This window comes from Corynebacterium sp. SA-MJD20WY100, from assembly GCF_039822565.1.
GTDB classification, from domain to species: domain Bacteria; phylum Actinomycetota; class Actinomycetes; order Mycobacteriales; family Mycobacteriaceae; genus Corynebacterium; species Corynebacterium phoceense_A.
Genome location: NZ_JBCJKS010000005.1, coordinates 1 through 115,343 on the forward strand (window position 1 = coordinate 1; position 115,343 = coordinate 115,343).

Here is a 115,343-nt window from a genome sequence, read left to right on the forward strand (position 1 = left end):
GGCGCGGCGAACCGATCGACAACTACTACGGCCGAGAGTTCACGAAGAAGGCCATCGACATGAATACCGCAGTCTACGTCGAGTGTTTGAACCCGAACTGTCACGTGCCGCGGGACCGCTGCGACAACGACCACATTATAGCCGTCAACAAAGGCGGGCTCTCCGTCCTCGATAACCTCATGCCATTGTGCAGGTATCACAACGGCAAAAAGGCCGACGGCGATAGCTACTGGAAAGACGACCAAGGCCGCATCTGGTACCAGCCAGCCTACGGCGACCCCGTTATCTGTTAAGACACACCTCGAAGCAACCCGCCCCGGCGGGCACTTCGGCATGCCCTAACGCCGCCGCGCCTCTTTGGCCCGGCGGCGCGCCTCCTTTTCTTCCGCGGCGTCAAGTGCCCAGCCCGGCATGACTGTCAGGAGACCAGCACCGGCAAGCCCGACCACGGCCCCCATCACGCGGTCGAGGGCCTCGCCGCCGAAGGCGAGCACGCCGAGCCCCAGCACGAGCGCCGCCACGGCGCAGAGGAACCCAAACTTGTAGTTCGGCATCCACGCGCCGAACCCTCGCACGTTCGAAAGCCAGTTGTTCATAGCACCTCAGCCTATCACACCCCGCGTACCGTGGACGCCATGGAATTTACAACAGACACTGGCATGATCCGCGTTCGCGACGCCCACCTGCACAACCTCCGCAACGTCGACGTCGACCTCCCACGCGGCCAACTCGTCGCGGTCACGGGTGTCTCGGGCTCGGGCAAGTCGTCTCTGGCCTTCGGCACCATCCACGGCGAGGGCCAGCGCCGCTATTTTGAGTCCGTGGCGCCGTTTGCCCGCCGACTCATCTCCTCGGCGGTCGACCCGCAGGTCGGCGGCATCGAGGGGCTCCCGCCCACGGTCGCCCTCCAGCAGTCCACCTCGGGCGGCGGCGCACGCTCCACCGTGGGCACGGTCTCCGCGATGTCGAATACCATCCGCTTGCTGTACTCACGCGTGGGCGACAACCCAGAGGGCCTCTACTCGGACTCCTTCTCCCCCAACACGCCTGAAGGCATGTGCCCGGACTGCCAAGGCACCGGCATTCAGCACGTGCCCACAGAAGAATCCATGGTCCCGGACCCGACGCTTTCCATCAACGAGGGCGCCATCAAGGCGTGGCCGCAAGCCTGGGCCGGGAAGAACTTCCACGACATTCTGGAGGAACTCGGCTACGACCTCGACTCGCCCTGGCAGGACCTGTCTCAGAAAGACCGCGACTGGATCCTCTTTACCGAGGAGCGCCCCGTCGTCACCGTCCATCCGCACCGCGGCGCCGACCAAATTCAGCGCAACTACGAGGGCACGTGGCGCTCCGTCGCGAGCTACCTCACCAAGACCTTCCGCGAGACACAGTCGGACACGCTGCGCGACCGCACCCTGCGCTTCATGGAGTCCCACACTTGCCCCACCTGCGGCGGCCGCCGCCTCAACCCCAAGGCCCTCAAGGTCACGTATGCGGGCCTGCGCATCGACGAGCTCGGCGCGCTTCCCCTCGCCGACGTCCTCACCCTGCTCCAGGCGCAGCCGCGCGACAACACGGCCGCCGAGCTGCTGCTCAAGCAGGTCATCCCCGCGCTCGAGTCCGCAGTCGAGCTGGGGCTTGGCCACTTAAGCCTCGATCGCCCCTCGGCGACGCTCTCGCCCGGCGAGCTCCAGCGCCTGCGCCTGGCCGCCCAGCTTCGCTCCGGGCTCTTCGGCGTCGCCTATGTCCTCGACGAGCCTTCGGCCGGTCTCCACCCCGAGGAGCGCACCGCCGTCATGGATATCTGCCGCCGCTTCCTCGCCGCCGGCAACTCCGTCCTCCTCGTCGAGCACGACATGGACTTGGTCGCGCAGGCCGATTGGCTCGTCGACGTCGGCCCGCGCGCAGGCGAGGCCGGCGGGGAGGTCCTCTACTCCGGTCCCATCGACGCCTATGCTGCCGATACCCCCACCTCCCGCGCCTTGCGCTCCCGCCAGCTCCAGCTCAACGCCGCGCCCCGCGAGGCCCACGGCGAGCTCTCCCTCCACGGCGTCAACTGCCGCAGCGTCAAGGAACTTGACGTTGACTTTGGACTCGGCCAGTTCACCGCCGTTGCCGGTGTGTCGGGCTCGGGCAAGTCGACGCTCATCTCCACCGTGCTCGCTGGTCTCTTGCGCAGCACCGCCACCGCCGTGAGCGATAACGAGGAGGAAACCGGCTGGTCCGTGCGTACGCACGAGGGCCTCGAGCACGTCTCGCGCGTCGTGCAGATTACCCAAAAGCCCATCGGCCGCACGCCGCGCTCCACGCTGGCCACGTATACCGGGCTTTTCGATGCCGTCCGCAAGCTCTTCGCCGCCACCCCCGCCGCCAAGGAGAAGAAGTGGACCGTCTCCCGCTTTTCCTACAACGTCAAGCAGGGCCAATGCCCCACGTGCGGCGGCGCAGGCCAAATCGAGGTCGAGCTCGCGTTCCTGCCGGGCTCGTACACGACGTGCCCCGACTGCCACGGCGCCCGCTATAACCCGGAAACCCTCGAGATAACCTGGAACGGCTACACCGTCGCCGACGTCCTCGCGCTCACCGTCGACGACGCCGCCGCGGTCTTCGCCGAGGAGCCGCCCATCGCCCGCGCACTCGCGACCCTCCAGTCCGTCGGCCTCGGCTACCTGCGCCTCGGCCAGGGCGCCCCGGAGCTCTCCGGCGGCGAGGCCCAGCGCATCAAGCTTGCCACCGAGCTCCAGCGCTCCCGCAACTCCCGTCGCGGCCACACTGTCTACATCCTGGACGAGCCCACCACGGGCCTCCACCCCGCCGATATCGCGTTGCTCAACACGGAGCTCCACAAGCTCGCCGATGCCGGCCAGACCGTCCTCGTCGTCGAGCACAACCTCTCCGTCATTGCTTCGGCCGACCGCGTCCTCGAGATGGGCCCCGGCGCGGGTGCCGACGGCGGCCGGATTATCGCCGACGCCACCCCGGCCAAGCTCGCTCAGCGCGACACCCCCACGGGGCGCGCCTTAGCCAGCCGAACCTAACGGGCGGATGCCGAAGCTGCCCCAGGCGGCATCGGCAGGCGCGGCGTCGACGGCCACGACCTCGTCGCGAGCAGCGAGGCTGCGCAGCACATCCCCGTCTGCGTAAACGACCACCGCGGAAATAGTCCGCGGGTTCTTCAGCTCCCCGATGCCCGCGATCGCGGTATCGATGCGCCCGAACTCGAGCTCAAAGACATCCGCGCGCGTCGCCCCCGCGACTGGCTCCGCGAGCGGGACCGGACTTGCCGCGCCGACGATCATGGCGCTCACTCGCGGGACGTCCGCCAGCACGTCGGAGGTCTGCTGCGCAGTGAGCGGTGCGGTAAAGGACACGAGCGCGTAGCGATCCTCATCCACGTCAGCGGGCGAGTCCGCGACCCGCGCGATATACGCCTCGCGGGACTCCTCGACGTCGGGCCCCAACTGGTCTCCCTGCACCGGCGCCTCGCCGTGGGAGCCGAACACTCCGAAGCCCAGGACGACGAGCAGCGCCGCGGCCGCCCCTGCGGCGAGGCGGCGGCGCCGATAGACGAGGGCCTGGTTCATCCGCGCAGTACCTCAAGCGCGTGCTCGAGGTCGGCCGGGTAGGGCGCCTCCACCTCGAAGTACTTGCCCGTGCCCGGGTGCGTGAAGCCAAGCTTGACCGCGTGCAACCACTGGCGGTGAAGTCCCAACCGCTTGGCGAGGTTCGGGTCGCAGCCGTACATCGGGTCACCCACGCACGGGTGCCCCGTGGCGGACATGTGGACGCGAATCTGGTGCGTGCGGCCGGTCTCCAGGTGCACCTCGAGCAGGCTTGCCTCGCGGAAGGCTTCGAGCAGCGTGTAGTGAGTCACCGCGTGCTTGCCGCCGTCGACGACCGCGAATTTCCAGCCCGAGGATGGATGGCGGCCAATCGGCGCGTCAATCGTGCCCTCAATCGGGTCCGGCAGGCCCTGCACCACGGCGTGATAGGTCTTCTTCACGGTGCGTTCCTTAAACGCCTGCTTGAGCTGCGAATACGCCCGCATGCTGGCCGCGACAACCATGACGCCCGAGGTGCCCACGTCGAGGCGGTGCACGATGCCCTTGCGCTCCGTCGGCCCGCCGTCCGAAAGCGTGTAGCCAGCCGCGCGGAGCCCGCCGATGACCGTCGGGCCCTCCCAGCCCAGCGTCGGGTGCGCCGCGACGCCCACGGGCTTGTGGACGCAGATGACGTCGTCATCCGCGTAGAGGACGTCCATGCCCTCCACGAGCTCTTCCTTCGGCACGAGCGGCTCCTCCGGCGCCGGCATCACCACGTCGATCCACCCGCCGGCGGTGAGGCGCTCGGACTTGCCCACCGTGACGCCGTCGATCTCCACGTCGCCGACGTCGCAGGCCTTAGCGGCCTTGGCGCGGGAGACGCCCAATAACTTGGCAAGGGCGGCATCGGCACGCATGCCCTCCAGCCCCTCGGGCACGGGCAGCCTACGAGACTCGCGCATTCCGACCCTCCAGCAGCAAGAAGATGATGAACACGACCACGCCGCACGTGATCGACGCGTCCGCAATGTTAAAGACCGCGAAGTTGCCCACCGAGATGAAGTCCACCACGTGGCCGAACCAGAACCCCGGCTCACGCACGAGGCGGTCGACGAGGTTGCCCAGCGCGCCGCCGGCGATCATCGCCAGGCCCACGGCCTGTCCACGGTCCGCAATCCGCGGCGCGGCAATCGCCACGCCCACCACGAACGCGAGTTGGATGGTCGTAAACAACCAGGTCGAGCTGGCCCCGCCCAGAGAAAACGCCGCGCCTGGGTTGAAAAGCAGATAGAAACGGAACCAGTCACCGAGGACGGGCAGGGGCTCGCCCTCGGTGAGGATGGACAGCATGAGTTGCTTGACGGCTTGGTCGACGACAGCGACGCCCACGATGATCGCCGCCATCATCCCCACGTATCTCTTCGCTTTTTGACTCACCCGGTCTATTGTAGGGTCCCCCGTCCTGTAATTTGGAATGGGTGAAACGTGTTGCAGTTTTATCAGTTCTCCTCACCGGCGCCCTCGCGGGCTGTAATTACGAAGCCCCCGGCCCCGCGGTCGAACAGGCCGTCGGCTCCGATGTCGACGCCCCACGCGTGACCGTCAAGGACGCCGGCACCGGCGATAAGCGCGTCCTCGCCTACACGGACATCGGCAAAGAGCAGGCCGTCACCGTCGACGTCACCTCTGGGTTCGCCCAGGACGTCGTCAAAGCTGACCGCGCAGCGGACTTCGAGACCTCCAGCCTCGACGAGAAGACCACCACTCTCCCGCTGAAAGGCTCCGTCGAGGAAGCCTCCGAGGCCACCGACGGCCAAGCCGAAGCCACCCGCAACGTCTTCTTCACCGTCGGCGTGCCGGAATACTCCGGCAACGTGCAGATCGCGTCCGCCGAGGGCTTCCAGTTCGGCTGGCGCGCCGTCGACTCCGGCCAGATGTCCTCGCTGCGTCTCGCCGCGCCCCAGGAGGGCACGGACGAGGCCCGCGCACTCGCGGAGACCGCCATTTCCACGCTCGTCTCGCTGCCTGTCGTCTTCCCCGACGAAGAAGTCGGCGCCGGCGCGACATGGACCGTCGAGTCCCGCGTCGCTGGCGGCTCGCCCCTGCTCCAGACCGTCACCTACACCGTCGACGCACTCACGGACACCGGCGCGCAGCTTTCCGTCGACGTCGACCAACGCCCGAGCCTCGGCGCCCTGTCGCTCGACGCCGCCACTCAGCCTTCCGATGCCCCCTCCACCGCTTCTGCCGGCACTCTCGACGTCCGATCCTCCGACTCGCAGGCCTCCGGCAAGCTCACCGTCGATTTGTCGCAGCCGCTGCCCGTGGACGGCGACGTCGACGTGATGACCCGCGTCGTCTACGGCCAGGACGGCGGCGAACAGCCCGCCGTTGTCCAGACCACGAAGACCGGCCTCAAGTTCTCGCCCATCGCCGCAGACTAACGCTCCTGTTCTTCTCGGCGCCATCGCGTCCGATGCCCTCGGCGCCTGGGACTTCCGCGCACGACCCGCCGAGCTCACAGTGCCGGTACTCACGCTCGCAGGCAGCGATGACCAGGTCACTCCCCAGCGACGATGCGCGCTCGGCGAGGCCACCGGCGCTCAAACGACGAAACGCCCCGCGCAACAGCGGGGCGTAGGTCTTGAGGTGTTACTCAGCGGCTGGGGCGTCGACCGGAGCTTCCTCGGCTGGGGCTTCGCCAGCCGGAGCCTCGGCGGCGGGGGCTGCGGGGTCGGCAGCCTCGGCGGCGGCGGCACCGGAAACGGCCGGGTCACCGGCGGTATCGGCAGCGGTGGCGCCGGTCTGGGCGTTACACATCGCCGGAACCTGCTCCGGAGCGACGGTGCTGGTAATCAGGGTGCACGTCCAGGACTGGGAGAGCTTCCACACGCCGTCCTCGTAGACGAACTCGACCTGGTCCGCGGTCTGCGTGTTCGGGTTATCCGGGGTCGTGAACTCCACGGTGGTAAGCAGGCTGTCCGGGGTGTAGCCCGGCACGACCGGGTCGACGACGGTGAACGTCGCGCCGGACTCGGCCTTGGACGCGGCCATCGTGTCGAAGAGCTCCGGCGCGGACTCGCCGCCCTGGACGGTCTGGGTCTTCTCCTCGAGCGGAACGTTGGGATCCGTGGCCTTGGCGAGGATTGCGTTGAGGTCAGCCGCGGTGGGCAGCTCAGCCGGGGCGGTCGCAGTATCCGACGCAGCGGCCGAGGACGCGGCCGAAGTCTCGGCCGTGTCGCTGGAGTTCTCGTCGGACGAGCAGGCCACCAGGGTCGTGGCGGCGGACAGTGCCAGCGCGGCGGCGGCCAGCTTGGTGTACTTCACGATTTCTCCTTGGATCTCTATGGCAATAACGCCCAAGCCTACCCGCGCGCTGCGCCGCGTCTGGCATTCGACCCGGCTGCGTGCCCGGATTCACAGGTTTCCGGCACGGGGCGTTACGGCTCGTCTAAGCTGTGGGGCTATGACAACTGTGCTCATCTCCACCGGCGGAACCATCGCCTGCACCACCGACGCCTCGGGCGCGCTTGTGCCCACGAAAACCGCCGCGGACCTGGCGGCTTTGCTTGACGAGCCCGTGCGTGCCGTCGACTACATCCAACTCGATTCCTCCGCCGTGACGCTCGCGGACCTGGACGGGCTCATCGCCATGATCATGGAGACGGCCGCGGACCCGACCGTGGAGCGCATCATCGTCACGCATGGCACAGACTCGCTCGAGGACACCGCCATGGCGCTCTCCCTCTTCTATGACAGCCTTACCCCCGTCGTGCTCACCGGTGCGCAGCGGCCTTTCGATGCCGCCGAGCCCGACGGCCCCCGCAACCTCAACGACGCACTGCATGCGGAGGGCTCCGGTGTACTCATCCAATTCGGAGGAATGACCACCCCGGCATGGGGCGCGCGCAAGGAGCACACGCAGTCCCTGCGGGCGTTCGGCGCGGCGGAGGCCGACTTCCCCTCCGTCCTCCCGCTGCCCCGCCACCCGCTCGCAGACCAGAAGGTCACAGTGCTCGCCGCCTATCCCGGCGCGCCGGGCGAGCTTGTCGATGCCGCCGTGGCCGCCGGCTACCGCGGCCTCGTGGTCGAGGGCATGGGCTCCGGCAATGTGAGCCCGGGCATGGGCGCGGCGCTTGCCCGTGCCCTCTCCGCCGGCGTCCAGGTCGTTGTCACCACCCGCGTGCCTCACGGCCCGGTGTCGCTCATCTACGGCGGCGAAGGCGGCGGCGCGACGCTCGCGGCGAAGGGCGCGGTGGGCGCGGGCGTGCTTCACGCGGGCCAAGCGCGCATCGTGCTCGCTGCTGCGCTGGCGACGGGCACGGACGTGCGCGAGCTTTTCGGCTAAGACTCGCGAGCGGGGGCATCGGCGAGCTCGTCGTCGGCGGCGAGCCAGTCAGCCCAGTCGAGGCTGTCCAGCGGATCGCCGGGATGCAGCGCCGGGTCGTTGACGGCGAAGGAACGAGTCTTGCCGGGGCCCGTGGCACGGGTTTCGAAGCGCACACTCACCACGCCGTGGCCGGTGCCTTGGACCCAGCCGTGGCCGTACTCGTCGTGCACGATATCCTGCGTCGCCACCCACGTGTCCTCGGGGACGTCTTCGGTGACGACCTCGACGCGCTCGGGCACGCGGCCGTCCGAGACGCCGGGCTCGTAGTCCGTGTCGTCGCGCGTCACCGCGAGCCGGTCGAGTTCCGGGAAGAGCACGTCCTGGCGGGCTTCCTCAAGCCCCGAGTAGCTCACGCCCACAAGGCGAATGGGGCCCAGCTCGTCCGGGTAGCGCGCAACGCGAAATGCGGTGGCCTTAAGCGTGTCCAGATCGTCCGTTGCGTACGAAAGCGTGGCAGAGCGGGATTCGATGTGGAAGTCAGCCATGCGCAATTTAAGCGTCACGGTGCGGGCGCCGCGGCCGTCCTTGAGGAGGCGACGGTGGGCGCCCTCGGCGGCGCGGACGATGGCGGCATCGACAGTCTCTTTAGTGAGGAGGTCTTTGGGATACGTGTGCTCCGTGGATATCTGCTTGGAGATGGCGCGCGGGGCGACGACGCGGTTATCAATGCCCTGCGCCATGAGCCACAACGAGCGCCCCACCGTCGAGCCGATAGAGATGTCGACCTCCTTCTCCGACATCGCCGCTAGGTCTCCGATGGTCACGATGCCGATCGCGTTGAGCTTCGCGCCCGTCACTGGGCCGATGCCCCAAAGCTTCGTCACGGGCAGCGGGTGGAGCATGTCCAGCTGGCGCTCGACCGGAATGATGTACACGCCGTCGGGTTTGGCCTCGCCGGAACCGATTTTCGCGAACTGCTTGCCAGAACCTGCGCCGATGGACGCGGGCAGGCCCGTCTCTTCCCGAATCGTGCGGCGCAGGTCCTCGCACCACTCGCGGACCTCCTCGGGCGTCGCGCCCACGAGCTCGGGCGGCTCGAGGAAGGCCTCGTCGATGGAGAGCTGCTCAAAGACCTCGACGCGGCGGGCGACGGACTGAAAGACGCGGCGCGAGGCCGCCGAATACACCGGAAAGCGCGGGCGCACGACCACGCCGCGCAGCCCCACGAGCTGCTGCGCGCGGTACATAGGCATGGCGGAATGCGCGCCGAACTCACGAGCTTCATAGGACGCGCCCGCCACGACGCCGCGGCCCGACAGCCCGCCCACGAGGACGGGCCGGCCGCGCAGGGTAGGCCGGGTCAGCTGCTCACACGACGCGAAGAACGCGTCCATGTCAATGTGTAGGACCCAGCGCTGCATGCAACTCAGTCTATCGTGGGAGTTCAACCGAGCCGAACAGAAGGGCGAACGCTATGAGCGTCGCAACGTCACCGCCGCAACAACAAGCCCGATGCCCGCGATCTCCGGCAGCGTGAGCCACTGCCGCAGCGCCACTGCACCCACCACGGCGGCCACGAGCGGCAGAATGGCCTGGAGCAGCGCGAAGTACGCCGAGCCCGCCATGCGGAGCACCACTTGGTCGAGCGAATACGGAATGGCTGCCGAGAGCAGGCCGAGCGCCAGCGCCAACCCGACCACGGCCCCGCCGCCCAGCGACAAGGATGAGGGCCACAAGACTGCCACGAGCGGCACCCCTGCGAGCCCGGCCCAGCAGAACCCGACGGCCATGGTGGTGCGAGTGCCGCGGCCATCGGCAGCAGCGGCGGCAACGCGCGAGCCGGCGAGGATATAGAGCGCCCAGAGCGCGCCCGCCGCAAGCGCCCAGAGCAGGCCCGCGCCGGCCGTCGTCCACGTCGCGCCGGAAATGATGAGCACTCCGGCCACCGCGAGGCCCAACGCCAGCCAATCGCGGCAATTCCGCGAGCCCCACGCGGCCACGGCGACGGGACCGAGGAACTCGATGGCCACCGCCGTGCCCAGCGGAACGGAGTGGATGGCCTGGTAGAAGACCATGTTCATTCCCATCGTCACCACGCCATAGACCGCGGCATGGAAGCCGGGCCACCCCAGGAAGTCGCGCACGCGCGGGCGCGCGAGTACCGCCAAAATAAACCCGGCCGCAGCAATGCGAAACCACGCGACGACGACGGGCGGGAACTGCGCAAAGAGCCCCACCGCGACGGCCGCGCCCGCATACAGCGACAGCCCGGAGACGACCATGACACCCGGCGCGCGCCAGCGGCTCACGGGAATGGATGCTGCCACGGTCACTCCTTTCCTGCTTGTGTCTCGTACATCATGGCACACTGAATTGCATCTATCGCTCACTCAGTGGGGTGTCTACTTGCAATGGATGCAACATGGATACAAGATGTATCCATGACCAGTTCACCACCCGCTGCCGAGCGCGCCTATGAGTTTGTAAAGAACCGCATCATCAGCGGCGACTACACCCAGAACACGCTGCTTTCCGAGGGCGATGTCGCCGCCGCCATCGGGCTGTCGCGCACCCCCGTGCGCGAGGCGTTCCTGCGCTTGGAGGTCGAGGGCTTCCTGCAGCTCTACCCCAAGCGTGGCGCGCTGGTCGTACCCATCCATCCGGACGATATCCGGGAAGTCTTCGATGCCCGCGAACTCATCGACACCCATTGCGCAGAGCATATCTGCCAGCTTGCCGATGCCGCCCGCGCGGCGTTGGGCGAGCAACTCACCGCCGTCATCGCGGAGCAAGCCGCCGCGCTTGACCGCGGCGATCTGCGCGACTACACGCGTCTCGATGCCGTCTTCCACCAAACCATCATGGACCACGGCGGAAACTCCATCCTGGCGCAGCTCGGCCACAGCCTACGCGAGCGCCAGCAGCGCTTCACGGCGGCGGCGATTGGCCGCAACGTCGAGACGGCACGTTCCTTCGTCGAGGGCCACCAGCGGCTCACCGCCGCGTTGGTCGCCGGAGACCTTCCCACCTATCGCACCGAAATACACGCTCATCTGTCGAATTCGAGGAACCAATTATGAGCACACCCGTGTCAACCACGTCCGAAGTGGAGTCAGAACCATTTTCTCAGGCCTCGGCGCCTGCCGCCGAGGCCCCCTCTCCTCTACATTTTGGCCCCCATGCATGGTGGCCCGTTGCCGGCTCCATGGTCGCTGTGGCCTGGGGCGGCAACGAGTTCACCCCGTTGCTCGTCATGTACCGCGAGACCTCTCACTTCTCGCAGGTCACCGTCAACGGCCTGCTGGGCGCTTACGTATTGGGCATTATCCCGGCGCTGCTCATCGGCGGCCCGCTGTCCGACCTCATCGGCCGCCGCCCCATGTTGCTGCCGGCCGCTCCCCTGTCACTCCTGGGTTCCTTCCTGCTGTCCATTGGCCCGCACGAACCGCTCATCATCGCCGCCGGGCGCATCCTCTGCGGCATGGCGCTGGGCCTGGTCATGGCCGTCGGCTCGACGTGGGTGACCGAACTTATCCAGCGCGCGGGCGGCGACCCGTCCGCCGGCGCCCGCAAGGCGTCGCTCTGCTTGACCGCTGGCTTCCTCGTGGGCGCGGGCCTGGCCTCCGTTCTCGCGCAGTGGGGCCCGTGGCCCACGCACACTGCCTACGTCCTCCACATCGCGCTCACACTCGTCACCGCCATCTGGCTCACCAAGACTCCGGAGACGCGCTGCCCGCGCCACGGCGACGTAAAGACCACCATCCTCGATCTCACCGTGCGCGAGATGCTCGACATGCTGCGCATCCCGTCCGCCGCACACCGCCGGTTCCTGCGCGTCGTCGTCCCCGTCGCCCCGTGGGTCTTCGGCTGTGCCGGCGCCGCCTACGCACTGCTGCCCCAGCTGCTGTCCAAGTCCGCCGGCGAGGCGCCCATCGCCTTCTCAGGCCTGATGACCGTCATCACCCTGGGCTGCGGCGTCGCGGTCCAGATGCTGGGCAAGCTCATCGACACGCACAAGTCTGCACGTGCCTCCGCCATCGCCATGGCTGTTATCGCCGTCGGCGCCATCCTCGGTGCCTACGCCGCGCACACGCTCTCGCTGCCCGCCGGCATCGCCGCCGCCGCGACGATGGGCGCCGGCTACGGCCTAGCCCTCGTCGCAGGCCTCTCCGAGGTCCAGCGCATCGCCGGCGACACCGAGCTCGCAGGGCTTACCGCCGTGTACTACTCCGTGAGCTACCTCGGCTTCTTCATCCCTATGCTGTTTAGCGCCCTGGCGCCGTACCTTGGTTTCACCACGCTGTTTATCATCGGTTCGGTCCTCGCCATCGCGTGCTTCGTCAATGTGCTCTTCGCCTGGCGTGCGCACCTGCCGGGTACCCGCCGCTAGTCCAGCTCGCCGCTCCCTCCCCAGCGTCCACCGCGCTGGGGATTTCCTTTTCTTGCAGCTAGGGGAATTTTCATATGAACTGGAGTCGGACACTATAAATATCTCCGATGTGAGATGAAAGGGATTCCACCAACGTTGGGAGATTCAATGGCCATCCTCATCATGTCCAACCTTCAACTCGGTCCCGAGCACTCCCTTGGCCTTGCCTGGGAGCTCGCGGCATTCGAGTTCGGCGTGTCCGAAGGAGCCACCAGCGTCATCTTCACCGGCCCCCTCCTTGCTGGCGGCGCGCCCACGGACGAATCCGACGTCGTTCTCAAGCCCGCACTCGCCCGCTTCGATGACTGCCTCCTTGTCGCCGAAGGCGACCTCGGTTGCAAAGCCCCCGCCTCGTGGCGGGCTTTTTCTGTCCAGCTTTGGGTTTATGGCGCCTTGACGCCTCATTGGGGTGGTGAAGCACCACAAAACCAAAGCTGGCGCGGTTCGGTCGGGCTTAGCTCTGGGTTTATGGCGTTTGGGGCCGTGGTGGCGGTGCCGAGGCGCTATAAAACCAAAGCTAAGACTCTTGACCGGTGGCTGGGTTTGGGTTTTTATCGTTTCGGGCGGCCGCGGAGGGGCTGAAATGATAAAACCCAAAGCTGGCAAGCGGCGGGGTGATTAGTACAGAGCGGGGCGGATAGCCGCCCACGCGGGAGCGAGCTGGCCCGAGAACATGGACCAGCCATGGAGGTCACGGTCGAGATAGTTCGTGGAGTGCTCGATGCCGGCGCGGGTAAGAGCAGAGTCGAGACGCTGCGTGCCGCCAATCTGATCCGTGAGCGGCTTGCCAGCGGAGCCCGCGACGTTCGGCTTACCTGATGGCACAGCGGTCCACGCGTGCTCCGTGGTCAGCGACCCCGATCCGCGCGTCGTGTGGCAGGACTACCCAGCGCCGGTTGCTAGCGGGGCGAACCTCGGATTCATCCATTCCTCTGTCCACGGCGAGTACAGCCGCTCAGAGTGCCTGCCGGCCTCGGTCGCGGAGCTCGAGAGCGTGAGCTACGACGCGTGGGTGATGGGCCACGTGCACCGACGCATCACCGAGAGCGACGCCGCGTTCATCGGCTGGGTGGGCATGGGCCACGCGCTGCTCTTCGACGAGCAGACGAGGCGCGTGACGGAGGTCTAGGCCGTGACCTCGATCTGGTTGCCCTCGGCGTCGAGGAACGCGCACTCGTAGTAGCCGTCGCCCGTGGTGCGCGGGCCGGAGAGGATCTCGAACCCGCCCTCGCGCAAGCGCTTGGCCATGGCATCGACGGCGTCCTGGGATCCGAGGGAGAAGGCAACGTGGTTCCATCCGGCGGCATCGGAAAGCGAGGCCGACTCGTGACCGGGGCGGGACATGATTTCTAGGCGCGTGGAGTCCTCGAAAGACAGGAAGTACGTGCGCAGACCCGTGCGCGGGTTGTGGTACTGCTCATTCGAGGTCGCGTCGAAATACTCGATGAAGAACGCGCGGGCGGCCTCGAGGTCGCGGACGTACATCGCTGCGTGGTCAATGCGTGGCATGCAGCCCAGAGTGCGCGAAAGGGCCCGAGGAGAACCTCGGGCCCTACAGCGGGGTTTTAGGCGTTCTTTGCCACGGTGGCGGTCGCGCCCTTGACGACCTCATGGACGTCGCCGGTGAGCGGCTCGGTGGTCACCGTGAAGTCGGTCGCGAGGACCTCGTCTGCGATGTGATCCTTGTGGCGGTTTGCCCACTCCTCCTTGTCCGCGGGCACGGACAGGACGGCGGTGATGCGGTCCGAGACCTCGAAGCCGGAGGCCTTGCGGGCATCCTGGAGGCCGCGGATGACGTCGGCGGCCCAGCCCTCGGCCTCGAGCTCCTCGGTGACGTTCGTGTCGAGGACGACGAGGCCGTCGAGCCCATCGATGCGCGCCGTCGACTCCGGGTTGGCCGCCTGCAGGCGCTCCGTGTACTCGTCCGGCGTCAGCTCGATATCGCCGTCGACGAGAACATTCTCGCCCTGGCGCTCGTAGTTGCCGGCCTTTAGGTTCTTGATGGCGCGCTGGACGTCGCGGCCCAGGCGCGGGCCGGCGACCTTGGCGTTGCAGACAACCTGGAAGGTACCGACGGAGTCGACGTCGTCAGTGAGCGTGACTTCCTTGACGTTGACCTCGTCGCGGATGATGTCCTTGAAGTCGGCCAGCTGAGCGGAGTTGCTCATCGCGACAGTCAGGCCCGGCAGCGGCAGGCGGTTGCGCAGCTTGTTGGACTTGCGCACCGAGCTTGCTGCCGATGCCACCGCGCGTGTCGCGTCCATGGAGGCCACGAGATCGGCATCCGCCGGGTAGTCCGCGGCCTTCGGGAAGTCCGCGAGGTGGACAGAGCGCTCGCCGGTGAGGCCGCGGTAGATGACCTCGGCGACGTGCGGCAGCAGCGGGGCGACGACGCGGGTGACGGTCTCGAGCACCGTGTAGAGGGTGTTGAAGGCCTCGGGGTGTGCGTCCTCGCCGGCCCAGAAGCGGTCGCGGGAGCGGCGCACATACCAATTGGTGAGGGCATCGGCGAACAGGCGCACGTGCTCGGTGGCCGCCGCGATATCCGTGTTATCGAGGGCATCGGCCACGCCCGCGACCAGGTCGTGGGTCTTCGCCAGGATGTAGCGGTCCAGGACGTTGGTCGACGAGGTGTCGAACTTCGCTTCCTGGCCGGCGTAGAGCTGGAGGAAGGTGTACGCGTTCCAGATTGGCAGGATGGCCTGGCGCACGCCCTCGCGGATGCCTTGCTCGGTGACGATGAGGTTGCCGCCGCGCAGGATGGGGCTGGACATGAGGAACCAGCGCATGGCATCAGAACCGTCGCGGTCGAAGACCTCGTTGACGTTCGGGTAGTTGCCCTTGGACTTGGACATCTTCAACCCGTCGTTACCTAGCACAATGCCGTGGGCGACGACCTTCTTGTACGCCGGGCGGTCGAAGAGCGCGACGGAGAGGACGTGCATGACGTAGAACCAGCCGCGGGTCTGGCCGGAGTACTCGACGATGAAGTCGGACGGCGAGTGGGTCTCGAACCAATCCTTGTTCTCGAACGGGTAATGCTTCTGCGCGAACGGCATGGAGCCGGACTCGAACCAGCAGTCGAGGACGTCCGGGACGCGGACCATCATGGACTTGCCGGTCGGGTCGTCCGGGTTCGGGCGGGTGAGCTCGTCGATGTACGGGCGGTGCAGGCTGGTCGGGCGCACGCCGAAGTCGGCCTCGAGCTCGTCGAGGGAGCCGTAGACGTCCACGCGCGGGTACTCCGGGTTGTCAGAGACCCAGGCCGGGATCGGCGCGCCCCAGTAACGGGTACGCGAGATGTTCCAGTCGCGGGCGCCCTCGAGCCACTTGCCGAACTGGCCATCACGGATGTGCTGCGGCAGCCACTCGATCTCGTTGTGGTTGAGCTCGACCATGCGGTCGCGGAACTCGGTGACCTTGACGAACCAGGCCGGGAGAGCCTTGTAGATGAGCGGCTCGCCCGAGCGCCAGGAGTGCGGGTAGGAGTGCTCGATGGTCACGTGGCGCACGACGCGGCCTGCGGCCTTCAAGTCCTTGATGATGCTCTTGTTCGCGTCGAAGACGAGCTGGCCCTCGTACGGCGGGACCTGCGAGGTGAACTCGCCGTCCTCGTCGACGGGGATGACGAGCTCGATGTCGTACTTGTTGCACGTATTCATATCGTCTTCACCGAAAGCCGGGGCTTGGTGGACGACGCCGGTGCCGTCCTCGGTGGTGACGTAGTCCGCCAGGATTACCTGGAAGCCGTTGCGCAGGTCCTTGAAGAAGTCAAAGATCGGCTGATACGTAAAGCCCGCGAGTTCGGCGCCGCTGAACGTCGCCAGCTCCTCAACCTCGCCCAGCTCCTTAGCCAGGGTGCCGGTGAGCGCCTGCGCCATGATGAAGGTCTGGCCAGCAAAGTCGCCGTCCGTGGCCTTGATGAGTGCGTAGGTGACCTCCGGGTTCACAGCGAGAGCCGAGTTGGACGGCAGGGTCCAGGGGGTGGTCGTCCAGGCGAGGAAGGCGGCATCGGAAAGCTCGGGATGCGCGGCGAGGGTCTGCTCGGCCGCGGTGCCCTCGCGCGCGCCGGTGACCGGGAAGGTCACGGTGAGCGTCGGATCCTGGCGCATCTTGTAGGAGTCGTCGAGACGGGTCTCTTGGTTAGACAGCGAGGTGTGCTCGGCCCAGGAATACGGCAGGACGCGGAAGCCCTGGTAGATAAGGCCCTTGTCGTAGAGCTCCTTGAACGCCCACATGACCGACTCCATGTAGTCGATGTCCATGGTCTTGTAGCCGTTTTCAAAATCGACCCAGCGAGCCTGGCGGTTGACGTAGGCTTCCCACTCGTCCGTGTACTCGAGGACGGACTTGGCGCAGTACTCGTTGAACTTCTCCAGGCCCATCTCTTCGATCTGGCCCTTGTCCGTGATGCCCAGCTGCTTCTCGGCCTCGAGCTCGGCCGGCAGGCCGTGAGTGTCCCAACCGAAGACGCGCGGGACGTGGAAGCCGGCCATCGTGCGGTAGCGCGGAACGATGTCCTTGACGTAGCCGGTGAGCAGGTGGCCGTAGTGCGGCAGACCGTTGGCAAACGGCGGGCCGTCGTAGAAAACGTACTCGGGGCATCCTTCGGTTTGTTCAAGGCTTGCCTTAAACGTGTCGTCCTGGGCCCAGTACTTCTGGACGATTTCTTCCATGTCCGGGAAGCGGCTGGAACCGCCGGTCATATCGACCTTGGGGTAGACGTTGCCTACGCTGTCGCTCATTGATTCATCCTTCACGCTGTCGTTGACTGCTGCAGGGACGCGCCTCGCGGCTCGCGGTACCACCCTGCTTGGACCGGTTGCCCGGCCCCGCTTGATTCGTGAAGGAGATGTCGGTCCCACCCGTTCGGTTCTACTGAGCCCAAGGCCGTTCTTCCGAAATGCTCCCCGGTGATGGCCGGATCAGTGCATGTATCTAATAACTATAGCTTGAATGTCAAGCGGAGTTAGAACTCCATGCGCTCCCAGTCGCCGAAGAAGTCCCTGTGGCCGTCCATCCAGGCAAGGAAGCACTCCCCTGCCGCGGCGATATCGAGTTCAACTGCACGGAAATGGCGCTCGGGTCCGCCGTCACGCACCTCGACTTCGAAGCCACCCGCGGCGGAGTCGTAGAGGCTTTGGATGTACTGCACGCCGGGTGTTGCGGCGGATGCGATGTGGAGGAACTCCGCCAGCATGCCCGAGCCGCCGGTGCCGGCCTGTGCGTCGAGCGTCTCCTGTGCACGAGCCATACGCCGCAGGAGCTGAGGTACGCCGCGGCGGGAGGCGAAGCGGACCTCATAGTCGAGGGTGCGGGTGCGGAAGTCGCGGGTCTCGTCGCCGAAGGCAAGCGGCACGGCGCCGGGCTGGACGACCATCTGCAAACCGAAGCGCGCGACGGCGGGTTCCATGTCGCGCAGAAGGCGCTCCATATGGGTGCCGTCGGTCTCGATAACGAGGACGCGGTCGCCGGCCACACGCGCGAGTGGATACCGGTGGACCGTGGCCTGAAGCAGGCTTTCCAGCGTGTGCGTCGAGCCGATGGGGCGGGCGAGACGCTCGAGCGCCGCTTGAGAGACGGGCAGCGAGTCGGCGGGGATGAAGCCGTCCGCGTCGCGGTCAGGCTCGATGAGGAGGAGGGAATGTGTGGGCACATCCCACTCTTCGAGGCCCAGGAAATCACCGGAATCCGTCACGGCGCCTACTTATCCCCTTCGGCGACGTCGCGCGCGGTAGGCTCCGCGTCGTCCACGATGCGTACGCGGTCTTGGCGGTGTTTGTTCACCCAATCCGCCGTAAAAAGGATGAGCCCCAGGCCTGCTGCAACGAAGAGACCGACGAGCGCCGCCAGCGTACCGGTCGAGATGTAATAAACGAGCGCCACGAAGGCAACGAGCGCCAAAACAAGGGCGGCGATGAGCATGAAAGAACACTCCCGGAAAATAAGAACAGATTGGCCTCTAGCCTACCGCGCACAACGCGAAACCCCCGCCGCCAGCACCGCGTGGGCGCTGAGGGACGGGGGTTGGAAGCGGGTCAGTCTTAGTTGTTGCCAGCCTCGCCGTTCGGGGCAGCGGAGCCGCGGGCCTCGAGCTCCTCGAGCTGGGACTCGAGCAGGGTCTTCAGGCGAGTGCGGTACTCGCGCTCGAAGGTGCGCAGCTCGGCGATGCGCGTTTCGAGGGCGGCCTGCTGCTGCTTCACCGTGTTCATGATGTCGGTGTGCTTCTTCTCAGCGTCAGCCTGCAGGGCTGCAGCCTTCTCCTCGGCCTGGCGAATCCGAGCCTCAGCGCGGGAATTGGCGTCGGCCTCGGTCTGCTGAGCCTTGGCCTCGGCGTCGGACACGAGTTTCTTGGAGCGGGTGTCTGCGTCGAGCAGCTGAGCGTCGTACTTCTTCTGAGCCTCAGCCAGCTGGGACTTGGAACGGGTGTCCGCGTCGGCGAGCTGTTTCTCGGCGGCCGAGCGGGCCTCGGAAAGCATGGACTCGGACTCTGCCTTCGCCTCGGAGGTGAGGCGGTCTGCCATCTCCTGCGCCAGGCCCAGGACCTTGGCGGCCTGCATGTGCGTGTCAGCGGTGGCCAGGCCAGCGCCTGCGGCGGCACCGGCAGCACCCGCGGCGGCAACGCCGGACTTCTGCGTGCTATTCGCAGCGGACTTCTTCAGCTGCTCGTTGTCGCGCTTGGCGGCCTCGAGTTCCTTCTTCAGGGACTCGGCCTCGGACTTGGCCTTAGCAGCCTGCTCCTGGGCAGCCTTGAGCTCAGCGGAAGCAGCAGCGGCGCCAGCAGCCTTGTTGGACTCGCCAGCGTGCGCGGCCTTCTCGGCCTCGGCGCGGGCAGCCTTGAGGTCCGCAGCGGCCTTGGTGGACTCTTCCTTGGCCTTGGCGGCCTCGGACTTGGCAGCAGAAGCCTCGTCCTGCGCGGACTTGAGCTTGGACTCGTAATCAGCCTTGAGCTTGGCCTCAATCTCCTTGCGCAGAGCGGCCTCGTCGACGCCCTTGGCACCAGCCGCACCTGCGGCAGAGCCCGCGGACTTCAGATCCTCAACCTGTGCGGCGAGGTCATCGTTTTCGTCCTGCAGCTGGGCAAGAGTGTCCTCTACGAGGTCGAGGAACTGATCGACCTCGTCCTCGTTGTAGCCACGCTTGCCAATCGGCGGCTTGCTGAAAGCGACGTTGTGTACATCAGCGGGTGTCAGCGGCATTGACTTCTCTTCCCCTTCAAGTCGGTGCGCCCCGGAGGTTCCGAGGCAGTGCGGAGATGTGACAGGCCTACGCCCGAGCTCGCCGCGCGCCGCCTGAAACGACTGCGACGAGGAACCGACGCGGTTCCTTACAAACTATTATTTTAAACAATCATAAGTCCACAAAGCGGACTGTCTCACTCATTGTAGCCAAATGGGCGCGTTCGTGAACATTAACTACACGTTCAGACTAATAGCGACCATGCGATCCACCCCCACGACACGACACCGCAGGAGGGGGCAAAGGCCTAGACCAAGGTGCGGACAACCACCGTGGACAGCAAGCCCAGCAGCAGGAAAAGCACGATAATGGACACGTCGAGCGAGACGTTTCCCAAGCGCAACGGCGGGATAATCTTGCGCAGCCCCTTCACAGGCGGGTCAGTGACCGCGAAGAGGGGTTCGGCCACGAGGGTAAACCACCGCGGCGGGCGGAAGTTCCGAGAAAACGACGCGACCATTTCCACAATGATGCGGATAATGAGCGCGAAAGAAAACAGTCGGATTAGCGCGTACAGGATGATGCCGATTTCACTCACGCCCATCGAGCCTAGACGAGGAACACCGAGCATGAGAAAAGCCCCGCCGAACTCACGGGGTGAGTTCGCGCAGGGCGTACGCCGCCCGCTTACGGGTGCGGCGAGGAAAAGGCTTAACGTAGGCCAGCGATGCGCTCGAGCTCGGAGCGGTCGATGTCGACCTCCGGCGGGATGATGGCGAAGACCAGGCGGTCAGTGTCCATGCCCGAGGTGAGCTTGAGCATGCGGGAGCCCTCGAAGGCGTAGACCAGGCCAGCGGCGAAGTCGATGAGTCGCTTGTCGTGCCCCGGCTTGGCGTCGGTGACCTCGAAGACAACCGCGTCGCCATCGCGGAACGGGGCACCGACCTTGGTGGCCTCGCGGTAGCTCACCAGGGAGACCGGAACGATGGTCGGCTGGTAGGACGCGTGCGGGGCACGCGTCGGGACGGACGAAGCCGGCTCGTATTCGTGCGCGGCCGGAGCCGTGCGCGGGGCGTAGGCCGCGGAGCCGTTGGTGGCGTACGCCGACTGGGCAGGCTCACGCTCGTCGGCGTAGTACGCGTCGTCGGAGTCGATGTCCATCGGGGCCAGGCCGAAGAACTCCTTGGTTCGATCAATAAAAGACATTGTTGGTCTCCCTCTAACCTTCAATGAAGTGGTCTATGGACACGCGGGTCTAAAGTGTTGATTTAGACTTCAGATCCACGCTGTGAAATGCGCATTTGCGTTGTTACTCAAATTATCGGCCGCGGCCCCATAATCCCGGTTCCGACACGCACAATATCCGTGCCCGCCGAAATTGCATCCTTCAGATCGGCACTCATACCCGCCGAAAGTTTGAGCTCACGGCCGAGCGTCGCGGACCACTCATTCGTGAGCGCGCGGACGGCGCGGAAGACCTCGCCGGCGTCGGCATCGAGCGGGGGCACGACCATAAAACCGGCAAGTTCAAGATGCTCGGATTCTTCGACCGCGGCCACGAGCGTGCCGATACCCTCTGGGTCACTCAGTTGCGTCCCGCCGCGGCGTTCATCGCCGTCCGCGGAGACCTGAATAAAAACCGGCAGCGTGTCGGGCAATCCGGCGCGCTCCCCCGCCGCGAGTGCGTTGCCCATGCCGCGATCGAGGGCCGCCGCGAGCTTCAGAGAGTCGAGCGAGTGGACGCTCGCCGCCCAGCGCGCGACATGATTGGCCTTCTTCGTCTGGATCTGGCCAATCATATGGAAGCGGACGGTGCCGAGCGCCTCGTGCTTGGCGCGGGCTTCCTGCTCGCGGTTTTCCGCGACGTCGGTGATGCCCAGCTCAGCGAGGAGTGCTACATCCTCGGCTGGGTGGAACTTGGTAACGGGGAGGAGCTGCGGGGCGGGACGGGAGGCGGCATCGGCAAGCTGGGCGATCTGGGCGCGGACCTTGTCGAGGTTGGCGGACAGTTCGGCTTTGCGGTCGGTCATGGATTAAGACTCCTTGGGTTGGTTGAGCCAGATGACACCGGCCTGGCGGCCGGTGGTGCCTTCGCGGCGATAGGAGAAGAAGGCCTCGTCTTCGATGGTGCAGCGCGGGTCGGCCTCGATGTGAGTGACGCCGAGCGAGAGGAGTTGACGCACGAGGCCGGCGCGCACGTCGATGCCGGGCGTGCCCTTCGTGGTCTTCGTGCGGGAGCCGGGCAGGTGAGCCTCGACGTCGGCGGCCATTTCGGCAGGAACCTCGTAGTGCCGGCCCGACGCGGCGGGGCCCAGGAGGACCTGGATGTTCGCGGGCGTAGCGCCGAGCTCGACCATTGTCGAGACGGTTCTGCGGACGATACCGTTGCGGGCGCCCATGCGGCCGGCGTGGGCCGCGGCAACGACGCCGGCGGCGTGGTCCGAAAGCAGCACGGGGACGCAGTCCGCGACGAGGACAGCGAGTCCGAGGTTCGGCGTGGTGGTCACGAGTGCATCGGTGGCCTCGACGGGGCCGTCCTGCGGTCCGTCGATGACGGTGACGGTATTGGTGTGGAGCTGCTCCATGTAGACGATGTCTGGGAGATCCAGAACTCGGGTGAGCCGCGCGCGGTTCGCGGCGACGTCCTCGGGATTATCGCCCACGTGGGTGCCCAGATTGAAGGAACCGTACGGGGACAAGGAAACCCCGCCGGCACGGGAGGTAAATACCATGCGGACGGGGCGGCGACGCACGTCTGGCGTGGTCGCGGAGGTGGCCTCGTTAGAGGAAGCCTGCGGCTGAGACGGGTTGACTGGCATGCACTCCAGACTACCGCGCCCCATCCCCTCGCCCGGGCCGGGGCGCGCGGCTGAACGCGGGCCGTGCTGGGGCGGTGGGGAGGCTCGGTGGGGCTTCTGACTCAGAGGCTCCTAGCGGAGGAAGTCCGGGACGTCGAGGTCGTCATCGTCGTCGACGCGGGTCTCACGGGTGTCGCGGCCGTAGTTCGGACGCTCCTCGGCGCGCTGGCGGGTGGTAAACAGGCCGCCGTCGTCGCGGCGCTCGACACGCTCGGTGCGCTCCGGTTCGCGGGGAGCACGGTCTTCGCCGACGCGGAACTCGTGGCGCGGCTGGTAGGCCTCGCGCTCCTCGCGGGCCGGGGCCGGGCGATCCTCGAAGAGAGAGGCGCGGTCCTGGACCGGTGCGGACTGGGACTGAGCCGGAACCTGCTGGGCCGGGGCCGGGTCGTTGTGGGAGATGGTGCCGTCGTGAGCATCTGCGTGGCGGTTCTTTTCTGCATCGAAGCCGGTGGCGATGATGGTCACGCGGATTTCGTCGCCGAGCGAGTCGTCGATGATGGTACCGAAGATGATGTTCGCGTCCTCGTCGGCGTAATCGGTGACGAGGGAGGCAGCCTGGTTGATCTCGTGGAGGCCGAGGTCCGAGCCACCGGCGATGGAGAGCAGGATGCCCTTGGCGCCGTGCATGGTCGACTCGAGCAGCGGCGAGTTGATGGCCTGCTCGGTCGCGACGAGGGATCGGTTCTCGCCGCGGGCGTTGCCGATGCCCATGAGAGCAGAACCGGCGTCGGTCATGACGGAGCGGACGTCGGCAAAGTCGACGTTGATCATGCCCGGGGTGGTGATCAGATTCGTAATGCCCTGAACACCGTTGTGGAGCACCTCGTCGGCGAGGCGGAAGGCCTCGACGATGGGCAGCTCTTCCTCGGAGAGCTGGAGCAGGCGGTCGTTCGGAATAACGATAAGCGTGTCGCAGACCTCGGCGAGGGTGGCGATGCCCTCCTCGGCCTGGCGGGTGCGGCGCGGACCCTCGAACTTGAACGGCTTGGTGACAACGCCGACGGTAAGCGATCCCTGCTTCTTCGCGATGGACGCAACAACCGGGGCAGCACCCGTGCCTGTGCCGCCACCCTCGCCGGCGGTGACGAAGACCATGTCTGCGCCGCGCAGGTACTCCTCGAGCTCGCTCTTGGAATCCTCGGCAGCCTGGCGGCCGACCTCCGGGTTAGCGCCGGCACCGAGGCCACGGGTAGCGTCGCGGCCGATGTCGAGTTTGGAATCCGCGTCGCACAGGATAAGCGCCTGGGCATCGGTGTTGATGGCGACAAACTCGACGCCCTTGATGCCTTCTTCAATCATGCGATTGACGGCGTTGACGCCGCCGCCGCCGACGCCGACGACCTTGATGTCTGCCAAGTTGTTGTTGCTCGGGGTGGTCATGAGAGGTGTTTTTGCCTTTCACCGGATAAGTAGCGCGGCCACGCGCGCGTGGCCGCCAGGATCATGTCTAACGAGGTGTCGCCGAGTAATACGTGCATGCGCGGCGAGTCGCTTTCCATCTTCGGTGACGACGCCCGCAATTGCGTGTTGATTTCGCCGCGTGTCGGTACCCTCAACCTCTACTTTAGGGTTGCTGACGTGCGCTTTTGTCCCGCTCATGCACCACTTCGAGTCCTCGGTGTGACAGGTGTGAATTCGGAAAAAATTTGCCCTCGCCGCGGCTGTGCGGCGAGGGCGTGGGAGTCGTGACAGGCTAGGAACTCGTCACGAGCTCCGGGTTGGAGATATTCCAGTTCTGGCCGTCCATCTTGAGCACGGAGGCGAAGGCGCGCGCCTTGTTCGCGTTGTCCGCGTCCCCGTTGTTCGCGCCCCACGTCACCGTGCGGCCGTCCTTCATGTGGAAGACGTAGTTGAACGGGTCGGCGGCGTCGACGGAGTCGGCCTCGACGCGCAGCTCGGCAGGCACAGAGGCGATGACGGCGACGGCGCCCTTCCAGTTGCGCGAGCCGGACTCGCCGCCGGTGATCTTCACGGCCTCGCGCGGCGGCATCTCAATAACGAATTCCTCGCCGTCCGCGTCAATGAGGTGCGGGCCGTCGTGCGCATCGGTGTAGGCGACGGCCTCGCGCTCGACGACGGTGACCTGGAGCGTCGAAGGCAGGTGGCGCGCTACGGTCGCGGACTTCACCCACGGCAGCGCGGCGACGCCGGAGGCCGCCGTCTGCGGGTCGACGCGCACGAGGTTCGACTCGAGCGCCACGCCCGTAGCTGCCTCGATGTCTTCGACGCTCGTGTGTTTGTGCCCCTCGACGGCGAACTGCTGCACCTTGAACACCGGCGTGGCGTAGATGACGCCCACAGCGATGGCCAGGATAGCGAGCACGGCACCGACGGTGACGGCGATGGCCTTCTTACTCACCGGCGCTCTCCCCCGCGCCCGTAGTCTCACCGCTCGGCGCGCCAGCGCTGAGTTCGTCGAGGATTTCCGCGGCGAGCATGGTCACCGAGCCCGCACCGATGGTGAGGATGATGTCGCCCGGCTGCGCAAGCTCGACCACAGTGCGCGGAGCCGCCGAGAAATCCGGCTCGAAAACGCCGCGGCCCTCCTCCATTTTCTCGGTGATGATGCGGGAGGTAATGCCCTCCACCGGCTGCTCGCGGGCGCCGTAGATGTCGAGGACCACGGCGGCATCGGCAAGCGAGAGAGCGTCCGCGAATTCCTCCTGGAATTCCAGGGTGCGCGAATAAAGGTGCGGCTGGAAGCACGCAATGACGCGCGCGCCATTGCCCTCAGCCTCCGCCTTGGCGCGGGCGGCGGTGAGCACGGCACGGACCTCCGTGGGGTGGTGCGCGTAGTCGTCGTAGACACGCACGGGACTGGTCCCCGGTGCCATGACGCGCGCGCCACGGTACTCGAAGCGGCGGCGCACGCCGGTGAAGTCGCTGAGCCCCTCGGCCAGCTTGGCGGTGTCGCCGCCCACGAGGTGGCCGGCGATGAGCGCGGCGAGCGAGTTGAGCACCATGTGGTGGCCCGGAATCTGGAGGTCGTAGGTGGCCTCGAAGGGCTCCTCCCCCGGCAGCTCGAGACGGGTACGAACGACGGTGTTCTCGCCGGACATGTCCTCGGAGAGAATCTCCGCAGCCTGGGTGATGTCCGGGTAAGTCTCGCCCGCGCCGTGGGAGCCGTAGCCCAACACGGAAATGCCGCGCTCGGCGGCGCGCTGTCCGGTCTGTGCCGCACGTTCGTCGTCGAGGCACACAACGAGATGTCCATCAGCGCCGACGCGGTCGGCGAAGTCGTCGAAGACCTGGTAGTAAGCCTCCGGAGTGTGGAAGAAGTCGAGGTGGTCCGGCTCGATATTGGTGATGACGGCGACCTTAGGCGAGTAGCGCAGCAGCGAGGCGTCGGACTCGTCGGCCTCGGCGACGAAGGCCTGGCCGGTGCCCTGGTGGGCGTTGGTGCCCGCGCGGTTGAGCTGGCCGCCGATGGCAAAGGACGGGTCGAGGCCCGCGGTCTGCAGCGCGGCGACGGTCATGGAGGTCGTGGAGGTCTTGCCATGGGTGCCGGCGAGGAGCACCTGGTCGTAGCCCACCATGAGCTCGGCGAGGAGGTCGGAGCGGCGGATGACGGGGATGCCGTGTTCACGCGCACCGGCGAGCTCCGGGTTGTCCTGCGGGATGGCCGCGAACGAGGTGACGACGACGGTGGGCAGCGAGCCTGCGAGGGTGAGGTTCTCCGCGGCATGGCCGATCGCGATATGTGCACCGAGGGTGCGCAGGACCTCCACGGGCGTGGAGTCCTTCATGTCGGAGCCGGTGACGACGCTGCCGCGCTCGACGAGGATGCGGGCGAGGCCGGACATGCCGGAGCCGCCGATGCCCACCATGTGGACACGGGAGAGATCCACGCCGAGCGGAGTCGCGGAAGAAGTCTGGGAAGTGGTCACGGTCTTATACATCCTTTTCTGCAGAAGCCTCAGCGGCGGTGATCTGGTCAGCGATGCGGCGAGCGATGGTGCGGGCGACGTCGCCCGCGGAGTTGGAGGCCACGGCGGTGCGCATGGCGTCGAAGCGAATGGGGTCCTCGAGAATCTCGCGCACGTGGTGCACGAGGAGCTCGGGGCTGAGATCCGCGTCCGCGATCTGCACGGCGGCGCCGGCGTCGACGAGGTGGCGCGAGTTGAGTGCCTGCTCGCCGTTGCCGTGCGGGAGCGGAATATAGATGGCGGGCAGGTGTGCCGCGGAGACCTCCGCGACGGTCATGGCGCCGGAGCGGCAGATGACGAGGTCGGCGACGGCGAGCGCGCCGGCCATGTCTTCGATATACGGCAGCGCGGTGTAGCCCTCATGCGCGGCGGGCGCGGCGTTCTTCTTGCCGTAGGCGTGAAGCACCTGGAAATCCTGGGTGAGGTCCTCAATAGCGCCCTCGACAGCGGCGTTGATAGACGCTGCGCCCTGGGAGCCGCCGGTGACGAGGATAACCGGCTTTTCCGCAGTAAGGTTCCACTTCGCGCGGGCGGCCTGGGCCGCGGCGCCTTCGCAGTCGACGGCGAGTGAGGGGCGCACGGGGATGCCGACGACCTCGCCGGGCATGCCGGAGCCGGCGTTCGCGTTGAGACCGATGCCGCCGATTTTCACACCCAGCTTGTTGGCGATGCCGGCTAGGGCGTTGGTCTCCAGCACGTAGAAGGGAATGCCGAGTGACTTCGCGGCGAGGTAGGCCGGGGCGGCGACGTAGCCGCCGGTGCCGAAGACGGCGTCCGCGTGGACGTCCTTGAGGACCTTGCGGGTCTGGGCGACGGCCTTGACGATCTTGAAGGGCAACTTGGCCAGGTCCGCGTTGGGCTTGCGTGGGATGGGCACCGGGGTAATCATGCGCAGATCCACGCCGCGGGCGGGCACGATATCTCGCTCGAGGCCTTTCTCCGTGCCGAGGGCGGTAATGCGGGCGCCGTGCTCGGTGGCGAGCGCCTCGCCGACGGCCAACGCCGGTTCGATGTGACCGGCAGTGCCGCCACCTGCGATAACTACGGAAATGGACTGCGAATTCATGTCCTACAGGCTACCAGCGTGGGCGCGGGCCGGACTCTAGCGGCGGCGCGTGCCGCGGCGAGAATCACGGCCGTCGGGGCTACCGGTGCGGGCACCGCGTCCGCCGCGTGCGGTGGGCTGCTCGCCGGCGCGGCGGCTCGTTGTGCGGCTCGTGACCGGGGCACCGAAGCGCGCGCGGTGGGACTGCTCACGCTCGCGGGCGCGAGCGGGGCGCTCGGGACGGGCGTCGCGGGGGGCGCCGGAGCCATCGGCGCGGCGGCGGCCGCCGGTGCGCGGGGCGGCATCGGATGGCTCGGGCTCCGGTATCCACAGCAGACGGTCAAAGAGCGGGCGGCCGTAGTTCTGCATAGCGGAGACCTGCGCCGGCTCGTGGCGCGCAATATTGCACAGCAGGCCCATGGAACCGATGGTAATGATGGCGGCCGTACCGCCGGCGGAAATCATGGGCAGCTGGATACCGGTCACCGGCAGCAGGCCGATGACATACGAGATATTGAAAAAGGCCTGGGAAACAACGGCCGCGGTGAGCGTGCCGGCGGCAAGGCCTTGGAACTGGTTCTGCGCGCGCATGGCGGTGCGGAAGCCGAAGAAGCCGAGGAAGAAGAACAACGTGATGACGAGGAGACCGCCCCACAGGCCCATCTCTTCGCCGACGATGGCGAAGACAAAGTCGTTACGTGCCTCCGGCAGGTAGAACCACTTGGCGCGCGACTGGCCAAGTCCCACCCCCGTGAGCCCGCCATCCGCGAGCGAGAGGAAACCTTGGTACGTCTGGAAGCCAGTGCCCTGCGTGTCTTGGATATTGCCCACGAGGGCATCGAAGTACGTGTGGAAACGATTGGTGCGGTAGCCGCCGCCGGTAAAGAGCACCGCCACGCCGACGATCGCAAGGATGAGGATGAAGTAGAACATCGACTTGTGCATGCCTGCGAAGAAGAGCGTGAAAATTGCGACGAGGGCAAAGGACATGCCCATGCCCATATCGCCCTGGGCGATGATGAGGCCGAACATGCCGAGCGCGACGGCGGTGTACTGGACGAAGGGATCCTTGAAGTAGTCCCAGATGGTGCGCGGGCGGTACATGCCAAAGCGCTTGTCAGCGAGCAGGTTCGCGCCGAAGAGGGCGATGGCGATACGGGCAATCTCCGAAGGCTGGATGGAAATGCCAGCGACGACGATCCACGACTGGGAGCCAACCTCCTCGCGGCCAGTGCCGATGGGGGTCAACACGACGAGGAGCAGCGCGATGGCGAGCAAGAGCAGCCACACCGTCGCGGAGCGCCACTTGCGCGGCGGGATGCGCAGGCCCAACCAGAAACAGAAGAGGCCGGCGATGACCATGAGCGACTGGCGCAGGGCCTGCTGCCACACGGCGCCGTCTTCGGCCACGGAGGTCGCCATGGACGCGGAGTAGGCCATGAGCATGCCGATGCCCACGAGCGTGAGCACGCAGATGCGCAACATGAGGTAGTCCAGGCCCGGGCGCGCACCCACGGCGGAAAACCAGCGGCCTATCGCCGCACGCATGCCGGTGGGCTGCGCCGCGGTGCGCGGCGGCTGCTCGGCGGTCCGAGTAGCGGATTGAGTGGCGGCGGGTGTGGCGCTGGCCTGTCCGCCGCGGCGCGTGCCGCGTGCCTGTGCCTTATTCGTCGCGCCCGTTGGTCGGCTCATACCTTGTGCTCCTTCGTCGCAGGTGTCGGCCTCGCGGCCACCGTCGCGTCGCCGCGGCGCGTGGGGCGCGAGCCCCCGGCTGCCGCAATGGCGCGTTGATGGCGAGTGCGAGGGACACATCGGTGGTGTGCCTGAAGTTCCCGCTGTGATTGTTGTTCCTATTGTGCCCTACGCGCGACAAAAATTAGGGAAGCGCCAACTCCCGCGCGGCGGCGGCGAACATATCGCCGCGCTGGCCCATGCCTTCATACATGTCGAGCGAGGCCGCGGCCGGCGCGAGGAGCACCGTGTCCCCTGGCTCCGCGCGAGCAACGGCGGCGGCGACGGCCGCGTGCATCGCGGCCTGGGGCTCGGTCTTGTCGATGACGTCGACCGTGACGTGCGGGGCAAGCTCGGCCAGGGCCGCAGCGATCTCGGCGCGGTCGATGCCGAGGAGCACCGCCGCCTTGAGCTGCGCGCCGTGGTCGCGGATGAGCTGGTGGATATCAGCGCCTTTGAGCTGGCCGCCAGCGACCCACACGACGTGATCGAGCCCGGCGAGCGCGGCGTCGGCCGCATGCGGGTTCGTCGCCTTCGAGTTATCGATGAAGTCGATACCACCCGCGGAGTGCACGACGGCGCCGCGGTGGCCCGCGACGTGGTAGCTGGCCAAGCCCTCGGCGACGGACTCGGGTGCGGCACCGGCAGCGAGTGCGACGGCGGCGGCAGCGGCGGCATCGGCAAGCCCTGCATGACCGGCCGGCTCGATGCCGTCCGCGGTGGCGACGTCGACCTGTGCCCCACCGAGCGTGGAGACGAGGCGCCCATCGAGAATGCCAACCTCCTCGAGCGAGGGCTCGCCTGCGCTAAACGCGAGAACACGCTCGGCGAGGCGGCCCTCGGCACGCAGGCGCTGCGCGTAGTCGAGGACGGTGGCGTCCTCGCGGCCCACGACGCCGATGGGGCCGGTGAGCACCTTGGCTTTGCTCAGCGCGTAATCCTCGAAGCCACCGTGCCAGTCGAGGTGATCATCGGCGAGGTTGAGGAGAACGCCCACGTCCGGGGTGAGTTGGCTCGACCAATGAAGCTGGAAGGAGGAAAGCTCGGCGCAGAGCACGTCCACGCGCTCCTCGTCCGCGAGCGCGTCAAAGACGGAGACTCCGATATTGCCCACGGCGACGGCGCGGTGGCCGGTGCGCGTGGCGTCCGCCGCCATGATGGCAGCGAGCATGCCCGTGGTCGTCGTCTTGCCATTGGTGCCGGTGACGACGAGCCACGTGCGGGCCGGGCCAAAGACCTGCGCATGGTCGAGGCGGTAGGCCAGCTCTACGTCGCCGATGACCTCGCGGCCAGCTGCTGCCGCCGCGACGAGCAGTGGCGAGTCCGGGCGCCAGCCCGGGGAGGTCACCACGATGTCAAAGTCCGCGACGGTCTCCGTGGCCTGCGCGACCGAGACAGTAGCAACGCCATTAGGCAGTTGCGCGAGGTGCTCCGCGTTGTCGTCGGCGACCGTGAGCTGGGCGCCCAGAGTGTGAAGCAAGCGCGCGCAGCCCAGGCCGGACACGCCCGCGCCGGCAATGAGGACGCGGCCTTGGAGTTCGGAGGGAAGCATGAAGAAACGACAACCTTTCTGGGGATACATAAAAAGCACCGCGCGAGCGGTGCTTTTCAGTCTAGGAGTAGTTAGAGGCCCATTCCGGCCTTGACAAGCCAATCGCCGTAGAAGATACCGACGCCGGCCATCGCGGCCATGGCGGCGAGCAACCAGAAGCGCACGACCACGGCAGTCTCCGGCCAGCCACCGTTTTCGAAGTGGTGGTGGATAGGCGCCATGCGGAAGAAGCGCTTGCCCGTGGAGTGGAAGACGATGATCTGGATGGCCACGGAGGCGACCTCAATGACGAAAAGGGCGCCGATGATGATCATGAGCAGCTCCGTCTTTGAGGTGACGGACAGGCCAGCGACGAGACCGCCGAGGGCCAGCGAGCCAGTGTCACCCATGAAGATCTTGGCGGGGGCGGCGTTCCACCACAGGAAGCCCAGGCATCCACCCAGGCCCGCGGCGGCGAGTACGGCGAGGTCGAGCGGATCGCGGACTTCATAGCAGCCCGCCGTGAAGTTGGCGCTGCAGGAGTTACGGAACTGCCAGAACGTGATGACGGTGTAGGCCCCCGTGACCAGCGCGGTGGAACCAGCGGCGAGGCCGTCGAGACCGTCCGTAAGGTTCACCGCGTTCGACCACGCAGCGATAAGGATGTACATGAACAGCAGGAAGATGATGGTGCCCACGATGACAGGGCCGAAGGCGACGTCGATGGTATCAATGTCGCGGATGAACGACAGGTGCGTCGAGCCCGGGGTGAGGCCGTGGGAATCCGGGAACTGCAGGACTAACAGACCGAAAGCGAGAGCGAGGGCAGCCTGGCCCACGAGCTTGGCTGTCTTATTGAGGCCCAGATTGCGGTGTTGGAAGAGCTTGATGAAGTCATCGGCAAAACCGAGGGCGCCCAGGCCGAGCGTGAGGCCGAGGACAAGCAGTCCCGAGGCCGTGAAACCAGCATGGCCGGTGGCTATACCGTAGGCGCCCGCGGCGAGGTAGCCCAGGACGATGCCCGCGATGATGGCGATGCCGCCCATCGTCGGCGTGCCGCGCTTGCGCAAGTGCGACTTGGGGCCGTCCTCGCGAATTTCTTGTCCCTTGCCCGCATTCGAGAAGTAGCGGATCAGCTGCGGCGTTAGGAAAATCGCCACGAGAAAGCTGACTACTCCCGCGATCATTATCTGAGTCACGTCTTCTGGGGTCCTTCTAGTTGTTCAAACGAATAGCATCGGTGCGAGGGGCAAAGCGGCGCAAGCGGACTCACGCCACGCGGCGAGGGAAACGCCGCGTTTTCCGGGGGATGAGGCAGAACTAGGGATTAGGCGAGCAGTCCTTCGGCCACGCGCCACAACGCCTGCGCGTTGGAGGCCTTGGCCAAGACCACGTCCTTTGCGGTACGGGCCGCCCAGTCCACCGCGCCCTGGGGCGTGCGGCGCAGGATGGCGTCGACCACGGTGATAGCCTCATCAATTCCACCGACCGCAGTAGTATTTATACCCTGCTCACGCGCGGCGTCCGCCATCGCCCGGCAGTTGGCGCTCTCCCCCACGACCACGAGATGGTCGATGTGGTACTTGGCCAGATCGCTGACGATGCCCCTGTGTGCGGCCTCGGCTTCTTCCCCCAGCTCGCCCATCTCGCCGAGCACAGCGATGGAACGGGCGTCCGGGCGTGAGGAGGTCGTGTACCCCAGCGCCGCGATGGCGGCGGACATGGAATCCGGATTCGCGTTGTACGCGTCGTCGATGATGGTGACGCCGTCGGCACGGGTGCGCACGTCCATGCGGTGGGCCGAGGCGTTGCGGTGGCCTTCGAGCGCGCAGGCGATGTCCTCGATCTCCATGCCGGCGGCTTGGGCCGCGGCGACGGCCGCGAGCGCGTTAGAGACCTGGTGGCGGCCGAAGACCTGGAGGGTAATGCGGCGCGGTTCGATACCCGGTGCATGGAGTGTAAAGGTCGGACGCGCGATGTCGTCGAGCACGATATCCGTCGCCACATAGTCCGCGCCCGGGGCGGGCGGGGTCGCGGCCGAGTAGGTCACGACGCGGGCCTGCGTGCGCGGGGCCATGCCCGCCACGAAGTCATCGTCCGCGTTGAGGACGGCAACGCCCCCGTCGGCTGCCGCAGGCAGGGACTCGACGAGTTCGCCCTTGGCCTTCGCGATATTCTCACGCGAGCCGAACTCGCCCAGGTGCGCGGTGCCCACGTTGAGGACGACGCCGATCTTCGGCGCCGCGATGGTGGCCAGATGCGCGATGTGTCCGATGCCGCGCGCGGACATCTCCGCAACGAGGTACTGCGTCTGCGGATCACAGCGCAGCGCAGTGTACGGGTGGCCGATCTCATTGTTGAAGGAACCGGGTGGCGCGATGGTGGGGCCATCGGCGCGCAGCACGGTGGCGATGAGGTCCTTCGTGGAGGTCTTGCCAGCAGAGCCGGTAATACCCACGATGGTGAGCCCAGTTTCCGCTTGGAGGCGACGCGTCACCGCGCGGGCGAGTGCCGAGAGCGCCTCGACGACGGCGGCCGCGGAGCCGTCCTCGTCATGGGCGTAGATATCGGCGTTCGCGCCGGCGCCCTGCTTGCGACCATGCGGCTCGACGACGATGGCGGGCACGCCCACGGGACGTGCGCCGAGCACCGCGACGGCGCCTTGGGCAATGGCTTTCTCGGCGAAGTCGTGGCCGTCCACGCGGGCGCCGGGGAAGGCAAGGAAGAGCCCGCCTGGGGCCACCTTGCGCGAGTCGAATTCCACGAAGCCGGTGACCTTGGCCTGCGGATCCTCGACATGGTCAAGCCGTCCGCCCGTAATATCCGCGATCTCCTGCAGTGTTAGTTCAATCATGCTTTCACAGTCCTCGTACTCACTTCTGTCCCTCTTCCTTGGCTCTCAAGATCTCACGGCTTCTGCTGTGTGGCTGCTGAATTTCTGCGGTGCCTGCGTCTGCATAGTTTAGGCGCCGAACGTGCCTGCTTGCTTCTCCTCGAGGGCGCGGGCGAGCTCCTCGCGGTCGTCAAAGTGGTGGGTCTCGGTTCCGATGATCTGGCCGACCTCGTGGCCCTTGCCTACGACGATGACGGCGTCGCCCGGTTCGGCCCACGCGACGGCAGCGTCGATAGCTGCGGCACGGGAGCCTTCCTCGCGGATGTCGACCGCGCGCGTGGCAGCATTCGCGCCCTCGCGTGCGCCTTCGAGCACCGCCGCGCGAATGGTGGCGGGGTCCTCGGTGCGCGGATTGTCGTCCGTGACGACAACGAGGTCCGCGCGCTCGGCGGCGTTGCGGCCCATAATGGGGCGCTTGGCCGAGTCGCGGTCGCCGCCGGCGCCGACCACGACGCCGATGCGACCGCTCTCGCCCAGCTGCGTGCGCAGCGTATCGAGCACCGCCGCGATGGCCGCTGGCTTGTGGGCATAGTCGACGACGGCGATGAAGTCCTGTCCGCGGTCGATGCGTTCCATGCGTCCTGGCACGGCAACCTCGCTCATGCCCTCGACGAACGCCGGAACCTCGACGCCCACCGCAGCAGCAAGCCCCGTGGCCAGCGCCGCGTTGGCGATATTGAACTCGCCCGGCATGGGCAGGCGGAACTCGAGGCTCTCACGGCCGGCGCGCTCGCGCAGCCCCGCTGCGAAGTCGAAGCGGACCTGCTGTGCGCCCGTGGGCTCGACGCCAAGCTGGCGCGCGGTGATTTCCGAGGTCTCCTCGCCCGCCTGCTTGGTCGTCACCGTATCCGTGGGCAGACGGTGCGCACGGGCGCGTTCAGCCATGCGCTCACCCCATGAGTCGTCGACGCAGATGACGGCGCGTTCCGCCGCACCGGGGCCGTCGAAGAGGAGCGCCTTCGCGTCGAAGTAGTCCTCCATCGTCGGGTGAAAGTCGAGGTGATCCTGGCTCAGGTTGGTAAACCCGGCTGCTGCAAAGCGCGTGCCTTGGACGCGGCCCAGGGACAGCGCGTGGGAGGAGACCTCCATGACGACGTGCGTCACGCCCTTGTCGCGCATAAGCGCGAAGAGCTCCTGGAGCTTCGGTGCCTCCGGCGTGGTGAGCTTCGTGGGCACCGACTCGCGATTAATCCGCGTGCCCGTCGTGCCAATGAGCCCTACCGAGTAGCCCGCATGCAGCAGGCCCGTCTCCAGTAGGTAGCTCGTGGTCGTCTTTCCCGAGGTACCCGTAATACCGATGACAGTGAGCTCGTCCGTGGGATGTCCGTAGACCTCCGCAGCAATGGTGCCGAGGACAGCACGGACGTCGTCGACGATGAGCAGCGGACGGGACTCCCCTGCGGCCTGCAGGATGTCGCGACCGGCGGCATCGGAAAGAAGGGCGGACGCCTGCGCCTGCGCGGCGTACTGGGCTCCATGGGTGCGGGTGCCCGGCAGCGCGGCGAAGAGACCGCCAGCGGTGACGGCGCTCGAGTCGAGGCTCACGGAGTCAATGACGGTCGTGCCGTCGCCTTCCAAAGTGGCCTTTTCCAGGCCTGGCAGCGCCAAAAGCTGCTCTACAGTAACGCTCATAATTCCTACGGTACCTTGTCTTTCTGCCCCAACCGGGGCCCTGCCGCGTGTCGCGTCCAGCGTCAAACGCTGCCGTGCCTACTGCCTGTAGTACTGCCCTTATTGCTGGCGGAGCACAAGCGGCTTGGCTTCCGGTGACGGCGGGATATTGTCGCGGGCGATGAGCCACTCGGCGATGTCCTTGAACACCGGCGCGGCGGACTGGCCGCCCGAGCCGTTGTCGTTGGTGCCCGACTGCGGGCGGTCGAGCATAATGGACACGACGAAGCGCGGATCATCCGCAGGCGCGATGCCAGCAAACGTAATCCAGTAATTCGAATTGGAGTACGCACCGGTCTCCTCGTCGACCTGCTGGGCCGTGCCCGTCTTGCCGGAGAGCTGGTAGCCCTCGATGTCATTGCCCTGGGCCGTGCCGTTTTGGTAGCCCTGTGGGTCCGACTGGAACACGGCGCGGAACATGTCCACGACGGTCTTGGCGGTTTCCGGGCTCACGACCTGCGTGTGCTTCGGTTCGTCCTGCTTGATCTCCTCGCCCTCGGCGGTGGTCATCTTCGCCACGATGCGTGGTTCGATGCGCTCGCCGTCGTTCGCGAGGGTCTGGTAGACGCTCGCAAGCTGGAGCGCCGTCCACGACATGCCTTGGCCGATCGGCAGGTTGGCGAAGGTACCGCCAGACCACTGGGATTGGTCTGGGACGATGCCCGCAGACTCATTAGGCAGCTCGACGCCGGTGATCTGTCCCAGGCCGAAGGCCTCGAGGTACTCGGCGAACTTCTTCTGGCCGAGCTTCTCCGCGAGCATGAGCGTACCCACATTGGACGACTTACCGAAGATGCCCGTCGTGGTGTACGGCTCGACGCCGTGCTGCCACGCGTCGGCAACCGTGACGCCAGCCATGTCGATGCTGCCCGGGACCTGGTGGACTTCCTCCGGCGTCGTGAGGTCTTCCTGGATGGCGGCCGCGGCCGTAATGATCTTGGCTACCGAACCCGGCTCGAAGGGGTACGAAATGGACTTGTTTTCAAAGTCCTTGCCCTCTTCAAGCTGCTTATCGATATCCTTATTCGGATCGATGGTGCCGGTATTTGCCATGGCGAGGACCTCGCCCGTCGCCGAATCCAGGACGACGGCTTGACCTCCCTTCGCCTTGGAGTTGCCCACGGCCTTCTCCAGCTTTTGCTGGACGAAGGTCTGGAGGTCCAGGTCGAGGGTGAGCTCGATGCTCGCGCCATCCTGCGCCTCCGTCTGGTCACGCAGCGTGCCCGGGATAGCCTGGCCGTCCGCGGAGACGTCCTCCGTCGAGCGGCCATCACGGCCGGCGAGCTTGCCGTCGCTCGAAGCCTCCAGACCAAACTGGCCGGTGCCGTCCATGGACACCTTGCCCACCACGTTTTCCGCGATAGAGCCGTTCGGGTACTGACGGATGGCTTGGTGGTCCGCGGCGACGCCGTGGTATGTGTTGGCAATCTCAACGGCGACGTCCGGGTCCACGTTGCGCACGAGGACCTCATACTGTGTATCCGCCTTGAGCTTCTTCAGAATGTCCTTGGCGTCGACGCCCTCGATCTCGCGGCCGGCGTCCTTAATCATCTGCGGAATGCCGGAGGCCATGTCCTGCAGGCGCGCGGCGACGCGGTCATCAACCTTGTCCTTCAGCGCCTTCTCGTCCAGGCCGTCAGCAGAGCCGTCCTGATACATGGTGTTTTCTTCTTGCTGGGCAATCTCCTCACGCAAGCGCGTGGGCGAGACGGTCAACGACCGGGCTTGCATGGTGTACGCGAGCATCTGGCCCTCGCGATCCGTGATGGCACCACGCCGGGCGGGATCGGTGTACACGCGCTGGCGCTGCGCGACTGCCTGATCAGCAAGCGCTGGGCCCCACTTGAGCTGCACCCAGCCCAAGCGTCCACCAATAACCAACGCGGCGAGAATGAGCACGGCCATGACCTGGCGCACGCGGTGGCGCATGAGAGTGGCTTGGTCCTTACGTGCATTCGCCTTCTTCCGCGCCGCGTCGCGGCGGGACTGGGCCTGTTGAAACTCGCGACGTCCCTGTGGCTGGTGTTGTGGCCTTTGTTGTGCCACACCACCGCGTGAAGCGTGCTGCGCAGACGGGCGTCCACCGCGTGTGCGGCGGGACCCGCGGCCCGCGCCGCCGCGGGAATTCGACGAATTCGACGGAGTCACCAGTTTCTTTCGCCACCTGTCTATCACTGAACTGCCATTAACGTCTGTGCCGCGTTGTTCTGCATGGTAAATACAGAAAACGCGCGGGCATGCACCCGCGCGTCAGCGTGCCTTAAGCCAACCGGATTAGTTGGTCCGACGCGCCGCGTAGGGCGCCTGGTAAGCCTGCTGGCTTTGCGGAGCCTGCACGGACTGCGCTCCTTGCGGGACCGCGTTGAGGTTGCCGTTGACATCCTCGGTCTCGTTCGGGTCGCTCGATGCCTGGCCCGGCCGAACCGGCGCACCGTTGACATCGATAATAGAGTCCGTTTCCGGTTCTGCTGGGCGGCGCTCGGCAATGTCGCCATTTTCTTGGACCTCAACGATTCCCGCCTGGGCCGGAACGCCCATGGAATCCTCCGCGGCGCGGCGTGCCACGTCCGCCGAGGAACGCACGTCCTCGAGGTCACGGTTGAGGGTCTCGAGTTGATTGTCCAGCGTGTTCTCCTGGACCGTAAGCTGCTGAATCTTGAAGGTCTGCGCCGTGGACAGGCCGGAGAGCCCCATGGCGATAAACACGCCGCCGAGCAGCAGCGCGAGCGCGTAGAACGAGGTCTTTACAAAGGGGCTGACGCGCTGGACGGTGCCAATGCGGCGGCCGCGGTGCGTGAGCACCTGCTGGGAGCCCACGCGCGGCGGACGGCCCTTGCGCACGCGCGGCGCCGGCGACGTCCGCGAAGGAAGCAGCGCAGTCTTCGCGCCGCCATCTTCCGCCGACAGACGCTCGGTGCGTTGCGGCGCAGTGGTCATTCCGCGCTCGAAGCGCAGGGAACGCGCGCGGCCACCCCGGCGCTGCGGGGATGCGCTGCGCGTGGAGACGCCACGGTCTTCGACCAAGGTCGCGGTCTGACCCCAGTGCTGGTCGTTGGCTGCGGTGTAGTCCCTGCTCGCACCCATGGTCTGCGGTGCCTTTCTCGTGCTCGTGGTCATGTGGTTGGTCTCGGTGGTGTGCAGTCGGCCTGTCCGGCTCATCGCCGCCCTCCCTCGTGGACGGGTTCCGGCCCGTGGAAGGAAGGTGCGCCGTCGAGACGTTCCAGCGCCCGCACGCGGACGGAAGCTGCGCGGGAGTTCTCAGCAATCTCCGCGTCGCTCGCCTTCTCCGACCCACGCGTGATGACGGTGAAGTGGGCCGCGGTGCCCGGCAGATCCATGGGCAGCCCCGGCGGCGTGGTGGAGGTGGACAGCTCCTTGAACGCCGCCTTCACAATCCGGTCCTCGAGGGACTGGTAGCTCATGAAGACCGCACGTCCGCCCACGCGCAGGGCATCGGTCACGACGGGGATAACCTGCTCGATGGCCTCCAGCTCCCGGTTGACCTCCACGCGCAGCGCCTGGAACGTGCGCTTCGCCGGGTGCCCACCGGTGCGACGCGTCGCCGCCGGGATGGTGGCGTAGAGCAGCTCCACCAGGCGCGCGGATGTGGTGAATGGTTCCTTCTCGCGCTCGCGCAGGACCGCCGAGGCGATCTTGCCAGCGAAGCGCTCGTCGCCGTAGGTCTTGAGGATACGCGCCAACTCGCCATGCGAGTACGTGTTGAGCACGTCCGCGGCGGTCACCGGCTGGGACGGATCCATGCGCATGTCCAGCGGCGCGTCCGTGCGATACGCAAAGCCGCGCTCCACCTGGTCGAGCTGCATAGACGAGACGCCCAGATCAAAAAAGCCAGCCGCCAAGCCGTGCTCACGCGCCACCTCAAAGACAGGCCCCTCGCCTGCTGCAATGGCCCCGCCCAAGTCATCGAAGCGGGCATTCACGCCCACGAAGCGCTCGCCGAAACCGGCCAGCCGCTCCCGTGCCGCCGCCAAAGAAGCCGAGTCGCGGTCGACGCCCACAACGCGCAGCTGCGGGAACGTCTTCAGGAAATGCTCCGTATGTCCGCCAGCACCCAGGGTGCCGTCGACAAGCACGGCGGTCTCCCCCGCGGCTTCGACAGCCGGCGCAATGAGCTGCGCCATGCGTTCGCGCATGACTGGGACATGGCCGTGATTAGCCGTGATGTCGTAGTTGTCGCTCATGTCGGGCCGTGCCCCCTTTCCTACCGCGTCGTCTCGTGTGACGTGTGGACCGTCAGCCCGCTTAAAAGATTGTGTGCAATCTTTAAGTTGTAGAAGTTATAAAGAAAGTGCGTATAGAGCCCTGTCCGAGGCAGGTTTCTGATATCGGGGAAGTACACCAGAGCATCCACCTCGGGCAGAGTCCTTACACGCACTGTGAAGTTCTGTAATCCGCCTTACAACAAGCCAGCGAGGACATCGTCCGCGTCGCCTGCCGAGTAGGCATCTTCAGTTGCGGCCTGGTACTCAGCCCACTTGGCTGCGTCCCAGATCTCAAGGAAATCCACGGAGCCAATCACGACGCATTCCTTGGTCAGGCCTGCATAGTCGCGATGTGCCGCCGAAAGGGTGATACGACCGTTTCCATCGGGACGCTGTTCATCCGCGCTCGCAGCGAGATTACGAATGAAGGCACGTGCCTCCGGGTTGGTGCGCGAAACAGCTGCCGCCTTCCGAGCTCGCTGTGCGAACTCTTCCCGCGGATAGACCGCCAAAGAGTGGTCCTGCCCCTTCGTCACCATGAGCCCGCCAGCCAAGTCCTCGCGGAACTTCGCCGGGAGCGTCAGCCGCCCTTTGTCATCGAGCTTCGGAGTGTAGGTTCCGAGAAACATCCCGGGCCCACCTTCCTAATTCTCGAGAACTCCGGTTCCTCTCGTGATGGTCCTTCAGGTCGTGTGCGCGACCCTCCGTTCCACCGCTGCGCCCCACTCTACCCCACTTTCCCCCACCATCAACACCACGAGGCCCATATTTCGTCGTTGTAATTCTAAAACCCCCAGGCAGACGCCAAATTTTTCGGTGGGTCAAATTCCCGCGCCCCACCCGCGTCGCCCCCACTCCCCTCCCCCATGCCCCATGTGCACCACCTTGCCCACTAGCTTTCCGATGCCTCCTGTCCCCCACCCCACCTGCACCTTTCCCGTTCGCTCGCTGCGGCGCCGACGCCCCACAGCGCACCGTCGCATAGGATATCCGCCGCGCACGGGCCCGAGTGGGGCAAAGTGGGGAATGGTGGTCACCAGGGGGCGCAGTGGGTGAAAGTGGGGCGCCGTGGCCTGCACCCCCTGCGCCAACCCAAAACGGCATAAAAAAATCCCGGCCCCTCACCAGAAGTGATGGGGCCGGGCAAAAAGTCCGGTAGCGGGAACTAGCGCTCAAAGCGGCTGCGGAACTTATCTTCCATGCCGCCAGACTGCGGATTCTGCTTTGGCGCCCTCTGCCGTGTGCCACGCGCCGAGGTCTTTGCGACCGAGCTCACGTTCGCGTCGCCGCGGAGCATCCACACACCCGCACCGAACATGACGAGGAAGCCAACGATGGACAGCGCGACGAACCACAGCGACATCTGCGCCAGCGCCACGCCGCCAATGAGAAGAACAAGGCCCACTACGACGAGCGCGACGCCACGCAACGTGACGCGGCCCTTCGCCCCTTCGGCAGCGGAGGCCTCCGTGACTGCAGCACTAAACTTAGGATCATCAGCCATCAACGACTGCTCGATTTCACGAAGTGTGCGCATTTCCTGTTCAGACAGAGACACAGCTTCCTCCTGCGGATCAAATTAGGGGCCAAAAGTGGGTTTCTACCTAGTCCAACGTCCAGAGTATCGGGTTAGTTCCCGAAACCCCATTTCCGTTTAGCAGATCACACCCACGCCACAGGGTAGCGCGTCAGGCACCGCAACAATACGTTCACCCGGCCGCCCGCCACGCACCCCAACGGAGCTTGCGGCAGGCAACACCACCTTAGGCCGCGAACGGCAGCGTGTCGTTTCCATCCACCACGGCAAGGAACTCGCCCACCAGAGCCATAAGCTCCAGCACCACCTCCGGCTCCACCGAGTCATCGAGCCCCGAGATGACGCGCGAGCGTGTGCGCGAGTAGGCCTTCAGCTTGTCCGCCCACTCCTGAGCTTCCTCGCCCACGAGCGCCAGACGCTCCCACGCACTCGACGGCAGGCGCTTGCGCTTGGCCACGCGCGAACCTGCGACCCACGCGCCAGCGGTACGCAGTGCTGCCTGATAGACGAATTCGAGCGCCTCCTCGTACTTTCCAGCGGAAGCCTCAACGCGGGCACGGTCGAGCAAGTCATAGCCCTGCGCCAGGAAGCGCACACGTTTTCCGGCCTGTCCAGCATCCGCAAACCTCGAAGCGGCGGAGATGATCTGTGCCATGATGCGACTTCCTTTCTTTCTTACGCGCCGTGGATATTTCTGACTATTCGGTTCTCCACATTCGAACCATCCGGCTTGTATGACTCACACACTACGAACCGTCCGAACATCTACTCCATATGTTAGTTCACATGTTCGAACAGATCAAGGGTTTCCACTGGACAATTTCGAATCACTCTTGCCGATGTTCGAAAAATTGGGGACTGGCTACACCGCCGCGGCAGCGACCGTGCGGGCAAACCACCGCACCCCTTGTTCACTCGATCGCGGGAAGTTTGATTCCATAGAGACGTGACCTTTACGATCCGCCGTCTGCGTTCCACGGAATTCGCGTTATACGTGCCCGTGCTCGTCAATATCTACGTCGAGGCCATGGGCTACCCCGACTCCGTCATGCCCTATCGCATCGATGCGTGGCGGCGCGACTGCATCCAGCCCGGCTTTACCGCCGTCATCGCAGAAGACGGAGACGCTATCGTGGGCCTCGCCTACGGCTTCCTCGGCAACTCGAGCACGTGGTGGGACCGCCAGTTGCGCATGGGGCTACACAGCCAGCGTGATCTCACGGACGACGATTGGGACCTCGTGCGCCACTACTTCGAGGTCGCCGAGATCCATGTGCTTCCCGCTGCTCAAGGTCAAGGCTTAGGCCGCACGATGCTCAATGAACTCGTCCGCGACGTCTCCGCACGCTACGCACTGCTGTCCACGCCCGAGGTTCCGCACGAGGACAACCGCGCGTTCGGACTCTACCGTGCCGCCGGTTTCTACGACGTCCTGCGCAACTTCCGCTACCCCGGCGACGACCGCCCCTTTGCCATCCTCGCGGCCCGGCTCCCGCTCGAGGGAGCGCCCGAGACCAACCCCGAGACCAACGCAGACGGCCCCGAACCGGACGCGCCCGCCCGCTAGGCCACTAGCGCCAATTCGGCCTTGGCCACACGGTAGGGTGTTCACTGTGAATAACGCAGCGAATGACACTCCAGTTTCTCCGCACGGCGCAGGCCGCGGCACGGCCACGCCGTCTTTCCAGTCGATCCCAGATGACGTCCGCGGCGCGCTCGATGCCTTCTTAGCCAGTCGCCGTAGCGACATCGCGGCCATCGGCCAGCCGGTCGTCGACGCCGTCTCCTACCTCGAATCTTTCGTACTCGACGGCGGCAAGCGCATTCGCCCGCTCTACGCCTGGGCTGGTTTTGTCGGCGCGGGCGGCCTCGACACGGCCGAGGAGGATTCTGCCGCCATGCTGCGCGCGGCGAGCTCCCTCGAGTTCATTCAGGCGTGCGCGCTCATCCACGACGACATCGTGGACGCCTCCGATTCCCGGCGCGGCAATCCCACCGTCCACCGCTCGCTGGAGAAGCTGCACCGCGACCACAACTGGCGCGGCGACTCCGCTCGCTACGGCGAGTCCGCAGCCATCCTCGCCGGCGACATGGCGCTCGTGTGGGCCGAAGACATGTTTACTGACTCTGGCCTTTCCGCCGCGGCCCTCCAGCGCGCCCGCACCCCGTGGCGCGGCATGCGCACCGAGGTCATCGGTGGCCAGCTCCTCGACATCAACTTGGAGGCCACGAACAGCGAGTCCATCGAGCTTGCAGAAAACGTCAACCGCTTCAAGACGGCGGCGTATACCATCGAGCGCCCGCTCCACCTCGGCGCAGCCATCGCCGGCGCCACAAATAAGCTCATCGCCGCTTTCCGCGGTTACGGCCGCGACATCGGCATCGCGTTCCAGCTCCGCGACGACGAGCTCGGCGTCTTTGGCGATCCGAAGGTCACCGGCAAACCCGCCGGCGACGACCTGCGCGAAGGCAAGCGCACCGTCCTCCTCGCACTCGCGCTCCAGCATGCCGATGCCGCCGATCCCTCCGCCGCAGCCACCCTTCGCCGCCTCGTCGGCCAGACCGACGATCCTGACGATATCGCCCGCATGGCCCAGATCATCGAGGACTCCGGCGCACGCGAGCAGCTCGAAGAACGCATCACGCGGCTTACGGCTTCCGGCCTTCAGCACCTGCAGGCGGCGAATGTCGCGCCCGAGGTCACCGAGATGCTCGAGCGCCTCGCGCACAAGTCCACGGCTCGTAAGAGCTAGGGGGCGGTCTCCTCGCATGAGCGTCGCACACGCGTCCGCCGCAGAACCCACGCCTGCCTCCGACGGCGCGTCTCAGCCGTGGTGGCGTAATCCTCTGTGGGTTGGCATCGCCGCCACCGTCATCCTCTGGGCCGCGTCTTTCGGCGGGGGTGCCGTGCGCAGTCGCGGCGGCGCGCTCGAGGCCCTCGGACTGTCGTTTATCGCGTTCGGCCACGGGCGCAACATTTCGATGCTTCTGTTCTGGGTAGGCATCTTCGCACTCGTCTACGCCTGGGCCCTTGCCGGGCGGCGGCTCGTTACACCGACCTTGCGCGCCCAGGACCGCCAGCCTGCCGAGCCTGTCGTTCCCCGCGTCCAGCGCCTGCTGTGGTGCTGGGTCGTCCCGCTCCTCTTCGCCGGGCCCCTCGCCTCACGCGACGTGTACTCGTATCTCATGCAGGGCGCCATGGTCCGCGACGGCTTCAACCCATACGAGCAGGGCGCCGCCGCCAACCCCGGCCCGTATTTGCTGGAGGTCTCCCACGACTGGCGCAACACCACCACGCCCTACGGCCCGCTGCACCTGTGGACCGGCGACATCATTAGCTCCGTGGTCGGCGACAACGTGACGGCTGGAGTCATCGCCTACAAGGTCGTCTCCGTCCTCGGCTTCGCGCTCATTGCCTGGGCTGTCCCTCACATCGCGCGCGCACTCGGCGGCAATCCAGCACTCGCGCTGTGGCTGGGTGTGGCCAATCCCGTCATGCTCATCCACCTCATCGGCGGCATGCACAACGAGTCCGTGATGGTGGGCCTCGTGAGCGTCGGCCTCGTCTTCGCGCTGCGCAAGCGCTTCCTCACCGCCATCGCGCTCGTCGCTGTCGCCACGGCTCTCAAGGTCACGGCGTTTTTCGCCATGCCGTTCATCCTGTGGATCTTCATCCACGCGTTCGCCCCGCGACCCCGTGACAACTGGTTAAAGCCCATCGCGGCAATCCTCGGTGGCGGCGTACTCATCGTCGTCGAGTCCATCGCCGTCGTCGCCGCCATCACGTGGGCCTCCGGTTCCTCATGGGGCTGGTTGTCCGAAATCACCGGCAACTCAAAGGTCATCAACCCGCTCGCCGCCCCCACCCTGGCAACAGACATCCTCGTGCCCATCATGCAGGTCTTCAGCCCCGACGTCACCTACAACGGGGTCCTCGGCATCGCACGCACCATCTCCATGGCGCTCATGCTTCTCGGGCTCGTCGTGGTGTGGTGTCTGTCGTACAAGAACCGCCGCGCGGCCGTGCTCGGCATGACCGCCGCGTACTGCGTCGCCTTCGTCTTCAACTCGGTGACGCTGCCGTGGTATTACGCGTCCGTGATCTCCGTGGCCGGCGTCGCGCGTCCCCCGCGCTGGATGATGAAACTCGCCACGGCCGCCAGCTTCTTCGTCGCCGTGTCCTTCTCCGGCGACGGCAACCACCAGCTCTACAACTGGTGGTGGGTCATCGCTGCCGCCATCGCGGCCTGGTGGTGTGCAGAGTGGATCTTCCAGGACACGCCCCGCGGCGCGGCGCGGCGCTGACAGCGGCGCCGGAACCGGCGGCATCGGCAAGCTAGAACGCCGAGGCCTGCGCGCGGCGAATGACCTCGCGCGCAAGGTGGCCGTGGAGGCCATCGATGGGACGGCCCGGCAGGGACTCGTCCTCGGTGAAGAGGTGGACGAGAATCTCGTCATCCGTGTAGCCGCCGTCCGCGAGCACCGTAATGCAGCCCGAGACGTACTTGGACACGGCGTCCTTCTCATTGAAGAAGGCCTCCGGAACCCAGCGCTTGCCCTCGGCGTCGCGGTACGCGAGCAGTTTGTGCGCGTGGAGCAGGTCATGGACGCGCGTGACGGCGATGCCTAGCTTGTCCGCGACCTCGGGCATGGTGAGCAGTTTTTCGTCCGCCAGCAGGGCGGCGAGCTGAGAATTTGCGTCATAAGTCACGTGCTCCACCTTAACGCGTTCGACTGTTCGCGGGGACATCGGCCATACTGGAACGCATGAGTACTTTGGCCGTAGGCGACATTCTGGACGGACGCTATCGCATTGACCGTCCCATCGCGCGCGGCGGCATGTCCACTGTGTACCGCTGCGTTGACCTCCGCCTCGGTCGCGCGGTGGCGGCCAAAGTCATGCACGAGCACCTTGCTGGTGACCCGATTTTCCAGCAGCGTTTCCGCCGTGAGGCCCGCGCGATGGCGCAGCTGTCTCACCCCAACCTCGTGGCGATTCACGACTTCTCCGCGGACGGCGATCCCATTTTCCTCATCATGGAGCTCATCACCGGCGGTACCTTGCGCGAGCTCCTCGCCGAGCGTGGCCCCATGCCCCCGCACGCTGCCACGGCCGTGCTGCGTGCCGTCCTCACGGGGCTGTCCGCCGTCCATGCCCGCGGGCTCGTCCACCGTGACATCAAGCCGGATAACGTGCTCATTAATGCCGATCATCGCGTGAAACTCGGTGACTTCGGCTTGGTGCGTTCCTCCAACGCGCAGGCGACGACCGACCACATCGTGGGCACCGTCTCCTACCTCGCGCCGGAGCAGGTGACGGGCGAAGAGATCACGCCAGCCACGGACGTCTATTCCGCCGGCATCGTCGCCTACGAGCTGCTTACCGGCGACGTTCCTTTCTCCGGCGACACTCCTATCGCGCATGCGACCTCGCGTCTCAACGCGGACGTCCCCGCGCCCTCGTCGCGTATCGACGGCATTCCCCCGCTCTTCGATGCCCTCGTCGCCAGCGCCACCGCCCGCGCGCCCGAGGAGCGGTTCACCGACGCCGCGGAGTTCCTCGCCGCACTCGACGATGTCGCCGCGTCCTTGGAGCTGCCGGCGTTTACAGTTCCGGTCCCCCAGAACTCGGCGGCGGCGCGCACGGCGGCGCAGCCCACGGACTTCACGGGCGTGCGCAGCGACGACGTCTTCGAGCCAACCCGCACCCTGCCTGCTGACACGACCGAAGTAATTGGAAATCCAGCCGAGGATCCCACGACGGTCATGGCCCCAGAGCCCCTGCCCGAGGACGAGCGCCCGCGCTTGAGCTTCGAGACCAAGCTCGACATGCCCACGCAGCACCCGGTCGCTGCTCCTGTTGAAGCACCGCTACCCCAGCCCACGTTCAACCCGCCCGCACGTACGCCCTCCTATGAGGCGACCGCCCGCCGCGAGCCCGAAGAAGTCGCCACCGCCGTGGACGAACCCGCGCCGCAGGTCTACTCGAACCGCTCCGGAGTCGTGTTCGGGCTATGGCTCGCTGTGGTCGCGCTCGCAGCGCTGGCCGTGGGCGTCGGTGGATGGTGGTTTGGCTCCGGCGACTACGGCACCATCCCCGTGTTCTGGTGGCCGATGTAACGTCTCCTCCGACTCAGCGGATTTCAGAACAACGAAGCACTCAAAACTGCACGCTTTTGGGTGCTTCGTTGTTCTGAAATCCAGCTAATCATTCTGAAAATAGCGGTGCCACTTCCACGGGCCGGGGACATAGTTACGCCTATCTTCCACGATGGCCTTTACTTGATTGACCGCAACGTTGAGGTGGTGTTCGATAGTGGCCGCGGTGAAGTGCAGCGCGCGCCAACCACGGTGGACCGCGTCGTTGAGCTTCTGCCGGTCGATCTCGAAGCGCTGCACGCCCTCGCCCTTGTGGTACTGATAGCCGTCGACTTCGATGGCGATCCTCTCGGCCTTGAGTACTAGGTCCCACCGATAGGGGCCGATATCCACGTTGTTGAGGACCTTCAGTCCAGCATCGCGTAGTCCCTGCGTGAGCCGCTTTTCTGGAACGCTATCCGTGCCGATGAACGCGCGGGAAAGGATATCCCGTGTGCGCGCTGGCATGCGGCCAAGGCAGCGCTCCCACATCGCGAGGTTCTCGCGCGCAGAACGTCCGCGGAAGAATCGCTCCACAAAGTCAACGCCATGCTCCACGGGCATGATTTCGAGCGCCTGGAGCGGGTTGCAGGCGCGAACGTATCCCAGAGAAAAGGCCGCGTTGGGTCGTGCGCGGCGCGCCTCATAGTAGGGGCTCGCCCCTACCGCGGAGGCGCGCATGACTCGCAGCGGGAAAGTCAATGGGCTTCTCAGGTACAGCTGTGCCGTGCTGTAGCCGTCGAGTGCCAGCCTCTCGTCACGGAAGCACAGGAGTTCCGCAAGGTCATAAGGCCTCGGCTCGTCGCGAAGATAAAGCCCGCGCGTGACGCGAATGGCCTCTCCCCGGTTGACCATGCCCACGAGTTCTTTCGTGTCATACCCCGATAGTGGCTCCAACATCTCTCCCCCATGAGATCCCTCCGAATGATGAAGCCAACGCTATCCCAGCCCGGTGGGATCGGCAACCGGAGCGGATTTCAGAACAACGAAGCACCCAAAACTGGCGGGTTTTGGGTGCTTCGTTGTTCTGAAGTCGGGAGCGTGGAGGTCCGACGTGCAGACGGCCTTACTGGTGGCGGAGCATCTCCGCGACGAGGAAGGCGAGCTCGAGGGACTGCTGCGTGTTCAGGCGCGGGTCCACGAAGGACTGGTAGCGGCCCGGCAGATCGACCTCAGTAATGTCCTCGGCGCCGCCGAGGCACTCGGTGACGTCCTCGCCGGTGAACTCAAGGTGGATGCCGCCCGGGTGGGTGCCCAGCTGGCGGTGGACCTCGAAGAAGCCCTGGACCTCGTCGATGATCTTGTCGAAGTGGCGCGTCTTGTAGCCGTTGGAGGCGGTGAAGGTGTTGCCGTGCATCGGGTCGGACTGCCAGACGACCTTGTGGCCGGATTCTTCGACGGCCTTGATAACGGGCGGCAGGACGGTACGAATCTTGTCGTAGCCCATGCGCACGATCATCGTGAGGCGGCCGGGCTCGCGCAGCGGATCGAGCTTCTCCGCGTAGTCGACGGCCTGCTCCGGGGTGACGCCCGGGCCGAGCTTGATGCCGACTGGGTTGCCGATGAGCGCGGCGAAGTTGACGTGGAAGTCGTCAATACCGCGGGTGCGCTCGCCAATCCAGACCTGGTGGGCCGAGAGATCATAGAGCTTGGTCTGGCCATTGGCGTCCTTGCCCAGGCGCAGCATGGAACGCTCGTAGTCGCGCAGGAGCGCCTCGTGCGAGCAGTAGATGTCCGCGGCACGCAGGACCGTGTCGTCCACGCCGCAGGCCGTCATGAAGTTAAGGCCATTTTCAATCTCGTTGGCCAGCTGCTGGTAGCGCGCACCAGCAGAAGAATTGGCGACGAACTCGCGGTTCCACTCGTGCAGTCGGTAGAGATCCGCCGTGCCGGAGGACGTGAGGGCGCGAATGAGGTTCATCGCGGCCGAGGAGTTTGCGTAGGCACGAATCATGCGGGCCGGATCGTGCGTGCGGGCCTCTTCGTTGTTTTCCACGCCGTTGACGATGTCGCCGCGGTAGCTAAGCAGGCCCTCGCCGTCGATGTCCGAGGAACGCGGCTTCGCGTACTGGCCAGCAATACGGCCGATTTTGACCACTGGGGTCGAGGCGCCGTAGGTGAGCACGACGGCCATCTGCAGCAGGGTCTTGATGTTGCCGCGGATGTGCGGCTCGGTGTTGGACTCGAAAGTCTCGGCGCAGTCGCCGCCCTGGAGCAGGAAGGCCTTGCCCAAGGCGACATCGGCCAATTGCTTCTTCAGGTTTTCGATCTCAGGGGCCACGACGATGGGCGGCACAGACTCGAGGATCTTGCGGACGTTGTCCGCCTGGTCCTGGTCCCAGCTGGGCTGTTGCTTCGCGTCACGGGAGATGACGTCCTGGAAGGCCTCCTCGATACCGTCAGGCAACGGCGGGAGATCCGGCAGGGCTTCTTTAGGGATATCTACTGTCCAACTCACCCCGTCATTATGACACATGGTGCGGAAATAGAAACTATAAGCTGGCAGTTACATTCGCTAGAGCACGCGGTTGCCAGGCGAGAGCGGCAGCGCCTCCATGCAGGCGTGGAACTTCGCGAGGTTGTGGCGCGCGTCCACGAGTGCGTCGTGGTTGCCGTCCGGTACCGGCGGCAGCGCGGGGCGCCCGGCGAATTCCCAGTACTGCTTGAGCTCGCGGGTATAGCGCGGAATCTCGCGCGGCAGCGCCGCCATGTCGCCCCAGAGCTGGGCCACGAGCACGTGGTCGTAGTCGCCCACCCACGCCCACAGCTGCGGCGGGGTCGGCGCGCTCGTGAGGAACTCGAAAACCTCCTCACGGATGCGTGCCACCGAGCGCCACGCCGTGTCCGAGGGGCTGGGCAGCTTATCCAGCACGTGCTCGCGCACCCACGGGTTAGCGCGCGCCGGATCAAAGTCCGTCGACACCGCGTAGTATTCGCGGCCGTCCTCGGCCACGATGCCGATGGAGACCAACTCGATGGTCTGGCCGTCCTCGATAAACTCGGTGTCGTAGAAGTATCGCACGCTAGCCACTCTAGCCTGCGAATTCGGCCGCGCCCGCGTTGGGGCTAAAATTCCCAGTCATGATCGTCCTCGCCTGGCTGGCGCTCGCTGCAGCCCTCCTCTTCGCCACCGTCGACGCCGGGGCGCTGCTGCGCGGCGAGGGCCTCGCGTGGCACCACCACATCGATCTCCTCGTCTACCAGGCGGGCGGGCACGCGGCCTTAAGCGGCGAGACCTACTACGACCAGATCTTCGCCGTGGACGGCACGCAGCTGCCGTTTACCTATCCCCCATTCGCCGCGCTTGTCTTCACACCCCTCGCGCCGCTGCCGTGGCAGCTCGCCGCGTTGGTGTGGAACGCAGCGACTCTCGCAGCGCTGTGGTGGTGCATTCGTCTCCTCGTCCGCGACCCACGCACCGCTGTCCTGCTCACCGCGGCCGCCGCGTGGACCGAGCCACTCACCGAGAACCTCTCCTTCGCGCAGATCAATGTGTTCCTCGCCGCGCTCGTGCTTTCCGATGCCCTCTTTATCACCGCCCATCCCTCCCCCAGCGTCGCACGGTGGCGCGGGTGGCTCACCGGCGTGGCGATGGCCATCAAGCTCACTCCGGCGGTCTTCCTCGCTTACTTCTTTGTCCGGCGCGACTGGCGCGGCGTGGCTGGGGGCATCGGAAGCTTCGTGGCGTGCTCGGTGGTGGGACTGTTGCCGCGGCCAGACAACTCGTTGGAGTATTGGACCGCGACGCTGCGCGACTCGGAAAGGATTGGCGCCCTGGCGTATGCGGGCAATCAGTCGCTGCGCGGATTCGTGGAACGGCTAGGCCTCGGCGAAGGCTGGTGGCTGTTGGGGGTCGCGGTTCTGGGCGTTGTGCTCGCCGTCGCGCTCTTTATCCGGCTGCGCGAGCCAGCGGCGCTCGTCCTCGTCACGTCGCTCGCGGCCCTGCTGGGCTCGCCCGTGTCGTGGTCGCACCACTTCGTGTGGTTTGTACTCCTCGCGGTCTTCTTTACGGCGCGGCGGAACTGGTGGCTCGCGGTGCCGACGTGGATCGTGCTCTTCGCGCGCGGGCATTGGCTCGTGCCGCATGCGCACGACTTCGAATACGGGTGGTCCTGGTGGCAGATGCTGCCGGGCAACGACTATCTAGCGTGGGGTGGCGTGCTCGCGCTGTGCGCGGCGCTGGCTCCGCAGTTCTTTGAGCGACGGCAGGCGCGGCGGGACCATCGTCCAGCGCGCGACCGGGATCTTCTCTATGAGCCACAGCGCTAGACTGCCCACGGCCGCGGCAGCGAAGCAGCCCCAAATCCAGAAATCGGTGGACTCGAACGGCCACTCGCCAGCTTTGGTGACGTCCCAACCGTAGTAGGTCTTGGGGAAGCCGAAGAGCGCGATGATGCCGAGGTGGTGACCCAAGTAAATAGGCAGCGTATGGCTGCCAATGAAGCGGAAAAAGCCAGAGACGAAAGGTACGTGGGCCAGCAGGACTGCGGCCGCGATGCCGGCGGGCAGCTGCAGGGCCTGCTCGGCGAAGCGCACCAGGAGCTTCGCTTCTTCAAGCCCAAGGTTCCCTGCGCCCGGCAGTGGCCAGGTAACGTCGATGGGTTCGACGCGCTCGTCGAATCGGCCGCGCAGCGTCACGCTCGCCGCATACGTGGCGACGGTGAGCGCCAGGGCCCACCACGTCGCGCGCGTGGGGTGGCGCAGCGAGTCGATGGACTCGGCAAACGTGGTGATTGCGGGACGCAAATACACGCCGGCCATGAAGACGGGCAGGAACATGATGGCCTTGCCCACCACGTAGTACTCCTGCGTGTAGCCAAGGAGCAGCAGCGGGCTAAAGCTCGCGGCGAGGCCCGCCCACGGCGGCAGCTTGCGCACAGCCCACAGGAAGATGTTGTAGAGCACGAGCGAGTGGAGGAACCAGCCCATGGAGTGGCCGAGCAAGACGGTGCGCAGGCTCTCGCGCCATGTCGCGACTGGCGTGTCGAAGGCATAGTGGAAGTCCCACGTGCTCATACGCAGCTCGACGATGGACCAGACGAGGTACGGAATGAGCAGGAACCACAGGCGCTTGCGGAAGAGTTCGCCGAAGCGGAAGTTCAGGACCTTCTGCGAGAAGAAGCCGGAGATGATAAAGAACAGGGGCAGTCGCAGCGGGTCGATGAGCTCATTTGCCTGGGCGGCAAGCGTGTGCTCGCCCTCGGGTACGGCAAGACGCACGTGCAGCAGGACGACGCCCAGGATCGACACGCCGCGAGCGACGTCCGGCCAGGCGAGACGTTGCTTCTGAGGGGCGGCGGGTGCTGAATGCGGGGCAGAGATAGTGAGCACGTCCTTACACGGGGAATAGAGTCTATCCCGCGATTCTAATGCTTGAGCGGGCGCTACTGGGAATTTCCGGGCTGCGCGCCGTCCGGGTAGCCGTGGCCAGCGGCGAGCGAGGCCTTGACGTCCGAGGCGTAGACATCAACGTAGGGCTTGCCCGCGAGGCGCGCGAGCGTGTGCATGAAGTCGTCCGTAAACGCGCGCTGGGTAGCATGCTCGGCGGGGTCGAGACCGCGCTCGGCCGCCCACGCATGGGGGTCGATGGGCTCGCCCACGCGCATGCCTACCTTCACTGGGCGCGGAATCCACGTGCCGATGGGGTTGGCGTCGCGTGTGCCCACCATCGCGATGGGGATGACGGGATAGCCGGTCTCCATGGCGACGCGCGCCATGCCGGTGCGCCCCTTATAAATGCGACCGTCCGGCGAGCGCGTGCCCTCGGGGTAAATGCCGAAGATATCGCCACGGTCAAGGATTTCCTTCGCGGTGGCTGCCATATCGTCCGCCGCGGACTCCGAGGTGCGCACGACGGGAACCTGCCCCACGGAGGTAAAGAACCACGCCTGCGCGCGTCCCACGAGGCCGGGGGTGGTGAAGTACTCGGACTTCGCCAGGAAGACGATCTGGCGCGGGCACATGAGCGGGAAGAAGAATGAGTCCATGACGGCCTGGTGGTTAGACGCCACGATGGCGGGGCCTTCGGCCGGGATATTGTCCATGCCCTCGGACCACGGGCGGTTCCACACACGCAGGGCGGGACCGAAGAAGATGTACTTAAACGCCCAGTACCACTTGTTGTGCATTATTATCCTGCCCTCGTCGGAAAATTCTAGGCGCGAGTAAGCGCCTGGCGCGCGATATCAGCCACGCCGATCATACCCGCGGCCGAGCCCAGAGCCGCCGTCGCCACACGCGCCAGTGGGCGGTGCCCCGCGCCGACGATGGACTGCGCCATCGTCTCGCGCGCGGTAGCAAGGTAGACGTCCGCGTCGCCCGCTACGCCGCCGCCGAGGACGATGAGCTCCGGGTCAAGGATATCCGCGACGATGGACAGGCCCTGGCCGAGCCAGCGTGCAAAGTCCTCCATGACCGCAACGCCCAGCGGGTCGCCGTCGCGCGCAGCCTGCGCGATGGCCACGCCGGAGGGATTTTCCGGGAGCGTGGTCTCGTAGGAGCCACGCAGCTCGCGCACCGTGTCCGGAAGCGCCGTGCCCGAGGCGTAGCGCTCCAGGCAGCCGCGCTTGCCGCAGGAGCACTCGCGTCCGCCCGGCACCACCACGATGTGGCCGAATTCAGGGGCGGTGCCAAACGCGCCGCGGAATATCTCGTCGCCCGTCATGAGCGTCGCGCCGATGCCCGTGCCTACGGCGAAGAAGACCCAATCGTGGGCGCCGCGGCCAGCACCAAAGCGCCACTCGCCCCACGCCGCAGAGTTCGCGTCGTGCTCGATGACAACGGGGATGTCTAAGTGCGACTGCAGGTTGGCGCGCACGGCGGCATCACGCCACGGCAGGTGCGGAGCAAAGCGGACCAACTCGCGGTCCGGATCGATGAATCCGGCAATCGCCAGGCCCACGGCCTGCACCGGATACTCTGCGCGCAGCTCGGCGATGAGCGCGAGGATGGCGGCGTCGAGTTCCTCCCCGGTCGCGGGCGTAGGTAGCGAGCGCGAGTCGACGATCTCTCCCTCGGCGGTGACGACACCGGCGCGAAGGTTGGTGCCGCCGATGTCGAATCCCACGGTGAGATTGTCAGAGGGGGAGAATTTTTGCATGCAAGTAGGATATACCCCTCCCCCGTCCGCGTCACATCATGCGGGCCGCACTAGGCCATAATCGCGCGCAGGCGAGCGCCCATAATCTCCCACGTCCAGTTCTCCTCGACGTGGCGCCGGCCGGCTCGGCCCATCGCGCCCGCGCGCTTCGGGTCGTCGAGCAGCGTGAGGATCGCCTGGGCGAGCTCGTCCTGCGAGTTACCGCGCACGACGATGCCCGTCTCCGGCGTCACCGTCTCCGGCGCGCCGCCCGAGTCGCCCGCGATCACGGGCAGGCCTGCGGCCTGAGCCTCGAGGTAGACGATGCCCAGGCCCTCGACGTCGAGGCCGCCGCCGCGCGTGCGGGCAGGCATGGCAAAGATATCCGCGGCAGCCAGCGCCATGGCGATCTCCTCCTCGTCCGCGGCTTCGTGGAAAATCGTCTCCGGCGCATACATCTCCGCGAGCTGCTCGAGCGCCGCCTGGTAGCGTCCTCGACCAATGAGAAGCAAACGGGCCTTGGGATAGCGCTCCCGAATGCGCGGCATAACGCGCAGCAGCTGGTCTTGGCCTTTGCGCGGGACGAAACGGGAGACGCACACGATGACGGGATCGGCGCCCTCAAGCCCGTAAAAGCCCTCTGCGGCGAGCATGTCGAACTCGCCCACAGGCTCAAACATGTCCGTGTTGACGCCGCTGGGCAAGTGCACCCACTCTGGCCCGGGGCCGAAGGCGGGTCGCAAACGGCGCAGCGTGTACTCCGCGATATAAGTAATGACGTCCGCATGCTTGCCGATGCCCCGCAGCGCCTGGCGCGCGCCCGGCAGCATGGACCAGCCCACCTCGTGGCCGTGGGTCGTGGCCACCACTTTCCTGGCGCCGGCGGCCTTGGCGGCGCCGCCCATGAGCGCGAGGGGTGCGGCGGCGCCGAACCATACGATCTCGATGCCACGCTCGGCGATGATGCGCTGCATCTCGCGGCGCGTGGCCGGGGTGGGCAGCATCATGCGCCGCGGCCAGCGGATAACCTCGTAGGGCAGCTGCGCATCAAAGGTGGCTGCGGCCTCGGCGTCCTGGGTCGAGGCGAAGACAAGGACGTCGGCTGGGTCCAGGGTCGCAAGAAAATCGCGCAGATACGACTGAATGCCGCCGATGGTCGGCGGGAAATCATTAGTCACAAGCAGAATGCGTGGCATGGCTGTGAGCCTACCGCGTGCGCACGTCTAGAAGCGGACGGCTCCCTGTACCGGCATGGAGTCGACAGGGACAACCTGGACCGGCACACCATACGTCGAGGCGTGGACGACCTGGCCGTCGCCGATATACATGCCCACGTGGGTCACACCCGGGTAGTAGCCGATGACGTCGCCCGGCTCGAGCTGGTCCATGGGCACCGGGGTGCCGCCGGAGAGCTGCGCCTGCGAGGTACGCGGGATGGACTTGCCCTCCTGCGCGTAGGCCCACACCATAAGACCTGAGCAGTCGAAGCGATCCGGGCCGGTCGCTCCCCAGCCATAGGGAGCTCCCTGCTTGGTGAGTGCAGCAGCGGCTGCTCTGCCGCCGAGGCCCGACTCGGCGAGGCGTGCGAGCAACTCCGGATTGATCTCGCGGGTCACACCACCAAACTGAGCCTCCCACTGCGCGCGCTGTTCCTCGTTGAGAGCGTCGACACGCGCCTCGATGTCGCGCTGCTGTGCCTCGAGGGCTTCCTTCTCCTTGACGACACGAGCACGCTGTTCTTCGAGACGGGTCTGCTCCGCGCGGGCGGCATCCGCAGTCTCGACGGCCTTCGCATGGGCGGTGTCAGCGTCTTGCGAGGCCTGCGTCATCGTGCTGAGTTCGCGGTGGGCGTCACGCGACAGGGCGCCGAGGTAGCCCAGGCGCTCGACGGCCTCCTGCGGGTTGGCAGACTCGAGCGCGGTCGTCGCAGCAGATCGGTGCGCCCCGCGGTAACGAGACTGCGCCAAGCCGTTGATGGCGGCCTGCTGAGAGCCGACGGCACCGCGGGCGGCATCGGCAGCCTGGGCGGCAGCTCGGGCTTGGGCAGCGAGGTCATCGACCCTCGCCTGCTGGGCGGCGAGGTCATCCTCGAGCTGCTTGACTTCCTCGTTCTTCGCGGAGACCTTCTGGGCGACCTCACCGACCTCGTCGACGAGGGCTTGCATGTCATTATTCTCCGGCGTCTGCACCGACTCTTCAGCCGGCAGCTCCTGCGCGATAGCCGGGAGGGCGGTGGAAGCGAAAGCGACACTGACCAGCGCCAGGCTGATGCGGTTAGGAAGACGCACGGAAGAACCCCTCAAAAATTGCAAGTGAATACATCCACTATAGAAGAACTTAAGGACAATCTCAGCATCGTCATACGAAAAAGGGAAAACCCCATCTCGACAAGGGTCGAGACGGGGGCAAGCCGAGACGGCGTGCGGACTAGAAACGCACGATGGAGTGGATCGGCATGTAGTTGAGCGGACGCTCGGCCACGGTGGTGCCGGAATTGAGCGAGTCAATCATGACGCCGTTACCGGCGTAGATGGCGACGTGGGATGCGCCACCGTAGTACACAACAATGTCGCCCGGCTGGATGTCCGACATGGACACCTGCTGGCCCTGGGCAGCCTGTGCCTGGGAGGTACGCGGGATGGACTTACCGGCCTGTGCGTAAGCCCAGGAGGTCAGACCAGAGCAGTCGAAGCTGCTCGGGCCGGCGGAGCCCCAGCCGTACGGGGAACCGATGGCGCTGCGGGCAGCGGCGACGACCTTGTCACCGGTGGACTGCTGCGGGGCCGGAGCCGGAGCAGCGGCAGCCTGCGGGACGGTAGCCGTTGCGTTGTAGGTCTTGGCCTGCGCCTGAACCTGGTTGAAGGACGGCACGTACTGGCCGATGTTCGGGACATCCTTGATACCCGGGATGTTCTCGATGCCATTGACGTTCACCGAGTAGTTGGTGTTCGGAATGACAACCTCGGCTGCCTGGGCAACACCCGGAACCGCCACGGTTGCGGTTGCAGCGAGAGCTGCGGTGCCCGCGATACGGCGGGTGGTGTTAGTGCTCTGACGACGGTGCTTAGCCACGAATAAATCTCCAAATCTTCAGTCGCGCCTACCTCCGCGGCGGGCCAAAGCGTTTCTCGTCTTCTACGAGTCCCGTTTTCGGCCGCATTCCACCCCGCCACCGTGACGGTGGGCTGTAATGATGTGGAAGCGTGGAAGCTCTGGCCCAGTGGGGGCCTAACGTTCGTTGGCGCGGGCGTTCCTGTATCCCGCGCCTCCGTTCGGCTCACCCTGTCGAGAGTGGGCCAGATACGGCGCTAGTGTTCATTTTTCGATTGAGCACTCATGGGGAGCGCTGCAATGTCTCGATAAGGTTACGAAACCGTTACGAGAATTGTCTAGCCGCAACGCCACCACCCGTTCGTTACAAGGCCGTTATCGTCCCGTTATCAAACCACAGTTTCTCAGGGTTTAATCCGACCGCCGAACACGATAGCACCCCAAAACATTGGAACAACCTGCACCGTTTCCGGACTTAACAAACTTTCACGTTCTTCGTTAAACCCTGAAATCCGCGTAAACAAACTGCCGTCGTGACCTTCGTCACATACGTGTAACATCGGGCGCATCTACCCCACACAGAACATGCTGCACAGCGTCCGTTACCGATTTTCAACCGCATCGAGACCCCGAATGCAGCGCCGCCATCCCCGTTGTGTCAGTACCGTGGAGGAGATTCTAATGCACTCCCCCGTTCTCGTCGGCTTATAGGCGGCACCCACGCCAGCGGGTGGGCTGCCGCCACGGGTTGTGGCGTTGTGCTCTTTGCCGGCGGCTCTAAGACGCAGTCATATGGGCGCCTGAAGGCCTCTCAAGTTCGGTCCACATCCTCGGGCCGTTCCAAGCGCTTCACCGCGTCCATCCCACTCGGGTACTAAATGTCTCACCCGAGAGCAGTGAGAGCGTCCATGGTGCGCGTCATCGACATGAGCGCTACATAGTCATGCGCTATCCCCCATGCTCCAGGCCGTCGCTCCGAAAGCGCCCCACGAATCCCTGCTGCGCAACGCAGCGGCCTACAGGCCGACTTAGTTACGGCAGCCGCGCAGCTTCACTGGTAGCGTCGCCCGAGCACCCCATGCACGCAGCCCTCTTCACGTACGTAACGGCGACTCTCGAACGCCGAGTGGCTCATGACTGCGGTCGCAGGGCGTGTCCACCTCTCTGGAACCCTTTCCCGCTTCTGTTGGCTATCTCTCACAGCATGCCGCGCGTATGCCCTTCCATATATAGGGAGTGAAAACTGACGAACCCGCCGCAGCCTGGTCCAGGCTGTGGCGGGTTGGTGACAGTTTCGAAAGAAGGAAGGCGCTAGATGCGGCCGTTTTCTTCGTCGTCGCGGCGATTGGCCTCGTTGAGGGCACGGTACATGTCCGCTTCCTCCGCGGCGTTCTCTGCGTGGATTTCGTGAACCTTGTGCATCAGGCCCTCGTCGTCCGGGGCGAAGATACCCTGGGTCTCGGAGTCAGCCAGACCAAGGTGGTTGAGCTGCTTCGGGACGTACGCACCGGCGTACTCAAGCGGAACCGGGTGGCCGTGCTCGTCGACCGGGCCGAGCGGCTGGTGAACCTCGATGAAGGCACCGTTCGGCAGCTGCTTCAGAACACCGGTCTCGATACCGTGCTCGAGAACCTCACGGTCGGAACGCTGGAGACCAACGCAGATCTTGTACGTAAGGAAGTAAGCAATCGGCGGAACCACGATGAGGCCGATACGACCAACCCAGGTCATCGCGTTCAGCGAAATCTGGAAGAAGTGAGCCACGTGGTCGTTACCACCGGAGATGGTAACCAGAACGAAGAAGGAGATAGCCATCGCGCCGAGGCCAGAACGCACCGGCACGTCGCGCGGACGCTGCAGCAGGTTGTGGTGAGCGTCGTCGCCAGTCATCTTCTTCTCGATGAACGGGTAAGCGATGAGCAGGATAACCATGATCATGGCGACCACGACGACCCAGAATGCACCCGGGATGGTGTACTTACCGAGGTAGAGCTCCCACGCCGGCATGACACGGGCGAGACCGTCAGTCCACAGCATGTAGATATCCGGCTGAGAACCAGCGGAAACCTGCGACGGGTTGTACGGGCCCAGCAGCCAAATGGCGTTGATGGTGAGCAGACCCGACATGAGCGCCAGCACGCCAGCGACCATGAGGCCCATGCCAATAGCCTTCGTAGCGAAGACCGGCATGATGCGGACACCGACAACGTTGTTCTCAGCGCGGCCCGGTCCCGGGAACTGCGTGTGCTTCTGGAACCAGACGATGAGAACGTGAGCAGCGATAAGGGCGAGGATGATGCCCGGGATAACCAGCACGTGGAGGATGTAGAAACGATCCAGCATGAGGTCGGACGGGAAGTCGCCATCGAAGATAGCCCAGTGCAGCCAGGTACCGATGACCGGGATGGTCAGGATGATGGCCGACATAATACGGAGGCCGACACCGGAGAGCAGGTCATCCGGGAGGGAGTAGCCGAGGAAGCCCTCGACCATGCCCAGGAGGATGAGCGTGCAACCGATGATCCAGTTAGCCTCACGCGGGCGGCGGAACGCACCGGTGAAGAAGATGCGAAGCATGTGCGCGACCATGGACATCATGAACAGCAGGGCTGCCCAGTGGTGCATCTGGCGGACAAACAGGCCACCGCGAACCTCGAAGGAAAGGTCCAGAGCAGATGCGTATGCGGAAGACATCTCCACACCGTTGAGCGGTGCGTAGGTGCCGTCGTAGATGACCTTCGTGATCGACGGATCGAAGAAGAGGGCCAAGTAGATACCGGTCAGCAGCAGGATGATGAAGCTGTAGAGCGCCATCTCACCGAGCATGAAAGACCAGTGGGTCGGGAAGACCTTGTTCAGCTGCGGACGAACCGCACCGGACAGCGTGAAACGGCTGTCAACGTTGTTGCCAATCTTTGCGAGTTTATTGCTCATTATGACTTACGCTCCCAGTAGGCCGGGCCGACAGGCTCAATGAAGTTGCCCTTGGCGACCAGGTAGCCGTCCTCATCAATCGTGACCGGCAGCTGTGGCAGTGCACGGGCGGCCGGGCCAAAGACCGGCTTGCCGTACTGCAGAGCGTCGAACTGCGACTGGTGGCACGGGCAGAGAATACGGTTGGTCTGAGCCTCGTACAGCGAGGTCGGGCAACCAATGTGGGTACAAATCTTAGAGAAGGCGTAGTAATCGCCGTAGTGGAAGTCCTCCTGGCCCTCACGCTCAATGACCTTCTGCGCGTCAGAATTACGCAGACGGATGAGCATGACCGCGTTGCGGTTGCCGTGGATGGAGTGCATGTGGTTCTCGTAGACGTCCTTCTGCGGATCGTAGAGGTCGCCGTCGTTGACGTCGGACTCTGCGAGCGGGAAGACAGTCTCCATGCCGCCAGCAGCCAGGTCTTCCGGGCGCACGCGGACGAGGCGGGTAACACCCTGCGTCGTGTAGTGCGTGCCGGACTCGCCCTCGTGCTGCTCGGCGATCGTGCCGGTATCGCGTGCGAGGTAGAGCTTCACGCCCTTCTCATGCAGCGTCCAACCGGACGTCCACATCGTGCCGTCGCCAGCGTAGTTGAGCTCGTGGCGAACCTTCCACGGGTTCTTGATGGCGCCACCCAGCGGGGCAACGACGGTGAGACCGAAGAGAACGGCAGCACCGCCGAGCAAGCCCTGGAGGGTCTTGCGGCGACCAAGGGTGGAGGTCTTCCACGAGTCGTTGAGAAGCGCGGTCAGCGTGCGGCGATCAATCTCGTCCGACGGACCGTCGTGGCGACGCTGCACGGAGATTTCCTCCGGCAGAATGCGCTTGACGTACTGCACGATGGCGATGCCCAGCGAAAGAATGGACAGGCCGGACGTAAGACCCAGCAGCGGGGTGTACAGGGTGTGCCATGCAAGGCCCTCTTCGCCGAGAGACTTGTAGTGCCATGGCCAGAACAGGTAGATGGCAAGGAATGCCAGACCCATGACGATGGCCAGTGCAGCCCACACGCCGACGTTGACGGCAGCGCGCTTTTCGGCCGGATCTCCGGCGACCGGGAAACGCTCCTTGCGGAACGCCACGGTGACGCCGTCCATCTCAGCACCCAGGGCGGTGAGCTCAGCATCAGACATGTTCTTGAGCTCTGCTTCGGTGTAGTTCTTGTTTACGTTGCTCATTAGTGGCGCGATCCAATCCACATAGCGGCAGCACACAGTGCGGTGATGCCGATGATCCACATTGCAAGGCCTTCAGAGACCGGGCCAAGTCCGCCCAGGTCCCAACCAGCCGGAGACGGGGTCTCCTTCGCGGACTTGATGTAAGCGATGATGTCCTTCTTCTCGTCAGCAGTGAGCTGGCGGTCAGAGAACTTCGGCATGTTCTGCGGGCCGGTGAGCATCGCCTGGTAGATCTCCTGCTCGGAAGCAGGAGCCAGTGGCGGTGCGTACTTACCGGAGGACAGCGCGCCGCCTTGGCCGGTAAAGTTGTGGCACGATGCGCAGTTCATACGGAAGAGCTCGGAGCCCTTCGCGACATCTTCTGCCTGGATGTTGCCGTCGTAGTTGGCGCCGCGGAGCGACTCCTGTGCGACGGAGCCGTCCTCGTTGTACACGATGTCCGGGCCGCCACCGTTGGCAGCGACGAATGCGGCAAGCGCGAGCGTCTGCTGCTCGGTGTAGCGCGGGGTCTTGCGCTCAGCTTGGGCGTCGTTCGACATCATCGGCATGCGGCCAGAGTGCACCTGGAAGTACACGGAGCCGGCACCGATACCCACGAGGGAAGGACCGCGGTCCTGAATGCCCTGGAGGTTCGCACCGTGGCAGGTGATGCAGGCGGTGTCGTAGATGTCCTTGCCTTCTTGCACGAGGGCAGCGTCATCCTTCTGCGCCGTCGCCACCTGAGCGTCAGGAGAGAGAGCGGAGGCCAGGACGCCAGCACCGGTAAGACCGATGGTGAGGGCAAAGGCACCCGCGAGCGTGCGCTTGACCTTGCGGCCGCGACGCGTCTTCTTTGCCGCAGCAGTATCAGGGGTCTCCCCTGCTGCCTGTGCGGCGTTCATTGGATTGGTATCCATCATTTTCCTTTGAGTTACTGGAGTTCGGAAATGAATGGCGGTGGACCGATTGTTGTCTCGGTGTCCTACGGCCTACTGAATGATGTAGATAACGACGAAGACGCCGATCCACACGACGTCAACGAAGTGCCAGTAGTAGGACACTGCCATTGCAGCGGTAGCCTGTGCCGGCGTGAACTTCGACTTAGCCGTACGGAGCAAAATCGCGATGAAGGCCAGCAGGCCTGCCGTCACGTGCGCCGCGTGGAAACCGGTCAGGATGTAGAAGACCGACCCGAAGACGCTGGACTGGATGGTCACGCCGTTAATGATCAGGTGGGTCCACTCATAGGCGAGGATGCCAATGAAGACCACAGCCAGCACGATCGTCGCGGAGTACCACAGTCGAAGCTTGTATACGTCACCCCTTTCAGCAGCGAAGACGCCGAACTGCGAGGTCACGGAAGACAAGACCAGGACCGCAGTGATGACAAAGCCCATCGGTACGTTGATGTGCTCGGTCCATTGCGCCCAGTCACCGTCCTGACCATTGGCTCGCGAAGTAAACCACATCGCGAACAGTCCGGCGAAGAACATTAATTCCTGAGACAGGAACACGATGGTGCCAACGCTGACCATGTTCGGTCGGTTCAGCGCAGCAACACGTGGTGCTGTCATACCTTGGTTTGAAACTGTGCTCGTCACGCACTCAATTATGACCGCTTAACAGGCATAAGTCACCCGAGACCCCCCACTTCTATCTGACCCGTCCAAGGTTGTAGCCAGGTTTCTTCCAGCCGTTCGCAACTTAAAAGCGTCGAAAAATAGTCGGGAACTTTTTCCGCCCCCATACGACGCCACATCTCTGCAGGTAGAAGCGCCCAAAGAAGAGGCATCCTCCCCACCTCCAGTTTTGGTATCTGGCTGCGGGTCCAAAAATGGAACGTCGTACACGAATATTTCCAGAGTTTCGCTGAGAGATAAATCACTTACAGGTCAGCGCGATTTCCCCAGGGTTGCAACTTTCGGTTGACCCCCGGTTCAAAATGGCCCTCACGTGCAGTTTTCTTTCTAAGCACAGTCGCTGGCGCACGCGAGCAACTCCCCCTAGGCCCGCAAACTATGCGCAAATTTCCTGGCTTCGCAAAAATCGTAGAACTCCATGGAACTATTTGGTGTCATTTCCGACGATCGCCAAATGCCCCTGCACGTAGCGGGAAGCTACGCGCAGGGGCACGAGAAGTGTGGGGCGGGGACAGTCGCGGGCCGTGACGGCCGGCGGCTATCCGAGGAAGCTTAGTGCTTCTCCTTCGGGATGCCGTACTGCAGCGACAGACGGAAGGTGAAGTACACCAGCATGGCGGCGCCGAGAGCAATCATCCAGAAGTACAGGAAGATGATGCCCAGACCCATAACGGCGATGGACATGGTCATCGCGAACGGGTAGATGGAGCCCGGCGAGAAGAAGCCGAGGATGCCAGCGCCGTCTTCAGTTTCAGCCTCTTCCCAGTCGCTCGGAGAAACATCCGTGCGGTTGTCGGTGAACTGAAGGTAGACGGCGAGCATGAGACACATGGCGGCCGCGAGACCGAATGCGACGATACCGATCCACTCCGGACCGTAAAGGTAGCCGTCGTCGCGAGTGAAGTTGACGCCGAAGATGTAGACAATCTCGGAGACGATGAGATATGCCGCGATGGCGTAGAAGACGTTAGAACCTGCGCGCATTGTATTTCTCCTTTAGGCGTTCTCGTCGACGAAGTTGTCGCCGGTCTTGGTATCGCGAACGCTGTTGAACGGCTGAGTGGTGACCGCGTACGGATCCTCACCGATGGCGGCGAGCGCCTCAGAGTTCGGAGCGTCCGGGTTGTCATTGCGGAACTTCATGTAGTCCGCGAACTTCTCCGGGGTCACAACGCGCAGCTCGAAGTTCATCATCGAGTGGTAAGTACCGCACATCTCAGCACAGCGACCAACGAAGGCGCCCTCCTTGGTGATCTCCTCGATCTGGAAGCGACGCTCCTGCTGGTTGTTCTCCGGGTGCGCGTACACGTCGCGCTTAAAGAGGAACTCCGGAACCCAGAAGGCGTGTGAGACGTCACCGGAAGCGAGACGGAACTCAATCGCGGTGTGCGACGGGAGAACCAGAACCGGAACCTCTTCGGTGGTGCCGACTGTCTCGATGTCGTTGTAGTTGAGGTAGGAAAGGTCACCCATGGACTTGCCGTGAATCGGGTTCGGGTTCTTGACACCCTCCGGGTCAACGGAGGATTCCTCGGCGAGCTTATTGCGCTCCTCGTCGGTGCCGTCGTAGTCGGAGCCGGTCGGGGAAAGCTCACCCTTGACGCCGGCATAACCGAACTTCCAGTTCCACTGGTAAGCCGTCACGTCGACGGTCACCTGCGGGTCCTTATCAAGGGCAACAACCTTCTGCTGCGCCTGGACCGTGAAGAAGAACAGGCCCATGATGATGAGGATCGGGATGATGGTGAGCACCATCTCGAGCGGCACGTTGTACTGCAGCTGCTTCGGGAACTCGCCCTTGCCTTCCTTCTTGGCGCGCTTTGCGCTCCAACGGAAGATTGCAGTGAGGAACAGGCCCCACATGACGAAACCGATGAACCATGCAACAACCCAGACCCAGATCCAGAAGTTGTACATTCCCTCAGCCTCAGGCGTAATGCCCTTCGGCCAACCAAATCCCAAGACGTTTTCAATGGCCGAAGGCGCCTGTACATCACAGGCTGCCAGTGCCAAACCGCCCAGGGCAATTGCGCCAGCTAGGCCCGCCTTACGGGCGAAGTTGCGCTGCTTACGCTGTCCCACGTGTGTTCTGCCTTTCTGTCCACACAAAACTTCTCGAATACTCCCAGAGCATTCCTATCAACACAGGATAGTGCATAGACAGGTCCCATCAGCCCTGTTCGAGGCTGACAGAAAAATCGTATATACGCATAAGGAGTATGTCCGAAAGGGATATTACAGGTCGACCACGACAATCTCTCTCCTCCACCCCCACGGGTCCAGTATGCCGTGTGCCTTAATTCACAAGGCGGCTTGCGCTACACCATCCGAAAGTTTGCACCCTAAAGGGGACGCTGCATATTCGAAGGTTCTCAGACGGTCCTCTCTCACCCCTCCGCGACCTGCAGCGACCTGCACACCCGGTCGTTTCCGCGCGTCTGAAACACCGGCTCAGCACGCGGGGCCGTAAGCTGTGGGGCAGATATTTTCGTTTTCGCCATATTAAAGGAGCAATCACTACATGTGCGGACTTTTGGCCCTGCTATCGGCCTCGGGAAACGCTGGCGACTACGTCGACGCAGTCGAGCGCGCTCTGCCCTGCATGCGCCACCGCGGCCCCGATGCCGCCGGCACCTGGCACGATGACGACGCAGCGTTCGGCTTCAACCGCCTGTCCATCATCGATATTGAGCACTCGCACCAGCCGCTGCGTTGGGGCCCGGAGGGCGAGGAGAACCGCTACGCCCTCACGTTCAACGGCGAGATCTACAACTACGTCGAGCTGCGTGCAGAACTCAAGGAACTGGGTTACACCTTTAATACTGAAGGCGACGGCGAACCCATCGTCGTCGGCTACCACCACTGGGGTGCCAACGTCGTCGAGCACCTGCGTGGCATGTTCGGCTTCGTTATTTGGGACACCAAAACGAAGACCATGTTCGCGGCCCGCGACCAGTTCGGCATCAAGCCGCTCTACTACGCCACGACTCCGGCGGGCACCGTATTTGCCTCCGAGATGAAGTGCATCCTGGAGATGGCCGAGGACCTCGGTCTAGACCTCAGCCTTGATAAGCGCGCCATCGAGCACTACGTCGACCTCCAGTACGTCCCGGAGCCGGAGTCCCTGCATGCGAATATCCGCCGGGTCGAGTCGGGCTCCACTGTCACGCTCACCCCCGGCGGCGAGGTCCTCAACACTCGCTACTTCAAGCCCCAGTTCCCGGTGCAGCAGGTGCCGGCTGGTCAGGAGCAGCAGCTCTTCGACCGCATCGCCCGCGCCCTCGAAGATTCCGTGGAAAAGCACATGCGCGCTGACGTCACCGTCGGTTCCTTCCTTTCCGGCGGCATCGACTCCACGGCCATCGCGGCGCTGGCCAAGCGCCACAACCCGAACCTGCTCACCTTCACCACTGGGTTCGAGCGCGAGGGCTACTCCGAGGTTGACGTTGCTGCAGAGTCTGCGGAGGCCATCGGCGTCGAGCACATCGTCAAGATCGTCTCCCCCGAGGAATACGCGGACGCCGTGCCGAAGATCATGTGGTACCTCGACAACCCGGTTGCAGACCCCTCGCTCGTGCCGCTCTACTTCGTGGCACAGGAGGCTCGCAAGCACGTCAAGGTCGTGCTCTCCGGCGAGGGCGCAGACGAGCTCTTCGGCGGCTACACCATTTATAAGGAACCACTCTCCCTTGCCCCGTTCGAGAAGATCCCGGATCCGCTGCGTCGTGGCCTGGGCAAGCTCTCCCAGATCTTGCCCGAGGGCATGAAGGGCAAGTCGCTGCTCAACCGCGGTTCCATGACGATGGAGGAGCGCTACTACGGCAACGCACGCTCCTTTAACTTCGAGCAGATGCAGCGCGTTATCCCGTGGGCCAAGCGCGAGTGGGACCACAAAGAAGTCACGGCACCCATCTACGCGCAGTCGCAGGGCTTCGACCCAGTCGCTCGCATGCAGCACCTTGACCTGTTCACGTGGATGCGCGGCGACATCCTGGTCAAAGCTGACAAGATGAATATGGCGAACTCGCTCGAGCTGCGCGTTCCTTTCCTCGATAAGGAGGTCTTCAAGGTCGCGGAAACCATCCCTTATGACATGAAGATTTCGCACGGCACCACGAAGTACGCGCTGCGCAAGGCCATGGAGCAGATCGTTCCGGCGCACGTCCTTCACCGCAAGAAGCTCGGCTTCCCGGTGCCCATGCGTCACTGGCTTGCCGGCGATGAACTCTATGGCTGGACCCAGGATGTTATCAACGAGTCCCAGACCGAGGACATCTTCAATAAGAAGGAAGTCCTCGAGATGCTCAAGGAGCACCGCGATGGCGTCTCCGATCACTCGCGCCGCATCTGGACCGTCGTGGCGTTTATGATCTGGCACGGCATCTTCGTCGAGCACCGCATCGATCCGCAGATCGAGCAGCGCGACTACCCCGTCCGCCTCTAGGAAGACCTCGGCACGCCACTGCAGCGGAGAACTTACGAGCTGGGCGTGGACGGTTACCACTTCCGCGCCACGGTCAGCGCGACCCACCGCAGTGTTGACTGGCTCGACTGCCCCAGCGAGTACCTTCCTTCTGGCTACTCTTCCGCCGTCTATGTCGCAGCCGGGACACGTCGAACAAACGGCGACGGAGCGCAGACTCCGCCGCTTCCTACTGCCGAAGAGGTACGCGCGGATATCCACGTATGGCTTTCCACCCTCGACGAACTCGACGAGCTTGACGAGCTCGAGGACACCGGCGACGTCAATGGCACCGCCAACATCGACGAGACGTAGAAGCTCCAACATGAAGAAAACCGCCACTTTCCCTTAATTTAAAGGGAAAGTGGCGGTTTTTGTACGTCTTGAGGGACGTACGAGAAGCCTTAGTTGAAGGAGTCTCCGCAGGCGCAGGAGCCGCCAGCATTCGGGTTATCGATGGTGAAGCCCTGGGACTCGATGGTGTCCGCGAAGTCGATCTTGGCGCCGGTGAGGTACGGGACGCTCATCTTGTCAACGACGAGGTTGACGCCGTCGACGTTGTCGATCTTGTCGCCGTCGAGGGTGCGATCGTCGAAGTAGAGCTGGTAACGCAGGCCAGCGCAGCCACCCGGCTGGACGGCAATGCGCAGCGACAGGTCAGTGCGGCCTTCCTGTTCGAGCAGAGCCTTTGCCTTGGCGGCAGCGGCCTCAGTCAGGATGACGCCAGTTTCGGAAACGGGAGCGGTCATTGTCTTCTCCTTGAAAATACGGTCCGTAAAGTCTCCCCCACCTTACTCCGAATTTTTCCGGCGTTAAAGGGCCGGCACGCGTGCTCGGAGGGTGGGCCAGCGTCCACGAGGAAGCGGCAGACGCTGGAATAACCGGTTCAACGTGTGACACCGCTGCCTTATTCCCACCACATTTCCCACCTTTCACCCCGGCCTTGTAGTCTTGGATTTCGTGAGTAATAGCAGCGAAAACACCACCGGAGCAGACCAGCCCCGCAAGGGCTACACCCCGCCCAAGGGACGCCCCACGCCCAAGCGCAACGAGCAGGAAATCGCGCGCGGCGTGCGACGCGACCCGAGCGGGGCATCGGAAGCCCAGCGCTACCAGCGCCGCAAGGAGCTGAAGAAGTCCATGTCCAAGGAAGAATGGAAGGACTTTAAGCGCAAGGAGCGCGAGGAGCGTAACAAGCGCAACAAGGAGGCGCAGAAGCGCATGGAGGCCGGCGACGAGCGCTACCTCCTGCCGCGCGATAAGGGCGAGGTCCGCCGCTTCGTGCGCAACTGGGTCGATAGCCGCCGCTTCCTCAATGAGTGGGCCATGCCGTTTATGATCGTCCTCCTCGTCATCCTCTTTATCGGCATGTACAACCCGACGTTCGCGAATATCTCCACGCTCATCGCGATGGTCTTCATTGTCATCTTCGCCGTCGAGGGCGTGTGGCTGGCTCGCAAGGTCAATAACGCGGTGCGTCTCAAGTTCCCGGGCACCACCGAGGCCGGTTTCGGCCTGGGCTTCTACGCCTACGGCCGCGCCACCCAGCCGCGCAAGTGGCGCACCCCGCGCCCGCAGGTCGAGCGCGGCGCCGAGGTCAAGTAGGCCCACATGGCGCAGTTCGAGTCCGTTCCGGTCCCTGACGCCCAGGCTGCCGATGCCACCGCGCTCGCCCTCGGCTCTACGCCTCTCGGCGTGTCCTTGGGTACGGTCAACGCTCCCGCTGTGTGGCTCTCAGCCTGCCAGGGCGAGGTTCCCGCGCATGCCCCGCGACGTCCGCGTCTTGTGGTTTTCGTCGGCGAGAACGGCATCGCTACTCGCCAGCGCGACGGCGTAGGACTGTCTGCTTTCGCTCCCGAGGCCACCGCGCAGCAGGCACAACAGCTCGCTGACGGCCTCTCCCCCGCCGCCGTCCTCGCCGGACGCCTGGGCGTGGGACTGCGCACCGTCGACTGCCCGCCCGCTGCGGCCATCGACGTCGAGAACGCCTGCACCCCCGAGGTCCTCGAGGAAGCCCTCGCCCTCGGCGCCCGCGCCGCCGACGAAGAAATCGACGCCGGCACTGATTTCCTCATCCCCGGCGACCTGGGCGTGGGTTCCACGACCGTCGCCGCCGTCGTCATGGCGCGCCTCACCGACACCGAACCCGTCGTCATCGTGGGCCCCGGCTCCGGAATCACGGACGAGGCGTGGAAGTCCAAGGTCGCCGTCCTACGCGACGCGCTCTTCCGGACGCGCAATCTCTCCGACCCGCTAGAAATCCTCCAAGTCTCCGGCGGCCCGACCCTCGCCGCGCTCACGGGTTTCATCGCCCGGGCCGCCGCACGCCGCACGCCGCTACTCATCGACTCGCCACTCATAACGGTTGCCACGGTCCTCGCAGAGCGCCTCGCCCCCGGCACCCGGCGCTGGATCTACGCCGCGAATACCTCCCGCGAGCCCGCGCATACGCTCGCGCTCCAGGACTTGGGCCTCACCCCGCTGCTCAACACGCTCACCACGACTGGCCAGGGCCTCGGTTCGCTCTTCGCCTACCAGCTCCTCGCGGCCAGCCTCGAGCTCGTCTCCGACGAAGTCGCCGCCGTCCAGGCCGCCACAGACCCCGCCTAGGCCATCCGGATTCCAGGACAACGAAGGCCCCAAAACCGCAACGTTTTGGGGCCTTCGTTGTCCTGAGATTCCGCACGCAACCCGCGAAGACAAAATAAAAGGACCCCGAAGGGCCCTTCCTTTACGCGCTCATTACTTCACGAGCGTGTGCAGCCAACCGTGCTTGTCTTCGACCGCTCCGTGCTGAATGCCAGTGAGCTGCTCGCGCAGCGCCATGGTGGTCTTGCCAGCCTCGCCGCCGTTGACCTTGAAGTCGATACCGTCGCCCATGACGTGGCCGACCGGCGTGATGACCGCGGCGGTACCGCAGGCGAATGCCTCGGTCATCGTGCCGGACTCTGCATCCTCGCGCCACTCGTCGTAGGTCACGCGACGCTCTTCGACCTTGAGCCCCATGTCCTCGGCGACCTGCAGCAGCGAGTCACGCGTGATGCCCGGCAGCAGCGAACCGGACAGCTCCGGAGTCACCAGCGTCTGGTTGCCTTCCTCGCCATAGACGAACGCGAGGTTCATGCCGCCCATCTCTTCGATGTACTTGCGGTCGATGGCGTCGAGCCAGACCACCTGGTCGCAGCCCTTCTCCGCGGCCTGCGCCTGTGCGAGCAGCGAGGCAGCGTAGTTACCCGCGAACTTCGCGGCACCCGTACCACCCGGGGCAGCACGGACATAGTCGGTAGACAGCCACACGGAGACCGGATTGACGCCACCGGTGAAGTACGCGCCCGCCGGGGACGCAATCACGATGTAACGGTACGTCGCAGCCGGGTGCACGCCCAGGGAAACCTCGGTGGAGATCATGAACGGACGCAGGTACAGCGCAGCCTCGCCGCCCGCGTCTGGGACCCAATCCTTGTCGATCTCGGTGATCTGGCGCAGGGACTCGATGAATTCATCCACCGGCAGCTCCGGCATAGCCATACGCTTGGCCGAGTTGGCCATGCGATTGGCGTTGGCCTCCGGACGGAACGTGGCAATGGTGCCATCCGGCTGGCGGTAGGCCTTGATGCCTTCGAAGATGGCCTGGCCGTAGTGGAAAACATTGGAAGCCGGGTCCATGCTAAACGGCGCATACGGGCGCACCTGAGCGTCGTGCCAGCCGTCCTTCTCGTTCCAGTCGATGGTGACCATGTGGTCGGTGAAGTGCTTACCAAAGCCCGGGTTCTCGAGAATCTTCGCAAGTTCCTCCGGGGCGGTTGGGGTGGGGTTCTTCGTCACGGTGTAGTTCAAAGTCATGGCCTCTAACTTACTCTTTTCTATCGCTCCACAGGCCACCCCCGTCAAAATTTTTCGCCTACAGTAGGCAGACAGTGCACCATTCATCTCGTTTCATCTGGAGGTCTTTCTCGTGACTGATTCTTCCCACGGCCCGCTGCTGGGCGTCTCCCCCACCGTTGAGCTCGCTGCCGCCGCGCCCGAAGCTGCCGATGCCCTCCTCATCGCCGCCTTCCGCGGCGACGACGGCCTGGAAATCCCAGGCTCCGCACTGCTCGATGCTGACGCAGTCCGCGCCACCTTCGACGCGCTGTCCGCTGTGGGCGCCACCGGCAAGTCCGGCGAGGTGACCCGCGTGCCAGCGCCGTCCGCCATCACCGAGGCGACCGGCGCACGCTCCATCGTCGCCGCCGGCCTGGGCGAGTCCGAAGACCTCACCGACGAGACCGTCCGCGTCGCCGCGGGCAACGCTGCCCGCGCGCTCGCGGGCGTGGGCGCCGTCGCCACGACTCTCGGCGACTTCGCGCTCGGCGCCGCCGTCGAGGGCATCGCCCTGGGCGGCTACGTCCACCGCGGCCTGCGTTCCTCGGAGCTCGAGGATTCCCAGCGCCCTGCCACCGTCGTCTTCGTCTCCTCCGACGAGGCCGCCGCGACCGACTTCGAGCGCGCACGTCTTACCGCCGAGGCTACGATCTTTGCCCGCAACCTCGTCAACACCCCGTCTAACCTGCTCTACCCGGAGTCCTACGCGAATTACCTCGCCGAGACCGCCCGCTCCACCGAGGGCCCAGCCGGCGGCGTCGAGGTCGAGGTGCTCGACGAGTCCGCGCTCGAAGAGCAGGGCTTCGGCGGCATCCTCGCCGTGGGCCGCGGCTCCGCCCGCCCACCGCGTCTCGTCCGCCTGTCCTACCGTCCGTCCGGCGCTACCCGCGACGTCGCTCTCGTGGGCAAGGGCATCACCTTCGACACCGGCGGCATCTCGCTCAAGCCGGGTGCCGGCATGTGGGACATGATTTCTGACATGGGGGGCTCCGCCTCCATGGCCGCCGCGGTCTTCGCCGCGGCCAAGCTGGGCCTGAACGTCAACGTCACCGCCACGCTGCCGCTCGCGGAGAACATGCCTGGCGGCAACGCCACGCGCCCCGGCGACGTCATCACGCACTACGGCGGCATTACCTCTGAGGTTCTTAACACGGACGCCGAGGGCCGCCTCGTTCTCTCCGACGCCATCGCGCGCGCCAGCGAGGACAAGCCGGATTACCTCATCGAAACCGCCACGCTCACCGGCGCCCAGATCGTCGCCCTCGGCGAGCGCACTGCCGGCGTCATGGGCTCCGAGGACTTCCGCGACCGCGTCGCCGAGATCGGCCGCGAGGTCGGCGAGAAGGCCTGGGCCATGCCGCTGCTCGAGGAGCACGAGGAGGCCATCAAGTCTCCGGTCGCCGATATCCGCAATATCCACACGAAGCGCGAGGGCGGCATGGAATTCGCCGGCACCTACCTCCAGCGCTTCGTCGGCGAGGACATCGAGTGGGTCCACATCGACGTCGCAGGCCCCTCCTGGAACGGCGGCTCGCCGTACGGTTACACCACCAAGCGCGCCACCGGCGCCCCGGTCCGCACCGTCATCGCCGCGCTCGCTGAGCTCGCCGACACCAAGTAGCACTCGCTCAGCGCGGAGCTGACCGCCCACGCCAACGGCGCCTGTCCCTCACCGGGGCAGGCGCCGTTGCTCGTTGTGCACTTACTCCGCAGCGTCGGGGCGGTGCACGGCTTCGCCCGTATCTGGGTTCTGGCCGCGCTCGAAGCGCTCGCGACGCAAGCGCTGTTCCTCGCGTTTGCGCAGCAGCCGTTCGCGTTCCATGCGGTCGCGCATCCGCTGCGGATAGCCGGTCTCTTCCACGTCGTAAACAGGGCAGCCCAGCAGCTTCGCCACCGCATCGATGCCCTTTGGGCCGCCGATAAACCGCCGAATGTAGTCACCGTTTTCATCCACGACAACCACAGACATCTCGTTGACCACCGTCTCCGGCTCGATGAACGCTTCGACGAAGGCGCGGCCTGCCACCCAGTCGCTGAGCGCCTGAGCATCCGCCTGCCGGATCGTCTCCCCCGGCCCGCGCGGCGGGCGCAGCTGGGAGCGCGAGCTGTTGCGACGGAAGATATTGAACATGGTGGCCTATTCTACCCGCGCCACCTCACCCCCACGGCATCTGAACGCACCGCGACGCAACGCCGTGAGCGAACACGCATCGTGGTCACGTCACCATGACCGGCGGCGCGTGGTGTGCCCGCCCTTAAAGGGGGCAAAGAGATAGGACCAGATACACACACGAAGTCGCGCGTCGCGGTAGGATTGGGCATCAGATTTATCATTATCCAACTTTCGAGGAGTCAAATAACTCATGGCGCAGTCCGTTGTGATGCCCGAACTGGGCGAATCCGTAACTGAAGGCACTATTACCCAGTGGCTGAAGTCCGTGGGCGACACCGTCGAGGTCGACGAGCCGTTGCTCGAGGTGTCCACCGACAAGGTTGACACTGAAATCCCCTCGCCGGTCGCAGGCACGATCCTTGAGATCAAGGCCGAAGAAGACGACACCATTGAGGTTGGCTCCGTGATCGCCATCATCGGTGAAGTGGGCGAGTCCGCGGACTCTGAGGAGTCCGCACCGGCTGATGAGGACAAGGCCGAGGAGAAGGAAGAGCCCAAGGCTGAAGAGAAGGAAGAGAAGTCCGCACCGGCTTCCTCCGGCTCCACCGGCGCTGCCACCGACGTCGAGATGCCGGAACTCGGCGAGTCCGTCACCGAAGGCACCATCACCCAGTGGCTGAAGTCCGTGGGCGACACCGTCGAGGTCGACGAGCCACTGCTCGAGGTCTCCACCGACAAGGTCGACACCGAAATCCCGTCCCCGGTCGCCGGCACCCTCGTCGAAATCCTCGCTGAGGAAGACGACACCATCGAAGTCGGCGCCGTCATCGCCCGCATCGGCGACGCCAACGCCGCCCCGGCCGAAAAGTCCGAATCCAAGGCCGAAGATAAGGCCGAGGAGAAGAAGGAAGAGCCCAAGGCCGAAGAGAAGGAAGAGAAGTCCGCACCGGCTTCCTCCGGCTCCACCGGTGACGCCACCGACGTCGAGATGCCAGAACTCGGCGAGTCCGTCACCGAAGGCACCATCACCCAGTGGCTCAAGTCCGTCGGCGACACCGTCGAGGTCGACGAGCCACTGCTCGAGGTCTCCACCGACAAGGTCGACACCGAAATCCCGTCCCCGGTCGCCGGCACCCTCGTCGAAATCCTCGCTGAGGAAGACGACACCATCGAAGTCGGCGCCGTCATCGCCCGCATCGGCGACGACAACGCCGCCCCGGCCGAAAAGTCCGAATCCAAGGCCGAGGAGAAGAAGGAAGAGCCCAAGGCCGAAGAGAAGGAAGAGAAGTCCGCACCGGCTTCCTCCGGCTCCACCGGCGATGCCTCCGACGTCGAGATGCCAGAACTCGGCGAGTCCGTCACCGAAGGCACCATCACCCAGTGGCTGAAGTCCGTGGGCGACACCGTCGAGGTCGACGAGCCACTGCTCGAGGTCTCCACCGACAAGGTCGACACCGAAATCCCGTCCCCGGTCGCCGGCACCCTCGTCGAAATCCTCGCTGAAGAAGACGACACCATCGAAGTCGGCGCCGTCATCGCCCGCATCGGCGACGCCAACGCCGCCCCGGCCGAAAAGTCCGAAGCCAAGGAAGAACCCAAGGCTGAAGAAAAGGCCGAGGAGAAGAAGCCGGAGCCGAAGGAAGAGAAGAAGGAAGCTCCGAAGTCCGAGCCAGCTGCCGCTTCCACCTCCACCAAGGTCAACAACGGCGACAATCTCCCGTACGTCACCCCGCTCGTCCGCAAGCTCGCTGACAAGCATGGCGTGGACCTCAACACCGTCACCGGCACCGGCGTCGGCGGTCGCATTCGCAAGCAGGATGTCCTGGCCGCGGCTGGCGAGGGCGACGCACCGGCAGCACAGGCACAGTCTGGTTCCGCTGACCCACGCGCACGCTGGTCCACCAAGTCCGTGGATCCGGCCAAGCAGGAGCTCATCGGCACCACGCAGAAGGTCAACCGCATCCGCGAGATCACCGCTGCGAAGATGGTCGAGGCGCTGCAGATTTCCGCACAGCTCACCCACGTCCAGGAGGTCGACATGACCGCCGTGTGGGACTTGCGCAAGAAGTCCAAGCAGGCCTTCATCGACAAGTACTCCGCGAACCTGTCCTTCCTGCCGTTCATCGTCAAGGCTACGGTCGAGGCTCTGGTCTCCCACCCGAACGTCAACGCGTCCTACGACTCGAAGACGAAGGAAATGACCTACCACGCGGACGTCAACGTCGCTATCGCCGTCGACACCCCGCGCGGTCTGCTCACCCCGGTTATCCACAAGGCACAGGACCTCACCCTGCCGGAGATCGCGCAGCAGATTGCGGAGCTCGCTGACAAGGCACGCAACAACAAGCTCAAGCCGAACGACCTCACCGGTGCTACTTTCACCGTGACGAACATCGGCTCTGAGGGCGCGCTGCTCGACACCCCGATCCTCGTGCCGCCGCAGGCTGGCATCCTGGGCACCGCCGCTATCACCAAGCGCGCGGTCGTCGTCAACGAGAACGGCCAGGACGCCATCGCCATCCGCCAGATGTGCTACCTGCCGTTCACGTACGACCACCAGGTCGTCGACGGTGCCGATGCTGGTCGCTTCGTGACCACCATCAAGGACCGTCTGGAAACCGCAGACTTCGAGGCTGACCTCAACCTCTAAGGACCGCTTCCCTCCCGCACCCCGCTGCGCACTTGCGTCGCGGGGTGCGGGCGTTTTGCGGATAGAGCTCAGCGCGCCACATCCATTCAGCACATATAAGGCATGCCGGCCCGCTGCCGCATGGCCGCTATATGTGCTGGAGGGATTTTTCGCGCACAATCTCCGGGCCACAACGCCCCGCATTGAGTGATTCAGGACACTAGACTGTGTCGGTATGAAGAATGAGGTGTGGGTCCGCGTCGTCCTGGGCATGTTCGTCGTCGCGTTTGGCGCAAACCTTTTTGCGCCAATGGTGCTCACCTACCGCCAGCACACGGCGCTCACGGAAACCCACACGACGTTCCTCTATGGCGTCTACGCCGTGGGGCTCATCGGCGCGCTCTTTATCGGTGGACCGGTCTCGGACGTGCGGGGGCGCCGCGCGGTGCTGCGCCCTGCGCTCCTCGCGACGGCGCTTGGCTCGCTCATTCTCCTCACCGGCCTCCATGGCTCGTTCCTAGCGCTGCTCGCGGGCAGGCTCATCATCGGCGTGGCGGTGGGGCTCGTCATGTCCGCGGGCGCCTCGTGGGTCAAGGAGCTGTCCGCCACCGTCGCCATTGGCGCTAAGCGTTCCTCGCTGGCACTCACGCTCGGATTCGCGCTCGCGCCGGCACTGGCGGGACTGCTCGCACAATTCACGCCCTGGCCCACGCTGGCGCCCTATGTCCCCCACCTCGTGCTCGCACTGCTCATACTGCCGCTCGCGTGGACCGCACCGGAAGGCCCGCGCCCACAGGCAAGCAAGGCACACCCGCCGCTCAGCCTGCTCACCCGCGAGTTCGTGCCCGTCGCCGTGTTCGCGCCGTGGGTCTTCGGCGTGGTCACCACGTCCTTCGCGTACTTGCCAGGACTGGTCATGGGGCACCTCGCCCACCCCATCGCGGCAGCCGGGCTGCTCGCCATGCTCACCATGGGCACGGGCGCGGTGGTGCAGCGCTGGGCGTTGGGCTTGGGGGCATCGGCAGGCTTGGGGCTCGCGGCAGTGGGGATGGTGATCGGCGCGGTCATCGCGGCGAACCGGGACCATGCATGGGTCGTCTGGCTGCTGCCGGTGGCGGGCGTGGTGCTCGGCGCGGCCTACGGAATCCTCATGGTCGTAGGGCTCGCGAAGACCCAAGAGGTCGCCCCGGCGGCGGAGCTGGGCGCGGCGACGGGGGTGTATTACGCATTCACCTATCTGGGCTTCTTTGCCCCCTTTCTGCTCGCGCTTCTGGCGCCGCGCGTGGGCCATGCCACCAGTTTTGTGGTGGGCACGGCGGTAGCGCTCGCGACACTCGCTCTTGTGTGGGTGAGCAGTAGGGGTAAAGCGGCGAAATAGTGGCGCACTTCGCAATATACTGAGTGCGTCTTTACAGGCCTCCACACCCCAAAGGAGTCATACATTCATGGAATTCATCTCCCGTCACCTCGGGCCAGATGCCAAGGAGCAGGCCACCATGCTTGCTCAGGTGGGATACGACAGCGTTGAAGCGCTTGTTGATGCTGCCCTTCCCACCGCGATCCGCGCCGCTGGCGACCCCCAGCTGCCGGAGCCACTGTCTGAAGACGAGGCACAGGCGAAGCTGCGCGAATACGCCTCGCGCAATACGGTTCTGAAGTCCTTCTACGGCCAGGGCTTTTCTGACACACTCACTCCGGCGGTCATTCGCCGCGGGCTGCTTGAAGATGCTGGCTGGTACACCGCGTACACGCCGTACCAGCCGGAGATTTCCCAGGGCCGCCTCGAGGCGCTGCTCAACTTCCAGACACTCATCGAGGAACTCTCGGGACTGTCCATCGCGAATGCGTCGCTGCTTGACGAAGCTACCGCGGTCGCCGAGGCCGTGGGCCTTATGTCTCGCGCCGTGAAGAAAGGCCGCCGCGTGATCCTCGACGCCCGCTTGCACCCGCAGGTGCTCGCCGTGGCCGCCGAGCGTGCCCGCGCCATCGAGCTCGAGGTCGAGATCGTGGACCTGCGCGAGGGCTTGGTCGGAGAAGACATCGTGGGCGTCGTCCTCGCCTACACCGGCACGGAGGGCGATATTCTCGACCCGCGCGCCATCATCGAGGAGGTCCACACCCGCGGCGCCCTGGCGACCGTCGACGCGGACCCGCTCTCCCTGCTCCTGCTCGAGGGCGCTGGTTCCTTCGGCGCCGACATCGCGGTGGGCTCCACCCAGCGCTTCGGCGTGCCGATGTTCTTCGGCGGCCCGCACGCTGCCTACATGGCTGTCACCGACAAGCTCAAGCGTCAGTTGCCGGGCCGCCTCGTGGGCGTGTCCGTCGACGCGGACGGCCAGCCGGCCTACCGCCTCGCGCTGCAGACCCGAGAGCAGCACATCCGCCGCGAGCGCGCGACCTCCAACATCTGTACGGCGCAGGCGCTGCTCGCCAACGTGGCGTCCATGTATGCGGTCTACCATGGCCCGGTGGGCCTGCGTGCCATCGCGACGCGCATCCATGACCTCGCGGACTCCTTTGCGACCTCGCTAGTCAAGGCTGGCAAGTCCGTGGTGTCTGCGCAGTTCTTCGACACCGTCACCGTCACGGGCGTCGATGCCGCCGCCATCAAGTCCGCCTTGCAGGAGCAGGGTTACCTCGTGCGCGCCATCGGCGCGGACAAGGTGTCCGTCTCCTTCGGCGAATCCGCCACCGCGGCCGACGTGGAGACGCTCGCCGCCGCGTTCGGCGTTGACGAGATGGCCCCGGCGCAGGGTTCGCGCCTGCCCGAGGCGCTCAAGCGCGTTACCCCGGCGCTCACCCACCCGATCTTCAGCTCCATCCACTCCGAGACCCAGATGCTGCGCTACCTGCGCGAGCTCGCGGACAAGGACCTGGCGCTCGACCGCACGATGATCCCGCTGGGCTCGTGCACGATGAAGCTCAACCCCACCGCCGCCATGGAGCCGATCTCCTGGCCGGAGTTCGCGGGCATCCACCCGTACGCCCCCGAGGAGACGACAAAGGGCTGGCGTCAGCTCATCCACGAGCTCGAGGATTGGCTGGCTGAGATCACCGGCTACGCCAAGGTCTCCCTGCAGCCCAACGCGGGTTCCCAAGGCGAGCTCGCCGGCCTGCTCGCCATCCGCCGCTACCACGTCGCCAACGGCGATCACGGCCGCGACGTTATCCTCATCCCGTCCTCGGCGCACGGTACGAACGCAGCCTCGGCAACGCTGGCAAACCTGCGCGTCGTCGTGGTCAAGACCGCGGACGACGGCGCCATCGACCTCGCCGATCTCGACGCGAAGATCGAGCAGCACGGCGAGCACATCGCGGGCATCATGATCACCTACCCGTCCACCCACGGTGTCTTCGACCCGGAGGTCCGCGACGTGTGCGACAAGGTGCACGCGGCCGGCGGACAGGTCTACATCGACGGCGCGAACCTCAACGCGCTCGCCGGCTGGGCCAAGCCGGGCGAGTTCGGCGGCGACGTCAGCCACCTGAACCTGCACAAGACGTTCACCATCCCCCACGGTGGCGGCGGCCCGGGCGTCGGTCCGGTCGCGGTCGCGGAGCACCTCGTACCGTTCCTGCCCACCAACGCCAACGACCCAGCCATCGACCCGACGGTGCCCACCGAGGTCGGCCACGGCGTGCCGATGATCTCCACCGAGTTCGGTTCCGCCGGCGTCCTGCCGATTTCCTGGATGTACCTCGCCATGATCGGCGCGAAAGGTCTCGAGCAGGCCTCCGCGCACGCCATCCTGGGCGCGAACTACCTGGCCTCGCGCCTCCACGACGCGTTCCCCATCCTCTACACGGGCAACGCGGGCCTCGTCGCCCACGAGTGCATCCTCGACCTGCGTGAGCTTACCGATGCCTCCGGCGTCACCGCCGCAGACGTCGCCAAGCGCCTCGTCGACTTCGGCTTCCACGCCCCGACTCTGGCCTTCCCGGTTGCGGGCACGCTCATGGTGGAGCCCACCGAGTCCGAGAACCAGGGCGAGCTCGACCGCTTCATCGAGGCGATGCTCACCATCCGCGCGGAGATTCAGGAGATCATCGACGGCACGATCGCCTATGAGGACTCCGTCATCCACAACGCGCCGTTTACCGCTGCGGCCGTCGCCGCCGACGAGTGGGAGTTTAAGTTCAGCCGCGCCCAGGCCGCCTACCCGGTGGCCAGCCTGCGCCGCACGAAGTACTTCCCGCCAGTGCGCCGCATCGACGAGGCCTACGGCGACCGCAACCTCGTGTGCGCCTGCCCGCCGCCCGAGGCCTTCGACGTGTCGGCTAGCGCCGACACGAACACCGACGAGAAGTAAGAGAGGAAACCATGTCTGAACTTCTGCAATCCCCGCTCCACGCCGAGCACGAGAAGCTCGGCGCGTCCTTTACGGCGTTTGGTCCGTGGAACATGCCGCTCAAGTACGGCAGCGAGCTCGAGGAGCACCGCGCCGTCCGCGAAGCCGCCGGCCTTTTTGACCTCTCCCACATGGGCGAAATCTGGGTCAACGGTGACCGCGCCGCGCAGTTCCTCTCCTACGCATTTATCTCGGACTTCACCACGCTCCCGGTGGGCAAGGCGAAGTACTCGATGCTCGTCGACGAAGACGGCGGCATCCTCGACGACCTCATCATCTACCGCCTGGGCGAGACGAAGTTCCTGGTCGTCCCCAACGCGTCGAACGTCGACGTCGTCTGGGAGACTCTCAACGAGCGCGCGGATGGCTTTGACGTGGACCTCAAGTCCGAGTCCCGCGACGTCGCCATGATCGCCATCCAGGGCCCCAAGGCCGCGGAGATCCTCATCCCGCTCGTCGAGGACAACAAGCAGGAGGCCGTCTACGAGCTGCCGTATTACGCGGCGATGACCGGTAAGGTCGCGCGCATTTACGCCTTTATCTGCCGCACCGGCTACACCGGCGAGGACGGCTTCGAGCTCATCGTCTACAACTCGGACGCCCCGGCGCTGTGGAACGAGCTGCTCAAGGCCGGCGAGGAATACGGCATCAAGCCCTGTGGCCTCGCCGCCCGCGACTCGCTGCGCCTGGAGGCTGGCATGCCGCTCTACGGCAACGAGCTCTCCCGCGACATCACGCCGGTCGAGGCAGGCATGGCCCGCGCCTTCGCTAAGAAGGAAGGCGACTTCGTTGCCGCCGAGGCCCTGCGCGCCCGTGCCGCCGAAGGCCCACAGCAGGCCATCACGGCGCTCGACTCCGAGCAGCGCCGCGCCGCCCGCCACGGCGCCGAGGTCTTCGTCGGTGAGACCAAGGTCGGCACCGTCACCTCCGGCCAGCCGTCGCCCACGCTCGGTCACCCCATTGCCCTGGCACTCATCGACACCGCCGCGGGCCTGAACCCCGGCGACGCTGTCGAGGTCGATATCCGCGGCAAGCGCTACCCCTTCGCCGTCACGCAGACGCCGTTCTACAAGCGTGCGGACTAGTACAATCATCCTGAACCTCTAGAAAGGAACCCACATGTCGAACCTGCCCGAGAACTTCTCCTACTCCGAGGACCACGAGTGGATCGCTGCCCCCGCCGCTGAGGTCGTGGGCAAAACCCTGCGCATTGGCATCACCTCCGTCGCCGCTGACCGCCTCGGCGAAGTCGTCTTCGCCGAGCTGCCCGCCGTCGGCGACACCGTCACCGCCGGCGAGACCTGCGGCGAGGTCGAGTCCACTAAGTCCGTCTCTGACCTCTACTCCCCCGTCACCGGCACCGTGACCGCCGTCAACGAGGGCATCCACGACGCCTACGAGCTGGTCAACAACGACCCGTTCGGCGAAGGCTGGCTCTTCGAGGTCGAGGTCTCCGAGGCCGGCGAGCTCATGGACGCCGCCGCCTACGCCGCAGCCAACGGCGTGGAGTAAGCCCACCCTCCCAAGGGGGCATCGGAAAGCTTTCCGATGCCCCCTTTTGCGCGCCCAGGGCGCGCGCGACTAGAACTTGTTCTATGACTGCACCGCGCGACCCGTTCTTCCCTGCCGACCGCTCCATCCGCGCCTCCGGCGCGTCTCTGGAGATCCGCCACTTGGGGCGGATGGATTACCAGGAGGCCTGGGACTACCAAGCAGCACTCGCGAAGCAGCGCGCGGCCGAGGAGGTGAGCGACGTCATCCTCGTCGTCGAGCACCCCAATATCTATACGGCGGGCAAGCGCACGCTCGAGTCGGACATGCCGGACAACGGCCTGCCCGTCATCACCGTCGACCGAGGCGGGCGCATCACGTGGCACGGCGAGGGCCAGCTCGTGGTCTACCCCATTATTAAGCTCGCTGAGCCCGTCGACGTCGTGGACTATGTCCGCCGCCTCGAAGAAGCCATCATTCAGGCCGTGCGCGAGCTGGGTGTGACCACCGCCGGCCGCGTGGACGGGCGCTCCGGCGTCTGGGTCCCCCACACGACCGTGGCCGCGGACCCGGCGGCACCGAAGCGCGACCGCAAGCTCGGCGCGCTGGGCATCCGCATTACGCGCGGCGTGACCATGCACGGACTCGCCTTGAACTGCAATAACACGCTCGAGTACTACGGTCACATCGTGGCGTGCGGCATCGACGACGCTGACGTCACGACGCTCTCCCTGGAGCTGGGCCGCGACGTCACGCTGGAGGAGGCCGAGGTGCCGCTGTTGCGCGCGCTCGACGACGCGCTCGCAGGCCGGCTCATCGTCGCAGACCACACCTTTGCCTCAGCGCCGGACCCCGGCAAGCAGGCCGCCGAGGCTCGCCGCAAGGCTCGCGCAGCGCACGAATAAAAGAGGAATAGCCCCCCTTGACCGCGTCGTTGCGATGGGGGAACCCGCGGCCCCGCGGGCTTTAGAGAACATCGACTTTCAGCGTAGGGTGTAGACCGTGAGTGTTAAGCATGAAGGACGCAGGCTGCTGCGCATCGAGGCCAAGAATTCCGAGACCCCGATTGAGCAGAAGCCGCGCTGGATCCGTAACCAAGTCCGAACCGGTCCTGGCTATGAGGACATCAAAAACAAGGTGAAGGGCGCGTCCCTGCACACCGTGTGCCAGGAAGCCGGCTGCCCGAATATCCACGAGTGCTGGGAATCCCGCGAGGCCACGTTCCTCATCGGCGGCGACTCCTGTACGCGCCGTTGCGATTTCTGCGACATCAAGTCCGGCAAGCCCGAGCCGCTCGACCGCGAGGAGCCGCTGCGCGTGGCGGAGGAAGTTCGCAACATGCAGCTGAACTACTCCACCATCACTGGCGTCACCCGCGACGACCTGCCCGACGAGGGCGCCTGGCTCTACGCCGAGGTCGTGCGCAAAATCCACGAGCTCAACCCGAACACCGGCGTGGAGAACCTCACCCCGGACTTCTCCGGCAAGCCGGACCTGCTCGAAGAAGTCTTCTCCGCGCAGCCGGAGGTCTTCGCCCACAACGTGGAAACCGTCCCGCGCATCTTCAAGCGCATCCGCCCGGCTTTCCGTTACGAGCGTTCCCTCGACGTCATCCGCCAGGCCCGCGACTTCGGCCTCATCACGAAGTCCAACCTCATCCTCGGCATGGGCGAGACTCCGGAGGAAATCCAGGAAGCCCTGCGCGACCTGCACTCCGCCGGCTGCGACATCATCACGATTACGCAGTACCTGCGCCCCGGCCCGCGCTACCACCCCATCGAGCGCTGGGTGCGCCCGGAGGAGTTCGTCGAGCACGCCGAGTACGCCAAGGAGCTCGGCTTCGGCGGCGTTATGTCCGGCCCGCTCGTGCGTTCCTCCTACCGCGCTGGCCGTCTCTACGTCCAGGCGATGGAGGCCCGTGGCCGCGAGCTGCCGCCCCACCTCGCGCATCTCGCCGAGACCTCCGAGGGCGCTACCGCCCAGGAAGCCTCCACCCTGCTCAAGAAGTACGGCCCGTCCGTCGAGACACCCGTGACGACCCGCATGGTGAAGACCCCGGCCAAGCCCGAGACGGTCTCTGCGACCATCCGCTAATCACTTGCCCCTAGCGCCGCCTTCCGCCGATTGTGGCGAAGGGCGGCGTTATTTCGCGTTTTTGACATACAACCATTTAAAGTAGGAGCCATGGCTAAAGGTGATGACAAGGCGGCACTGCGCGCCGCCAAGAAGGAAGAGCGCGCCAACAAGCGTGCCCAGCGCAAGCAGACCCGCCAGCAAATGTGGCAGGTCTTCCAGATGCAGCGCAAGCAGGACAAGGCACTCGTGCCCATCATGCTCGCGGCCATCCTGGGCGTCGCACTGGTCTTCTTCCTCATCGGACTGCTCTTCAACGGCGAGTGGTTCATGCTCATCCTGGGCTTGGGCGTCGGCTTCGTGCTCGCCATGTGGCTGTTTACCCGCCGCGTCGAACGCGACATGTACCGCAAGGTCGAGGACCAGCCCGGCGTCGCTGGCTGGGCGCTCGAGCAGCAGCTGAAGAACTCCGTAGGTCTCGTGTGGTCCGTCAAGCCGGGCATCGCTGCCACGCGCCAGCAGGATCTTATCCACCGCGTCGTGGGTAACCCAGGCGTCATCCTCGTCGCTGAGGGAAACAAGAACCGCCTCAAGCCGTCCATGGCGCAGCTGAAGAAGCGCATTGACAAGATGGCCGCCGGCGTTCCCATCTACGAGGTCTACGTGGGCGACGGCGAGGGCGAGGTCCCCGTGTCCAAGCTGCGCAACCACATCATCCGCCTGCCGCGTAACTTCAATAAGAACGAGACGCAGACCAATATCCGCCGCATCGAGGCCATGGACGCCATGCCAGGCGCCCAACCGGGCCTGCCCAAGGGGCCTATGCCCCACCAGGCGCAGAACATGGCCGGCATGAACCGCCGCATGCGCCGCGCCGCTGAGCGCAAGCACAAGTAGCCTTTTGGCCCGACGTGAGAATCCGCAATTTTTATTGCGGATTTTCTCGTTTTCCTACGCCTAGAATTAATGACTTTTCGCGTTACACCGGGGCGGCGAGAGCGCACACCGTGACACGTGAGCGTTCTTGAGGAGGAACAGAGAGGTGGGGACCGGACTGTTGCTTTCCAACAAGCAATGACACGTTCAGCCCTTGTCGCTGCGGAGAGGCTCGCGGCGGCAAGAGGTGGAACGTTTTTTGTGTTTATTACGGCCTAGGGCGGCCGTCAAAGATATCGCTGCGCACGCCGTCCTCGCCCACAAAGTCGAAGACCAAAGCCAGCGCGCTGTCGCGGTAGTTGATGAACTCCCCGCGCGCCTTCAGTGCTTGGATGTCGGCGAAGCTCGCCCATGCGACCTCGGCGACCTCCGCGTTAGGCACGGCCAGTGTGCGCTCGTCGATATCCGCGCGCACCACATAAAAATCATCGAAGCCGTACGCAAAGTTAAACGTGAACGCCGGACGGGTAAACTCCAGCTCCAGGCCGAGTTCCTCGCGCACCTCCCGCGCGATGCCCTGTGCGCTCGTCTCCCCCGCGATAACGGAACCGCCCACCGTGACATCCCACATGCCCGGCCACGTGGACTTCGTGTCGACGCGCCGCTGGATGAGCATGCGCCCGCCCATGTCAATGAGACATAGGTGGACGACCTGGTGCAGCTGGCCATCGGGCAAGCCCAGCTGGCGTTCCACCCGCACGCCCGTGTGCTGCCGGTCGTTGTCCACAATGTCCCACAGCTCTGCCATCGCTGACCCCTAGGCGTAGATGACCACGGTGCCGGTCGCGCGGTCGTGCATGCCACGGCCGTCCATGTCCACGAGGGCCGCGGGGAAGATGAAGGCGGTAAGCAGCGTGCGCACGGCGGCGCGCCAGAAGCCGACGCGCTCGCCGGGGGCATCAAGACGCGCGACGCCCATGCCACGCAACGCCATGCCAGGCGTGCGGGCGAAAAGCCACCCGCCGAGAATGCCTAGCAGGATCCACAACACGTATGTGAGCAACGCCACGCCGCCGAAGAGCGGGACGAAGTAGCCCACGATCGCCGCCGCGGCGTAGCACAGCAGCCAATCGATAAGCACCGCACCCGCGCGGCGGGACACGGGTGCCAGGGCACCAGCGCCGCGCTCCGGGAGCCCGAGCTTCTCCCCCGGCCACCGGCCAGGGGTCTCATAATCATTCTCGCCGGGGATGCTGGGGCCATCGAGCCACGTTTTCTTCTCAGCCATGATGTCTAAGATACGCAGGCCCACGATAGCCGCCAAAGCGGCGCGCCAGCCCCCAAACCGGGTGAGTGTTGAAAGCGTCCCATCCGGTAGGATTAGACCCGTTACTACCCGCAATTGCATAATATTGAAGTCAGCCCTGTTAAGCGACCGAAATTAGAGGAGACACCATGGCTTTCGAGTCGATCCACGACGTTGTGAAGTTCATCGAGGACGAAGACGTCGAGTTCGTCGACATTCGATTCACCGACGTTCCGGGCACCGAACACCACTTCAGCATCCCTGCGTCCGAATTCACCGAGGAAGCCGCCGCAGAAGGCCTCGCCTTCGATGGTTCCTCCATCCGCGGATTCACCTCCATCGACGAGTCCGACATGACGCTCATGCCCGACCCAGCCACCGCGGTGCTCGATCCGTTCCGCTCCACGAAGACCCTCAACATCAAGTTCTTCGTCCACGACCCGTTCACACACGAGCCGTTCTCCCGCGACCCACGCAATATCGCGCGCAAGGCCGAGGAGTACCTCACCTCCACCGGCATCGCAGACACCTGCTTCTTCGGTGCCGAGGCCGAGTTCTACCTCTTCGACTCCGTCCGCTACACGGCTGACGTCAACCACGCCTTCTACGAGGTCGACACGGACGAGGGTTGGTGGAACCGCGGTGCGGACACCAACTTCGACGGCACGCCGAACATCGGCTACAAGACGCGCATGAAGGGCGGCTACTTCCCGACGGCCCCCTACGACAAGCACGTCGAGGTCCGCGACGCCATGGTAAAGAACCTTCAGGAGGCCGGCTTCGCGCTCGAGCGCTTCCACCATGAGGTCGGCGGCGGCCAGAACGAGATCAACTATCGCTTCAACTCCCTGCTCCACGCGGCGGACGATATCCAGACCTTCAAGTACATCATCAAGAACACCGCGGCTGAGTTCGGCAAGACCGCCACCTTCATGCCCAAGCCGCTCGCTGGCGACAACGGCTCCGGCATGCACGCCCACATGTCCCTGTGGAAGGACGGCTCCCCGCTGTTCTATGACGAGGCTGGTTACGGCGGACTGTCCGACCTGGCCCGCTACTACATCGGCGGCATCCTCCACCACGCCGGTGCCGTCCTCGCCTTCACCAACCCGACGCTCAACTCCTACCACCGTCTGGTGCCGGGCTTCGAGGCCCCCATCAACCTCGTCTACTCGCAGCGCAACCGCTCCGCCGCGGTCCGCATCCCGATCACCGGCTCCAACCCGAAGGCCAAGCGCATCGAGTTCCGCGCTCCGGACCCGTCCGGCAACCCGTACTTCGGCTTCGCTGCCATGATGATGGCTGGCCTGGACGGCATCAAGAACCGCATCGAGCCCCACGCTCCGGTCGACAAGGACCTCTACGAGCTGCCGCCGGCAGAGGCCGCATCCATCCCGCAGGCCCCGACCTCCCTCGAGGCCTCCCTTGAGGCTCTGCGCAACGACTCGGACTTCCTCACCGAAGGCGACGTCTTCACCGAAGACCTCATCGACACCTACATCCAGTACAAGTACGACAACGAAATCACCCCGAACCGCATGCGCCCCACCCCGCAAGAGTTCGAGATGTACTTCGACTGCTAAACGCCGCACGTCTCACCCCCGTCGAGCCCCATTCACACAGGGCTCCGCGGGGGTTTCGCATACGCACGAGCGCCTGCGCCCGTAGGACGAACCTATGAACTCCCCATGCAACACCGCCCAGGAAGGCGCCCACCACGCGCAGCATTCTGAGGCGCTCGACCAAATGGCGAGCGTCGGCTTCGTCGTCCTCGGCGCCGTCTACGCCTTCATCGGCTGGCTCGCCTTCCGCATCTCCCGGGGCGGAAACAGCGAGGAAGCCTCCAACTCGGGCGCGCTCCAGCTCGTCGCGGAGACCCCGGGCGGCCGCATCGCGCTGTGGGTCGCCGTCGTGGGCCTCATTGCGCTCACGTTCTGGCGCATTGCCCAGCTCATGTTCAAGCCTGAGGCCAAGCAGAAGCTCAAGGCGGTCGGACCCGCCGTCGTCTACCTCACGCTCGCGTTTACGGCCGCGAAGGCCGCGATGGGCAAGCCCAGCTCAGACAGCAAGAAGACCACGTCCGTGACGGCGACAGTGCTCGAGAACCCGTTCGGTGTCTACACCATCGCCCGCGCCCGCTACGGAGACGCAGACTAGAAGCGCGCCTCCAGCACAGCCTGCGTGTAGTCAAGCAACGGCGTGCCCACCTCAACACTTGCCGCCATGCGCCGCACGGCGCCAATCTGCGCGTCGAGCTCATTGGGCAGTCCCGCCTCAATATCGCGGTGCATGGAACTCGTCGCCTCCGCGTACTGCTCGTCCGCAAACGCGAGCGTCCGGTCCACGATGTCCGCTGGCAGCGCGACCCCACAGCCACGACCGGCCGCCGCGACCTCGTCCATGAGCCCACGCAACTGCGGCCGCAGTTCGGTGCGCAGCACACCCATGGGCCGGCCCGCCAGCGCGCCGAGCGCACCCGTCGTTGCGACAAACATCGCCTTCGACCACACGTCGACCATGATCTCCCCGTCCGGGAAATACTCCGAGTCAATCCCCGCCTCATGCAACGCCGCATGGAAACGCCCCACGGCGTCAAGCTCCGGCGCGCGCACCCCCGGCAGTGGCCCAAAATTCAGCGACAGCGGCCCAGGGTTCAGACGAATCTCCGCCGGACCCGTGCGCGTGAGGTACGCGCGAATCACCGCGGCAAAGACCCGCTCTTCACCAAAGAGCCGCGCGGCCTCATAATGCGTCTCCACCGAGTTGTGCGTCGTCACCACCGGCACTCCGGCCAGCTCGTCGACCCGCGGCAGGTCGCCAAACGTCGCGTTTCCCGACAGCGCCTTGGACGCCACGATAATTACCTCCGGCGTCCCCATCGCCTCCACGAGCTCGGCCGCGCTCTCCGCCGCCCAGGACGGCGCCACGACCTTCCCGCCGAGGTCCAGCCCGCGCTCGCGCAACGCCTCCAGCGTCGCCCCGCGCGCGATGAATCCTACCTCGTGTCCGGCCTGCTGCAATTTCCCGCCGTAGTAGCCTCCCACGGCCCCGGCGCCTAAAATCATGATCTTCATGGCTTCTACCTTAACGTTCGCCCCGCTTGCCGATGCCGCCTTTCCCCACCCCGCTGCAGCCCGCCGCGTCCTGGCCAGCCTCCCGCGCGATGGCATCTTTCTCCGGCGCGGCACTCTCCTCCTCGAGACTTCGTACCCCTACGGCGCGAGTTTCTACGCCACTGCTTGGCGGTGGTCGCGCGCTGATCTTCCGCTCCTCTTCGAGCTCGCCGCCGCGACCCGGCTCCTGCTCATCCATGACGAGACCATCGTCGTCTGCGGCGACAGCTTCGACCCGGCTACCGTCGTGGACTATGTCGCCGCCGGCGCGGTGCACCACGCCGCCGCACCGGCGGAGCTAGAGAATATTATTCTCCCCCAGTAACCAACGTCACACGTCCTACCTGACCTGCGTAAAACTCCCCGCCGCCGCACATCCGTCATCTAGAATTCTATAGATCAATAGAAAGATAAGACATATACCTGCTAGCGTATAGAAAACCAACGCGGGCCCATGCCCCGCCGAGCTTTCATTCGCAAGGAGTATCAAACCCATGGCATTCCAGACCATCCAGGACGTCGTCAAATTTATCAAGGACGAGGACGTACGTTTCGTCGACGTGCGTTTCACCGACGTCCCCGGCACCGAGAATCACTTCACCATTCCGGCCACCGAGTTTACTGAAGACGCTGCCGAGGCGGGCCTCGCCTTCGACGGTTCCTCCATCCGCGGTTTTACCTCCATCGACGAGTCTGACATGGCCCTCCTGCCGGATCCGGCCACGGCACAGCTCGACCCGTTCCGCATCGAGAAGACGCTCAATATCAAGTTCTTCGTTCACGATCCGCTCACCCTCGAGCCTTTCTCCCGCGACCCGCGCAACGTCGCCCGCAAGGCCGAGGAATACCTGGCATCGACGGGCATCGCGGACACGTGCAACTTCGGTGCCGAGGCCGAGTTCTACCTCTTCGACTCCGTTCGCTACTCCACGGACACCAACACCGGCTTCTACGAGGTCGACTCCAATGAGGGCTGGTGGAACCGCGGCCGCGCCACCAACCTCGACGGCACCCCGAACACCGGCTACAAGACACGCATCAAGGGCGGATACTTCCCGACGGCCCCCTACGACCAGACCACGGACGTCCGCGACGCCATGGTCACCACCCTCCAGGACGCCGGTTTTGCCATCGAGCGCTACCACCACGAGGTCGGCACCGGCGGCCAGCAGGAAATCAACTACCGCTTCAACACGCTGCTCCACGCCGCGGACGACATCCAGTCCTTCAAGTACATCGTGAAGAACACCGCCGTCGCTCATGGCAAGACCGCGACGTTTATGCCCAAGCCGCTCGCCGGCGACAACGGCTCCGGCATGCACGCCCACCAGTCACTGTGGAAGGACGGCTCCCCGCTCTTCTACGACGAGGCCGGCTACGGCGGACTGTCCGATGTCGCCCGTTACTACATCGGCGGCATCCTCCACCACGCCGGCGCCGTCCTCGCTTTCACCAACCCGACGCTCAACTCCTACCACCGTCTCGTCCCTGGTTTCGAGGCCCCCATCAACCTCGTCTACTCGCAGCGCAACCGCTCCGCCGCGGTCCGCATCCCGATCACCGGCTCCAACCCCAAAGCCAAGCGCATCGAGTTCCGCGCTCCGGACCCGTCCGGCAACCCGTACTTCGGCTTCGCCGCGATGATGCTCGCTGGCCTCGACGGCATCAAGAACCGCATCGAGCCCCACGCCCCGGTCGACAAAGACCTCTACGAACTGCCGCCCGCCGAGGCCGCCACCATCCCACAGGCCCCCACCTCCCTCGAGGCCTCCCTCGAGGCTCTGCGCAACGACTCGGACTTCCTCACCGAAGGCGACGTCTTCACCGAGGACCTCATCGACACCTACATCCAGTACAAGTACGACAACGAAATCACCCCGAACCGCATGCGCCCCACCCCGCAAGAGTTCGAGATGTACTTCGACTGTTAATCAGCCGCTCACTCATTCCTTCCTAGCTCCTCCGCGCGGCTCGGCCTTCCCAGGCCCAGCCGCGTTTGTGCTATCAGAAAGAGGTCACCTTACATGACTCCCCACCCCCAGGGCTTATATAACCCGGCCCACGAACACGATTCCTGCGGCGTCGCCTTCATCGCGGACATGTACGGCCGCGCCACCCGCGACATCGTGGACAAGGGCATCCAGGCGCTCATCAACCTCGAGCACCGCGGCGCCGCCGGCGCGGAGCCCAACACCGGCGACGGCGCCGGCATCCTCCTCCAGGTCCCGGACCGCTTCTGCCGTACCGTCGCCGCCGAGCACGGCTTCGACCTCCCCGAGCCCGGCGCGTACGCCACCGGCATCGCCTTCCTGCCACGCCGCCGCATGGCCATGCTCGACGCCAAACGTGAGATCGAGGCCATCGCCCGCGAAGAAGGCGCGACCGTCCTCGGTTGGCGCGAGGTCCCCATCGATCCCTCCGGCCTCGGCGAGATGGCCCGCGAGGCCATGCCCCACTTCGAGCAAATTTTTGTGACTGCAGACGGCACGTCCGGCATCGAGCTCGACCGCGTCATGTTCTTCCTCCGCAAGCGCTGCGAACGCGAGCTCGGCACGAAGAACGGCGAGGACACCATCTACTTTCCCTCGCTCTCGGCACGCACCATCGTCTACAAGGGCATGCTCACCACCCCGCAGCTCGCCCACTTCTACGCCGATCTGCGCCACCCCGACATGGAAACCGCCATCGCGCTCGTCCACTCGCGCTTTTCCACCAACACCTTCCCGTCCTGGCCGCTGGCCCATCCGTTCCGCCTCGTCGCGCACAACGGCGAGATCAACACTGTCAAGGGCAACGAGAACTGGATGCGCGCCCGCGAGTCCCTCATTCGCTCCGCGCAGCTCGGCCCACTCGATCGCGTCCTGCCCATCTGCGCTCCCTCCGGCTCGGACACGGCACTCTTCGACGAGGCCCTCGAGCTTCTCCACCTCGGCGGGCGCTCCCTGCCGCACGCCGTCATGATGATGGTCCCGCAGGCCTGGGAGCACGCAGACGTCATCGACCCGCAGCTGCGCGACTTCTACGAGTACCACTCCTGTCTCATGGAGCCCTGGGACGGCCCCGCCGCCATCGCCTTTACGGACGGTACCGTCGTCGGCGCGGTCCTCGACCGCAACGGACTGCGACCGGGACGCATCTGGGTCACGGATGACGGCCTCGTCGTCATGGCATCGGAGGCGGGCGTGCTCGACATTGAGCCGGGGCGCATCGTCAAGCGCACGCGCGTCCAGCCCGGCCGCATGTTCCTCGTGGACACCCAGGCTGGCCGTATCGTCGAAGACGAGGAAATCAAGCATCAACTCGCCACCGCCGCGCCCTACGGCGAGTGGATTCGCGAGAACTTCGTGCACATCGAGGATCTGCCGCAGACCGCGTACCGTTACATGCCTCACAACCGCGTGGTCCTGCGCCAGCGCGTCTTTGGCATCACCGAGGAAGACGTCGAGCTCATCATCGAGCCCATGGCCCGCACCGGTGCTGAGGCCATCGGCTCCATGGGCACGGACACGCCCATCGCAGCGCTGTCCAACCGCCCGCGCATGCTCTTCGATTTCTTTGCTCAGCGCTTCGCCCAGGTGACCAACCCGCCTCTCGACTCCATCCGCGAGAAGAACATCACCTCGATGTTCACCCTGCTCGGAGCCCAGTCGGACGTGCTTAACCCCGATGCCACCGCCGCGCGCCGTATCCACCTCGACGGCCCCATCCTCGACAACGACGCGTTGACCACCCTCGTCCACGCCAATGACCACGGCGAGGCCGAGCCTTTCGATGCCGCCGTCATCTCTGGCCTCTACCCCGTCGCCCACCACGGCAGGGGCCTGCGCGAGGCCATCGACCGCGTGCGCCGCGAGGTCTCCGCCGCCATCGCGGACGGCACAACGCTCATTATTCTCTCCGACCGCGAGTCCGACGAGCGCTTCGCGCCCATCCCCTCCCTGCTGCTCACCTCCGCCGTGCACCAGCACTTGGTCGCCGAGCGCACCCGCACCCGTGCCTCGCTCATCATCGAGTCCGGCGACGCCCGCGAAGTCCACCACCTGGCCATGCTCATCTCCTTTGGCGCGGACGCCATCAATCCGTACATGGCGTTCGAGACCATCGACGAACTGCGCATGAAGGGCCAGCTCGGCGACCTCACGCTGTCCGAAGCCTGCGCCAACTACATCAAGGCTGCCACGACCGGCGTGCTCAAGGTCATGTCCAAGATGGGTATTGCCGCCGTGTCCTCCTACCGCGGCGCGCAGCTCGCGGACGTCACGGGCCTGCGCCAGGAACTCCTCGACGAATACTTCGGCGGCATCAAGTCGCCCATCGCCGGCATCGGCCTGGACGACATCGCGGCCGACGTCGAGGCCCGCCACCGCGGCGCCTTCCTGCCGCGTCCCGAGGAGAACGCTCACCGCGAGCTCGAGCTCGGCGGCGAGTACAAGTGGCGCCGCGAAGGCGAGTTCCACCTGTTTAACCCGGAGACCATCTTCAAGCTCCAGCACGCCACGCGCACGGGCCAGTACCGCATCTTCAAGGACTACACCCGCGCCGTCAACGACCAGACCGAGCGGCTTGCGACCATCCGCGGTCTCATGGAGTTCGCGCCCGACCGCCCGCCGATTTCCGTCGACGAGGTCGAGCCCGTCGCCGATATCGTGCAGCGCTTCTCTACGGGTGCCATGTCCTACGGCTCCATTTCCGCGGAGGCCCACGAGACCCTCGCCATCGCCATGAACCGCCTCCACGCCATGTCGAATTCCGGCGAGGGCGGCGAGGACGCCTCCCGCTTCGACATCGAGCCTAACGGCGATTGGCGTCGCTCGGCCATCAAGCAGGTTGCCTCCGGCCGCTTCGGCGTAACCAGCCACTACCTGAACAATTGCACGGACATCCAGATCAAGATGGCCCAGGGCGCCAAGCCCGGCGAGGGCGGCCAGCTCCCGCCGCACAAGGTTTACCCCTGGATCGCCGAGGTCCGCATCACCACCCCGGGCGTCGGGCTCATCTCCCCGCCGCCGCACCACGACATCTACTCCATCGAGGACTTAGCCCAGCTCATCTACGACCTCAAGTCCGCGAACCCGAATGCGCGCATCCACGTCAAGCTCGTCGCCGAGCAGGGCATCGGCGCCGTCGCCGCGGGCGTGTCCAAGGCACACGCGGACGTCGTTCTCGTCTCCGGCCACGACGGCGGCACTGGCGCCTCGCCGCTCACCTCGCTCAAACACGCCGGCGGCCCGTGGGAGCTTGGCCTTGCCGAGACGCAGCAGACCCTTCTGCTCAACGGTCTGCGAGACCGCATCCGCGTCCAGTGCGACGGCCAGCTGAAAACCGGCCGCGACGTTGTCATCGCCGCGCTCCTCGGTGCCGAGGAGTTTGGTTTCGCCACCGCCCCGCTCGTCGTCGAAGGCTGCATCATGATGCGCGTGTGTCACCTCGATACCTGCCCCGTCGGCATCGCGACCCAGAACCCTGAGCTCCGTAAGAAGTTCACGGGCCGCGCCGAGCACGTGGTCAACTTCTTCACCTTCATCGCCCAGGAGGTCCGCGAGTACCTGGCACAGCTCGGCTTCCGCTCCATCGACGAGGCCGTCGGCCAGTCCCAGGTCCTGCGCCAACGTGCCGATGCCCCCACTCCCCGCACCGGTGCTCTCAACCTCGCGCCCATCTTCGAGCGCGTCGAGAACCCGCACTTCCGCAACCAGAACCTGCGCCAGACCCGCACGCAGGAGCACGGCCTCGAGTCCGCGCTCGACAACCAGCTCATCGTCGACTCGCAGCTGACCATCGATGCCGCCGCTGCAAAAACCTCCGCCAACGCCCCGTCCTGGATGTCCGCGACGGAAAACCCCACCGTCCTCCTCGAGCGCACCGTGTCCAACCGCGACCGCTCCGTTGGCACCATGCTCGGCTCGCGCATCACGCGCGCCGCCGGTAAGAACGGCCTGCCGCAGGACACCATCACCGTGCGGCTCACCGGCTCGGCCGGCAACTCCTTCGGCGCGTTCATCCCTGCTGGCCTCACCCTCGACCTCGTCGGCGACGCCAACGACTTCGTGGGCAAGGGCCTGTCCGGCGGCCGGATTATCGTCCGCCCCGACGCGGCCACCCCGCGCCAGCTCCGCCACAACCCGGACATCATCGCCGGCAACGTCACCGCCTACGGCGCGACCTCCGGTACCCTCTTCATCCGCGGCGCCGTGGGCGAGCGCTTCTGCGTTCGCAACTCGGGTGCCACCGCCGTCGTCGAGGGCATCGGCAACCACGGCTGCGAATACATGACCGGTGGCCGCGTCGTCATCCTTGGCGAGGTCGGCGACAACTTCGGCGCTGGCATGTCCGGCGGCATCGCCTATGTGCTGCGCACTGCGGACCTGGAGCAAAAGCTCAACCGTGACGTGGCTGGGGGCATCGAAAAGCTCGGCCCTGAAGACATCGAATTCCTCTCCGGCATCCTCGCCGAGCACATCGCCCTCACCGGCTCGACCACCACGGCGCGACCGCAGGACCTCGTCAAGATCGTCCCGCCGCCGTACCGCCACGTCCTCGACATCATCGACGTCGCCGAGCGCGACGGCCGCAACCCCAACGAAGCAATCATGGAGGCAGTGAAGTAATGGCTGACCCACACGGATTCCAAAAATTCAATCGCGCCGAGCCGGCTCACCGCCCTGTGCCACTGCGCCTGCTCGACTTCCGCGAGGTCTATGAGGCCGCGCCCGCTGGCCAGATCCAACAGCAAGCCACCCGCTGCATGGACTGCGGCGTACCGTTCTGCCACGAAGGCTGTCCGCTGGGCAACATCATTCCCGAGTGGAACGACCTCGTGCGCCAGGACCGCTGGCGCGAGGCCTACGACCGCCTCCACGCGACAAATAACTTCCCGGAGTTTACCGGCCGCCTGTGCCCTGCTCCCTGCGAGGGCGCGTGCGTACTCGGTATCAACGACGACGCGGTGACCATCAAGAACGTTGAGCTCGCCATCGTCGAGCGCGCCTGGGAGGAGGGCTGGATTGAGCCCATCCGCCCGACCATGGACACCGGCATACGCGTCGCCGTCGTCGGCTCCGGCCCGGCTGGCCTGGCCGCAGCGCAACAGCTTACGCGATCCGGCCACGCCGTCACGGTCTTCGAGCGCGACGACCGGCTGGGCGGGCTCATGCGCTACGGCGTGCCCGAGTACAAGATGAACAACCAATGGATCGACCGCCGTCTCGAGCAGATGCGCGCCGAAGGCACCGAGTTCCGCACCGGCGTCTCCCCCACCGCCGCGGACCTCTCTGCTTTCGATGCCGTCGTACTCGCCACCGGCACTCCCGTCGCCCGCGACCTGCCGGTCGAGGGCCGTGAACTCGACGGCATCTTCCCGGCGATGGAGTACCTCACCTGGCAGAACCGCGTGAATGAGGGCGACTATGAGTCGTCCGCCATTTCGGCCAAGGGCAAGAAGGTCGTCATCATCGGCGGCGGCGACACGGGCACGGACTGTTTCGGCACCGCACTGCGCCAGGGCGCCAAGTCCGTCACGCAGTTCGACATCCGCCCGCGCGCCCCGCGCCACCGCGCTGCGTCCACGCCGTGGCCGATGTACCCGCTGCTCTACCGCACTGCCACCGCGCACGAGGAAGGCGAGTACGTTGTCACCGGCGACGAGTCCGCCGCCGAAATCGAAGCCCTGGGCCTGGCCACCCGCGTCCCCGGTTCGGAATTGGGCTCGCGCATCTACTCCGTCAACACGGTGTCCTTCCACGGCACCGACGGCCGCGTGTCCTCCCTGCGCGGCAACGAAGTCGAGGTCGTCGACGGCCGCCGCCAGCCCATGGAAGACACTGACTTCGAGATGGACGCCGACCTCGTCCTCATCGCCCTCGGCTTCGCCGGCGGCGAGCGCTCCGGTCTCGTCCACGAACTCGGCGTCGCTTTCGATGAGCGCGGCCGCATGGTCCGCGACTCGGAGTACCGCGCCCAAGTCAAGCCGCTGTTTCCCGGCTTCAAGCCCAAGGTCTACGTCGCCGGCGACAACGGCCGCGGCCAATCGCTTATCGTCTGGGCCATCGCCGAGGGCCGCGCCGCCGCAGCCGCCGTCGACGCGGATCTCATGGGTGAGACCAACCTCCCCATCGCCGTGACCCCGCGGACGAAGCCGCTGGCGGTCTAACCTTCTCGCCCTGCGCAGTCATGCTGTTTCCTTTATGATGAGCCGCATGACTGCCTCGGGGAGAGGGCGGCACTGGAAGCTCGGGGACTTTCGCCGTACCGAATCTGGACTCATCCTCCCGCGTGATCAAACGCATATTCCGGACAGCCGTGGGGTGATCTCCCGTGCCGTTCGGCGCGGAACCCTCACGCGTATCAATCGCAGCGTGTATTTCCCTACCGCAGAGGTTCCCACCTCGGACTGGGAGAAATATCCACTCTTCGCGCACTCCTTCGCAGCGCGCGGACGCCTCCTCGCTGGGAATGCCGCTGCGGCGGTGGTCGGGCTCTGGCGGCTCGAAGCTTTTCCAACCCGGGTCGAGACCTATTGTGCCCCAACTACGACAAAAGACCCCTATGAGTTGCCGCTCTATAGCGCTGTACCTGCTTCTCATTACTGCGACTACAACGGCGCACTCATCACCATCCCGGCACGCACGGTTGTTGACCTTTACCGCCTCTACGGACATACCGCGGCGCTCATCGCGCTGTGTTGCTTTATGTCACGCGTACCTACTGCCTATAGCGACATTGTCCAGTGCGCCAGGGAATGCCGAGACTTAGGGATCAAAAAGCTCGACGGCATCGAAGACATGATTGCCTTGACCGCCCCTCCCCTTCGTCTCGACTCTGCCTTGGAAGCAATCTTCTACGCACAATGCACTGCGAACAATGACTTTCGCGTCACCCCTCAAGCCTCCTTCACCGTGCGCGGACGCACCTACCGAGTGGACTTCCGAGTCAATGACACGCCCATCGTTGTCGAGCTCGATGGCAAAGGAAAATACGGGACGTTTTCCGCGGACCAGGCGTTCAACCTCGACCGCGAAAAGCGTCGTTCCGATGCCCTCTATTCCGAGCACGGGCTTATCATTCTCCGCTTCGGCTACCGCGACGTCGTCTCTGGCGAAGCCTACCGGGCCGTGTCCGCACGGGTCCGTGAGTTCCGCGGGCAGAATTCCTAGCTTTGGGTTTATGGCGCTTCAGGGCCTCCGACTCAGCCCAAACCGCCACAAAACCAAAGCCAGCCCCGCACACGAGGCGGAGCTGGCTTGAAACAGGACGAGTTACCGTGAGCGCTTCACGAAGCCCACCCGCGGCCGGAAACCCTGCGGATGCTTCATCTGCGCCACCGCGTCCGCAATGATCATGCGGTGCCGAGCGTGGACGCTCTGCGGCAGCTTTGCCACGGAGAACCAGGCAGCGTCGAGGTTCTCGTCGTCGGAGACCACGGGCTCCGCGCCGTCGGGCACGGACAGGCGCAGCGCGGTGTCGATGAACGTGCACTGGTCGCCATTGGGATAGGTCACGGGGTCCGTCTTTCCGGAGCCAAGGAGCGCCTCGACGCGGGCCTCCAGGCCGACCTCCTCGAGGACCTCGCGTACGGCGGTCTCCCCGATATCCTCACCGGGCTCAGAGATCCCGGCCACAGGCGCCCAGGTGCCGGTATCGGCGCGACGCGTGAGCAGCACCGACGGCACTTCCCACACCGCGGCGCCCATTGGAACGTCGCGCAGGATGACAGCGGTCACGCCCGGCAGGTGCAGCGGCTCGTGCCCGATCTTCGAGCGCAGACGGAGGACGAAATCAGGCGTTGGCATCGTTGGTCTTCTCTGCGGAGTCGGGCGCCTTCTTCGCGGCGGCCTCCTCGTCCATTTCCTTGACCTGCTTCATGTCGCGGATGAACTTCTCCGGGTCGAACTCGGTGAAGTACTCGGGCCCGGCGAATTGTTCCTGTGCCATGGTTTAGACCTCCGTGGTGTCGATGGATGTGGTGATGAAATCCTTGACGGCGGCGACGTCGTTGGGAAGATCCGTGACGTGGCGCTCGGCGTCGAGAATGCCTTCGAAGCGTGCCGGGGACGGCGGGACGGTGCCGATGGCTTCCTCGATAGTGTCCGCGAACTTGACCGGCAGGGCCGTTTCGAGGCAGACGATGGGGGTTGCGATGGCATCGGCAGCTTGGGCGTCGCGCGCGGCCTTGATGCCGTCCGCAGTGTGCGGATCAACGAGGTAGTTGTAGCGCTCGTGCACGTCCTTGATGGTCGCCAGGCGGTCGGCGTGGGTCGAGCGGCCCGAGGTGAAGCCGTACTCGTCGCGCGCGGCAGCCAATTCCGCGGCGGAGACAGAAAAGCCCCCCTCCTTGACCTTCGTGCCAAAGAGATCCGCGGTGCGTGCGGCGTCGCGGCCGGTGAGGTCGAAGACGAAACGCTCGAAGTTCGAGGCGCGGGAGATGTCCATGGACGGCGAGGACGTCGCCATGGTCTCGGACGCGGGGCGCGGGCGGTAGTTGCCGGTGCGGAAGAACTCGTCGAGCACGTCATTCTCGTTCGTCGCGACGATGAGACGGTCGATGGGCAGGCCCATCTGGCGCGCGATGTGGCCCGCACAGATATCGCCGAAGTTGCCGGTCGGCACGGAAAACGAGACTTTCTCTTCGTTGGAGGAGGTCACGCGCAGGTAGCAGTTGACGTAGTAGACGACCTGGGCCATGAGACGCGCCCAGTTGATGGAGTTCACGGCGCCGATGGCGTACGTGGATTTAAACTCCGCGTCGGCGGAGACGGCCTTGACCACGTCCTGGCAGTCGTCGAAGACGCCGTCCAAAGCGATGTTGAAGATATTCGGGTCGTCGAGGCCGAACATCTGGGCCTGCTGGAACGGGGTCATGCGGCCGGCCGGGGTGAGCATGAACACGCGGATGCCGCGGCGCCCGCGCATGGCGTACTCGGCAGACGAGCCGGTATCGCCCGAGGTCGCGCCCAGTATGTTGAGCGACGCGTCGCGGCGGCCGAGCTCGTATTCGAAGAGCTCGCCCAAAAGCTGCATGGCCATGTCCTTGAACGCCGCGGTGGGGCCTTCGGACAGGTGGCCGACCCAGAGCCCATCCCCCAAAGAAGTGACGGGGACGATCTCCTCCGCGGCGAACTTCGGAGTGGTGTACGCACGCGCGGCAATCGCCTCGATGTCCGCTGCGGGAATGTCGTCGATGAAGAGCTTGAGCACCTCGGCGGCGAGCGCCGAATAGCCGCCGTCGGCGAGCACGGAGCGCCACTCATCCAGCATGGACGAGGTAATCGTCGGATACTCCGACGGCAGATACAGGCCGCCATCAGGGGCAAGTCCGCCTAGAAGGATGTCCGTAAACTTGGCTGGGGTGCGTTCTTCATTGCGCGTCGAAATATAATCCACCCCTAACACCATAGTGGGCGGGGCGTACACTTCACACCCATGTCGGAAGAAAAGTCGGTCCCGAACCCCCGCGAAGTCATCACCACGAAGGCGCTGTGGGTGTGGGTCGCCGCGATGGCGGTCTACACCATGGCGATTACCGGCCGTACCTCTTTCGGCGTCGCGAGCCTCGATGCCATCGAGCGTTTCGACTCCACCGCCGGCGCCATCGCCGTGTTTACCTCCATCCAGGTGGGCACGTATGCGCTGGCGCAGATTCCCACGGGCGTCGCCATCGATAAATTCGGCCCGCGCGCGATGCTCGTCGCCGGTGCGCTCATCATGGGCATCGGCCAGGTTGTCCTCGGCTTTACCAGTAATTATTGGGTCGCGGTCGCAGCGCGCGTGCTCATCGGCGCCGGCGATGCGACGGCGTTCCTGTCAGTCATGCGCATCCTGCCCTATTGGTTCCCGCTGCACCGCACGCCGATGTTCACGCAGATCACGAGCGCCTTGGGCCAGCTGGGCCAGTTCATCTCCGCGATTCCTTTCCTCTGGTACCTCGGCGTGACTGGGTGGACCACGGCGTTTGTCACACTCGGCGCGGTGGGCATCCTCGTCGCGCTCGCAGCCTCGGTCGCCGTCGCGGACTCCCCGGAGAAGCTCGGCATTCTTCCCGCCGCCGCGCCTTCCGATGCCCCCATTCCCAGCCTCCGTGCCCGCCTCGCCGCCGTCGTCACCTCGGCAACGGCGTGGAACTGCTTCTTCATCCACTTCTCGGGCATGCTCGCCGCTCCGGTCTTCGTCATGATGTGGGGCATGCCCATGATGACGCAAGCCATGGGGCTTTCCGATGCCGCCGCCGGCATCGTGCTCACCCTGAATACCGTCTTCATGGTGCTCTCGGGCCCGATCCACGGGCGTATCTCTGCTCGGCTGTCGGGCGTGCGCGACTGGGTGGCGCTCGCTTTCGCGGCAACCCACATCGTGTGCTGGGCACTGTTCTTCGCGACGGGCACGCCGCGCGGCTTCTGGGTCGTCGTGGTCATGATGTTCGTCATGGCACTGCTGCAGCCGGTGTCGAATTACGGGTTCGACAAGATCCGCGAGCGCCTGCCGCATGACGTTGTGGCGACGGCGACGGGCCTGGCGAATATGGGCGGCTTCGTCGCGGGCATGCTCGGCGCACAGATCATGGGCATGGTCTTAAGCTCGCGTGGCATGGAGTGGGCGGACTTCCGCCACGGAGCGCTCGCGGTGCTGGGCGTGTGGCTCTTCGGCCTGGCGGGCATCGTGGTCACGCACTTCGTGGAGAAGCGCTGCCAGCCGCATGCGCCGCGCCGCGTGAAGATTATCGCCATCGAAGACGACGCTGCTGAAGACGCGGTTTAAGACTCAGAAGCTTCCGGGGCCTCGCCGGAGTCCAGGACAACGAGCGGCGACTCTCCGCCGGTGATAAGGCCTTGGTCGTAGGCCTTGAGCACGGCGCGAGCCTCGAAGGCGGTGAGCTCGCCGCGGCCCACGGCCTGTTCCATGCGCGAGATGAGCACGTCGCGCGACTCCGCGGTGTCCGGCGCGGGAGACTGCGCCGGGTCGTGCAGCGGGCTGTGTGTGAACACACCCAGGCGATCAAGGACCGTGACGAGGTTGGAGCTTATCGTGTCCGTATTCGTGGAGCTGCCGCTGAGCTCCGCGACGGCCTCACCCACGGTCTGGGCGCCGGCGGGCGCGCGGTCGCGCAGGTAGAACCACAGTCCCAGGCCCACAACGGCGACCACAACGAAAACAGACAGCGCCGCGTTGATGAAACGTCGCGACATCTAGCGCGCCTCGTTTTCGCCGAAGCCGGGGGTGCGCGGCGGATTCTGGCGGCCGCTCAAAATATCGATGACGGAGCGAATGGCGGCCTCCCCCACCGGTCCGACGTGTCCGACCGGGTTCGAGTGCTGCGAGGCGTCCGGCGTCGCAGGGCGCGGGGCCTCCTGCGTGGCGGCGGGCTCGGCGACGGTAAGCACGAGCTCCGTGCCGTCGAGGCTCACGCGGCCCTCGCCGCCGATACCCCCGGCGTGCGCCGCTGCGAGCAGCGCCTCCAGGTCTGCAACATTCGCCGAAGAAAGATCCAAGCGCAGGGTCAAAGCCATGGGGTGGTCCGTCCGCCTTCCGTGTTTCAAGTGACTTATCTAGCCTAGGCCGCGCGAGGGGGCGCTGCCTAGAGATAAGGGGGCATCGGCAGGCTATTGCCAGGAAACCCGCAGCTAGAACGGACCTTCCTCGTGCTCGAGGGACTCGGGCTCGCCCCAGAAGACCTCATCGACAACACGGCGGGCGTGCCGCGTGGTCTTGAGATAATGGTCGAGGTAGCCCTGGTTGTCCTCCGGGGCCCAGCCGGAGGCGCCGGCGACCTGCGCGAGCTGCGGGCCTGGCGGCGGCAGCTGGTCCACGCGCTTGCCGCGCACGAGCACGAGCGCGTTGCGCACGTCGGTGGCCAGGCACCACGCCTCGCGCAGCGCGCTCACCTTCGCAGCGGGCAGAATCTCGTGGGTCTCAAGCGCGTCGAGCGTGCCCAGCGTCGAGGGATTGCGCAGCTCCGGGCATTCGTGGGCGTGCATCATGATGAGCAGCTGCACGGTCCATTCGATGTCCGTGAGTCCGCCGCGGCCGAGCTTGGGGTGCGTATTGCGGTCCGCGCCGCGGGGCAGGCGCTCGTTATCCACGCGGGCTTTCATGCGCCGGATGTCACGGATCGTGGACTCGGAGGCGCCGCCCGCCGGGTAGCGGAAACCGTCGATGAGCTCCATGAACTGGGAGCCGACCTCCTCGTCACCGGCGATGAATGCGGCGCGCAGGAGCGCCTGCATCTCCCAGGCTTCGCCCCACTCGCGGTAGTAGCGCTCGTAGGAGGCGATGGTGCGCACGACAGGACCGGAGCGGCCCTCGGGGCGCAGGCCCAGGTCGACCTCGAGCGGCGGGTCGCCCGAGGGCTTGGCCAGCCGGCGGCGCAGACCGTCGACGATGGTGACGGCCCACTTCACGGCGGTGGTCTCGTCGACGGGGTCGCCGGTCTCGGGGTCGACGGCATCCTCGGCGGGCTCGGCGACGAACATGACGTCCGCGTCCGAGCCAAAGCCGAGCTCCATGCCGCCCAGGCGGCCCATGCCGATAACCGCGATGCGCGCGGGCGGGCGTGGGAAGTCCGCGTCCTCGGGTGCCTTATGGGCGCCCTGCCAGCCGCGGATCTCGGCACGCAGCGCGGCCTCGAGCACGGAGTTCCACACTGTGGACAACTCGAGACAGACCTCGCGCACGTCCATGAAGCCGAGCAGGTCCGCGGCCGCGACACGCGCGAGCTCGATGCGGCGCAGTGAACGTGCGACGGCGACGGCTTTATCCGGATCCGCGTGGCGCTTAGTCGAGCGCACGAGCGCGGTGGACACCTGCTGCGGCGAGGTCTCGAGCAGCTTGGGTCCGGTCGCGCCGTCCGAGAGCTGTTTGACGACGTCGGGCGCGGAAATGATGAGCTCGGCGGCGTACGGCGAGGTGCCGAGGATATGCATGAGGCGCTGGCCCACGATGCCCTCGTCGCGGAGCATGCGCAGGAACCACGTCGCGTCGTAGGCGGCCTCGGACAAGCGGCGGTAGTTGAGCAGGCCGGCGTCGGGGTCCGCGGCCTCGGCAAGCCAGCCCATGAGCGTGGGCAGCAAAATGGCCTGGATGCGGGCCTTGCGCGAGGACCCTGTGGCCAACGCGGTGAGGTGCTCGAAGGCGCGGTCCGGGAACGTGTAGCCGAGTGCTGCGAGCTGCAGCTTCGCCGAGGCCGGCGAGAGCTTGAGCGTATCCGAGTCGAGATTGACCACCGAATGCAGAAGCGGCCGGTAGAACAGGCGCGAGTGCAGATCATTGACGAGCACGCGGATTTCTTTGAGGCGCTTCGCGAGCGCCTGGGAGGCGGACTGCGCGCCGTCCGGGTTGAACCCGGCGACGGTCGCGAGCCATTGCCATGCGACGGCGTCGCCCTCCTCCGGTAGCAGGTGAGTGCGGCGGAAGCGCTCGAGCTGGAGGCGGTGCTCGAGCAGGCGCAGGAACTCGTAGGCCTCGATGAGCTGGTGGCCATCCTCGCGGCCGACGTAACCTGCGGCGACCAGCGCCTCGAGCGCCTCGATCGTATTGAGCACGCGCAGCGACTCATCCGAGCGGCCGTGCACGAGCTGGAGGAGCTGCACTGCGAATTCGACGTCGCGCAGGCCGCCCGTGCCGAGCTTGAGCTCGCGGGTCTTCAGCTCCGGAGGGACGTTGTCCAGCACGCGTCGGCGCATGGCTTGAACGTCCTCGACGAAGGAGTCGCGCAGGGAGGCCTCCCACACCATCGGTTTGACGGCCGCGATGTAGTCCTCGCCCAGCGGCAGGTAGCCCGTCTGCACGCGGGCCTTGAGCTGCGCCTGAAACTCCCAGGTCTCCGCCCAGCGCCTGTAATACGTCACGTGCGAATCAAGCGTGCGCACGAGCGCGCCGGACTTGCCCTCCGGCCGCAGGTTCGCGTCGACCTCAAAGAAGCACGCGGAACCAATCCGATTGAATTCCGCCGCGACGCGCGTAATCCGCGGGGTGGCCTCGGAGCCGACGAAGATAACGTCCACGTCCGAGATGTAATTGAGCTCGTTCGCGCCGCACTTGCCCAAGGCCATGACGGCCAGCTGGGCGTCGAGCGGAGCCTCGTCATAGACGACGCGGACGGCGACGGCTAACGCTGCGGTAAGGGCGGCATCGGCAAGCCCTGTGGTCAGCCGCGTGACCTCGCGGAACGGGACTTCGGGCTGGGCCACGGTCTGCCCCTTGCGGGAGTGCAGCGTGCCGGCCAGGTCGTGCGCGGCCAGGCGCATGACGAGCGTGCGGTAGGTGGACTTGAGCAAAATCTTGGCCTCGCGGATGCCCGCGACGTAGGTGCCGGGCCCGCTCAAGCTTGCCGATGCCCCATCCGGCCGCGTCAGCTCCGTCTCATAGGCCGCAGGGCGTGCCTCGATGGCGCCGAGCATCTCTTGGTAGAACTCCGCGACGGTGGGCAGCGGCTTGGCGAGTTCGTGCCACAGCTCGGGGTTCGCGGCGAGGTGATCGCCCAGCGCCGTGGAGCCGCCGAGGAGGGCGAGGACACGCACGCGCAGGGCCTCGTCAGCGCGCATGGCGGGCTCGAGCTCGGGGGCGGCGTCGTGGATGCGCATGAGGGTATTGAGCGCGACGTCCGCGTTACCGCAGGCCGCGAGCGTCCACAGCAGCGGAATGGTCTCCTCGGTGGTCCAGCCGAGTTCTTCGAGGTCTTGCGCCGCGGTGGGACGAGTAAGCCCCAGCGTGGCGGGTGAGGGAATCTTCGCCATAGCTTAGAAGTCCAGGTTGGTGTGCAGCTCGGAGGTGGTGATCTGCGCCTGGTAGCGGTGCCATTCGTCCCACTTGGAACGCAGGAAGAATTCGAAGACGTGCTCGCCGAGGATGTCCGCCATGAACTCGGAGCGCTCGAAGACGCGCAGCGCTTGGTCGAGCGAGGTGGGCAGATCCTTGTAGCCCATCGCGCGGCGCTCGCGGCGGGTGAGCGAATGGACGTCGTCCTCGGCCGGCTCGCCCAGCTCGTAGCCTTCGCGGATACCCTTGAGCCCCGCGGCAAGGATGACGGCGTAGCCCAGGTACGGGTTCATGAGCGCGTCGATATTGCGCACTTCCACCCGGCGCGACTCCGCCTTTCCCAGGCGATACGTGGGCACGCGCACGAGCGCCGAACGGTTGGACACGCCCCATGTCGCCGAACCCGGCGCCTCGTTGCCGAACATCAAACGCTTATAGGAGTTGACCCACTGGTTGGTCACGGCGGTCATCTCCGTGGCGTGCTCGAGGATGCCCGCGATGAACTGCTTCGCCGTCGTAGACAGCGCGAACTCGTCATCCGGATCGTGGAAGGCGTTCGTCTCTCCCTCAAACAACGAGAAGTGCGTATGCATGCCGTTGCCCGGGTGCTCCTCGAAAGGCTTGGGCATAAACGTCGCGCGAATGCCCTGGTTGGTGGCCACACGTTTAATAACGAAGCGGAAGGTCATAATGTGATCCGCCATGGTGAGCAAGTCCGCGTGCCGCAGGTCGATCTCCTGCTGCCCTGGCGCTGTCTCATGGTGGCTCATCTCCGTGGAGATGCCCATCTCTTCCAGCGCCAGCATCGCATACGAGCGGAAACGCGGCGCGGTGTTCTGGCTCGCCTGGTCGAAGTAGCCGCCGTTATCCGTGGGCTTCAACTTGCCCGTCTCTTTGAGCTCCTTAAGCAGGAAGAACTCAATTTCCGGCGAGGCCTTGACGCTAAAGCCATCCGCCGCGGCGTCCGCGACCTGGCGGCGCAGAATCTGGCGCGGGTCCACGAGCGAGGCCTGACCGTCCGGCTGCTGGATATCACAGAACATACGCGCCGACTGCAGGTTGGGATCGTCCTGGTCAAACGGAAGAATCTGGAACGTGGACGGGTCCGGAAGCGCGATGGTGTCCGACTCCGAAATGCGCGAAAAACCTTCCACCGAGGAGCCATCGAAGCCGATGCCCTCCTCAAATGCGTCCTCCAACTCCGAGGGGCTGATGACCACGGACTTCAAGCCGCCCAAAATATCGGTAAACCACAGGCGGATGAAGTGAATATCGCGCTCCTCGACGGTGCGCAGGACAAACTCGTGTTGGCTATTCATGCCCTTCACTCTAGCGGAGCTGCCAACTCTATTGGGCAGTACTTTTCATCCGCTTTGCCCAGCTCACCAGAGCATCTCGGGGGTAGCCCGCGGGGGTGTCTCGCCTCATTCATGTCCACGCACCATGCGAGTCTAAGCGCACTCCGTTAGAACACTCTTACTAAAACCACTCAAGGAGAACGCCATGATGAGCCCCACCACCATCGTCGACGACATCGTCATCGCCGCCCTGCGCGGCTGGACCCCAGACGACCTATTCCACATCCTCGGCCCTGCCATCCATCCTTTAGCCCACCGTGCTGCCATCCGCGTGCCCGCGCGCGTAGCCTCGCCCTACCTGCGCGCCGCCTGGCTCAGGTTACTGCCACCCGCCGATCCCTTCTACGACGTGGGTCTTCTACCCTCCTGGCATGCGGAGCTCACCTCCCTCAAGGTGCTCCGCGACGTCGAACTCCTCACCCCACCCACGACGCCCGAATCCGACCCCGCCGCCAAGATCCGCCGCAAGATCGAGGCCCTCCTGCGCAAGGCCGAGTCCACCGAATTCGAAGAGGAGGCCGACGCACTCATCGCCCGCGCCCAGTCCCTGCGCCAGTCCCACCGCCTCACTGAGGCCCTGCAGGATCCCCATGCCGCCCCCATCACCCGCCGCGTCTATCTCGACGCCCCGTACGTCAAGCACAAGTTCAGCCTGCTCGCCGCAGTCTGCTACGCCAACGGCGTCACCGGCGTGCTCATCGACTCCCGCGGGCTGGTCTCGCTCATCGGCACCGCAAGCGACCTCGACCATGTCATCGATCTCCACGCTTCACTCGCCCGCCAGTGCGAGCATTTCCTCACGTCCTCCCCCGGCGCTGCCGAGGCCAAGCGCACCCGCACCACCGCCGCCTACCGCCGCAGCTTCCGCCTGTCCTACGCCACTCGCATTGGCGACCTGCTGCAGGAGGCGAACTCATACGACCCCACGTCCGACTCCGCCGTGTCTTGTGAGGATGCGAACTCCTCGTCCACGGACCTCGCTGCCGTGGCTTCGCAGGCACTGCCCGTCCTCGCCCGCCGCCTGACCGCAGCCGAGGAAACCCGCGACCGTCTCTTCCCTCACCTGTCGACCCTCTCGCTCTCGGCGACGCACCTCGACGGATTGCATGACGGCATCGCCGCCGCTGAAGCTGCACGCTTGGGCGGCGATTCAGCCGGACTCGACGCGCGCCAGCGTGCGCTGACCGCGTAACCTCAGTCGCGCACCGTTATGGACCATTTTCTACCCCTAAAAGGTAGGATCAGGCCCAGAAGGACATCCACACGTCGAGAAAAAGGAAAGAGTAGATGGCCATTACCAGTGCCCTCGAAATCGAGGCCAAATTCGCAGTCGACAGCTCCGCCGAGCTGCCGGATCTCACCACGCTGCCTGAGATCGGCTCTGTCGCCCGCGAGGAGCACCACGAGCTCTCCGCCATCTACTTTGATACCCCGGACCTGCGTCTCACCCGCGCCAAGATGACGCTGCGTCGCCGCACCGGCGGCAACGACTCCGGCTGGCACATCAAGACCCCCACCGCCGCTGGCCGCCAAGAACTCCACGCCCCGCTCGATGACGCCGCGGACGGCAACTACATCGTCCCCGCCGAGCTGCTCGCCGAAATCCGCTCGCTCGTGCGCAACCTCCCCCTCAAGCCCATCGCTCAGGTGGACAATAAGCGCACCGAGATCACCTACGCGGACCCCGAAGGCAACCCCGTCGTCGAGTTCTGTGACGACCATGTCACCGCCAAGTCCTTCCTGCCCGCCGGCAAGGAGACCCGCTGGCGCGAGTGGGAAGTCGAGCTCACCGGCGTCGCCGCCGAGGCCGCCGCCCAGGCCGCCGAGGCTCCCGCAGCCGACGCCCCGGCTCCCGCGAACCTGCTCCAGCTGTGCTCCGAGGCGCTCATCGCCGCCGGTGCCTTCCCGTCTAAGTCCCCGTCGAAGCTGGCCACCGCGCTGGGCGACTCCGTGGACAACGTGCCGCTGCCGCCGAGCATGCGCGAGTCCACCGTCGAGCCGGGCTCCGCCGCCGCGGCCGTCATCGCCGCACTGCAGACCAACCGCGACAAAATCATCGAGTACGACCCCAAGGTCCGCGCCAACGAGTGGGACTCTGTCCACCAGATGCGCGTGGCCACCCGCGAGCTGCGCAGCCACATGGAGACCTTCCACGGAATCGTCGAGGGCCCGCAGATCGCGCACATTGAAAGCGAACTCAAGTCCCTCGCAGGCCTACTCGGTGTCGCACGCGACGCCGAGGTCGTCGAGGAGCGCTGGCGGTCCCTCCTCGCGTCTGAGGATTCCGACGTTCTCGACGAGGCCACCCGCGACCACATCGCCCACGACATGGGCCGCGAATACCGCCGCGCCCACCGCCACGTGATCGGCGCCCTCAACTCGGATCGCTACCTGGGCCTACTCGAAGAACTCGACCAACTTCTGCTCGATCCGCCGGTCGTCGCAGACACCCCCGCCGAGGACACGACTGCCGAGGACACCGCTGCCGCAACCCCCGTGCCTGAGGACGCACAGCCCGAGGCTGAGCCCGCCGCCCACGAGCAACCCGCCCACGACATGGAAACCGTCATGGCCAACCACCTGGGCGAGGCCTATGCGAAGCTGGTCAAGCGCCACAAGAAGGCCGTGAAGAACTGGAGCAATGACGAGCTCACGCTCCACGAGCGCGAGAACTACTTCCACGACATGCGCAAGGCCGCAAAGAAGCTGCGCTACGCCGCCGAGGCCGCAGGATCCGCCACGAACCTCAAGACCAAGGCACTCTACAAGGCCTGCAAGGATATGCAGTCCGTGCTCGGCGACTTCCAGGATTCCGTCACCTCGCGCGACAAGCTCCTCGAACTGGCTGAGGCCGCCCGCCGCCGCGGCGAGGACACCTTCGGCTACGGCCTGCTCTACCAGCGAGAGCGCATGATTGGTCTCGAAGCCCTCGCGGACTACCACGAAGCGTTCAAGGCTATTAAGTCCTCCTTCAAGCCGCTGCGCAAGAAGATGGACGCCTAACCGCGCACCGAGCCGCAACGCAGAAACGGCCGCCGCCCCCATACGGGGACGGCGGCCGTTCGCACAGATAGGCGCAGCGCGGCTGCGCGCGGGAGTTAGTCCTCCCAGGCCTTATCGGCGGCATCGGCAGCAGCGTTGCGCTCTGCAGCGAGCTTGAGGGCGTTTTCGGCCTCTTCGCGGGTATCGTACGGACCCATGCGGTTATCCCAACCGGACTCGGGGCCTTCAGTCACCTGGCCGGTAGCAACGTCGTAGTACCACTTGGTGTTGCCTGCGTTCGTCATTGTCTTTCCTCCTTGCCTGCCGCGGCGGGGACGTCGCGGCGCGTTCGTCGTAATCTGTGCCACCCAGGCTACCGCGAAACGCGGGCCGTGCGACCGGTAGAATGTCGACTGTTCCGCTTGGTCTCCCCGCAGCGCGCGCCTGTCGCGCAGCGCCGGGGAGGCGTGCACCCCAGTCCAAAGGAGTAATTCTTCATGCCGATGTGGCACCACCCCGACTCCCCCGCCGCTGACCGTGCCCGTGAGCTGCACACGCGCTTGACCGGCGCGCAGCCGCAGGCGGTGGCCAGCGCTCCTGCGACGTGGAATGTCATTGGCGAGCACGTGGATTACTACGGCGGCGTGACCGTCATCGGGCTGGTGGATCTGCGCGCCGCCGTGGCCGTGAGCCCCCGCACGGATGACGTCATTCGCGTGACCATCGCAGAAAACAACGAGGAGACCACGGAGGACTCGTCGCTCGAGGCCCTCGCCGCCTTGGCAGCGGCGCAGCAGCCCACCACAGATTCGGAGGGCCGCACCATCGTCCCGCCAGCGCCCACGGGCAGCACGCACACCCGCGTGGCAGGCATGGTGTGGATGCTCATCAACCGCCAGCTCCTCTCCCGCGAGACCTCCGGCATGGACATCACGGTCGTCTCGGATATCCCACCGCACGCTGGCCTCGGCGCTCGCTCGGCCATGGACGTCGCCACGGCCCTCGCACTCATCAGCGACCACGAGGAGCTTGCCGATGCCCCCATGCGCGCCCGCATCGCCGATGTCTGCGCCCAGGCTGTCACTTTATTCTCCGAGGTCCCGCCCCTGCGCGCCCGCCACACGGCGGCGCTGCGCGGTGCCGCGGAGACCGTCTCCGTCATCGACTACGCGGATAACTCGGTCACCCAGGCACCGCACCCGCTGGGCAAGGAGATGAGTGGCTTCGTCGTCTCCGTCCCCGCCGCGGGCGATATCGCCGCCTCCGTAGCCCACATTCGCGCCCGTCAGCGCTTCGTCCACGACGCCTGCCACGCTTTCGGCACGGACTCGCTGCGTCTGCTTCCCGATGCCGCCCCGCGCGTCGTCGACTGGCTCACGGCCGTCCACGAAATCGACGGTCCCGAAGGCCAGCCCACGCTTCCCGATGCCCGCAACTGGCTCGCTTTCTTCGATGATGAGACCACCCGCGCCCAGGGCGTCGCCCGGTCCCTACGTTCGCGCCGCGGCACGGAGCTCTTCTCCGTCCTCGGGTCCTCGCAGACCGAACTCGCTGCCATCTACGGCCTGGAAAATGCGCAGCAGATCGCGGAACTTTCCGCTCTACGCGGCGCCGTCGGCACCCGCGCCGCCTCCGCCGGAATCGCTAACGCCATCGTCGCCTACGTCCCCGCCGTCAAGGCAGACCACTTTGCGGACGATCTCTCCGAGGCTGGCCTCGATGTCATCGCCCTCCACCCCGGCGAGCCTGCCCGCCCCGAGTAGGCCCCGAGTAAGCCAGCCTGCACGAAGGCCCCGAGCAGAACTGCTCGGGGCCTTCGCCGTTCGCTCACAAGGTCGCGCTTTCTTAGTCGCGCACCCACGCTCCAATGACGCCCGGCACCGACGGCGGCACCTCACCGAGCAGCGCCCGCCGGTTCTGGTCTTGCTCCACCGCCGTCGTCACGGTCTTTACCTTCCCCCGTTTGTCTCCTTGACCGTGACCGGCGCCCATCATCGGCACCATGCCGCGATGCGCGGCACCAGCACCACCGCCGACACCGCCCGCACGCACCCCAGCGCCCGTCGAACCCACGCCCGCAGCACCAGCACCTGCCGCGCCACCGGCCGCGACTCCACCTGCCCCAGGCAGCCCAACGCGTCCTACACCCGCGCCGAGTCCACCCGCTGCCGGCATGCCTACTCGGCTTCCGATGCCACCGCGCACACCTCCGCCACGACCTCCAGCCCCAGCCGCACCGCCGCCAGCACCTCCAAGCGCACCCATCGGTGCGGCACCGATGCCTGAGCCACCCAGCCCTGAGTTCATTCCCCCACCCAGTCCTGCTGCCGCTCCAAGTCCCGATGCACCACCGAGATTCGCTGGCGACGCTCCTCCGCCCGACAACGCCCCGATACCCGGCGCGCCACCCGACAATCCACCCGCGACGCCGCCCACCCCGCCAGGCAAACCTGCAGTCAACCCCGCCGCGCTCGGCAGCGTTCCAACCGATGCCGGCGTCGTCAACGCCTGCGACAGCTCCGGCAATCCAGCTGCGTCATAAAACGCCGGAACGTACGTTTGCGCGGCCTTATTCAACTGCGCCAGGTCCTCCGCGGACAACCCGATATCATTGACCGGCCGCAGCTGCCCATCGACGATCTCGAAGGACCCAGGTCCCACCGCACCGCGCGCAACCGCTTCCTCAAAGGATTTCGGCCAGTCCACCTCATCCGTCGACAAACCAAACCCGCTCGCGTTGACCGCGTCCATGCCTGCCGTGAAGTCTCCTCCCGAGGCGCGCATCTGCGGCTGCGCGATGCTCGCCACCGGCGGCAGCGAGACATCCACCATCGTCTGCAGTGCATTCTGCATCATGACCAGCCCCGACTGCTCGACGGCTTCCCGGCTCACCGGATCCATCGGCAGCGACAACGTCGACGCAATGGACAGCGCCATCAACTTCGATACCTGGGACAATCCCAGCATCGCACCCGTGCGACCAGCCATCGCCCCCGCATTCGCCGCAATTTCCGAGCCCGTCCCTGCAATCTCACGGATCTTCGCCACCGCAGCGTCAATCGACTCGCCCTCATTCGACTGTTCGAGCGATGCCGCCATCGACTCCAACTGCGCCGCAGCCTCCCCCGCCGACGCCGAAACAGATTTCCACTGATTCAGCGTCGCGGAGATGCTATTGGCGTCGAGCGACAGCACCTCAGCAATAACCGACAGGGCATCCATTCCGACTGCCACCACTGGCTTCACGAAATGAACTGTGCCATAGCTCGCATCAGGCTGCGGGTCCAACATGAAAATCTCATCCGGAGAAATCCCGCCCGTCTCAACGGCTTCTAGCGAATGCGCCGCAAGCACATCCTGGGCAATTGCTCCAACAGCAAACTTTCTTAGCTGTCCCCCAATCCAATCAACGTGATCCGTGAGTTTATCAATCAAGGCTTTTGCTGAAGCCGGATCGTCTCCCAAGAGTCGACCATGGATCATTCCAGTTTCCCTAACGCCGCTAATCGATGACAAATTTGCAGACATGCCGTTCGACAGGCTCAATCCGTTGGCGTCAAGCAACATCGTGATGCGCTCTGCAGCACTTGCGTCAGCGGAAATACGTTGAGTATCGAGTTTCACTTTGCATCACTTCCCTCAAAAAGATTTTCAAGGATTCGGGTGGGCACGTCACAGAAGGTTTCACCACTGCCTTGACCCAAGCTATTGACATAGTTGACGGCAACCGTTCCTCGGGGAGTTTCGATCGCTGCGAAACAGGTAGTCTGCGTATCACCGCCGGTCTGCTGCATTACACGTGCATTACTCAATCTCGGAACAATCTCGTCGGTCAGCTCGAATCGCCCCTCTTGAAGTTGACTAAGAGAGGCGCCGTACGAAGTAATGAATAGCAATCCAGAGTCATTCTTTAATTCCTGTTGCTCCACCAAATCACATGTATAAGGTTGAACATCGGTAAGATTCATTGCCTTCTTTTTAAAGCCGAGTAGGGCCACGACATTCTCAGGCAGTTCCTCACATGGTTTGAATGGATTCTCGTGATACTCCCGCCAATCAAAAGGTCCCGGTTCAGGCATCGACCAGCCACCCAAATCAATCGATGCTTGGTCCTCTGGCGCTTCGTCGTGACCGGTGTCTGGTGCAGGCGACGCGGGACTTGCGACGGCGGCAGTTCCGACGGCAGGCTGTGGCTCGGCGTCGCTGACGGTGCAGCCTGCGAGAAAGGCTGCAGCTATGCCAAGGCACGCCACATTATGCAGTGGTCTTAACATGTATTTTCCTTAAAACTTCGATCAACAAATAAACGTTGGGGAGTTCAAGGAGTTCAACGCCGTCGGCTGGGGCCCGAAAGGCGTCCCCCTCTGCCCACCAAGCATGCCCGAAACTCGATGATTTGTCGCGTTGGAAACCAAAAATTCACTTTGCGCCGGCGGAAGGTTGAGCGGATACAAAGAAGCGTGGGACGAACAAGTCGTTCGTCCCACGCTGTTGCACGCTGGCGCGGATGATTAGAAGAAATTCTTGTAACGAATCTGGAATTCTTCCTCGGTTTCGTACTCGCCATCGCCGTTCATTTCCCGCATGCCCTGTTCAACGAGGGCGTCGTACTCATCGGGGTCGTCAGGCACTGGGATGGGCGTGATGGCGGCCAGACGGTCCTCATGGGCGCGACGCTGGCGTTCGCCTTCGACGACCTCGTCGATGTACTGGGCTTGGACTACCTCGCGGGCCGCGGTCTCATTCATGCCGGTGGCGACAAGCTGGTTGAACGCGCCGCGGACGGTCTGCCGATACTCATCGACTTTGCTGTCATCACCGTAGAGTGCGGTGCATGCTTTCACGAGGCTGGCCTCAGATACTGGATAGTCCATCATCAATCCGGTCCTTTCTACTCGACGGGTGGATGGACCGACAGGCTAACAATCGCTCCTGACACGAAGGCCGGGAAAGCTAATCCGCAGGCCAGGCGAAGGCAACGGAGCGCTCGGCGGGATTGGCACGCACGAGAGAGATAGCCGTCTCGGCGCCGGGTTCGGGCGC

Annotated in this window: 102 protein-coding genes and 1 pseudogene (1 of these 103 running past the window's edge); 37 read left to right on the plus strand and 66 right to left on the minus strand. The window is 65.3% G+C overall.

Features of this window, described 5'->3' with window-relative positions:
- Positions 1-293: HNH endonuclease signature motif containing protein (locus ABJ196_RS03860; RefSeq protein ID WP_347305314.1), on the plus strand; the 293-nt coding region annotated here is incomplete at its 5' end.
- A 45-nt stretch (positions 294-338) separates the two neighbouring features.
- Here ABJ196_RS03860 and ABJ196_RS03865 read toward each other — a convergent pair.
- Complete coding sequence (locus tag ABJ196_RS03865; protein WP_347305315.1) at positions 339-596, minus strand: permease; 258 nt, start codon at positions 594-596, stop codon at positions 339-341.
- Positions 597-635: 39 nt separating this feature from the next.
- Between ABJ196_RS03865 and ABJ196_RS03870 the strand changes: the two genes are divergently transcribed.
- Complete coding sequence (locus tag ABJ196_RS03870) at positions 636-3,041, plus strand: excinuclease ABC subunit UvrA (protein ID WP_347305316.1); 2,406 nt, start codon at positions 636-638, stop codon at positions 3,039-3,041.
- On the opposite strand, the gene ABJ196_RS03875 is transcribed toward ABJ196_RS03870, so the two are convergent.
- Genes ABJ196_RS03875 through lspA form a run of 3 tightly spaced genes read right to left on the minus strand, consistent with a single transcriptional unit; the run spans position 3,024 to position 4,991 of the window.
- Positions 3,024-3,587, minus strand: a complete 564-nt coding sequence (locus ABJ196_RS03875) for a hypothetical protein (RefSeq protein WP_347305317.1) — start codon at positions 3,585-3,587, stop codon at positions 3,024-3,026. The two genes, ABJ196_RS03870 and ABJ196_RS03875, sit on opposite strands and share 18 nt — an antisense overlap.
- Positions 3,584-4,507, minus strand: coding sequence for an RluA family pseudouridine synthase (locus ABJ196_RS03880; RefSeq protein ID WP_347305318.1), 924 nt, complete (start codon positions 4,505-4,507; stop codon positions 3,584-3,586). Before ABJ196_RS03880 ends, ABJ196_RS03875 begins: the two co-directional genes overlap by 4 nt.
- Positions 4,491-4,991, minus strand: coding sequence for a signal peptidase II (lspA, locus tag ABJ196_RS03885; protein WP_347305422.1), 501 nt, complete (start codon positions 4,989-4,991; stop codon positions 4,491-4,493). Before lspA ends, ABJ196_RS03880 begins: the two co-directional genes overlap by 17 nt.
- A 32-nt stretch (positions 4,992-5,023) precedes the next feature.
- On the opposite strand from lspA, the gene ABJ196_RS03890 reads away from it, so the two are divergent.
- The gene (locus ABJ196_RS03890) at positions 5,024-5,989 is read left to right on the plus strand and encodes a hypothetical protein (RefSeq protein WP_347305319.1); all 966 of its coding nucleotides are present in this window, start codon (positions 5,024-5,026) and stop codon (positions 5,987-5,989) included.
- A gap of 208 nt (positions 5,990-6,197) precedes the next feature.
- On the opposite strand, the gene ABJ196_RS03895 is transcribed toward ABJ196_RS03890, so the two are convergent.
- Positions 6,198-6,872 (minus strand): hypothetical protein, encoded by a 675-nt coding sequence (locus ABJ196_RS03895; protein ID WP_347305320.1) that lies wholly within the window; start codon positions 6,870-6,872, stop codon positions 6,198-6,200.
- Positions 6,873-7,011: 139 nt separating this feature from the next.
- Here ABJ196_RS03895 and ABJ196_RS03900 point away from each other — a divergent pair, with 139 nt between their 5' ends.
- Entirely contained in the window at positions 7,012-7,893 is an 882-nt protein-coding gene (locus ABJ196_RS03900) for an asparaginase (protein WP_347305321.1), read from the plus strand.
- Here the strand turns inward: ABJ196_RS03900 and ABJ196_RS03905 are convergent.
- Together ABJ196_RS03905 and ABJ196_RS03910 are read right to left on the minus strand one after the other, a co-directional pair.
- Positions 7,890-9,296, minus strand: a complete 1,407-nt coding sequence (locus ABJ196_RS03905) for a DNA polymerase IV (protein ID WP_066492143.1) — start codon at positions 9,294-9,296, stop codon at positions 7,890-7,892. The two genes, ABJ196_RS03900 and ABJ196_RS03905, sit on opposite strands and share 4 nt — an antisense overlap.
- A gap of 51 nt (positions 9,297-9,347) precedes the next feature.
- A complete protein-coding gene (locus ABJ196_RS03910) occupies positions 9,348-10,157 on the minus strand; it encodes an EamA family transporter (protein ID WP_066492199.1) in 810 nt (269 codons plus the stop codon).
- Between the two features lie 159 nt (positions 10,158-10,316).
- Here ABJ196_RS03910 and ABJ196_RS03915 point away from each other — a divergent pair, with 159 nt between their 5' ends.
- From ABJ196_RS03915 to ABJ196_RS03925, 3 genes are all read left to right on the plus strand, one after another.
- Positions 10,317-10,955 (plus strand): GntR family transcriptional regulator, encoded by a 639-nt coding sequence (locus ABJ196_RS03915; RefSeq protein WP_347305322.1) that lies wholly within the window; start codon positions 10,317-10,319, stop codon positions 10,953-10,955.
- Positions 10,952-12,265, plus strand: a complete 1,314-nt coding sequence (locus ABJ196_RS03920; protein ID WP_068801911.1) for an MFS transporter — start codon at positions 10,952-10,954, stop codon at positions 12,263-12,265. Before ABJ196_RS03915 ends, ABJ196_RS03920 begins: the two co-directional genes overlap by 4 nt.
- Positions 12,266-12,412: 147 nt before the next feature.
- Complete coding sequence (locus ABJ196_RS03925) at positions 12,413-12,886, plus strand: hypothetical protein (protein WP_347305323.1); 474 nt, start codon at positions 12,413-12,415, stop codon at positions 12,884-12,886.
- Positions 12,887-12,922: 36 nt separating this feature from the next.
- Here ABJ196_RS03925 and ABJ196_RS03930 read toward each other — a convergent pair whose 3' ends face one another.
- On the minus strand, positions 12,923-13,129 hold the full coding sequence (locus ABJ196_RS03930) for a hypothetical protein (protein ID WP_347305324.1): 207 nt from the start codon (positions 13,127-13,129) through the stop codon (positions 12,923-12,925).
- Positions 13,130-13,148: 19 nt separating this feature from the next.
- Between ABJ196_RS03930 and ABJ196_RS03935 the strand changes: the two genes are divergently transcribed.
- Positions 13,149-13,433: a hypothetical protein gene (locus tag ABJ196_RS03935; protein WP_347305325.1), complete on the plus strand. Its 285-nt coding sequence runs from the start codon at positions 13,149-13,151 to the stop codon at positions 13,431-13,433.
- On the opposite strand, the gene ABJ196_RS03940 is transcribed toward ABJ196_RS03935, so the two are convergent.
- The 24 genes from ABJ196_RS03940 to ABJ196_RS04055 form a co-directional block, all read right to left on the minus strand.
- Positions 13,430-13,813, minus strand: a complete 384-nt coding sequence (locus tag ABJ196_RS03940; RefSeq protein ID WP_257068299.1) for a VOC family protein — start codon at positions 13,811-13,813, stop codon at positions 13,430-13,432. The two genes, ABJ196_RS03935 and ABJ196_RS03940, sit on opposite strands and share 4 nt — an antisense overlap.
- 56 nt (positions 13,814-13,869) lie before the next feature.
- The gene (ileS, locus tag ABJ196_RS03945) at positions 13,870-17,049 is read right to left on the minus strand and encodes an isoleucine--tRNA ligase (protein ID WP_347305326.1); all 3,180 of its coding nucleotides are present in this window, start codon (positions 17,047-17,049) and stop codon (positions 13,870-13,872) included.
- Positions 17,050-17,273: 224 nt separating this feature from the next.
- Positions 17,274-18,002 (minus strand): hypothetical protein, encoded by a 729-nt coding sequence (locus ABJ196_RS03950; protein WP_347305327.1) that lies wholly within the window; start codon positions 18,000-18,002, stop codon positions 17,274-17,276.
- A gap of 5 nt (positions 18,003-18,007) precedes the next feature.
- Entirely contained in the window at positions 18,008-18,229 is a 222-nt protein-coding gene (locus ABJ196_RS03955; protein WP_347305328.1) for a zinc-binding dehydrogenase, read from the minus strand.
- Positions 18,230-18,348: 119 nt separating this feature from the next.
- Entirely contained in the window at positions 18,349-19,503 is a 1,155-nt protein-coding gene (locus tag ABJ196_RS03960; RefSeq protein WP_347305329.1) for a DivIVA domain-containing protein, read from the minus strand.
- 287 nt (positions 19,504-19,790) lie between these two features.
- Entirely contained in the window at positions 19,791-20,081 is a 291-nt protein-coding gene (locus ABJ196_RS03965) for a YggT family protein (protein ID WP_181734557.1), read from the minus strand.
- A 113-nt stretch (positions 20,082-20,194) separates the two neighbouring features.
- Positions 20,195-20,689: a cell division protein SepF gene (gene sepF / locus ABJ196_RS03970; RefSeq protein WP_347305330.1), complete on the minus strand. Its 495-nt coding sequence runs from the start codon at positions 20,687-20,689 to the stop codon at positions 20,195-20,197.
- 107 nt (positions 20,690-20,796) lie between these two features.
- Complete coding sequence (locus ABJ196_RS03975) at positions 20,797-21,513, minus strand: YggS family pyridoxal phosphate-dependent enzyme (protein ID WP_347305331.1); 717 nt, start codon at positions 21,511-21,513, stop codon at positions 20,797-20,799.
- Between the two features lie 3 nt (positions 21,514-21,516).
- Positions 21,517-22,215 carry a peptidoglycan editing factor PgeF gene (pgeF, locus tag ABJ196_RS03980; protein ID WP_347305423.1) on the minus strand — a complete coding sequence of 233 codons (699 nt, stop codon included), beginning with the start codon at positions 22,213-22,215 and terminating at the stop codon, positions 21,517-21,519.
- A gap of 198 nt (positions 22,216-22,413) precedes the next feature.
- On the minus strand, positions 22,414-23,721 hold the full coding sequence (gene ftsZ / locus ABJ196_RS03985) for a cell division protein FtsZ (protein WP_347305332.1): 1,308 nt from the start codon (positions 23,719-23,721) through the stop codon (positions 22,414-22,416).
- Between the two features lie 313 nt (positions 23,722-24,034).
- Entirely contained in the window at positions 24,035-24,700 is a 666-nt protein-coding gene (locus ABJ196_RS03990; protein WP_347305333.1) for an FtsQ-type POTRA domain-containing protein, read from the minus strand.
- A complete protein-coding gene (gene murC / locus ABJ196_RS03995; RefSeq protein WP_347305424.1) occupies positions 24,693-26,168 on the minus strand; it encodes a UDP-N-acetylmuramate--L-alanine ligase in 1,476 nt (491 codons plus the stop codon). Before murC ends, ABJ196_RS03990 begins: the two co-directional genes overlap by 8 nt.
- 64 nt (positions 26,169-26,232) lie before the next feature.
- On the minus strand, positions 26,233-27,333 hold the full coding sequence (gene murG / locus ABJ196_RS04000) for an undecaprenyldiphospho-muramoylpentapeptide beta-N-acetylglucosaminyltransferase (protein WP_347305334.1): 1,101 nt from the start codon (positions 27,331-27,333) through the stop codon (positions 26,233-26,235).
- Positions 27,334-27,369: 36 nt separating this feature from the next.
- Positions 27,370-28,860, minus strand: coding sequence for an FtsW/RodA/SpoVE family cell cycle protein (locus ABJ196_RS04005; protein ID WP_347305425.1), 1,491 nt, complete (start codon positions 28,858-28,860; stop codon positions 27,370-27,372).
- 328 nt (positions 28,861-29,188) lie between these two features.
- A complete protein-coding gene (murD, locus tag ABJ196_RS04010; protein ID WP_347305335.1) occupies positions 29,189-30,595 on the minus strand; it encodes a UDP-N-acetylmuramoyl-L-alanine--D-glutamate ligase in 1,407 nt (468 codons plus the stop codon).
- A gap of 71 nt (positions 30,596-30,666) precedes the next feature.
- Positions 30,667-31,773: a phospho-N-acetylmuramoyl-pentapeptide-transferase gene (gene mraY, locus ABJ196_RS04015; RefSeq protein ID WP_347305336.1), complete on the minus strand. Its 1,107-nt coding sequence runs from the start codon at positions 31,771-31,773 to the stop codon at positions 30,667-30,669.
- Positions 31,774-31,901: 128 nt separating this feature from the next.
- On the minus strand, positions 31,902-33,428 hold the full coding sequence (gene murF / locus ABJ196_RS04020) for a UDP-N-acetylmuramoyl-tripeptide--D-alanyl-D-alanine ligase (RefSeq protein WP_347305337.1): 1,527 nt from the start codon (positions 33,426-33,428) through the stop codon (positions 31,902-31,904).
- Positions 33,429-33,536: 108 nt separating this feature from the next.
- Positions 33,537-35,099, minus strand: a complete 1,563-nt coding sequence (locus ABJ196_RS04025; RefSeq protein ID WP_347305338.1) for a UDP-N-acetylmuramoyl-L-alanyl-D-glutamate--2,6-diaminopimelate ligase — start codon at positions 35,097-35,099, stop codon at positions 33,537-33,539.
- 99 nt (positions 35,100-35,198) lie between these two features.
- Entirely contained in the window at positions 35,199-37,067 is a 1,869-nt protein-coding gene (locus tag ABJ196_RS04030; protein ID WP_347305339.1) for a penicillin-binding protein 2, read from the minus strand.
- Between the two features lie 345 nt (positions 37,068-37,412).
- Entirely contained in the window at positions 37,413-38,297 is an 885-nt protein-coding gene (locus tag ABJ196_RS04035) for a hypothetical protein (protein WP_347305340.1), read from the minus strand.
- Complete coding sequence (gene rsmH, locus ABJ196_RS04040) at positions 38,294-39,340, minus strand: 16S rRNA (cytosine(1402)-N(4))-methyltransferase RsmH (RefSeq protein ID WP_347305341.1); 1,047 nt, start codon at positions 39,338-39,340, stop codon at positions 38,294-38,296. The genes ABJ196_RS04035 and rsmH overlap by 4 nt, the downstream gene beginning before the upstream one ends.
- 215 nt (positions 39,341-39,555) lie before the next feature.
- Positions 39,556-39,990 carry a division/cell wall cluster transcriptional repressor MraZ gene (gene mraZ / locus ABJ196_RS04045; protein WP_066492033.1) on the minus strand — a complete coding sequence of 145 codons (435 nt, stop codon included), beginning with the start codon at positions 39,988-39,990 and terminating at the stop codon, positions 39,556-39,558.
- A gap of 536 nt (positions 39,991-40,526) precedes the next feature.
- Positions 40,527-40,919 (minus strand): DUF3040 domain-containing protein, encoded by a 393-nt coding sequence (locus ABJ196_RS04050; protein ID WP_347305342.1) that lies wholly within the window; start codon positions 40,917-40,919, stop codon positions 40,527-40,529.
- A gap of 205 nt (positions 40,920-41,124) precedes the next feature.
- Entirely contained in the window at positions 41,125-41,553 is a 429-nt protein-coding gene (locus ABJ196_RS04055) for an SAV_6107 family HEPN domain-containing protein (RefSeq protein ID WP_347305343.1), read from the minus strand.
- Between the two features lie 291 nt (positions 41,554-41,844).
- Here ABJ196_RS04055 and ABJ196_RS04060 point away from each other — a divergent pair, with 291 nt between their 5' ends.
- The 3 genes from ABJ196_RS04060 to ABJ196_RS04070 all read left to right on the plus strand — a co-directional run bounded on the left by ABJ196_RS04060 (position 41,845) and on the right by ABJ196_RS04070 (position 45,203).
- Positions 41,845-42,465: an N-acetyltransferase gene (locus tag ABJ196_RS04060; RefSeq protein ID WP_347305344.1), complete on the plus strand. Its 621-nt coding sequence runs from the start codon at positions 41,845-41,847 to the stop codon at positions 42,463-42,465.
- Positions 42,466-42,589: 124 nt separating this feature from the next.
- Positions 42,590-43,651: a polyprenyl synthetase family protein gene (locus ABJ196_RS04065; protein WP_347305426.1), complete on the plus strand. Its 1,062-nt coding sequence runs from the start codon at positions 42,590-42,592 to the stop codon at positions 43,649-43,651.
- Between the two features lie 16 nt (positions 43,652-43,667).
- Complete coding sequence (locus tag ABJ196_RS04070; protein ID WP_347305345.1) at positions 43,668-45,203, plus strand: alpha-(1->6)-mannopyranosyltransferase A; 1,536 nt, start codon at positions 43,668-43,670, stop codon at positions 45,201-45,203.
- A gap of 31 nt (positions 45,204-45,234) precedes the next feature.
- Here ABJ196_RS04070 and ABJ196_RS04075 read toward each other — a convergent pair whose 3' ends face one another.
- Positions 45,235-45,648 carry an Rv2175c family DNA-binding protein gene (locus ABJ196_RS04075; protein ID WP_347305346.1) on the minus strand — a complete coding sequence of 138 codons (414 nt, stop codon included), beginning with the start codon at positions 45,646-45,648 and terminating at the stop codon, positions 45,235-45,237.
- A 17-nt stretch (positions 45,649-45,665) separates the two neighbouring features.
- Between ABJ196_RS04075 and ABJ196_RS04080 the strand changes: the two genes are divergently transcribed.
- Entirely contained in the window at positions 45,666-47,018 is a 1,353-nt protein-coding gene (locus ABJ196_RS04080; protein ID WP_347305347.1) for a protein kinase, read from the plus strand.
- Positions 47,019-47,102: 84 nt separating this feature from the next.
- On the opposite strand, the gene ABJ196_RS04085 is transcribed toward ABJ196_RS04080, so the two are convergent.
- The 3 genes from ABJ196_RS04085 to ABJ196_RS04095 form a co-directional block, all read right to left on the minus strand.
- Positions 47,103-47,936, minus strand: a complete 834-nt coding sequence (locus ABJ196_RS04085; RefSeq protein WP_347305348.1) for a hypothetical protein — start codon at positions 47,934-47,936, stop codon at positions 47,103-47,105.
- A 166-nt stretch (positions 47,937-48,102) separates the two neighbouring features.
- On the minus strand, positions 48,103-49,494 hold the full coding sequence (locus ABJ196_RS04090) for a 3-deoxy-7-phosphoheptulonate synthase class II (RefSeq protein WP_347305349.1): 1,392 nt from the start codon (positions 49,492-49,494) through the stop codon (positions 48,103-48,105).
- A 57-nt stretch (positions 49,495-49,551) separates the two neighbouring features.
- Positions 49,552-50,058, minus strand: coding sequence for a polyadenylate-specific 3'-exoribonuclease AS (locus ABJ196_RS04095; RefSeq protein WP_347305350.1), 507 nt, complete (start codon positions 50,056-50,058; stop codon positions 49,552-49,554).
- 59 nt (positions 50,059-50,117) lie between these two features.
- Between ABJ196_RS04095 and ABJ196_RS04100 the strand changes: the two genes are divergently transcribed.
- Entirely contained in the window at positions 50,118-51,305 is a 1,188-nt protein-coding gene (locus ABJ196_RS04100) for a glycosyltransferase 87 family protein (RefSeq protein WP_347305351.1), read from the plus strand.
- Positions 51,306-51,323: 18 nt separating this feature from the next.
- Here the strand turns inward: ABJ196_RS04100 and ABJ196_RS04105 are convergent.
- The 12 genes and pseudogenes from ABJ196_RS04105 to ABJ196_RS04160 form a co-directional block, all read right to left on the minus strand.
- Positions 51,324-52,367: pseudogene (locus ABJ196_RS04105) on the minus strand (acyltransferase family protein); the annotation flags it as partial.
- A 53-nt stretch (positions 52,368-52,420) separates the two neighbouring features.
- Positions 52,421-53,164, minus strand: a complete 744-nt coding sequence (locus ABJ196_RS04110; RefSeq protein ID WP_347305352.1) for a lysophospholipid acyltransferase family protein — start codon at positions 53,162-53,164, stop codon at positions 52,421-52,423.
- Positions 53,165-53,190: 26 nt separating this feature from the next.
- The gene (locus ABJ196_RS04115; RefSeq protein ID WP_347305353.1) at positions 53,191-54,135 is read right to left on the minus strand and encodes an ROK family protein; all 945 of its coding nucleotides are present in this window, start codon (positions 54,133-54,135) and stop codon (positions 53,191-53,193) included.
- Between the two features lie 50 nt (positions 54,136-54,185).
- Positions 54,186-55,310, minus strand: a complete 1,125-nt coding sequence (locus ABJ196_RS04120) for a glycosyltransferase family 4 protein (protein WP_347305354.1) — start codon at positions 55,308-55,310, stop codon at positions 54,186-54,188.
- A 27-nt stretch (positions 55,311-55,337) separates the two neighbouring features.
- Positions 55,338-56,402 (minus strand): NlpC/P60 family protein, encoded by a 1,065-nt coding sequence (locus ABJ196_RS04125; protein WP_347305355.1) that lies wholly within the window; start codon positions 56,400-56,402, stop codon positions 55,338-55,340.
- Positions 56,403-56,541: 139 nt separating this feature from the next.
- Positions 56,542-57,186, minus strand: a complete 645-nt coding sequence (locus ABJ196_RS04130) for an NlpC/P60 family protein (protein WP_347305356.1) — start codon at positions 57,184-57,186, stop codon at positions 56,542-56,544.
- Positions 57,187-58,476: 1,290 nt separating this feature from the next.
- Positions 58,477-60,099 carry a cytochrome bc complex cytochrome b subunit gene (locus tag ABJ196_RS04135; RefSeq protein ID WP_347305357.1) on the minus strand — a complete coding sequence of 541 codons (1,623 nt, stop codon included), beginning with the start codon at positions 60,097-60,099 and terminating at the stop codon, positions 58,477-58,479.
- Positions 60,099-61,319 (minus strand): ubiquinol-cytochrome c reductase iron-sulfur subunit, encoded by a 1,221-nt coding sequence (locus tag ABJ196_RS04140; protein WP_066491985.1) that lies wholly within the window; start codon positions 61,317-61,319, stop codon positions 60,099-60,101. Before ABJ196_RS04140 ends, ABJ196_RS04135 begins: the two co-directional genes overlap by 1 nt.
- Positions 61,319-62,200, minus strand: coding sequence for a cytochrome c (locus ABJ196_RS04145; protein ID WP_347305358.1), 882 nt, complete (start codon positions 62,198-62,200; stop codon positions 61,319-61,321). Before ABJ196_RS04145 ends, ABJ196_RS04140 begins: the two co-directional genes overlap by 1 nt.
- Before the next feature lie 87 nt (positions 62,201-62,287).
- Positions 62,288-62,872 (minus strand): heme-copper oxidase subunit III, encoded by a 585-nt coding sequence (locus tag ABJ196_RS04150; protein ID WP_347305359.1) that lies wholly within the window; start codon positions 62,870-62,872, stop codon positions 62,288-62,290.
- A gap of 618 nt (positions 62,873-63,490) precedes the next feature.
- Positions 63,491-63,922 (minus strand): cytochrome c oxidase subunit 4, encoded by a 432-nt coding sequence (locus tag ABJ196_RS04155; protein ID WP_257035030.1) that lies wholly within the window; start codon positions 63,920-63,922, stop codon positions 63,491-63,493.
- A 12-nt stretch (positions 63,923-63,934) separates the two neighbouring features.
- Positions 63,935-65,020: a cytochrome c oxidase subunit II gene (locus ABJ196_RS04160; protein WP_347305360.1), complete on the minus strand. Its 1,086-nt coding sequence runs from the start codon at positions 65,018-65,020 to the stop codon at positions 63,935-63,937.
- A gap of 439 nt (positions 65,021-65,459) precedes the next feature.
- Between ABJ196_RS04160 and asnB the strand changes: the two genes are divergently transcribed.
- Both asnB and ABJ196_RS04170 read left to right on the plus strand, forming a co-directional pair.
- The gene (asnB, locus tag ABJ196_RS04165; protein ID WP_347305361.1) at positions 65,460-67,382 is read left to right on the plus strand and encodes an asparagine synthase (glutamine-hydrolyzing); all 1,923 of its coding nucleotides are present in this window, start codon (positions 65,460-65,462) and stop codon (positions 67,380-67,382) included.
- 45 nt (positions 67,383-67,427) lie between these two features.
- Positions 67,428-67,715, plus strand: coding sequence for a hypothetical protein (locus ABJ196_RS04170; protein WP_347305362.1), 288 nt, complete (start codon positions 67,428-67,430; stop codon positions 67,713-67,715).
- 89 nt (positions 67,716-67,804) lie between these two features.
- On the opposite strand, the gene ABJ196_RS04175 is transcribed toward ABJ196_RS04170, so the two are convergent.
- The gene (locus tag ABJ196_RS04175; protein ID WP_257035034.1) at positions 67,805-68,149 is read right to left on the minus strand and encodes an iron-sulfur cluster assembly accessory protein; all 345 of its coding nucleotides are present in this window, start codon (positions 68,147-68,149) and stop codon (positions 67,805-67,807) included.
- 211 nt (positions 68,150-68,360) lie between these two features.
- Between ABJ196_RS04175 and ABJ196_RS04180 the strand changes: the two genes are divergently transcribed.
- Positions 68,361-69,005: a DUF3043 domain-containing protein gene (locus ABJ196_RS04180; protein WP_347305363.1), complete on the plus strand. Its 645-nt coding sequence runs from the start codon at positions 68,361-68,363 to the stop codon at positions 69,003-69,005.
- Positions 69,006-69,011: 6 nt separating this feature from the next.
- A complete protein-coding gene (locus ABJ196_RS04185) occupies positions 69,012-70,010 on the plus strand; it encodes a nicotinate-nucleotide--dimethylbenzimidazole phosphoribosyltransferase (protein ID WP_347305364.1) in 999 nt (332 codons plus the stop codon).
- A gap of 132 nt (positions 70,011-70,142) precedes the next feature.
- On the opposite strand, the gene ABJ196_RS04190 is transcribed toward ABJ196_RS04185, so the two are convergent.
- Positions 70,143-71,243 (minus strand): branched-chain amino acid aminotransferase, encoded by a 1,101-nt coding sequence (locus tag ABJ196_RS04190; RefSeq protein ID WP_347305365.1) that lies wholly within the window; start codon positions 71,241-71,243, stop codon positions 70,143-70,145.
- A 136-nt stretch (positions 71,244-71,379) separates the two neighbouring features.
- Between ABJ196_RS04190 and ABJ196_RS04195 the strand changes: the two genes are divergently transcribed.
- A complete protein-coding gene (locus ABJ196_RS04195) occupies positions 71,380-72,885 on the plus strand; it encodes a leucyl aminopeptidase (protein WP_347305427.1) in 1,506 nt (501 codons plus the stop codon).
- 81 nt (positions 72,886-72,966) lie between these two features.
- Here the strand turns inward: ABJ196_RS04195 and ABJ196_RS04200 are convergent, their stop codons facing one another.
- Positions 72,967-73,395: an oxidoreductase gene (locus tag ABJ196_RS04200; protein ID WP_347305366.1), complete on the minus strand. Its 429-nt coding sequence runs from the start codon at positions 73,393-73,395 to the stop codon at positions 72,967-72,969.
- A 232-nt stretch (positions 73,396-73,627) separates the two neighbouring features.
- On the opposite strand from ABJ196_RS04200, the gene sucB reads away from it, so the two are divergent.
- The 8 genes from sucB (at position 73,628) to ABJ196_RS04240 (ending at position 84,816) form a co-directional block, all read left to right on the plus strand.
- The gene (sucB, locus tag ABJ196_RS04205) at positions 73,628-76,027 is read left to right on the plus strand and encodes a 2-oxoglutarate dehydrogenase, E2 component, dihydrolipoamide succinyltransferase (RefSeq protein WP_347305367.1); all 2,400 of its coding nucleotides are present in this window, start codon (positions 73,628-73,630) and stop codon (positions 76,025-76,027) included.
- Positions 76,028-76,241: 214 nt separating this feature from the next.
- Complete coding sequence (locus tag ABJ196_RS04210; protein ID WP_347305368.1) at positions 76,242-77,384, plus strand: MFS transporter; 1,143 nt, start codon at positions 76,242-76,244, stop codon at positions 77,382-77,384.
- 67 nt (positions 77,385-77,451) lie between these two features.
- The gene (gene gcvP / locus ABJ196_RS04215; RefSeq protein ID WP_347305369.1) at positions 77,452-80,316 is read left to right on the plus strand and encodes an aminomethyl-transferring glycine dehydrogenase; all 2,865 of its coding nucleotides are present in this window, start codon (positions 77,452-77,454) and stop codon (positions 80,314-80,316) included.
- A gap of 11 nt (positions 80,317-80,327) precedes the next feature.
- On the plus strand, positions 80,328-81,440 hold the full coding sequence (gene gcvT / locus ABJ196_RS04220; protein WP_347305370.1) for a glycine cleavage system aminomethyltransferase GcvT: 1,113 nt from the start codon (positions 80,328-80,330) through the stop codon (positions 81,438-81,440).
- A gap of 34 nt (positions 81,441-81,474) precedes the next feature.
- Entirely contained in the window at positions 81,475-81,867 is a 393-nt protein-coding gene (gene gcvH, locus ABJ196_RS04225) for a glycine cleavage system protein GcvH (protein ID WP_347305371.1), read from the plus strand.
- An 83-nt stretch (positions 81,868-81,950) separates the two neighbouring features.
- Positions 81,951-82,751, plus strand: a complete 801-nt coding sequence (gene lipB, locus ABJ196_RS04230; protein WP_257068280.1) for a lipoyl(octanoyl) transferase LipB — start codon at positions 81,951-81,953, stop codon at positions 82,749-82,751.
- A 97-nt stretch (positions 82,752-82,848) separates the two neighbouring features.
- On the plus strand, positions 82,849-83,940 hold the full coding sequence (gene lipA / locus ABJ196_RS04235; protein ID WP_347305372.1) for a lipoyl synthase: 1,092 nt from the start codon (positions 82,849-82,851) through the stop codon (positions 83,938-83,940).
- A 90-nt stretch (positions 83,941-84,030) separates the two neighbouring features.
- Positions 84,031-84,816: a DUF4191 domain-containing protein gene (locus ABJ196_RS04240; RefSeq protein ID WP_347305373.1), complete on the plus strand. Its 786-nt coding sequence runs from the start codon at positions 84,031-84,033 to the stop codon at positions 84,814-84,816.
- Between the two features lie 247 nt (positions 84,817-85,063).
- Here the strand turns inward: ABJ196_RS04240 and ABJ196_RS04245 are convergent, their stop codons facing one another.
- Both ABJ196_RS04245 and ABJ196_RS04250 read right to left on the minus strand, forming a co-directional pair.
- Positions 85,064-85,603 carry an NUDIX domain-containing protein gene (locus tag ABJ196_RS04245; protein ID WP_347305374.1) on the minus strand — a complete coding sequence of 180 codons (540 nt, stop codon included), beginning with the start codon at positions 85,601-85,603 and terminating at the stop codon, positions 85,064-85,066.
- 9 nt (positions 85,604-85,612) lie between these two features.
- On the minus strand, positions 85,613-86,083 hold the full coding sequence (locus tag ABJ196_RS04250; protein WP_257035048.1) for an RDD family protein: 471 nt from the start codon (positions 86,081-86,083) through the stop codon (positions 85,613-85,615).
- A 167-nt stretch (positions 86,084-86,250) separates the two neighbouring features.
- Between ABJ196_RS04250 and glnA (ABJ196_RS04255) the strand changes: the two genes are divergently transcribed.
- Together glnA (ABJ196_RS04255) and ABJ196_RS04260 are read left to right on the plus strand one after the other, a co-directional pair.
- Positions 86,251-87,684 carry a type I glutamate--ammonia ligase gene (gene glnA, locus ABJ196_RS04255; protein WP_347305375.1) on the plus strand — a complete coding sequence of 478 codons (1,434 nt, stop codon included), beginning with the start codon at positions 86,251-86,253 and terminating at the stop codon, positions 87,682-87,684.
- Positions 87,685-87,778: 94 nt separating this feature from the next.
- Complete coding sequence (locus ABJ196_RS04260; protein ID WP_303937391.1) at positions 87,779-88,258, plus strand: DUF1206 domain-containing protein; 480 nt, start codon at positions 87,779-87,781, stop codon at positions 88,256-88,258.
- Here ABJ196_RS04260 and ABJ196_RS04265 read toward each other — a convergent pair.
- Complete coding sequence (locus ABJ196_RS04265; RefSeq protein WP_303937389.1) at positions 88,255-89,175, minus strand: 2-dehydropantoate 2-reductase; 921 nt, start codon at positions 89,173-89,175, stop codon at positions 88,255-88,257. The two genes, ABJ196_RS04260 and ABJ196_RS04265, sit on opposite strands and share 4 nt — an antisense overlap.
- On the opposite strand from ABJ196_RS04265, the gene ABJ196_RS04270 reads away from it, so the two are divergent.
- The 5 genes from ABJ196_RS04270 (at position 89,174) to ABJ196_RS04290 (ending at position 98,366) form a co-directional block, all read left to right on the plus strand.
- Positions 89,174-89,539: a hypothetical protein gene (locus ABJ196_RS04270; protein WP_347305376.1), complete on the plus strand. Its 366-nt coding sequence runs from the start codon at positions 89,174-89,176 to the stop codon at positions 89,537-89,539. The genes ABJ196_RS04265 and ABJ196_RS04270 overlap by 2 nt on opposite strands.
- A gap of 169 nt (positions 89,540-89,708) precedes the next feature.
- Positions 89,709-91,145, plus strand: coding sequence for a type I glutamate--ammonia ligase (glnA, locus tag ABJ196_RS04275; protein WP_257035053.1), 1,437 nt, complete (start codon positions 89,709-89,711; stop codon positions 91,143-91,145).
- A 93-nt stretch (positions 91,146-91,238) separates the two neighbouring features.
- Positions 91,239-95,822 (plus strand): glutamate synthase large subunit, encoded by a 4,584-nt coding sequence (gene gltB, locus ABJ196_RS04280; RefSeq protein WP_347305377.1) that lies wholly within the window; start codon positions 91,239-91,241, stop codon positions 95,820-95,822.
- Positions 95,822-97,363, plus strand: coding sequence for a glutamate synthase subunit beta (locus tag ABJ196_RS04285; protein WP_303936783.1), 1,542 nt, complete (start codon positions 95,822-95,824; stop codon positions 97,361-97,363). The genes gltB and ABJ196_RS04285 overlap by 1 nt, the downstream gene beginning before the upstream one ends.
- A gap of 205 nt (positions 97,364-97,568) precedes the next feature.
- On the plus strand, positions 97,569-98,366 hold the full coding sequence (locus tag ABJ196_RS04290; RefSeq protein WP_347305378.1) for a hypothetical protein: 798 nt from the start codon (positions 97,569-97,571) through the stop codon (positions 98,364-98,366).
- 102 nt (positions 98,367-98,468) lie between these two features.
- Here the strand turns inward: ABJ196_RS04290 and ABJ196_RS04295 are convergent, their stop codons facing one another.
- The 3 genes from ABJ196_RS04295 to thrC are packed head-to-tail and all read right to left on the minus strand — an operon-like array spanning position 98,469 to position 100,593.
- Positions 98,469-99,002, minus strand: a complete 534-nt coding sequence (locus ABJ196_RS04295; RefSeq protein ID WP_257045710.1) for an NUDIX domain-containing protein — start codon at positions 99,000-99,002, stop codon at positions 98,469-98,471.
- Positions 98,989-99,144, minus strand: a complete 156-nt coding sequence (locus ABJ196_RS04300; RefSeq protein ID WP_257035058.1) for a hypothetical protein — start codon at positions 99,142-99,144, stop codon at positions 98,989-98,991. The genes ABJ196_RS04295 and ABJ196_RS04300 overlap by 14 nt, the downstream gene beginning before the upstream one ends.
- A 3-nt stretch (positions 99,145-99,147) precedes the next feature.
- Positions 99,148-100,593, minus strand: a complete 1,446-nt coding sequence (gene thrC / locus ABJ196_RS04305; RefSeq protein WP_347305379.1) for a threonine synthase — start codon at positions 100,591-100,593, stop codon at positions 99,148-99,150.
- Positions 100,594-100,632: 39 nt separating this feature from the next.
- On the opposite strand from thrC, the gene ABJ196_RS04310 reads away from it, so the two are divergent.
- Positions 100,633-101,964 (plus strand): MFS transporter, encoded by a 1,332-nt coding sequence (locus ABJ196_RS04310; protein ID WP_347305380.1) that lies wholly within the window; start codon positions 100,633-100,635, stop codon positions 101,962-101,964.
- On the opposite strand, the gene ABJ196_RS04315 is transcribed toward ABJ196_RS04310, so the two are convergent.
- The 4 genes from ABJ196_RS04315 to ABJ196_RS04330 all read right to left on the minus strand — a co-directional run bounded on the left by ABJ196_RS04315 (position 101,961) and on the right by ABJ196_RS04330 (position 107,279).
- Positions 101,961-102,392 (minus strand): hypothetical protein, encoded by a 432-nt coding sequence (locus ABJ196_RS04315; RefSeq protein ID WP_347305381.1) that lies wholly within the window; start codon positions 102,390-102,392, stop codon positions 101,961-101,963. The genes ABJ196_RS04310 and ABJ196_RS04315 overlap by 4 nt on opposite strands.
- On the minus strand, positions 102,393-102,713 hold the full coding sequence (locus tag ABJ196_RS04320; protein ID WP_347305382.1) for a hypothetical protein: 321 nt from the start codon (positions 102,711-102,713) through the stop codon (positions 102,393-102,395).
- A 114-nt stretch (positions 102,714-102,827) separates the two neighbouring features.
- On the minus strand, positions 102,828-105,938 hold the full coding sequence (locus ABJ196_RS04325) for a bifunctional [glutamine synthetase] adenylyltransferase/[glutamine synthetase]-adenylyl-L-tyrosine phosphorylase (RefSeq protein WP_347305383.1): 3,111 nt from the start codon (positions 105,936-105,938) through the stop codon (positions 102,828-102,830).
- 3 nt (positions 105,939-105,941) lie between these two features.
- The gene (locus ABJ196_RS04330) at positions 105,942-107,279 is read right to left on the minus strand and encodes a glutamine synthetase family protein (protein ID WP_066488603.1); all 1,338 of its coding nucleotides are present in this window, start codon (positions 107,277-107,279) and stop codon (positions 105,942-105,944) included.
- Between the two features lie 184 nt (positions 107,280-107,463).
- Between ABJ196_RS04330 and ABJ196_RS04335 the strand changes: the two genes are divergently transcribed.
- Entirely contained in the window at positions 107,464-108,510 is a 1,047-nt protein-coding gene (locus ABJ196_RS04335; RefSeq protein ID WP_347305384.1) for a DUF2786 domain-containing protein, read from the plus strand.
- Positions 108,511-108,605: 95 nt separating this feature from the next.
- Complete coding sequence (locus ABJ196_RS04340) at positions 108,606-110,321, plus strand: CYTH and CHAD domain-containing protein (protein WP_347305385.1); 1,716 nt, start codon at positions 108,606-108,608, stop codon at positions 110,319-110,321.
- 95 nt (positions 110,322-110,416) lie between these two features.
- Here the strand turns inward: ABJ196_RS04340 and ABJ196_RS04345 are convergent, their stop codons facing one another.
- Positions 110,417-110,605, minus strand: coding sequence for a hypothetical protein (locus ABJ196_RS04345; RefSeq protein WP_066488506.1), 189 nt, complete (start codon positions 110,603-110,605; stop codon positions 110,417-110,419).
- Positions 110,606-110,797: 192 nt separating this feature from the next.
- On the opposite strand from ABJ196_RS04345, the gene ABJ196_RS04350 reads away from it, so the two are divergent.
- Complete coding sequence (locus ABJ196_RS04350) at positions 110,798-112,063, plus strand: galactokinase family protein (RefSeq protein ID WP_347305386.1); 1,266 nt, start codon at positions 110,798-110,800, stop codon at positions 112,061-112,063.
- Between the two features lie 82 nt (positions 112,064-112,145).
- Here ABJ196_RS04350 and ABJ196_RS04355 read toward each other — a convergent pair whose 3' ends face one another.
- From ABJ196_RS04355 to ABJ196_RS04370, 4 genes are all read right to left on the minus strand, one after another.
- Positions 112,146-113,924, minus strand: a complete 1,779-nt coding sequence (locus tag ABJ196_RS04355; protein WP_347305387.1) for a hypothetical protein — start codon at positions 113,922-113,924, stop codon at positions 112,146-112,148.
- The gene (locus ABJ196_RS04360; RefSeq protein WP_347305388.1) at positions 113,921-114,574 is read right to left on the minus strand and encodes a DUF3558 family protein; all 654 of its coding nucleotides are present in this window, start codon (positions 114,572-114,574) and stop codon (positions 113,921-113,923) included. The genes ABJ196_RS04355 and ABJ196_RS04360 overlap by 4 nt, the downstream gene beginning before the upstream one ends.
- A gap of 237 nt (positions 114,575-114,811) precedes the next feature.
- Positions 114,812-115,177: a hypothetical protein gene (locus ABJ196_RS04365; protein ID WP_347305389.1), complete on the minus strand. Its 366-nt coding sequence runs from the start codon at positions 115,175-115,177 to the stop codon at positions 114,812-114,814.
- A gap of 76 nt (positions 115,178-115,253) precedes the next feature.
- On the minus strand, positions 115,254-115,343 hold the end of the coding sequence (locus ABJ196_RS04370; RefSeq protein WP_347305390.1) for an RNB domain-containing ribonuclease. Its footprint extends 1,320 nt past the window's final position; the window shows 90 of its 1,410 coding nt (coding positions 1,321-1,410); its start codon lies off the right edge, out of view — the gene reads right to left on this strand; the stop codon is at positions 115,254-115,256.

Excerpts from the sequence above, each read along its gene's own strand:
- ABJ196_RS03870 (WP_347305316.1), top strand. The coding sequence starts at position 636 with ATGGAATTTACAACAGACACTGGCATGATCCGCGTTCGCGACGCCCAC.
- ABJ196_RS04190 (WP_347305365.1), bottom strand. The coding sequence starts at position 71,243 with ATGACTTTGAACTACACCGTGACGAAGAACCCCACCCCAACCGCCCCG.
- ABJ196_RS03955 (WP_347305328.1), bottom strand. The coding sequence starts at position 18,229 with ATGCTCATCGCCGCCCTTGTTTTGGCGCTCGTTGCCTTCGTGGCGCTC.
- ABJ196_RS04035 (WP_347305340.1), bottom strand. The coding sequence starts at position 38,297 with ATGAGCCGGACAGGCCGACTGCACACCACCGAGACCAACCACATGACC.
- ABJ196_RS04330 (WP_066488603.1), bottom strand. The coding sequence starts at position 107,279 with ATGAATAGCCAACACGAGTTTGTCCTGCGCACCGTCGAGGAGCGCGAT.
- ABJ196_RS03880 (WP_347305318.1), bottom strand. The coding sequence starts at position 4,507 with ATGCGCGAGTCTCGTAGGCTGCCCGTGCCCGAGGGGCTGGAGGGCATG.
- ABJ196_RS04325 (WP_347305383.1), bottom strand. The coding sequence starts at position 105,938 with ATGGCGAAGATTCCCTCACCCGCCACGCTGGGGCTTACTCGTCCCACC.
- ABJ196_RS04350 (WP_347305386.1), top strand. The coding sequence starts at position 110,798 with ATGCCGATGTGGCACCACCCCGACTCCCCCGCCGCTGACCGTGCCCGT.
- ABJ196_RS04300 (WP_257035058.1), bottom strand. The coding sequence starts at position 99,144 with ATGGCACAGGAACAATTCGCCGGGCCCGAGTACTTCACCGAGTTCGAC.
- ABJ196_RS04200 (WP_347305366.1), bottom strand. The coding sequence starts at position 73,395 with ATGTTCAATATCTTCCGTCGCAACAGCTCGCGCTCCCAGCTGCGCCCG.
- ABJ196_RS04295 (WP_257045710.1), bottom strand. The coding sequence starts at position 99,002 with ATGCCAACGCCTGATTTCGTCCTCCGTCTGCGCTCGAAGATCGGGCAC.
- ABJ196_RS03975 (WP_347305331.1), bottom strand. The coding sequence starts at position 21,513 with ATGACCGACCGCAAAGCCGAACTGTCCGCCAACCTCGACAAGGTCCGC.
- murC (WP_347305424.1), bottom strand. The coding sequence starts at position 26,168 with ATGGTGGGCATCGGCGGCTCCGGCATGTCCGGCCTCGCCCGCATCCTC.
- ABJ196_RS04360 (WP_347305388.1), bottom strand. The coding sequence starts at position 114,574 with ATGTTAAGACCACTGCATAATGTGGCGTGCCTTGGCATAGCTGCAGCC.
- ABJ196_RS04270 (WP_347305376.1), top strand. The coding sequence starts at position 89,174 with ATGGCTTCTACCTTAACGTTCGCCCCGCTTGCCGATGCCGCCTTTCCC.
- ABJ196_RS03925 (WP_347305323.1), top strand. The coding sequence starts at position 12,413 with ATGGCCATCCTCATCATGTCCAACCTTCAACTCGGTCCCGAGCACTCC.
- ABJ196_RS04155 (WP_257035030.1), bottom strand. The coding sequence starts at position 63,922 with ATGCGCGCAGGTTCTAACGTCTTCTACGCCATCGCGGCATATCTCATC.
- asnB (WP_347305361.1), top strand. The coding sequence starts at position 65,460 with ATGTGCGGACTTTTGGCCCTGCTATCGGCCTCGGGAAACGCTGGCGAC.
- ABJ196_RS04335 (WP_347305384.1), top strand. The coding sequence starts at position 107,464 with ATGATGAGCCCCACCACCATCGTCGACGACATCGTCATCGCCGCCCTG.
- ABJ196_RS04345 (WP_066488506.1), bottom strand. The coding sequence starts at position 110,605 with ATGACGAACGCAGGCAACACCAAGTGGTACTACGACGTTGCTACCGGC.
- murD (WP_347305335.1), bottom strand. The coding sequence starts at position 30,595 with ATGCTTCCCTCCGAACTCCAAGGCCGCGTCCTCATTGCCGGCGCGGGC.
- ABJ196_RS04145 (WP_347305358.1), bottom strand. The coding sequence starts at position 62,200 with ATGAACGCCGCACAGGCAGCAGGGGAGACCCCTGATACTGCTGCGGCA.
- ABJ196_RS04185 (WP_347305364.1), top strand. The coding sequence starts at position 69,012 with ATGGCGCAGTTCGAGTCCGTTCCGGTCCCTGACGCCCAGGCTGCCGAT.
- ABJ196_RS03865 (WP_347305315.1), bottom strand. The coding sequence starts at position 596 with ATGAACAACTGGCTTTCGAACGTGCGAGGGTTCGGCGCGTGGATGCCG.
- ABJ196_RS04210 (WP_347305368.1), top strand. The coding sequence starts at position 76,242 with ATGAAGAATGAGGTGTGGGTCCGCGTCGTCCTGGGCATGTTCGTCGTC.
- ABJ196_RS04240 (WP_347305373.1), top strand. The coding sequence starts at position 84,031 with ATGGCTAAAGGTGATGACAAGGCGGCACTGCGCGCCGCCAAGAAGGAA.
- ABJ196_RS03905 (WP_066492143.1), bottom strand. The coding sequence starts at position 9,296 with ATGCAGCGCTGGGTCCTACACATTGACATGGACGCGTTCTTCGCGTCG.
- gcvT (WP_347305370.1), top strand. The coding sequence starts at position 80,328 with ATGTCTGAACTTCTGCAATCCCCGCTCCACGCCGAGCACGAGAAGCTC.
- glnA (WP_347305375.1), top strand. The coding sequence starts at position 86,251 with ATGGCTTTCGAGTCGATCCACGACGTTGTGAAGTTCATCGAGGACGAA.
- ABJ196_RS04175 (WP_257035034.1), bottom strand. The coding sequence starts at position 68,149 with ATGACCGCTCCCGTTTCCGAAACTGGCGTCATCCTGACTGAGGCCGCT.
- ABJ196_RS04260 (WP_303937391.1), top strand. The coding sequence starts at position 87,779 with ATGAACTCCCCATGCAACACCGCCCAGGAAGGCGCCCACCACGCGCAG.
- rsmH (WP_347305341.1), bottom strand. The coding sequence starts at position 39,340 with ATGAGCGACAACTACGACATCACGGCTAATCACGGCCATGTCCCAGTC.
- ABJ196_RS04245 (WP_347305374.1), bottom strand. The coding sequence starts at position 85,603 with ATGGCAGAGCTGTGGGACATTGTGGACAACGACCGGCAGCACACGGGC.
- ABJ196_RS04340 (WP_347305385.1), top strand. The coding sequence starts at position 108,606 with ATGGCCATTACCAGTGCCCTCGAAATCGAGGCCAAATTCGCAGTCGAC.
- gcvP (WP_347305369.1), top strand. The coding sequence starts at position 77,452 with ATGGAATTCATCTCCCGTCACCTCGGGCCAGATGCCAAGGAGCAGGCC.
- ABJ196_RS04030 (WP_347305339.1), bottom strand. The coding sequence starts at position 37,067 with ATGCGCCACCGCGTGCGCCAGGTCATGGCCGTGCTCATTCTCGCCGCG.
- ABJ196_RS04005 (WP_347305425.1), bottom strand. The coding sequence starts at position 28,860 with ATGCGTGCGGCGATAGGCCGCTGGTTTTCCGCCGTGGGTGCGCGCCCG.
- murF (WP_347305337.1), bottom strand. The coding sequence starts at position 33,428 with ATGATTGAACTAACACTGCAGGAGATCGCGGATATTACGGGCGGACGG.
- ABJ196_RS04310 (WP_347305380.1), top strand. The coding sequence starts at position 100,633 with ATGTCGGAAGAAAAGTCGGTCCCGAACCCCCGCGAAGTCATCACCACG.
- ABJ196_RS03940 (WP_257068299.1), bottom strand. The coding sequence starts at position 13,813 with ATGCCACGCATTGACCACGCAGCGATGTACGTCCGCGACCTCGAGGCC.
- ABJ196_RS04140 (WP_066491985.1), bottom strand. The coding sequence starts at position 61,319 with ATGAGCAACGTAAACAAGAACTACACCGAAGCAGAGCTCAAGAACATG.
- ABJ196_RS04085 (WP_347305348.1), bottom strand. The coding sequence starts at position 47,936 with ATGTTGGAGCCACTATCGGGGTATGACACGAAAGAACTCGTGGGCATG.
- ABJ196_RS03920 (WP_068801911.1), top strand. The coding sequence starts at position 10,952 with ATGAGCACACCCGTGTCAACCACGTCCGAAGTGGAGTCAGAACCATTT.
- ABJ196_RS04115 (WP_347305353.1), bottom strand. The coding sequence starts at position 54,135 with ATGCAAAAATTCTCCCCCTCTGACAATCTCACCGTGGGATTCGACATC.
- ABJ196_RS04320 (WP_347305382.1), bottom strand. The coding sequence starts at position 102,713 with ATGGCTTTGACCCTGCGCTTGGATCTTTCTTCGGCGAATGTTGCAGAC.
- sepF (WP_347305330.1), bottom strand. The coding sequence starts at position 20,689 with ATGTCTTTTATTGATCGAACCAAGGAGTTCTTCGGCCTGGCCCCGATG.
- pgeF (WP_347305423.1), bottom strand. The coding sequence starts at position 22,215 with ATGGTATTTACCTCCCGTGCCGGCGGGGTTTCCTTGTCCCCGTACGGT.
- murG (WP_347305334.1), bottom strand. The coding sequence starts at position 27,333 with ATGAATTCGCAGTCCATTTCCGTAGTTATCGCAGGTGGCGGCACTGCC.
- gcvH (WP_347305371.1), top strand. The coding sequence starts at position 81,475 with ATGTCGAACCTGCCCGAGAACTTCTCCTACTCCGAGGACCACGAGTGG.
- ABJ196_RS03910 (WP_066492199.1), bottom strand. The coding sequence starts at position 10,157 with ATGGTCGTCTCCGGGCTGTCGCTGTATGCGGGCGCGGCCGTCGCGGTG.
- glnA (WP_257035053.1), top strand. The coding sequence starts at position 89,709 with ATGGCATTCCAGACCATCCAGGACGTCGTCAAATTTATCAAGGACGAG.
- ftsZ (WP_347305332.1), bottom strand. The coding sequence starts at position 23,721 with ATGACCACCCCGAGCAACAACAACTTGGCAGACATCAAGGTCGTCGGC.
- sucB (WP_347305367.1), top strand. The coding sequence starts at position 73,628 with ATGGCGCAGTCCGTTGTGATGCCCGAACTGGGCGAATCCGTAACTGAA.
- lipB (WP_257068280.1), top strand. The coding sequence starts at position 81,951 with ATGACTGCACCGCGCGACCCGTTCTTCCCTGCCGACCGCTCCATCCGC.
- ABJ196_RS04150 (WP_347305359.1), bottom strand. The coding sequence starts at position 62,872 with ATGACAGCACCACGTGTTGCTGCGCTGAACCGACCGAACATGGTCAGC.
- mraZ (WP_066492033.1), bottom strand. The coding sequence starts at position 39,990 with ATGTTTCTCGGAACCTACACTCCGAAGCTCGATGACAAAGGGCGGCTG.
- ABJ196_RS04120 (WP_347305354.1), bottom strand. The coding sequence starts at position 55,310 with ATGCCACGCATTCTGCTTGTGACTAATGATTTCCCGCCGACCATCGGC.
- ABJ196_RS04055 (WP_347305343.1), bottom strand. The coding sequence starts at position 41,553 with ATGGCACAGATCATCTCCGCCGCTTCGAGGTTTGCGGATGCTGGACAG.
- ABJ196_RS03875 (WP_347305317.1), bottom strand. The coding sequence starts at position 3,587 with ATGAACCAGGCCCTCGTCTATCGGCGCCGCCGCCTCGCCGCAGGGGCG.
- ABJ196_RS03900 (WP_347305321.1), top strand. The coding sequence starts at position 7,012 with ATGACAACTGTGCTCATCTCCACCGGCGGAACCATCGCCTGCACCACC.
- ABJ196_RS04100 (WP_347305351.1), top strand. The coding sequence starts at position 50,118 with ATGATCGTCCTCGCCTGGCTGGCGCTCGCTGCAGCCCTCCTCTTCGCC.
- ABJ196_RS03915 (WP_347305322.1), top strand. The coding sequence starts at position 10,317 with ATGACCAGTTCACCACCCGCTGCCGAGCGCGCCTATGAGTTTGTAAAG.
- ABJ196_RS04250 (WP_257035048.1), bottom strand. The coding sequence starts at position 86,083 with ATGGCTGAGAAGAAAACGTGGCTCGATGGCCCCAGCATCCCCGGCGAG.
- ABJ196_RS04135 (WP_347305357.1), bottom strand. The coding sequence starts at position 60,099 with ATGAGCAATAAACTCGCAAAGATTGGCAACAACGTTGACAGCCGTTTC.
- ABJ196_RS04070 (WP_347305345.1), top strand. The coding sequence starts at position 43,668 with ATGAGCGTCGCACACGCGTCCGCCGCAGAACCCACGCCTGCCTCCGAC.
- ABJ196_RS04025 (WP_347305338.1), bottom strand. The coding sequence starts at position 35,099 with ATGAGCGTTACTGTAGAGCAGCTTTTGGCGCTGCCAGGCCTGGAAAAG.
- ileS (WP_347305326.1), bottom strand. The coding sequence starts at position 17,049 with ATGAGCGACAGCGTAGGCAACGTCTACCCCAAGGTCGATATGACCGGC.
- ABJ196_RS04265 (WP_303937389.1), bottom strand. The coding sequence starts at position 89,175 with ATGAAGATCATGATTTTAGGCGCCGGGGCCGTGGGAGGCTACTACGGC.
- ABJ196_RS03960 (WP_347305329.1), bottom strand. The coding sequence starts at position 19,503 with ATGCCGCTGACACCCGCTGATGTACACAACGTCGCTTTCAGCAAGCCG.
- ABJ196_RS04315 (WP_347305381.1), bottom strand. The coding sequence starts at position 102,392 with ATGTCGCGACGTTTCATCAACGCGGCGCTGTCTGTTTTCGTTGTGGTC.
- gltB (WP_347305377.1), top strand. The coding sequence starts at position 91,239 with ATGACTCCCCACCCCCAGGGCTTATATAACCCGGCCCACGAACACGAT.
- ABJ196_RS04080 (WP_347305347.1), top strand. The coding sequence starts at position 45,666 with ATGAGTACTTTGGCCGTAGGCGACATTCTGGACGGACGCTATCGCATT.
- ABJ196_RS04365 (WP_347305389.1), bottom strand. The coding sequence starts at position 115,177 with ATGATGGACTATCCAGTATCTGAGGCCAGCCTCGTGAAAGCATGCACC.
- ABJ196_RS04075 (WP_347305346.1), bottom strand. The coding sequence starts at position 45,648 with ATGTCCCCGCGAACAGTCGAACGCGTTAAGGTGGAGCACGTGACTTAT.
- ABJ196_RS04110 (WP_347305352.1), bottom strand. The coding sequence starts at position 53,164 with ATGCACAACAAGTGGTACTGGGCGTTTAAGTACATCTTCTTCGGTCCC.
- ABJ196_RS04285 (WP_303936783.1), top strand. The coding sequence starts at position 95,822 with ATGGCTGACCCACACGGATTCCAAAAATTCAATCGCGCCGAGCCGGCT.